This window comes from Acinetobacter sp. CAU_H_56, assembly GCF_058599425.1.
Window position 1 is genome coordinate 2767387 of the sequence record NZ_CM178654.1, and the last position, 115343, is coordinate 2882729.

General features: G+C 43.7%; 106 protein-coding genes and 9 tRNA genes (2 of these 115 only partly in view). 43 read left to right on the forward strand and 72 right to left on the reverse strand.

Annotated elements, in window-relative coordinates:
* Positions 1-602, reverse strand: the beginning of a protein-coding gene (locus tag AC4MCC_RS13060) for an exodeoxyribonuclease V subunit gamma (protein ID WP_491885418.1). It extends 3109 nt beyond the left edge of the window; only the first 602 of its 3711 coding nucleotides appear in the window; it begins with the start codon at positions 600-602; the stop codon falls past the left edge of the window.
* A 178-nt stretch (positions 603-780) separates the two neighbouring features.
* Between AC4MCC_RS13060 and AC4MCC_RS13065 the strand changes: the two genes are divergently transcribed.
* On the forward strand, positions 781-1284 hold the full coding sequence (locus tag AC4MCC_RS13065) for a hypothetical protein (RefSeq protein ID WP_004781723.1): 504 nt from the start codon (positions 781-783) through the stop codon (positions 1282-1284).
* A 48-nt stretch (positions 1285-1332) separates the two neighbouring features.
* Here the strand turns inward: AC4MCC_RS13065 and pap are convergent, their stop codons facing one another.
* Complete coding sequence (gene pap, locus AC4MCC_RS13070; RefSeq protein ID WP_491885419.1) at positions 1333-2754, reverse strand: polyphosphate:AMP phosphotransferase; 1422 nt, start codon at positions 2752-2754, stop codon at positions 1333-1335.
* Positions 2755-2960: 206 nt separating this feature from the next.
* On the opposite strand from pap, the gene AC4MCC_RS13075 reads away from it, so the two are divergent.
* The 8 genes from AC4MCC_RS13075 (at position 2961) to AC4MCC_RS13110 (ending at position 10191) form a co-directional block, all read left to right on the forward strand.
* Positions 2961-3665, forward strand: a complete 705-nt coding sequence (locus AC4MCC_RS13075) for a DUF8198 family protein (protein WP_419363833.1) — start codon at positions 2961-2963, stop codon at positions 3663-3665.
* 259 nt (positions 3666-3924) lie between these two features.
* Complete coding sequence (ubiE, locus tag AC4MCC_RS13080; protein WP_005232491.1) at positions 3925-4869, forward strand: bifunctional demethylmenaquinone methyltransferase/2-methoxy-6-polyprenyl-1,4-benzoquinol methylase UbiE; 945 nt, start codon at positions 3925-3927, stop codon at positions 4867-4869.
* 14 nt (positions 4870-4883) lie between these two features.
* Complete coding sequence (locus AC4MCC_RS13085; RefSeq protein ID WP_491885420.1) at positions 4884-5597, forward strand: ubiquinone biosynthesis accessory factor UbiJ; 714 nt, start codon at positions 4884-4886, stop codon at positions 5595-5597.
* Between the two features lie 12 nt (positions 5598-5609).
* Positions 5610-7229 (forward strand): ABC1 kinase family protein, encoded by a 1620-nt coding sequence (locus AC4MCC_RS13090; protein WP_491885421.1) that lies wholly within the window; start codon positions 5610-5612, stop codon positions 7227-7229.
* 117 nt (positions 7230-7346) lie between these two features.
* Entirely contained in the window at positions 7347-7757 is a 411-nt protein-coding gene (locus AC4MCC_RS13095; protein WP_171065633.1) for a transposase family protein, read from the forward strand.
* The gene (locus AC4MCC_RS13100; protein WP_005252359.1) at positions 7705-8175 is read left to right on the forward strand and encodes an IS5/IS1182 family transposase; all 471 of its coding nucleotides are present in this window, start codon (positions 7705-7707) and stop codon (positions 8173-8175) included. Before AC4MCC_RS13095 ends, AC4MCC_RS13100 begins: the two co-directional genes overlap by 53 nt.
* A 560-nt stretch (positions 8176-8735) precedes the next feature.
* Positions 8736-9812, forward strand: a complete 1077-nt coding sequence (locus AC4MCC_RS13105; RefSeq protein WP_419363838.1) for a patatin-like phospholipase family protein — start codon at positions 8736-8738, stop codon at positions 9810-9812.
* 61 nt (positions 9813-9873) lie between these two features.
* Positions 9874-10191 (forward strand): hypothetical protein, encoded by a 318-nt coding sequence (locus AC4MCC_RS13110; RefSeq protein WP_004781714.1) that lies wholly within the window; start codon positions 9874-9876, stop codon positions 10189-10191.
* Positions 10192-10227: 36 nt separating this feature from the next.
* Here the strand turns inward: AC4MCC_RS13110 and AC4MCC_RS13115 are convergent, their stop codons facing one another.
* Complete coding sequence (locus AC4MCC_RS13115; RefSeq protein WP_491885422.1) at positions 10228-12195, reverse strand: DUF2075 domain-containing protein; 1968 nt, start codon at positions 12193-12195, stop codon at positions 10228-10230.
* Between the two features lie 82 nt (positions 12196-12277).
* A complete protein-coding gene (locus tag AC4MCC_RS13120; RefSeq protein ID WP_312156496.1) occupies positions 12278-14629 on the reverse strand; it encodes a Tex family protein in 2352 nt (783 codons plus the stop codon).
* A gap of 336 nt (positions 14630-14965) precedes the next feature.
* Here AC4MCC_RS13120 and ompR point away from each other — a divergent pair, with 336 nt between their 5' ends.
* From ompR to AC4MCC_RS13140, 4 genes are all read left to right on the forward strand, one after another.
* Entirely contained in the window at positions 14966-15730 is a 765-nt protein-coding gene (gene ompR, locus AC4MCC_RS13125) for an osmolarity response regulator transcription factor OmpR (protein ID WP_004781707.1), read from the forward strand.
* A 325-nt stretch (positions 15731-16055) separates the two neighbouring features.
* Positions 16056-17516 (forward strand): ATP-binding protein, encoded by a 1461-nt coding sequence (locus tag AC4MCC_RS13130; RefSeq protein WP_180013284.1) that lies wholly within the window; start codon positions 16056-16058, stop codon positions 17514-17516.
* Positions 17517-17721: 205 nt separating this feature from the next.
* The gene (scpC, locus tag AC4MCC_RS13135) at positions 17722-19239 is read left to right on the forward strand and encodes a succinyl-CoA:acetate CoA-transferase ScpC (protein ID WP_491885423.1); all 1518 of its coding nucleotides are present in this window, start codon (positions 17722-17724) and stop codon (positions 19237-19239) included.
* 206 nt (positions 19240-19445) lie between these two features.
* Positions 19446-20141, forward strand: coding sequence for a DsbA family oxidoreductase (locus AC4MCC_RS13140; protein ID WP_491885424.1), 696 nt, complete (start codon positions 19446-19448; stop codon positions 20139-20141).
* Between the two features lie 60 nt (positions 20142-20201).
* Here AC4MCC_RS13140 and AC4MCC_RS13145 read toward each other — a convergent pair whose 3' ends face one another.
* The gene (locus AC4MCC_RS13145) at positions 20202-20402 is read right to left on the reverse strand and encodes a dodecin family protein (RefSeq protein ID WP_179991974.1); all 201 of its coding nucleotides are present in this window, start codon (positions 20400-20402) and stop codon (positions 20202-20204) included.
* A gap of 414 nt (positions 20403-20816) precedes the next feature.
* Between AC4MCC_RS13145 and AC4MCC_RS13150 the strand changes: the two genes are divergently transcribed.
* The 4 genes from AC4MCC_RS13150 to AC4MCC_RS13165 all read left to right on the forward strand — a co-directional run bounded on the left by AC4MCC_RS13150 (position 20817) and on the right by AC4MCC_RS13165 (position 24079).
* Positions 20817-20984, forward strand: a complete 168-nt coding sequence (locus tag AC4MCC_RS13150; RefSeq protein WP_004781698.1) for a hypothetical protein — start codon at positions 20817-20819, stop codon at positions 20982-20984.
* A gap of 256 nt (positions 20985-21240) precedes the next feature.
* Positions 21241-21420 carry a hypothetical protein gene (locus tag AC4MCC_RS13155; RefSeq protein ID WP_419363850.1) on the forward strand — a complete coding sequence of 60 codons (180 nt, stop codon included), beginning with the start codon at positions 21241-21243 and terminating at the stop codon, positions 21418-21420.
* A 9-nt stretch (positions 21421-21429) separates the two neighbouring features.
* Positions 21430-22845, forward strand: coding sequence for a hypothetical protein (locus tag AC4MCC_RS13160; protein WP_491885425.1), 1416 nt, complete (start codon positions 21430-21432; stop codon positions 22843-22845).
* Positions 22846-22939: 94 nt separating this feature from the next.
* On the forward strand, positions 22940-24079 hold the full coding sequence (locus AC4MCC_RS13165; protein WP_491885426.1) for a hypothetical protein: 1140 nt from the start codon (positions 22940-22942) through the stop codon (positions 24077-24079).
* Positions 24080-24149: 70 nt separating this feature from the next.
* Here the strand turns inward: AC4MCC_RS13165 and AC4MCC_RS13170 are convergent, their stop codons facing one another.
* From AC4MCC_RS13170 to AC4MCC_RS13195, 6 genes are all read right to left on the reverse strand, one after another.
* Positions 24150-24422 (reverse strand): hypothetical protein, encoded by a 273-nt coding sequence (locus AC4MCC_RS13170; RefSeq protein ID WP_491885427.1) that lies wholly within the window; start codon positions 24420-24422, stop codon positions 24150-24152.
* A 199-nt stretch (positions 24423-24621) separates the two neighbouring features.
* Positions 24622-26541 carry a molecular chaperone HtpG gene (gene htpG / locus AC4MCC_RS13175; protein ID WP_180025230.1) on the reverse strand — a complete coding sequence of 640 codons (1920 nt, stop codon included), beginning with the start codon at positions 26539-26541 and terminating at the stop codon, positions 24622-24624.
* Between the two features lie 154 nt (positions 26542-26695).
* Positions 26696-27040, reverse strand: a complete 345-nt coding sequence (locus AC4MCC_RS13180) for a lysozyme inhibitor LprI family protein (protein ID WP_034170983.1) — start codon at positions 27038-27040, stop codon at positions 26696-26698.
* A gap of 175 nt (positions 27041-27215) precedes the next feature.
* Positions 27216-27815 carry an OmpW/AlkL family protein gene (locus tag AC4MCC_RS13185; protein WP_491885428.1) on the reverse strand — a complete coding sequence of 200 codons (600 nt, stop codon included), beginning with the start codon at positions 27813-27815 and terminating at the stop codon, positions 27216-27218.
* A 332-nt stretch (positions 27816-28147) separates the two neighbouring features.
* Positions 28148-29515, reverse strand: coding sequence for a Na+/H+ antiporter family protein (locus AC4MCC_RS13190; protein WP_180056293.1), 1368 nt, complete (start codon positions 29513-29515; stop codon positions 28148-28150).
* Between the two features lie 98 nt (positions 29516-29613).
* Positions 29614-30495: an alpha/beta fold hydrolase gene (locus AC4MCC_RS13195; protein ID WP_491885429.1), complete on the reverse strand. Its 882-nt coding sequence runs from the start codon at positions 30493-30495 to the stop codon at positions 29614-29616.
* Positions 30496-30612: 117 nt separating this feature from the next.
* On the opposite strand from AC4MCC_RS13195, the gene AC4MCC_RS13200 reads away from it, so the two are divergent.
* Complete coding sequence (locus tag AC4MCC_RS13200; RefSeq protein WP_419375043.1) at positions 30613-31107, forward strand: DUF4442 domain-containing protein; 495 nt, start codon at positions 30613-30615, stop codon at positions 31105-31107.
* 67 nt (positions 31108-31174) lie between these two features.
* On the opposite strand, the gene AC4MCC_RS13205 is transcribed toward AC4MCC_RS13200, so the two are convergent.
* The 3 genes from AC4MCC_RS13205 to rpoB form a co-directional block, all read right to left on the reverse strand.
* Positions 31175-31540 (reverse strand): YMGG-like glycine zipper-containing protein, encoded by a 366-nt coding sequence (locus AC4MCC_RS13205; protein ID WP_034170980.1) that lies wholly within the window; start codon positions 31538-31540, stop codon positions 31175-31177.
* 260 nt (positions 31541-31800) lie between these two features.
* Entirely contained in the window at positions 31801-36000 is a 4200-nt protein-coding gene (rpoC, locus tag AC4MCC_RS13210; protein ID WP_491885430.1) for a DNA-directed RNA polymerase subunit beta', read from the reverse strand.
* 144 nt (positions 36001-36144) lie between these two features.
* Positions 36145-40233: a DNA-directed RNA polymerase subunit beta gene (gene rpoB / locus AC4MCC_RS13215; protein ID WP_004781674.1), complete on the reverse strand. Its 4089-nt coding sequence runs from the start codon at positions 40231-40233 to the stop codon at positions 36145-36147.
* Here rpoB and AC4MCC_RS13220 point away from each other — a divergent pair.
* Positions 40227-40478, forward strand: a complete 252-nt coding sequence (locus AC4MCC_RS13220; protein WP_034170979.1) for a hypothetical protein — start codon at positions 40227-40229, stop codon at positions 40476-40478. The genes rpoB and AC4MCC_RS13220 overlap by 7 nt on opposite strands.
* A 63-nt stretch (positions 40479-40541) precedes the next feature.
* Here AC4MCC_RS13220 and rplL read toward each other — a convergent pair whose 3' ends face one another.
* From rplL to AC4MCC_RS13350, 26 genes are all read right to left on the reverse strand, one after another.
* Positions 40542-40910, reverse strand: coding sequence for a 50S ribosomal protein L7/L12 (rplL, locus tag AC4MCC_RS13225; RefSeq protein ID WP_159123444.1), 369 nt, complete (start codon positions 40908-40910; stop codon positions 40542-40544).
* 48 nt (positions 40911-40958) lie between these two features.
* Positions 40959-41465 carry a 50S ribosomal protein L10 gene (gene rplJ, locus AC4MCC_RS13230; protein ID WP_491885431.1) on the reverse strand — a complete coding sequence of 169 codons (507 nt, stop codon included), beginning with the start codon at positions 41463-41465 and terminating at the stop codon, positions 40959-40961.
* 304 nt (positions 41466-41769) lie between these two features.
* Complete coding sequence (rplA, locus tag AC4MCC_RS13235; RefSeq protein WP_004781669.1) at positions 41770-42465, reverse strand: 50S ribosomal protein L1; 696 nt, start codon at positions 42463-42465, stop codon at positions 41770-41772.
* 3 nt (positions 42466-42468) lie between these two features.
* A complete protein-coding gene (rplK, locus tag AC4MCC_RS13240; protein WP_004781668.1) occupies positions 42469-42897 on the reverse strand; it encodes a 50S ribosomal protein L11 in 429 nt (142 codons plus the stop codon).
* A 117-nt stretch (positions 42898-43014) separates the two neighbouring features.
* Positions 43015-43548 (reverse strand): transcription termination/antitermination protein NusG, encoded by a 534-nt coding sequence (gene nusG / locus AC4MCC_RS13245; protein ID WP_005232530.1) that lies wholly within the window; start codon positions 43546-43548, stop codon positions 43015-43017.
* A 7-nt stretch (positions 43549-43555) separates the two neighbouring features.
* Entirely contained in the window at positions 43556-43996 is a 441-nt protein-coding gene (secE, locus tag AC4MCC_RS13250; RefSeq protein ID WP_491885432.1) for a preprotein translocase subunit SecE, read from the reverse strand.
* A 76-nt stretch (positions 43997-44072) separates the two neighbouring features.
* Positions 44073-44148, reverse strand: a tRNA-Trp gene (locus AC4MCC_RS13255).
* A gap of 46 nt (positions 44149-44194) precedes the next feature.
* Positions 44195-45385 carry an elongation factor Tu gene (gene tuf, locus AC4MCC_RS13260; RefSeq protein WP_491885303.1) on the reverse strand — a complete coding sequence of 397 codons (1191 nt, stop codon included), beginning with the start codon at positions 45383-45385 and terminating at the stop codon, positions 44195-44197.
* Positions 45386-45536: 151 nt separating this feature from the next.
* Positions 45537-45611 (reverse strand) — tRNA-Thr (locus tag AC4MCC_RS13265).
* A 21-nt stretch (positions 45612-45632) separates the two neighbouring features.
* A tRNA-Gly gene (locus AC4MCC_RS13270) sits at positions 45633-45708 on the reverse strand.
* Between the two features lie 36 nt (positions 45709-45744).
* Positions 45745-45828: transfer RNA gene (locus tag AC4MCC_RS13275), tRNA-Tyr, on the reverse strand.
* 55 nt (positions 45829-45883) lie between these two features.
* Positions 45884-45959 (reverse strand) — tRNA-Thr (locus AC4MCC_RS13280).
* Between the two features lie 98 nt (positions 45960-46057).
* The gene (gene trpE / locus AC4MCC_RS13285) at positions 46058-47551 is read right to left on the reverse strand and encodes an anthranilate synthase component I (RefSeq protein ID WP_284880668.1); all 1494 of its coding nucleotides are present in this window, start codon (positions 47549-47551) and stop codon (positions 46058-46060) included.
* Between the two features lie 108 nt (positions 47552-47659).
* On the reverse strand, positions 47660-48328 hold the full coding sequence (gene gph / locus AC4MCC_RS13290) for a phosphoglycolate phosphatase (RefSeq protein WP_491885433.1): 669 nt from the start codon (positions 48326-48328) through the stop codon (positions 47660-47662).
* 78 nt (positions 48329-48406) lie between these two features.
* The gene (locus AC4MCC_RS13295; RefSeq protein WP_419365821.1) at positions 48407-49066 is read right to left on the reverse strand and encodes an FHA domain-containing protein; all 660 of its coding nucleotides are present in this window, start codon (positions 49064-49066) and stop codon (positions 48407-48409) included.
* A gap of 62 nt (positions 49067-49128) precedes the next feature.
* Positions 49129-51381: a type II secretion system secretin GspD gene (gspD, locus tag AC4MCC_RS13300; RefSeq protein ID WP_491885434.1), complete on the reverse strand. Its 2253-nt coding sequence runs from the start codon at positions 51379-51381 to the stop codon at positions 49129-49131.
* A gap of 38 nt (positions 51382-51419) precedes the next feature.
* Positions 51420-52277 (reverse strand): type II secretion system protein N, encoded by an 858-nt coding sequence (locus AC4MCC_RS13305; RefSeq protein ID WP_491876266.1) that lies wholly within the window; start codon positions 52275-52277, stop codon positions 51420-51422.
* The gene (gene gspN, locus AC4MCC_RS13310; protein WP_004781653.1) at positions 52277-53020 is read right to left on the reverse strand and encodes a type II secretion system protein N; all 744 of its coding nucleotides are present in this window, start codon (positions 53018-53020) and stop codon (positions 52277-52279) included. Before gspN ends, AC4MCC_RS13305 begins: the two co-directional genes overlap by 1 nt.
* A 187-nt stretch (positions 53021-53207) precedes the next feature.
* Complete coding sequence (locus AC4MCC_RS13315; protein ID WP_079281036.1) at positions 53208-53534, reverse strand: H-NS histone family protein; 327 nt, start codon at positions 53532-53534, stop codon at positions 53208-53210.
* A gap of 152 nt (positions 53535-53686) precedes the next feature.
* A complete protein-coding gene (locus AC4MCC_RS13320; protein ID WP_004781650.1) occupies positions 53687-54112 on the reverse strand; it encodes an acyl-CoA thioesterase in 426 nt (141 codons plus the stop codon).
* A 7-nt stretch (positions 54113-54119) separates the two neighbouring features.
* Positions 54120-55313 (reverse strand): heme biosynthesis protein HemY, encoded by a 1194-nt coding sequence (locus tag AC4MCC_RS13325; protein WP_491885435.1) that lies wholly within the window; start codon positions 55311-55313, stop codon positions 54120-54122.
* A 6-nt stretch (positions 55314-55319) separates the two neighbouring features.
* Positions 55320-56159, reverse strand: a complete 840-nt coding sequence (locus AC4MCC_RS13330) for a hypothetical protein (protein WP_491885436.1) — start codon at positions 56157-56159, stop codon at positions 55320-55322.
* A gap of 7 nt (positions 56160-56166) precedes the next feature.
* Complete coding sequence (locus AC4MCC_RS13335) at positions 56167-56934, reverse strand: uroporphyrinogen-III synthase (RefSeq protein WP_491885437.1); 768 nt, start codon at positions 56932-56934, stop codon at positions 56167-56169.
* Positions 56934-57857 (reverse strand): hydroxymethylbilane synthase, encoded by a 924-nt coding sequence (hemC, locus tag AC4MCC_RS13340; RefSeq protein ID WP_419365815.1) that lies wholly within the window; start codon positions 57855-57857, stop codon positions 56934-56936. Before hemC ends, AC4MCC_RS13335 begins: the two co-directional genes overlap by 1 nt.
* A 114-nt stretch (positions 57858-57971) precedes the next feature.
* Positions 57972-58712 (reverse strand): LytR/AlgR family response regulator transcription factor, encoded by a 741-nt coding sequence (locus AC4MCC_RS13345; protein ID WP_005232557.1) that lies wholly within the window; start codon positions 58710-58712, stop codon positions 57972-57974.
* Between the two features lie 69 nt (positions 58713-58781).
* Entirely contained in the window at positions 58782-59936 is a 1155-nt protein-coding gene (locus tag AC4MCC_RS13350) for a sensor histidine kinase (RefSeq protein WP_491885438.1), read from the reverse strand.
* Here AC4MCC_RS13350 and argH point away from each other — a divergent pair.
* Together argH and AC4MCC_RS13360 are read left to right on the forward strand one after the other, a co-directional pair.
* Complete coding sequence (gene argH, locus AC4MCC_RS13355; protein ID WP_491880506.1) at positions 59927-61357, forward strand: argininosuccinate lyase; 1431 nt, start codon at positions 59927-59929, stop codon at positions 61355-61357. The genes AC4MCC_RS13350 and argH overlap by 10 nt on opposite strands.
* A 29-nt stretch (positions 61358-61386) precedes the next feature.
* Positions 61387-61656 (forward strand): oxidative damage protection protein, encoded by a 270-nt coding sequence (locus AC4MCC_RS13360; RefSeq protein WP_005232563.1) that lies wholly within the window; start codon positions 61387-61389, stop codon positions 61654-61656.
* A gap of 922 nt (positions 61657-62578) precedes the next feature.
* Here the strand turns inward: AC4MCC_RS13360 and pgsA are convergent.
* From pgsA to uvrC, 3 genes are all read right to left on the reverse strand, one after another.
* On the reverse strand, positions 62579-63166 hold the full coding sequence (gene pgsA, locus AC4MCC_RS13365; protein ID WP_004781631.1) for a CDP-diacylglycerol--glycerol-3-phosphate 3-phosphatidyltransferase: 588 nt from the start codon (positions 63164-63166) through the stop codon (positions 62579-62581).
* Between the two features lie 107 nt (positions 63167-63273).
* Positions 63274-64068: a thioesterase family protein gene (locus tag AC4MCC_RS13370; RefSeq protein ID WP_419365812.1), complete on the reverse strand. Its 795-nt coding sequence runs from the start codon at positions 64066-64068 to the stop codon at positions 63274-63276.
* Between the two features lie 118 nt (positions 64069-64186).
* Entirely contained in the window at positions 64187-65986 is a 1800-nt protein-coding gene (uvrC, locus tag AC4MCC_RS13375) for an excinuclease ABC subunit UvrC (RefSeq protein ID WP_491885439.1), read from the reverse strand.
* Positions 65987-66210: 224 nt separating this feature from the next.
* On the opposite strand from uvrC, the gene AC4MCC_RS13380 reads away from it, so the two are divergent.
* Positions 66211-67275, forward strand: coding sequence for an AAA family ATPase (locus AC4MCC_RS13380; protein WP_419375174.1), 1065 nt, complete (start codon positions 66211-66213; stop codon positions 67273-67275).
* Here the strand turns inward: AC4MCC_RS13380 and AC4MCC_RS13385 are convergent.
* A complete protein-coding gene (locus AC4MCC_RS13385) occupies positions 67272-67688 on the reverse strand; it encodes a PH domain-containing protein (protein ID WP_419375173.1) in 417 nt (138 codons plus the stop codon). The genes AC4MCC_RS13380 and AC4MCC_RS13385 overlap by 4 nt on opposite strands.
* A 108-nt stretch (positions 67689-67796) precedes the next feature.
* Positions 67797-68714, reverse strand: a complete 918-nt coding sequence (gene lpxO / locus AC4MCC_RS13390) for a lipid A hydroxylase LpxO (protein ID WP_034589795.1) — start codon at positions 68712-68714, stop codon at positions 67797-67799.
* Positions 68715-69203: 489 nt separating this feature from the next.
* On the opposite strand from lpxO, the gene fadB reads away from it, so the two are divergent.
* The 5 genes from fadB (at position 69204) to AC4MCC_RS13415 (ending at position 75010) form a co-directional block, all read left to right on the forward strand.
* Positions 69204-71354 carry a fatty acid oxidation complex subunit alpha FadB gene (gene fadB, locus AC4MCC_RS13395; protein WP_491885440.1) on the forward strand — a complete coding sequence of 717 codons (2151 nt, stop codon included), beginning with the start codon at positions 69204-69206 and terminating at the stop codon, positions 71352-71354.
* 12 nt (positions 71355-71366) lie between these two features.
* The gene (fadA, locus tag AC4MCC_RS13400) at positions 71367-72539 is read left to right on the forward strand and encodes an acetyl-CoA C-acyltransferase FadA (RefSeq protein ID WP_491885441.1); all 1173 of its coding nucleotides are present in this window, start codon (positions 71367-71369) and stop codon (positions 72537-72539) included.
* Positions 72540-72676: 137 nt separating this feature from the next.
* The gene (locus AC4MCC_RS13405) at positions 72677-73501 is read left to right on the forward strand and encodes a hypothetical protein (RefSeq protein ID WP_419365806.1); all 825 of its coding nucleotides are present in this window, start codon (positions 72677-72679) and stop codon (positions 73499-73501) included.
* Between the two features lie 48 nt (positions 73502-73549).
* The gene (locus AC4MCC_RS13410) at positions 73550-74341 is read left to right on the forward strand and encodes a hypothetical protein (RefSeq protein WP_419365805.1); all 792 of its coding nucleotides are present in this window, start codon (positions 73550-73552) and stop codon (positions 74339-74341) included.
* Between the two features lie 129 nt (positions 74342-74470).
* Positions 74471-75010, forward strand: coding sequence for a hypothetical protein (locus AC4MCC_RS13415; protein WP_491885442.1), 540 nt, complete (start codon positions 74471-74473; stop codon positions 75008-75010).
* A gap of 102 nt (positions 75011-75112) precedes the next feature.
* Here AC4MCC_RS13415 and tehB read toward each other — a convergent pair whose 3' ends face one another.
* The 7 genes from tehB to AC4MCC_RS13450 form a co-directional block, all read right to left on the reverse strand.
* Positions 75113-75979, reverse strand: coding sequence for an SAM-dependent methyltransferase TehB (gene tehB, locus AC4MCC_RS13420; protein ID WP_491880501.1), 867 nt, complete (start codon positions 75977-75979; stop codon positions 75113-75115).
* 190 nt (positions 75980-76169) lie between these two features.
* Positions 76170-76919, reverse strand: coding sequence for a hypothetical protein (locus AC4MCC_RS13425; RefSeq protein ID WP_180002508.1), 750 nt, complete (start codon positions 76917-76919; stop codon positions 76170-76172).
* 241 nt (positions 76920-77160) lie between these two features.
* Positions 77161-77661, reverse strand: coding sequence for a hypothetical protein (locus AC4MCC_RS13430; protein WP_491876273.1), 501 nt, complete (start codon positions 77659-77661; stop codon positions 77161-77163).
* Between the two features lie 231 nt (positions 77662-77892).
* A complete protein-coding gene (locus AC4MCC_RS13435) occupies positions 77893-78414 on the reverse strand; it encodes a hypothetical protein (protein WP_491876274.1) in 522 nt (173 codons plus the stop codon).
* A 208-nt stretch (positions 78415-78622) separates the two neighbouring features.
* A tRNA-Phe gene (locus AC4MCC_RS13440) sits at positions 78623-78698 on the reverse strand.
* Positions 78699-78834: 136 nt separating this feature from the next.
* A tRNA-Phe gene (locus AC4MCC_RS13445) sits at positions 78835-78910 on the reverse strand.
* A gap of 203 nt (positions 78911-79113) precedes the next feature.
* Positions 79114-79491, reverse strand: coding sequence for a GNAT family N-acetyltransferase (locus tag AC4MCC_RS13450; RefSeq protein WP_004781604.1), 378 nt, complete (start codon positions 79489-79491; stop codon positions 79114-79116).
* 96 nt (positions 79492-79587) lie between these two features.
* Here AC4MCC_RS13450 and hisB point away from each other — a divergent pair, with 96 nt between their 5' ends.
* The 5 genes from hisB to AC4MCC_RS13475 all read left to right on the forward strand — a co-directional run bounded on the left by hisB (position 79588) and on the right by AC4MCC_RS13475 (position 83568).
* Positions 79588-80181, forward strand: coding sequence for an imidazoleglycerol-phosphate dehydratase HisB (gene hisB, locus AC4MCC_RS13455; RefSeq protein ID WP_491876275.1), 594 nt, complete (start codon positions 79588-79590; stop codon positions 80179-80181).
* The gene (gene hisH, locus AC4MCC_RS13460) at positions 80181-80798 is read left to right on the forward strand and encodes an imidazole glycerol phosphate synthase subunit HisH (protein WP_180104676.1); all 618 of its coding nucleotides are present in this window, start codon (positions 80181-80183) and stop codon (positions 80796-80798) included. The genes hisB and hisH overlap by 1 nt, the downstream gene beginning before the upstream one ends.
* 152 nt (positions 80799-80950) lie before the next feature.
* Positions 80951-81613, forward strand: a complete 663-nt coding sequence (locus AC4MCC_RS13465; protein WP_419375164.1) for a 3'-5' exonuclease — start codon at positions 80951-80953, stop codon at positions 81611-81613.
* A gap of 222 nt (positions 81614-81835) precedes the next feature.
* Positions 81836-82570, forward strand: a complete 735-nt coding sequence (gene hisA, locus AC4MCC_RS13470; protein ID WP_005232592.1) for a 1-(5-phosphoribosyl)-5-[(5-phosphoribosylamino)methylideneamino]imidazole-4-carboxamide isomerase — start codon at positions 81836-81838, stop codon at positions 82568-82570.
* Positions 82571-82638: 68 nt separating this feature from the next.
* Complete coding sequence (locus tag AC4MCC_RS13475) at positions 82639-83568, forward strand: DMT family transporter (protein WP_419365800.1); 930 nt, start codon at positions 82639-82641, stop codon at positions 83566-83568.
* Positions 83569-83629: 61 nt separating this feature from the next.
* On the opposite strand, the gene AC4MCC_RS13480 is transcribed toward AC4MCC_RS13475, so the two are convergent.
* From AC4MCC_RS13480 to AC4MCC_RS13490, 3 genes are read right to left on the reverse strand one after another with little or no spacing between them, the layout of a single operon-like run.
* Positions 83630-84025 carry a DUF4870 family protein gene (locus AC4MCC_RS13480; RefSeq protein ID WP_004781593.1) on the reverse strand — a complete coding sequence of 132 codons (396 nt, stop codon included), beginning with the start codon at positions 84023-84025 and terminating at the stop codon, positions 83630-83632.
* A 20-nt stretch (positions 84026-84045) separates the two neighbouring features.
* Positions 84046-84672 (reverse strand): DUF1294 domain-containing protein, encoded by a 627-nt coding sequence (locus AC4MCC_RS13485; protein WP_419375163.1) that lies wholly within the window; start codon positions 84670-84672, stop codon positions 84046-84048.
* 26 nt (positions 84673-84698) lie between these two features.
* Positions 84699-85646, reverse strand: coding sequence for a homoserine kinase (locus AC4MCC_RS13490; protein ID WP_419375162.1), 948 nt, complete (start codon positions 85644-85646; stop codon positions 84699-84701).
* A gap of 113 nt (positions 85647-85759) precedes the next feature.
* Between AC4MCC_RS13490 and hisF the strand changes: the two genes are divergently transcribed.
* Complete coding sequence (hisF, locus tag AC4MCC_RS13495; protein WP_004781588.1) at positions 85760-86518, forward strand: imidazole glycerol phosphate synthase subunit HisF; 759 nt, start codon at positions 85760-85762, stop codon at positions 86516-86518.
* 338 nt (positions 86519-86856) lie between these two features.
* On the opposite strand, the gene AC4MCC_RS13500 is transcribed toward hisF, so the two are convergent.
* Entirely contained in the window at positions 86857-87450 is a 594-nt protein-coding gene (locus tag AC4MCC_RS13500; protein ID WP_005232599.1) for a hypothetical protein, read from the reverse strand.
* Between the two features lie 110 nt (positions 87451-87560).
* Between AC4MCC_RS13500 and AC4MCC_RS13505 the strand changes: the two genes are divergently transcribed.
* Positions 87561-88631 carry an AraC family transcriptional regulator gene (locus tag AC4MCC_RS13505; RefSeq protein ID WP_419375161.1) on the forward strand — a complete coding sequence of 357 codons (1071 nt, stop codon included), beginning with the start codon at positions 87561-87563 and terminating at the stop codon, positions 88629-88631.
* A gap of 74 nt (positions 88632-88705) precedes the next feature.
* Here the strand turns inward: AC4MCC_RS13505 and AC4MCC_RS13510 are convergent, their stop codons facing one another.
* Together AC4MCC_RS13510 and AC4MCC_RS13515 are read right to left on the reverse strand one after the other, a co-directional pair.
* Positions 88706-88951, reverse strand: coding sequence for a hypothetical protein (locus AC4MCC_RS13510; protein ID WP_004781584.1), 246 nt, complete (start codon positions 88949-88951; stop codon positions 88706-88708).
* 85 nt (positions 88952-89036) lie between these two features.
* Positions 89037-90134, reverse strand: a complete 1098-nt coding sequence (locus AC4MCC_RS13515; RefSeq protein WP_419365794.1) for a DNA/RNA non-specific endonuclease — start codon at positions 90132-90134, stop codon at positions 89037-89039.
* Positions 90135-90400: 266 nt separating this feature from the next.
* On the opposite strand from AC4MCC_RS13515, the gene AC4MCC_RS13520 reads away from it, so the two are divergent.
* Positions 90401-90958: a hypothetical protein gene (locus AC4MCC_RS13520; RefSeq protein ID WP_419375160.1), complete on the forward strand. Its 558-nt coding sequence runs from the start codon at positions 90401-90403 to the stop codon at positions 90956-90958.
* A gap of 67 nt (positions 90959-91025) precedes the next feature.
* Here AC4MCC_RS13520 and AC4MCC_RS13525 read toward each other — a convergent pair whose 3' ends face one another.
* Positions 91026-92906 carry a potassium transporter Kup gene (locus AC4MCC_RS13525; RefSeq protein ID WP_005232606.1) on the reverse strand — a complete coding sequence of 627 codons (1881 nt, stop codon included), beginning with the start codon at positions 92904-92906 and terminating at the stop codon, positions 91026-91028.
* Between the two features lie 121 nt (positions 92907-93027).
* On the opposite strand from AC4MCC_RS13525, the gene AC4MCC_RS13530 reads away from it, so the two are divergent.
* The 4 genes from AC4MCC_RS13530 to AC4MCC_RS13545 all read left to right on the forward strand — a co-directional run bounded on the left by AC4MCC_RS13530 (position 93028) and on the right by AC4MCC_RS13545 (position 94471).
* A tRNA-Ser gene (locus AC4MCC_RS13530) sits at positions 93028-93118 on the forward strand.
* Positions 93119-93323: 205 nt separating this feature from the next.
* Positions 93324-93524: a hypothetical protein gene (locus AC4MCC_RS13535; RefSeq protein WP_004781578.1), complete on the forward strand. Its 201-nt coding sequence runs from the start codon at positions 93324-93326 to the stop codon at positions 93522-93524.
* Positions 93525-93962: 438 nt separating this feature from the next.
* Positions 93963-94190 (forward strand): hypothetical protein, encoded by a 228-nt coding sequence (locus AC4MCC_RS13540; RefSeq protein ID WP_004781576.1) that lies wholly within the window; start codon positions 93963-93965, stop codon positions 94188-94190.
* 205 nt (positions 94191-94395) lie between these two features.
* Positions 94396-94471 (forward strand) — tRNA-Thr (locus AC4MCC_RS13545).
* A gap of 82 nt (positions 94472-94553) precedes the next feature.
* Here AC4MCC_RS13545 and AC4MCC_RS13550 read toward each other — a convergent pair.
* The 5 genes from AC4MCC_RS13550 to AC4MCC_RS13570 form a co-directional block, all read right to left on the reverse strand.
* Positions 94554-95393 carry an SAM-dependent methyltransferase gene (locus AC4MCC_RS13550; RefSeq protein WP_419375159.1) on the reverse strand — a complete coding sequence of 280 codons (840 nt, stop codon included), beginning with the start codon at positions 95391-95393 and terminating at the stop codon, positions 94554-94556.
* A gap of 3 nt (positions 95394-95396) precedes the next feature.
* Positions 95397-96704: an FAD-dependent oxidoreductase gene (locus tag AC4MCC_RS13555; RefSeq protein WP_419365791.1), complete on the reverse strand. Its 1308-nt coding sequence runs from the start codon at positions 96702-96704 to the stop codon at positions 95397-95399.
* 414 nt (positions 96705-97118) lie between these two features.
* Complete coding sequence (locus tag AC4MCC_RS13560) at positions 97119-97997, reverse strand: pirin family protein (protein ID WP_419375158.1); 879 nt, start codon at positions 97995-97997, stop codon at positions 97119-97121.
* A gap of 246 nt (positions 97998-98243) precedes the next feature.
* Positions 98244-98807, reverse strand: coding sequence for an alkyl hydroperoxide reductase subunit C (gene ahpC, locus AC4MCC_RS13565; RefSeq protein ID WP_005232609.1), 564 nt, complete (start codon positions 98805-98807; stop codon positions 98244-98246).
* 151 nt (positions 98808-98958) lie between these two features.
* Positions 98959-99603: a TetR/AcrR family transcriptional regulator gene (locus AC4MCC_RS13570; RefSeq protein ID WP_419375157.1), complete on the reverse strand. Its 645-nt coding sequence runs from the start codon at positions 99601-99603 to the stop codon at positions 98959-98961.
* A gap of 138 nt (positions 99604-99741) precedes the next feature.
* Between AC4MCC_RS13570 and AC4MCC_RS13575 the strand changes: the two genes are divergently transcribed.
* Complete coding sequence (locus tag AC4MCC_RS13575) at positions 99742-100206, forward strand: hotdog fold domain-containing protein (protein ID WP_419375156.1); 465 nt, start codon at positions 99742-99744, stop codon at positions 100204-100206.
* 69 nt (positions 100207-100275) lie between these two features.
* On the opposite strand, the gene ssb is transcribed toward AC4MCC_RS13575, so the two are convergent.
* The 4 genes from ssb to AC4MCC_RS13595 all read right to left on the reverse strand — a co-directional run bounded on the left by ssb (position 100276) and on the right by AC4MCC_RS13595 (position 104733).
* Entirely contained in the window at positions 100276-100860 is a 585-nt protein-coding gene (gene ssb / locus AC4MCC_RS13580; protein WP_034170220.1) for a single-stranded DNA-binding protein, read from the reverse strand.
* A gap of 51 nt (positions 100861-100911) precedes the next feature.
* A complete protein-coding gene (locus AC4MCC_RS13585) occupies positions 100912-102276 on the reverse strand; it encodes an MFS transporter (RefSeq protein WP_034170221.1) in 1365 nt (454 codons plus the stop codon).
* 124 nt (positions 102277-102400) lie between these two features.
* Positions 102401-103459 (reverse strand): RNA-guided endonuclease InsQ/TnpB family protein, encoded by a 1059-nt coding sequence (locus AC4MCC_RS13590; protein ID WP_004781556.1) that lies wholly within the window; start codon positions 103457-103459, stop codon positions 102401-102403.
* A gap of 182 nt (positions 103460-103641) precedes the next feature.
* Entirely contained in the window at positions 103642-104733 is a 1092-nt protein-coding gene (locus tag AC4MCC_RS13595) for a DUF475 domain-containing protein (RefSeq protein WP_004781554.1), read from the reverse strand.
* 222 nt (positions 104734-104955) lie between these two features.
* Between AC4MCC_RS13595 and tenA the strand changes: the two genes are divergently transcribed.
* Together tenA and uvrA are read left to right on the forward strand one after the other, a co-directional pair.
* Positions 104956-105627: a thiaminase II gene (tenA, locus tag AC4MCC_RS13600; RefSeq protein ID WP_419365786.1), complete on the forward strand. Its 672-nt coding sequence runs from the start codon at positions 104956-104958 to the stop codon at positions 105625-105627.
* Positions 105628-105920: 293 nt separating this feature from the next.
* Positions 105921-108752 carry an excinuclease ABC subunit UvrA gene (uvrA, locus tag AC4MCC_RS13605; protein ID WP_419365785.1) on the forward strand — a complete coding sequence of 944 codons (2832 nt, stop codon included), beginning with the start codon at positions 105921-105923 and terminating at the stop codon, positions 108750-108752.
* 61 nt (positions 108753-108813) lie between these two features.
* Here the strand turns inward: uvrA and AC4MCC_RS13610 are convergent, their stop codons facing one another.
* The 3 genes from AC4MCC_RS13610 to AC4MCC_RS13620 all read right to left on the reverse strand — a co-directional run bounded on the left by AC4MCC_RS13610 (position 108814) and on the right by AC4MCC_RS13620 (position 112408).
* Entirely contained in the window at positions 108814-109965 is a 1152-nt protein-coding gene (locus AC4MCC_RS13610; protein ID WP_194088144.1) for an IS4-like element ISAbe18 family transposase, read from the reverse strand.
* A 139-nt stretch (positions 109966-110104) separates the two neighbouring features.
* Positions 110105-110572, reverse strand: a complete 468-nt coding sequence (locus AC4MCC_RS13615) for an HIT family protein (RefSeq protein WP_419374858.1) — start codon at positions 110570-110572, stop codon at positions 110105-110107.
* Positions 110573-110698: 126 nt separating this feature from the next.
* Complete coding sequence (locus AC4MCC_RS13620) at positions 110699-112408, reverse strand: GGDEF domain-containing protein (RefSeq protein ID WP_419374859.1); 1710 nt, start codon at positions 112406-112408, stop codon at positions 110699-110701.
* 1126 nt (positions 112409-113534) lie between these two features.
* On the opposite strand from AC4MCC_RS13620, the gene omp33-36 reads away from it, so the two are divergent.
* Positions 113535-114431 carry a porin Omp33-36 gene (omp33-36, locus tag AC4MCC_RS13625; RefSeq protein WP_005232638.1) on the forward strand — a complete coding sequence of 299 codons (897 nt, stop codon included), beginning with the start codon at positions 113535-113537 and terminating at the stop codon, positions 114429-114431.
* Positions 114432-114495: 64 nt separating this feature from the next.
* Here the strand turns inward: omp33-36 and AC4MCC_RS13630 are convergent, their stop codons facing one another.
* Positions 114496-115343, reverse strand: the final stretch of a protein-coding gene (locus AC4MCC_RS13630; RefSeq protein ID WP_491885443.1) for a glycine betaine transporter. The gene runs 1117 nt beyond the window's last position; 848 of the gene's 1965 nt are visible here — the last part of the coding sequence; the start codon falls outside the window, past its right edge; it ends in the stop codon at positions 114496-114498.

Sequence of the window (115343 nt, forward strand, 5' to 3'; positions counted from 1 at the left end):
AGATCGAGCGCAATATCCTGCCCCCAGGACGCCAGCCAGTTGGTCGGACAACGGCATTCCTGTGGCGGACAATTCAGCGAGCAATAACCACGATAATCCATATAGTGGCTAAACAGGCGCGAGACCTGTTCAGATACCCAGTACAGCATGCTTTGTTTTTTCAGCTGCTTCTCTGTGCCCTGTTCCAGACGATCTGCGCTGTCATAAATCCGTTTGATAATCGAATACAGCGGATGATCGACCTCTAATGGAATCTGCTCAGGCAAAATACATTTACGTAATGCCTGAAATACCCGCCATTTAATAATAATTCGGGGAATATTGGCTTCACGGATCTGTTCAACTTCTTTGGGGTTATTCAGCACCCACTGATAGGAAGTCCACTGAAAGGCACGGATCCGGTGATGAAACTGGGTATTGGCACTGATGCCCTTTTTCTCGGCAATTTTTTGGGTCAGCCAGGCCTCGACTGCAGGAGACGGTACAATAAAATGCCGCGGCTGTAACACGGCCAAGGGATTTTTTGCGCTCTGGTTGACGATACGCAGCATACTATCCAAAAGCACATCAATGCGTTGACTCTGAATAACATGAATTGCCATCGTTTCCCCTGAAAAATGAGATGGAGCAGTACTACAAAATGATAAAGATTATTTACTATACTTACCGAACTGTCTATGTCACTTTAAAACTCATACTTCAGTCAAAAAAGTTCTTTGAAAAAAGCATCTTATTGATGTTTGAACAGAAAAAAACAACATCTAGCTTTAGGTAATGCCCATGAAATTAGACAAAATTCCAGATCGTATCGATCCAAGTTTAGATTTAGACAGAATTCGCAACGAGTGCTTAGAGCTAACCAAAAAACGTGCCTATTATTCTGCCGGAGCAGCTGTGATTCCGGTGCCATTTCTGGACGTGGTCATTGATGTCGGCATTCTGTCGCAACTGATTCCGGAGATCAATGCCCGCTTTGGTCTGGCCCCTGAACAGATCAGTGTGTTTGATCCTGCAACCAAACAGGTGCACTGGAATGAACTGCGTAAACGCGGAATCGAGTTTTCCGGTCTGGTGGTGGCACGTACAGCAGTCAAAAAATCTTTGAACAATGTTGCAGCGAAAGTGATCACAAAGCAAGTCACAAAATTCATTCCACTCGGTGGTCAACTGGTAGCTGCGAGCCTCGGTTATTTTGTCATGAAAAAAATTGCTGAAGCACATGTTGAAGATTGCTATCGTACTGCAAAAAATATTCAGCAAAAACAGATTGCTCAAAGCAAATAAATTTCCCGCCCCATTTTTTATCCCCAAACTTTTCAAAACTCAGGCAGATTAATCTGCCTGAAGCTGCTTTAAAATTGTTTTTAAAATTTCGATCCGAGCGGTGTTTTTATCATCAGTGGCGATAATGTGCCATGGTGCCTGTTCTGTCGACGTACGCTCAAACATGTCGGCTGCTGCTTCTAAATAATCATCCCAACGTTCCCGGTTACGCCAGTCTTCATCGGTGATTTTAAAGCGCTTATGCGGAGTATCTTCACGCGCCTTGAAACGAGCGGCCTGTTCTTCCTGGGAAATCGCCAGCCAGAATTTAATAATCACGGTTTGATGGTTAATCAAGCTCTGTTCAAATCGGTTAATTTCATCATAGGCCCGCTGCCATTCTGCCGGGCTGGCAAAACCCTCTACCCGTTCTACCAGCACCCGGCCATACCAGGAGCGGTCAAAGATACAGATATCATCATCGGTTTGCAGCTTGTTCCAGAAACGCCATAAATAAGGACGATTCAGTTCATATTTTTCCGGTGCCCCGATGGTCTGAATTTCATATTCACGGGGATCCAGCTTTTTCACAATCCGCTTGATCGCTCCACCCTTGCCCGCTGCATCCATCCCTTCAAACAGCAAAATCACATTGCGTGGGTCTGAGCGCAGCGCCTTGGCCACCTGAGGAGACAGTTTTTTCAGTTCCACCTTATAGTCCTCTGTCTTGGCAAGCTCTTGCGAAGGATGCTGCAATAATTCTGGAATTTTGGCCTGTTTCCATCGTCCCTTGGCCCGGACCGGATGATTCGGACAATGTTTTAAAGCTTGCAAAATATGCTGTGCAAACTGCTGGTCACGCTGTTTTTCATCTTCCCCATCAATGATCAGCCAGTCTTCGTCTTTAGTAAACCGCTCTCGCAAACGCTGCACGGTGTCGTACTTTTTTTTGTCGCGCCAGTCCAGGCCATGCAGTTTGTGCCATTGCATTTCACTCGGATCAATCTGATCCAGGCGTTTTTGTAGCACTTTCCAGGACAAGTCGAACCAGACCTTGACCACATCAACATAGTTATTTTTTAGATCCTGCTCAAAGACACGCATATCTTCCAGATAGGCATCAAACTGGGCATCATCAATGGCACCAGTCTGTATGGTGGTTCTGAGCAGATCGCTGTACCAGTTGCCAAATAGAACCATGATTTGGCCTTGGGCCGGAATAAACCGTGTATAGGGTTGCCAGAAGGTCTGTTTCTCTCCTAATACTTGCGGCTGATCGGCCTTCACCTGCAAATAACGGGGATCTACCCACTCACGTAACTGTTTGACTGCTTCGCCCTTACCCGCCAGCTCAATTCCATTGACCAGAACAATCAGGCTTTTGCCATTTTTCTGACCTTGGGTTTTCCTTAGATCATACTGGGCATTGATCAGCGCAAGGGATAGCTTGTCTTCATCCATTAACTGGAAACTTTGTTCTTCTGTACGCATGGAGATCCCTCATCTTTTATTCTTGTGGGCAGTATAGCGAGGAGTTTGAAGGCAAAAATAGCGTTAGCAACGTTTTTCACACGATTAGATTGTCTGTTTAAACAGCAAATTGACATTCAAATAAGGAATCATTGATCAATTTGTCATAGCGAGATTGCGCCACACCCTCTAAGATTCTGAGATCGAAAAATCATATTTGAAAATACATGTCCAAACTTGCCCGATTAGATGAACTCTTAGAACAGTATTATCAGCTGAAGTATCACACTCAGCCTGAAATTTTAAGCCGTTTACAGGATGTGCAGGCATGGCAAAAGGCACGGATGCAGCGCAGCCATCATCAGCATTTTTCTGAAAAAAATAACCAGCTGATGGCCGAATATTTCCTGAATCGGCTCTATGGCGGCCCAGACTTTGACGCACTGGCCGAACAGATTGCCCGACTGATGAAATATGCGCACAAGGCAGAAAAAATGATTCCGGAAAATGCCCTGAAAACCGGAACCTCAGGCGTAGAACTGGCGATCTTGGCCGTGCAACTGGATGAACAGGTCGCAATCCAGCTTTTAGAGGATTATCCTGCCAACACACCACTGACCGATGAAATGATGCGCGTGACCTATCTGAAACTGGATCAGGGGGAAGCACGCTTGAAACAGCTGGCATTGCTGGATCAGCTAGGTGTTAGCCTGGATAAATATATGCGTTCCTTTGTGGTTTATACCGCTTTCAAGATGTGTAAAGGTGCAGCCAATAAATATCATTTTCAGGTGATGTATGAGTTTATGCAGGACGGTTTCCAGGCCATGAAACCGTTAAAATCGGCAGAAAAATTCGTGCATGACTTTACTGCGATTGAACGTGGCATTATTGATAAGGTGCATTCAGGCGATCCTGCACCATTCCAATAATAGATTCCTTTCCCATCCATGATGAGGAAGGCTTGCGGTCCTGCCTGATCCTGATATTTTCAGGTTTTTAGGCAGGCCATCGCCAGTGATAAATCATATGAATTATTCGATCACTGGCAGTGAAGATTTCCGCCCATATTCCTATTTTTCTGTATATTATTCATAACAATTGCATCATGATTGCTGAATAACATCCAAGAATCTGTCATTATGCAGGCAATGCAAGATTAACCCGATTGATATGTTAGGAGTGACTCCAATGTCGAATGAAAATCAAACGCCTACCCCTACACCCGAGTCGGCACAACAGACAGACAAAGTGAGCCCATTCTTAACCACTCCGCTTCCGCAAGGCGCTCCACAAGGTCAGCAACAATCTCTAGAACAACGCCTGACCGATACGCCTGTGACTGGAACTGTCCCTAAATATAACCTGCCACGCGGTGCCAATACCGGTAACGTCGGTCCAACCACGCACTTCGGCTACAAGACTGTGAGCAGTGACGAAAAAGCCCAAAAAGTGGCTGAAGTATTCCATTCGGTAGCCAGCAAATACGACATCATGAATGACCTGATGTCATTCGGCATTCACCGTCTATGGAAACGTTTTGCGATTAATATGTCAGGCGTACGCCGTGGCCAGCATGTGCTGGATATTGCAGGCGGCACAGGTGACTTGGCCAAAGTATTTAGCCGTGAAGTGGGCCCTACCGGTCATGTAGTACTGTCTGATATTAACGAATCCATGCTGAATGTTGGCCGTGACCGTCTGATTGATGCCGGCTGTACCAATGTTGATTTCGTTCTGGCGAATGCAGAAACTCTAGAGCCATTTGCCGACAACAGCTTTGACTTGGTAACGATTTCTTTTGGTCTGCGTAACGTGACTGATAAAGATGCAGCATTGGCTGCGATGTATCGCGTGCTTAAGCCAGGCGGTCGTTTACTGATTCTGGAATTCTCTAAACCAGTCTTTGAGCCATTCTCAAAACTGTATGACCTGTATTCATTCACCGCTTTACCAATCATGGGTAAAATCGTGGCGAATGATTCAGAAAGTTATAAATACCTGGCTGAATCAATCCGTATGCATCCAGACCAGCGTACTTTAAAAGGCATGATGGAAAATGCTGGCTTCCAGAACTGTGATTACCACAATCTGACCGGCGGTATCGTTGCCGTTCACCGTGGCTTCAAGCTTTAAGGGTCGTACCCGATATGTGGTCACTTCTCGCCCTCGGTGCTGTTGAACGCCTGATTCATCATATGATTGATCTGGATGCGATTACCCGCATTCAGCTCAATGCTTTGGCCGGCAAAATGCTGCGGGTGGTCATTGCCTCACCGCAGCTGTCCATCGATGTCTTCTTTGATGAGGGCAAGGTTCGTCTGGAACCAACGCCAACCGGCCATACTGAAGACTCTTCGATTTTTGAACAGCGCCCTTATGAAGCCAATAATGCTCAAACGCCTGAAGCAACGGCGACGCTACAGGTGCACAATGTCGTAGAGCTGCTCAAGCTGCTGCTTGCTGATGAAGTCGGTAATATTCCGCTGCAAGGCGACTACAAACTTCTGCAAGAAATCCAGCGCATCATGCAGCAGGCTGAATTTGATCTGGCGGCGCATTTAAGTCCCTGGATTGGCCCTGCTCTGGCACATGAAATTGGCAAGTTGCAGCTGGCTCCAAAGCATTTAAAACGCACTTTACAAAGTCAATTATTTTTCGCTGAAGATGCCCTGAAAGAAGATAGTGGCTTGTTTGCCCCGCGCTGGCAAATGGATGACCTGAATCAGGATACCCGTATCCTGAACCAGAATTTAGATCGCGTCGAAGCCAAAATCCGTCAGCTTCAGGCACAGATTGAATCTGACGATTCTACTGATCAGCCATTTACTCCTGCTACACCTCATATTCCTTCTCAATACTAGGTACACCGCTTTATGATTCCGCATGTTTCACGTTTACTCGAACTTTGGCGCATCGCCGCGCACTATAGACTCGACACGTTGTTTCCTGCGGAAGAACTCCCTGAAAAAGCCCGACATATTTTATCTTTGATCCGTATGCATCCGGCAGCCTGGTCCAGCCGTGAGCGTAAAAACCCGCTCAAGCTGAAACTGGCACTGGAAGAAATGGGACCGCTGGCAATCAAGCTGGGTCAGTTGCTTTCGACCCGTCGTGACCTGATTCCGCCTGAAGTGCTGCAACAACTGGTCCTGTTACAGGATCAGGTCAAGCCCTTTGATAATGATGTCGCCAAGATGCGTATTCAGGAGTCCTTAAAAGCGGATGTAAATACCCTGTTCGCCCGATTTGATACTCAGCCACTAGCAGCCGCCTCGATTGCACAGGTGCATACTGCAGCCCTGCATGATGGGCGTGAAGTGGTGGTCAAAGTGACCCGCCCGAATATTCGCCAGCAGATCTTGCAGGATTTTGAAATTCTAAGCTGGCTGGGTGATTTTCTGGAAAAGCGTCTGGAAGCAGCGCGTGCCCTACACTTGTCTGAAATTATTCAGGACTATCGCCAGATCATTCTGAATGAGCTGGACCTGATGCTGGAAGCGGACAATACCCGCCGTATGCGTCATTACTTCACTGGCTCCAGCATGATGTATGTGCCTGAAGTCTATATGGACAGTAAGGACGTGCTGGTAGCAGAACGGATTACCGGTGTTCCGATTTCGGATATTGCCACCTTTGATGAACTGGGTATGGACCGTGCTGATCTGGCACGTAAAGGTTTAACTATCTTTTTTACTCAGGTCTTCCGCGACAACTTCTTCCATGCGGACATGCATCCAGGTAATGTCTTTGTCGAAACTATCAATCCTGCCAATCCGCGCTTTATTGCGCTGGACTGCGCGATTATGGGAGAGCTGTCCAAGCATGACCAGATGACCGTGGCACGTATGCTGTTGGCGGTCATGAACAGTGACTTCATGCAGCTGATTCAGATTGTGCATCAGGCGGGCTGGATTCCACCAGGTACCGATCAGGACGCGCTAGCACGCGAAATGCGTCGCACTGTAGGTCCAATGGTCTCCAAACCGATGCATGAGCTGGATTTTGCCGGCATTCTGATTCAGGTTATGGACATCGCCCGTCGTTTCCATCTGGAGATCCCGCCACAACTGATGTTGTTACTGAAAACATTGGTACATGTGGAAGGTCTGGGAACAGACTTGTATCCTGAGCTGGATATCTGGAGCCTGGCTAAACCAATCCTCACCGATTGGGTCAAAGCCCAGATGAATCCGCAAAAGAATATTAAAGAACTGGGACAAAAAATCCCGGATCTGCTTTTGGGTGCGCAGGATTTACCGACCCTGATGATCGACAGCCTGAATGGTCTGAAAAACCAGTCCGCCTGGCATGCCAAACAGCTCAATGAATTACAAAGCATGCGCCTGCAAATGGAACATCAGCAAAAACGTAGCTGGATTTTTGGCAGCATCATGGCCATTCTGCTTTCGATTGCGATTATTTCACCATGGTTTGTGTCAGTGATTCTGATTGTGCTGGCAAGCATACTTGCTGTCTGGCGGATTGCGAAATAATTTTTAAAGAGCCTGATTCGTCAGGCTTTTTTATGCTTAAATTATTAGATATCTTTCATAAATCAAAAAACGATCTTCTTTTTGGTTAATATTTGCACTCCGGATTTCTTAGCATTCGTGCATAATCTGCGGATGAAATACATCGATTCAAACAAGCTTTCTGATCCTCAGTTCAAGCGATACACAGGCATCTCATGGTCAACTTTCTATTTGATGGTTGAGCAATTGCAGAAGCATGTCTCTGCCAAAGGCAGACCGCCCAAGTTAAGCCTGGAGGATCAGGTTCTGCTCTGTCTGAGCTATTGGCGGGAATACCGAACCTTATTTCACGTTGCGACGAGTTACGGGGTTTCAGAGCCCACAGCCTCAAGAATTGTCCGTCATGTTGAAGACTGCCTGATTCGGTCCAATCTGTTTAATTTACCCAAAGATTTACCCGAGGGCGAAGGCATCGACTGGCATGTTGTGATCGTGGATGCCACGGAAATTCCAATCCAAAGGCCTAAAAAAACAGAAGAAAAGCTATAGCGGCAAGAAAAAGACCCATACCTTTAAAGTACAGGCCATGATTCACTACAAAACTCAGAAAATTCTGAGTTTATGTACCAGTCGCGGTGCAGTGCATGATTTCGAGTTGTTCAAACGCAATTTAAACCAGATTCCTTTTGGGGCTTTTATTCTTGCAGATAAAGGCTATCAGGGGATTTATGTGTTGTATCCGAATAGCCTGTTGCCATTAAAAGCCAAAAGACACTGTAAATTGGATCCTGAATTGAAAATCTATAATCAAGAAATCAATAAAAGAAGAATCGGAATTGAGCATGTATTTGGCAGCCTGAAAACCTTCAAAATCCTTGCTGAGCGTTATCGAAATAGAGGTAAAAGGCTTGGTTTGAGATTCAATTTAATCGCTGGAATCTACAACTTGGAACTGAGCAAAAAATGATTTATGAAAGAGGTCTATTGAAAAAATAAAACAAGAATATCCAAATGAAATATAGCTTTTTATGGGCTATTTATCGCGAAAAATCTTTGTCGGCCTTTTTGTATAGTTTGCTTTATAGTTTCTTACCCCTCTTAGACTTGATAACTTATCTCAACTATAGATTTCGATGGCTAACTGAGATACCCACTACCGACTCAATATCATTCCGCATGATCAATAGCCCATCCTTTTGGCTGATGACGCTATTCAATTTCATGCCCCTCTTCTGCTTATTTCTCATAAAGCAGCAAAAACTCATAGTAGTTTTGGCAGTATGGATTTTTTGTGGGTTTAGTTTTTATTTGATCAATAACTATACTGTTGCAAATTACCCGATGTCGACCTTAATTCTTGTGAGCTCAAGTCTTGCTCTAATACGCTCACGTAATAAAAAACTTATGCTGACTTATATTAACCCGATGCCATGACTCTTAAGTCACCTTAGGGTACATCTTGCCATTGGGCTCTGTGACCAAATGCTTAAAATATGTCCTCATTGGCCAAATATGGGTTGAACCTTTATGCAGATTTTACAAAAACATGCGCCTGCTCTGAAAATCCGCGCTGGGCATCAGGCTCGTGAGCTGATTTTGAAAGAAGGTTTGCAACCCGAACAGATTGATATCGTGCCAGGTGCCGCAGGTGGACCCAAAGGTATTGGTATTCAGGGACTGGATCAGGCTATTTTTGGCGAGTTTTTCCCACGTGCTCCTCAGCGTAGAACCTTAGTCGGTTCATCCATTGGTAGCTGGCGTTTTGCCAGTGTCGCGGCGTGGGGAGCCAAAGCAGGCACTGAACGTCTTGCCGACTTGTATACCCATCTGTACTTTCACAAGAAAATGACCCGTAAGGAGGTCAGTGACGTTTGTCGTGGCATGCTGCTGGATCTGGTACAAGGCAAAGAAACCGATCTGGTGAATCATCCAGATTATCATCTGACAGTATTATCGATTAAAGCCCAGCACATTTTCCAGAGTGACAAGGCACTCCCCCTACTCGCCTCTGTAGCCGGCATCGTTGGAACTACCGCTGTGGCGCGTAAACATAGCCGCCATTTTATGCAACGTGTGATCAGCCAGCCGAATACAGGTGAACAGTTTAAAATTGCCGATGATGGATTTACCACACATTATCATGCCTTGACTGAGCAAAGTGTTTTGTCCTGGCTGATGGCCTCTGCTTCTATTCCAGGCGTGATGGCAGCGGTCAATAATATTCCAGATGCACCACAAGGTTATTATCGTGATGGTGGCTTGATTGACTATCATATTGACCTGCCGTTTCAGAGCAAAGGCATCGTGCTGTATCCGCATTTTACTGACAGCATTACTCCCGGCTGGTTCGATAAACTGTTTAAACGCACGGCAAGCCCGGAAAATCAGGCACGAACTTTGCTAATTTCACCCTCTCAGGAATATCTGCAAAGTTTGCCTTTGGGTCGTTTACCAGATCGTAAGGACTTCACTTTGAAAGGTTTGGATCAAGCTCAGCGGATTCAGCTCTGGAAGCAATGCATTGCTGAAAGTCAGCGCCTGGGAGATGAATTTCTGGAACTGGTCGAGAAGCAGAATTTTGCTGATGTGATGCAAAGCCTGTAATGGGCGCGGTCTGCCCGAATTTTTTGTATAATTACCTTAATTTTTTGAACTGTTGAGATTTATGCAGAAATTTTTAGTGATCCTGCAATATGCATGTATAGCCTTTGGACTTTATCTGATTTATAGCGTTAGCATGTCGCTGTATACCCAGCAATTTGAGCTGATGGAACTGGTGGCAGATATTGGCACCATTCTGATCTGTCTGGATTTGGGTGTGTTCTTATATACCAGTAAAGGCAAACAAGGCATCACCATGGAAGAGTATGCTAAACAGCTAGAACAACCACCGTCTAAACTGGTTTATGTGACACGTAAACTGGGACATCTGGGTATTTTATTGATTATTACCAGCTGGATTGTTCCGATTATTAATAGCTAATCCAAAATAAAAAACCTCCCGATTGGGAGGCTTTTTTTAAATTTCTTTGAGATGACAGGCTTTTAAAAATTGATATGTTGAATCATACAATTCACTCGGTCTGGTCCAATCATTATCATCTACATTCGGTAGGTAAATCACCATTCCTTGACGCGCACGAGTCAACAAAACACGATAAGTATTCAGTAGATATTTTTGCTTTTCCATCTGATTGATGTTCTGCCATTTTGTTCCTTTAAATGCTTGATAACACCAACCATCCTTAAAGTAAAAATTAATATCCCACGCAACACAGCAGTAATCTAATTCTAATCCTTGAACATCAAATTCTGTGGCGACATCTTCTAAGTAATATGAAGAACGTACATCAATTGTAGAATTCAAAAACCAATCAGATGGTGTGATTTTATTTTTAACATCAATCCCCTCTGCTTTGAGTCTTCTTGCGCCTGAGCTCGCAACCATGCCGTAACGCTCTGTCCCTTTAGCTTGTTGTTTTAGCCACGACTTCGCTCTTTCCAAGTTCCTTGTTAAAACAATTGGATAGGATTCTATAACTTGGCTATAAATATGTTGTGCTTTCGTCGCATCCCCATCTAAAATTGCTTGGACAAGTTCAGCAACTCTTTCACTTCTAAACGACCTTACTGATACCGCCAAATGTAAATCAGGTTCTTTATTACCATGCTGAATTAAATGATGCTTTCGGCTTTGATCTTGTATATAGACACGATCCTCTAAAATTTTCTCAGAATAATAAATCTGCCATTCAGGATAATGCTGTTGTAAAGCATCTAACCATTCGATAACCCCTGCTTCTCCAGTGTTAATCTCTTGACCGCCACCGATCAAACAAATAATCACACACCAATCCGTGTGCCGATCCATTACCTCAATCAAAAATTGTGGTTCAGATTTATCAAAGTTCTGAATTCCCTTTTTTTGCTTCATAAAGTTAGAAACTTGTTCTTTGCGCCAAGCTCTTTGTGCCTCATCAAATACCACCACCTTTTCAATAGGAGCTTCTAATGACCTTAAGTACTCATCTCGAAAGTGATGGATATTTTGAATAAAAGCTTTTGCTTTTCTTTCAGCACTTGATCTGGTTTCAAGTTGACCTTCAGTTTTTGCTGTTTCAACTGTTTGTCGAATCAGTGCTTCCTTTAGCACATCAACAAGTGGGCCATTGCCCGAGAGAAAAACTGAATGTTCTGATTCGTCTTTTTTTAGTCGCTGGTTAGCAATATTCAGCCCTGCTAATGTTTTTCCAGCACCCGGTACTCCTGTAAGAAAACAAATTGCCTTATGTCGTTTTTCTTTTGTTGTTTCAATAATATGTTCAATACGTGCTGAAGTTATTTTTAAATTAATCGCCCCTGCATCACTTCTGGAAATATCTTCAACTTGATGTCCTTGATAAAGTGCTTTCGCTGCTTCAATGATTGTGGGTGTCGGTCTATAGCTGGCTTGATTCCACTCTTGGACATTAATCTCCGCATCCTCATTATAATGCGCAAGAACCTGTAGAATCATTTGGTTTAAATTGTACTGATGACAACAAATGGGCGCTCCAAGATCATCTACATCCTCCCAGATGATCTCTTCTGTATCCGCTTCAGTAGCTATAAGAATTGGAATAATTTTTTTATCATGACTTTGTGAATGAAAATTCTTTAAATCCAAGCAATAATCAATCACCTGATTTTTTGCAGTTGCAGAATAAAAACTTTCCCCAACCTTAAATTCAATAACAAAAATTAAATCACGAATAATCAGAATATTATCAGCACGCTTCCCCATGCGAGGAATGCTGTACTCAAAGTAAAGACGACCCTTTGCTATACCAACTAAATTTGCTTTTAAAATATCTATTTGTGCTAACCAAGCATTTTTCTGTAAATCTTCAAGTGCAAATTCATGATGCTGTGCCAAATTACCTAAGATTAAGTCATTTGAGCTAGATAAAAAATCTTGGATGGAACTTTGATAATAACTTCTTAGCATTTTTAGATTCTTTGAGATTTTTTAAATGTTTTTAATAAGAAAAACCTCCCAAAAGGGAGGTTTTTCGTTTAGAGCCTAAAGATTATTTCGAACCTTTAATTCCGGCTTGAAGTAATAGTGCTCCTAAACCACCAATTTTATTTTCTTGTGGTTTAGCCGCTTGAGGTTTCTTGCCATGCGGGCGGTCACCTTGTGGACGTGCATGCTGTGGACGTTTGCCTTGTGGCTTGCGCTCACCGCGTTGCTCATTGTCACGACGTGGTTGACGTGGTGCTTTCGCTGGCGCTTCCGAACCTTCAGGACGCATCGACAGATTGACACGGTTACGTTCCACATCAACGTTCAGTACACGAACTTGTACGATTTGACCTGGTTTTACCACTTTATGCGGATCAGCCACAAATTCATTGGCTAATTCAGAAATATGTACCAAACCATCCTGATGTACACCAACATCCACGAAAGCACCGAAGTTAGTCACATTGGTGACTACGCCTTCCAGCTGCATGCCTTCAGTCAATTGAGCCACTTCAGTAATATCATCACGGAATTTTGCGGTACGGAATTCTGGACGCGGGTCACGGCCAGGTTTTTCCAGTTCAGCTAAAACATCCTGAACGGTTGGCAGACCGAATTTATCATCCACAAACTCTTCAGCATTGACCTGACGAATGATTTCAGTATTACCAATGATGTCTTTAACAGTCGTTGCTTTTGCTTCAACAATTTTAGATACCAGTGGATAAGACTCAGGGTGAACTGCAGAAGCATCTAATGGTTCTGAACCTTGCTGGATACGCAAGAAACCCGCTGCCTGTTCAAAAGTACGCTCGCCTAGACGTGGCACTTTTTTCAGGTCCTGACGGTTGTCAAAACGGCCATTTTCCTTACGGAAGTCCACGATTTGCTGTGCAATTGATTTGTTCAGACCTGCGATATAACCCAGGATTGCAGCAGATGCAGTATTTACATCCACACCGACCGAGTTCACACAGTCTTCAACCACTGCTTCAAGAGTTTTTGCCAGACCGGTCTGGTTTACATCATGCTGGTACTGACCTACACCGATTGATTTAGGATCAATTTTCACCAGTTCAGCCAATGGATCTTGCAGACGGCGTGCAATTGATACTGCACCACGGATCGATACATCCAGTTCAGGCAATTCCTGAGAAGCCAGTTCAGATGCTGAGTAAACAGAAGCACCCGCTTCTGAAACAGAAACACGAGTCAATTTCAGGTCGCTATTTGCAGCCATCATTTCGGCAATTAACGCTTCAGTTTCACGGCTTGCTGTACCATTACCGATTGCAATCAGGTCAACATTGAATTCGCGGCAAAGACGTGCCAATTCAGTCAGTGAACCTTCTTTATCATCTTTCGGTGCAAATGGGTAAATGGTGCTATGTGCTAATACATCACCTGATTCATTCACCACTGCCAGTTTAACGCCAGTACGGATGCCAGGGTCTACACCCAGAGTTGTACGGGCACCTGCAGGCGCAGAAAGCAGTAAATGACGCAGGTTTTCAGCAAAGACCTGCATTGCTTCAGCTTCAGCAGCCAGACGTTTTTCAGTCAATAATGAATGTTCGATCGTTGGACGAACTTTACCAAGCCAGAACAGTTTCGCAGTTTGCTTTAAGAAATCCCGACGAGATTGCGGCTGAATGGTATCCAGGTTGTATTCAGTTTCAATACGTGCCAATGGTGCATCATCTTCACCATCTACTTTAAGGCCCAGTACATTTTCCTGACGGCCACGTAGCATTGCCAATAAGCGGTGTGAAGGTACCTTGTTCAGATTTTCAGAGAAATCGAAGTAATCACGGAATTTTTTACCAACTTCTTTTTTCTCTTCACTAGCGACCAGACTTTTCAACACAGCCGTTTTAGCAAACATTGCTTTAAGCTCAGTGGTCAACGCAATATTCTGTGCCCAGTCATCAATCAGGATGTGCTGGATTGCATCAAGCTGGCTTTCCTGATCTGGATAATCTTCATGGCTAAAGCCCGCTAAAGCTTCTGCTGGATCCACGGCTTCAGTAAAGATTTTCTCTGCAATCGGACCTAAACCGGCTTCTTTGGCTTTAAACGATTTGCTGGTACGTTTTGGACGGTATGGTGCGTAAATTTCTTCTAGGGCATTTTTAGTTTCTGCCGCATTCACCCGTGCCAATAAATCATCAGATAATTTATTTTGTTCTTTTAGTGATTCGATCACCTTTTCACGGCGTTCATACAAATCACGCAAATACGATAAACGTGTATCGAGCTGGCGTAGTTGCGTATCGTCTAAGCCCTGCGTTACTTCTTTACGGTAACGTGCAATGAAAGGAACGCTGGCACCCTCATCAATCAGTTTGATGGCAGCTTCTACTTGATTTGGACGTACGGCAAGTTCTTTTGCCAACTGCTGAACTAAGTCAGTCATCGTGTTTGATCCCACAAGGATAAGTACTAAATGGCATGATTATAAAGACCAGGTCTATAAAATCCACCATTGTTTTTATTAATTTATATAAGCTTCAGATAACCGTATACGATCGTTTTCCAGTTTTTCCACTAAAGTTTGCATGAACTTTGCATTTTATTCTTGTTCCGAGACGATTTTTTTCGCATATAGATGTATATATTTGGTATCTATGTCTTGATTTTAACTGCAATATTTGATGCTTTAGAGCATAGTCAATTAATAGTAATGAATCGTATACTCAAAGCATATTTCATTTTTTGTTTATGACGACAATAAAGAATAAAGGAGCACCTCATGAGTTTAGTGGTACCTGCTGAAAAACCCGATGCTGTACATACCGAAACCGACCGGGTCGAGCGCATCCTGGTTGTCGATGATGATGTGCGTCTGCGTACCCTGTTACAACGTTTCCTTGAAGATAAAGGCTTCGTCGTTAAAACTGCGCATGATGCTACCCAGATGGATCGACTATTACAGCGGGAACTGTTTTCTCTGATTGTGCTCGATTTTATGCTGCCTGTAGAAGACGGCCTCAGCATCTGTCGTCGCCTACGCCAGTCGAATATTGATATTCCAATTATTATGCTCACTGCACGTGGTAGCGATTCGGATCGTATTGCGGGTCTGGAAGCCGGTGCCGATGATTACCTGCCTAAGCCATTTAATCCAAATGAATTGCTGGCACGTATCCGTGCAGTTTTGCGTCGTCAAGTTCGTGAAGTGCCAGGCGCTCCTAGCCAGCAAATGGAAGTGGTGTCGTTCGGCCCATGGTCACTGGATCTGTCCACTCGTACTCTGACTCGTGAGGGCCAGGTAGTGACCCTGACCACTGGTGAATTTGCGGTATTGAAAGCGCTGGTTCAGCATCCACGTGAACCTTTAACGCGTGACAAACTGATGAATCTGGCACGTGGCCGTGAATGGGGTGCGATGGAACGTTCAATTGACGTTCAGGTATCACGCTTACGTCGACTGATTGAAGAAAACCCTGCCCGTGCGCGTTATATTCAAACCGTTTGGGGTGTCGGTTATGTGTTTGTTCCAGATGGTGCTGAATAATTTTCTTATTAGAAGAAAGTAAAATAGTCGTCCATCTATAAATCTAGTTTTGAATTATGTGACAAATTCATTCGCAACTGTTTGAGGCAGGAGGTATTCATCTCTAATGTTTCTGCGATAAATTGATTACTTGCCCCAATTTGACGAGTTTTGCGATGAGGAGCACTGCTCTGCAAGATGGTTTTGCCTACTTTTGCCGAAACAAAAGTAGGTCAAACCGAAGGTTTTAACCTATATCTAAATTACAGATGGTTTGACTCCGGTATGATAAGGCCTTTTAATCAACTCATAATAATTTGCTGAAGTCATAGCACAGGATTGCTCAGTGAAACTCGACCCCATCGACCCACAAAAATTTACCGATTTTGTCAGCTATTCAGAAAAAAAACGCACCCCTTGGGAACGCTTTCTGGACAAAATCAAACCGCGCTCTGCAGCAATGCGAACCACTGTACTGGTGGTCTTTGTGGTCTGTTTCAGCCTGTTCATGTCAATCTGGTTTTTCTGGCGTACGCTTTATTTACCTGAAATTCAGCAACACGCGCGTTATCTGGCCATGGAGCTGGAGATTCTCAACAATCCGGACCTGCGTCTTTATCACAAGGAACAGGAAGTCGATATTGATACCTGGCTCAAAAACCGGATCGGAATCGAATATGTCACCAATCCGGCTGAATATCCAAATGTAAAAGATAAGGTCATTGCCGAATTCTTTACCAACCAGATTGAGACCAAACTGGCCAAAGAATTAAGAATCGAACAGGCAACCGTTTATTTCCAGTTCAAGCCAAGTCCACGTATCTGGATTCAAACTCCAGAAATGAATGGAAACTGGGTACGTGAACCTCTTAAAACCTATGCCAACTATAGTCCTGAACTGATTCTAGGCTGGCTGCTGGGTACGCCACTCATTGCCGGTATTATTATTCTGACCCTGGTGCGTCAGCTGAACCGTCCTTTACGCCGCTTGCAGAATGCAGCAAACAGCTATAGTAAAAATGGCTCTGCTCCTTATCTGGATACCAATCATGGTCCGCTGGAAATCCGTCAGGTGAATCATGCCTTTAACCAGATGATTTATACCTTGGATCAAACCGAGCGTGATCGTCGAATCATGCTCGCGGGGATTTCACATGACCTGCGTACCCCGTTGACCCGTATCCGTCTTAGCGCAGAAATGATGCCGGATGAAGACTTTCTCAAGGAAGGTCTGATTTATGACGTGGAGGATATGGATGCCATTCTGAACCAGTTCATTTCCTATATGCGGGATGGCTCCGATGAAGAGCTGCAAGAAACCAATGTCAATGTGCTGTTGCAGGAACTGGTCAAGCAGTTTAAGCCACTTGATATCCGCTTTACACCTCAAGAGATACCACTGGTTGAGGTACGCAGCATGTCGCTGAAACGCCTGATTGGCAACCTGATCAATAACTCGAAACGTTATGGTGCTGAACCGATCGAGCTTGCTGCCTATGTACAAGATCATAAACTGATGATCAGTGTATCCGATCATGGTGAAGGGATTCCAGAAGATCAGATTGAAGCGCTGATGCAACCCTTTGTTCGTGGAAATTCCGCACGTACCGTACAAGGCAGTGGTCTGGGTCTGGCCATTGTCAAACGTATTGTTGATATTCACTCAGGTGAGCTGCATATCCAGAATCGGCCTGAAGGCGGTCTGGAAGCCATTATCGCCTTACCCCTGAAAACAGCAGATTCAGAGGCACCTGCTACCCCAACCACCTTGGATAAAATTCGTCAAACGCTCACTGATCACTTCTAGTAAGTGATCATAAAAGCAACAAACGACTTTTTAGTATTTCTATATAATTCATTTTAATTTTCAATAATTCAATCATTTAAAAAACATCATTTTTCATTATACCTACATTTAGCTAAAAAATTAGACCTTAGCCTAACACCTATGCAAAATACATTTTTTGATCGGTACAATCCGTATCATTATTTAAGAATTTATGAGAGTTGAAATGTCTTTAGATCGTATCCGTTTAGCCTCCCTACACAACAAAGTCATCAGCCCTGAACAAGCTGCTGAATTCATCGAAGATGGTATGACTGTGGGTATGAGTGGCTTTACTCGCGCTGGTGAAGCGAAGGCGGTTCCTTTAGCTTTGGTACAACGCGCAAAAGCAAATCCGCTGAAAATCACGTTGATCACAGGTGCATCACTCGGTAACGATTTGGACAAGCAACTCACTGAAGCAGGCGTATTGGCACGTCGTTTACCATTCCAGGTAGATAGCACTTTACGTAAAGCGATCAACAAAGGCGAAGTGATGTTCATCGATCAGCATTTGTCTGAAACAGTTGAACAGATGCGTAACCAGCAGTTGAAAAAACCTGATGTAGCGGTAATTGAAGCAGTTGCGATCACTGAAGATGGCGGCATCATTCCAACAACTTCTGTAGGTAACTCAGCAAGCTTTGCAATTTTTGCTGAAAAAGTAATTGTTGAAATCAACACGAATTTAAGTCCTGCATTTGAAGGCTTGCACGACATCTACATCCCGACTTACCGTCCAACACGTCAAGCAATTCCATTGACTCAAGTGGATGAGCGTATCGGTACACATGCAATCAATATCGATCCTTCAAAAATCGTAGGTATCGTATTCAATAATGAATTGCATGACTCTCCATCAACTGTAACCGCACCAGATGATGAGACTCAATCAATTGCCAACCACTTGATCGCTTTCTTTGAAAAAGAAGTGGCTGAAGAGCGTTTACCGAAAAACCTCGGTCCTCTTCAAGCAGGGATCGGTTCAATTGCAAACGCAGTATTGACTGGTCTGAAAGAATCTAACTTCGAAGACCTGATCATGTACTCAGAAGTACTGCAAGACTGTACTTTTGAATTGATCGATGCAGGCAAAATGAAATTTGCCTCAGGTTCTTCAATTACACTTTCTGCAAAATACGGCGAGAAAGTATTTAACAACCTTGAGCACTACAAAGACAAACTTGTATTACGTCCACAAGAAATCTCTAATCACCCTGAACTGGTACGTCGTTTAGGTATTATCGGTATCAACACTGCGCTTGAATTCGATATTTACGGTAACGTGAACTCAACTCACGTTTGTGGTACCAAAATGATGAACGGTATCGGTGGTTCAGGTGACTTCGCTCGTAATGCACACCTGGCAATCTTCGTGACCAAATCAATCGCGAAAGGTGGCGACATCTCTTCAGTGGTTCCATTCGCGTCTCACGTAGACCATGCTGAACACGATGTTGACATCCTGGTAACAGAACAAGGTCTGGCAGATCTTCGTGGTCTGGCTCCGCGTGAGCGTGCACGTGCAGTAATTGATAACTGTGCGCACCCAATGTACCGCGATGCGTTGAATGATTACTTTGACCGTGCATGTGCAAAAGGCGGCCATACCCCTCATCTTCTTCGTGAAGCACTTTCTTGGCACTCAAACTTCGAAGAAAATGGTCATATGCTTGCTGTTGAAGCTGCGGTAAAAACTGCATAATTACCTGCATTCAAAAAACGCCCTACGGGGCGTTTTTTTATGAGAAAAATAATAAATAAACAAAGACAGATCCATCTATAAAAATCTGATCAGCTTAACTTCTTAAATATTTTGAATGATTAAACTGCGCTTAGTCTGAACGCAGGGCTTTAAATTCCGATTCTTCACCCTCATACTTGCAACAAGACTAAGATTAGAGACATAACATGCGCGTAGATATTTGGTCAGATGTGGTCTGCCCCTTCTGCTATATTGGTAAAAAACGTCTGGAAGCCGCTGCACAAGAAGCAGGGATTGAGCTTGAAGTACATTGGCATAGCTTTCAGTTAGATCCTGAAGCACCAGTCCGTCAGGAAATTTCCAATTCTGAGCGCTTGGCACAAAAATACGGCCGTTCAGTCGCAGAAGTTGAAGACATGCAGCGCAATATTGCTGAAATGGCCAAAGCTGAAGGGATTGAATTTAACTGGGAAGGTGCCAACTCAGGTAACACCTTGAATGCGCACCGCATCATCCACCTCGCGCAAAGCAAAGGCTTGGGCAACGAAGCACAGGAAGCTTTTTTCTATAGCTACATGACCCAAGGTCTGGCGATTGGCGAACGTGAAACGCTGGAAGATGTCGCGGCCCGTATCGGCCTGAATCCGGTGGAAGTGGATGATGTACTGGACTCAGAAGAATTTGCCGACTTTGTTAAATTTGACCAGGAAGTAGCACGTGACCAGCTCAAAGTTACCGGTGTTCCGTTCTTTGTATTTGATCAACGCATTGCTTTGGCAGGTGCTCAGCCGAAGGAAGTTTTCTTGCAAGTCCTTGAAAAAGCATTAGAGGAGCCACAGGAACAGCCAGCAGCTGATCAGTGTTCTACAGATGCTTGTGATGTTCCGGCAAAGCCTGAGTAAAAACTAAATCAAATTAAAAATCCCCATTCAAGATGGGGATTTTTTTATGGATGATATGAATTATTCAACCAGAAAACTGATCTTTAGATTGACACGATATTCGGTAATTTTATTGTCATTAATGACGACTTTCTGTTCATTGATCCAGGCACCTTGAACGTTTTTAATCGTTTCTGTGACTTTCGCGATGCCACTTTGAATTGCATCCTCAAAGCTTTTACTACTGCTTGAATTGACTTCTACCACTTTTGCAATTGCCATGATTCAACACTCACTCTGTGAAGATAGAAGCATTTATCTTAGTTGATTTAAATTTCTCTACAGCTCGTAGTAAACAAGCAATAGCAAAAACTTACAGGGAATGAACAAATACTAATCTGCCCTTACTGCTTTAAAAAATTTAAATCGAGACCTTTAGCTTTAAATAATCGCAAAAGAAATATTCACCCAGAATCTTCTAAAGCATCTAAAAAATGTATAAAAAACAATCCAAAACCATCTAGAGCAAATATTCTAATATATTGTTTTATAGAGTATTTTATCTAGAATTAGTTGCTTTTCTTGCCGATTTGATCATTTTTTATTAATTGCCATTTGATATTATTTTCACGTGATTTAGGACTAACTTTTTTCTTGTTCAAGCTCTTGAACACCCAGATATCAAAAGGTCATGTTATGAAAACTGTTAAATTTTTATGCGCAGCAACTGTGATGGCTTTTTCTCTACAAGCTTCAGCACAAATGGCTCAAGTGGTTTATCTTCCAGATTTCCCTGTGAGCAAAGCACCAGTTGAAACTGTAGCAACAGATACTGCGACTGCAGAAACTGAAAAAGCGGCTTAAGTCTTTAAGCGAAATCTCCCAGCAGGCTGAATTATTCAGCCTGTTTTTATTTCCGGATTTTAAAAATCTAACTTGCTCTTCTGTTTAGCGAGCATTAAAAACCTCATTATTTTTTATTTTATTTTGATTTCGTTCACTTTTTATTCAAAAACAACTACCAAATTCGCTTAAAAAATACTCAAAATAATCAAGTATTTTGTCAATCAGATGCTTATAATCAGAACCTGATCTTTTATGGATTTCAGACTTTCTTGTTATGAACCAGCTTCAAGCATTAATACAGGGAAAAATTTCTCCGCAGGCGGTTTCTGTGGATTTTTTGATTGAAATGGCTGAGCGTTATCCAGATCCCAACTCTACCGAATACAAACTGGTAGAACTTGCGGTCAATATGATCATGGCCAAAACACTGGATAAAGCACTCAAATATATCTAGAGAGCTAAAATGAATGCTTTAGAAAAAGCAAAATTAATTAAAGAATTAAACGAATTGGGGCAGCAATTAGAACATAAATCCCTCAGTTTATATGAAGCCGCCCGAACCAAAAAACGACTCCAGGATATTTTTCATCTCTGTGATGAACCTGTTTTTAAAAATCAGATTTTAAGTTTTAAATCCCGTGTTCAGCCTGAGCTGACAGCACATCAGTTTGCAGCAAGCACTCAGTTTCATCATTGTTATCGCGGTTATTTTAAGGATCCTGTCCAGCTGCAACAGGCACTGATTGCACATAGAGAAACAGGCTGGGCCTTTTTGCATCAGCCACAACAAGGCTGGCAAATCTGGCTGGGTCCTGTAGAGCAATCTGATTTTTTACATGGTGAATGGGATGAATTAGCAAATTGCCATCACTGGCTTTTGCAGCAACAGCAACAAGGCGCATATTTTCCTCTCGATCCTCAACTGAGTATTCCGGCTTTATCTGTTCAGGACGCCGAATTCGATACACTTACCCTGGAAATTGCGCGTTATCATCAGGGTAGTTTGCAGATTCAAACCAAGATCACTGCACCTCAACTGTCTAAAACAATCGAACCTGATTTAGACAGAGCAACTAGCGAAATAGAAGTTAAAACAGCTGAACTGTCTATAGAAATAAACAATACGGATAATTCATCCTCTAGTCCGGTGCTAGATGAACACATTACTTTCCCTGAATCTATACAGCTAGGTGAATTCTCTGCCCTGCTGCACCCCTTAGAACATACTGGAGCGACTATACGGTGTCTCTGCGCCCTGGAATTACAACCGGCTGCTTCCCAACCGGCTGATCTGGAAATAGCACTATATTATGCTGAGGAAGACCACTGGCAGGCCCGTCCTGTTTATCTTGTCATGCAGACCGATCAGCAAGGGCAAGGTCTGAAATACCTGATGCTCTTGGGCGCACCGAGTCTCTTGCAGGCCAATTCCTGTATCCAGTACTGGGGCACGCAGCGTGGACGGTGTTGTATAGAGATAAAATCCATATCATGGGCAGCTTTAGGTGCCTGTCTTGATCAGATAGATCTTTTCAGTGAAATATATCTGCAACAAGCCGAAACGGTCTGGATGCCTGAGGAAAGCTATGCCTATATTCCGGCTCGGTGTATTCATCAAAAGAAATTTATCAATTTTGAGGAAGCGCCCGCTGATTTTTCTACTCCAATTTTATTGCTACAGGAACATCAGAAAATTCGGGTGATTCATGGAGAACGTCGCCTGGCATTGTCCAATCAGGAAATCGCTTATCCTTATTTAATGCTCAAACGTGATAAGGATTTGAATTGGCAAAAAATTCATCAAATTGTTTTAGGATTGTCACAGCCGGTACGGGTTTTAGATCTTTATATGGCAATTCAGGCACAAATCATTAAATAATTGATGTAGTTATGTAGTTTATCCTTGCTTTTTTTCCTTATTTTTTAGAAAACTAGCGCAGTAAATAAAATACGATAAGAGCAAGAATCAACTCATGCGAATAAACCAAATTACTCGAATCTTATTGCTATCACTTGGCGTGGGATTAAGTAGTAGCCCAGTTTGGGCAGAAGCATCTCCTACAGAACCTACAAAAACAGAACAACCTACAGGTACAGGTACAGGTACAGGTACAGGTACAGGTACAGGTACAGGTATTTTAGATCAGATTCCACGCTTGATCGATGCCACGCCCACGATTTTACCTGAACAGTCAGACGAAGCGATGGTGCCCACCACTGAGGAAACAGAAGATAAATCTTGGGCTGACAAAAAGCAGAAAAGAATCCGTGAATGGGCAGACCGCACCGCACATAAGATTGATAACTGGTTTGGCCAGACCAACCCGGATGAGCCAGCAACTGCGACTTTGCGAATCATCCTGGATAATAGCTGGGACAAATATGAAAACTATGAAATCAAGCCGAGGATTCGAGGAAAAATCAAGCTTCCAACCTTGGAACAAAGGTTAAGTCTGGTCTTTGGTGATGACAGTCTGGATAACGAACTGGACACCAATGTCGCGATTACCAATGAAAATCCTGGCAATGCCCGGGATAAAAATCTGGATATTCGCCGTACCCGCGAAAACAACAGCTCGTTTGCACTACGCTGGTCAGAATTTTCGAACGGCCTACCTTTCGATAGCGATCTGGATCTGGGGGTACGTTCTGGGGATGATATCTATATACGGGCCAAAATCAGTAAAGACTGGGCGATGCAGAATGACTTCTCTTTTCATGCCGAACAGATTTATCGTTATGGATTGCAGAGTGAAAACTATTTGCGAACCAACCTGGAACTGATTCATGCCCGTCCCAATGAGGCCTTTTTTTCCAATCAGTTAAGTCTGACCTATGCAGATGAGCAGGAAGACGATCTGACTTGGGATAACTATACTTTCAGGCAGCATCAATTTTTCCAAGGCAACCGCTTTAACTATGGTATTTATACGGGCGGCTATCTGGATGATAAAGACTTACGCTTAAATCGCTGGGGACCTTATGTGTCCTGGAGGCAACCTTTTTTACGTGAATGGTTCTTTGTCCAGGGCGACCTGAACTACCTGAATGATGACCGACTGGACCGCAGCCATTATCTGGGTGCGATGGTACGTCTTGAGGCTATTTTCTAAATTTGAATAAATCCGAAACTATAAAAGCCCATAAAATATGGGCTTTTTAATGTCTGAATCCAATGAGTTTTTATTGGCGGTGCTCAACCGTCGTAAAGGTAATTCGATCACTACGAATCACACGTTTTTGCTGCAAAGAAGGCCGTTCCATCTGTGGCATATTCCATACTGCGCGGTCTGTACGCTGCATTCGTTTTACCTTTGGCGCTTCTTTTTTCATGGGTGCCTGAAAACTAATATGATCACTACGAGTCACTTTTTTGGACTCAGTATCGGCCATTGTGGCTGCGCTCATTGATACCAGAATGATTGTACTCAGACTCATCATCAGTGATTTTTTCATGGGAGAATTCTCTTAACTTAATAATCGTTATTATAAATTAATATTTTAATTATTATCTATTTTTTAGATTCAAAACCTAAAGGTATTTTTTTATTCTGGCTATCGCTTTTTTAAATCATTAAAGGGGGAATTCAAGTTTTAAACGCTAAATTCAGAACATAAAAAATCCCTCCGTAGAGGGATTTTTGAAATATAAAAATTAACCCAATAATAGACTGTTAATACGTTTTACATACTCAGCCGGATTTTCTGGTAGTCCACCTTCTGCAATCATTGCCTGATCAAAGATCACATTGGCCAGATCATCAAACTGGGCAGAACCTTCCAGTTTTTTCACCAGTGGATGTTCCGGGTTAATCTCCAGAATCGGCTTCACATCCGGTACAGGCTGACCTGCATCTTTCAGCATACGAATCAGTTGTGGAGAAAGCTCCCCTTCTCCTGTAACCAGACAGGCTGGAGAGTCGACTAGACGAGTTGTTACACGTACTTCTTTGGTTTTGTCTTTCAAAGAATCTGTTAGCTTTTCAACCACAGGTTTAAACTGTTCAGCAGCCGCTTCAAGTGCTTTTTTCTCTTCCGCATCTTGCAGATCACCTAGATCCACTGCACCCTTAGAGACATTTTGCAATGGTGTACCATCGAACTCATGCACAAAGTTCATTGCCCATTCATCGACACGCTCTGACATCAGCAATACTTCAATGCCTTTTTTCTTGAACACTTCCAGTTGCGGTGAGTTTTTCGCAGCATTCAGGCTTTCAGCGGTAATGTAGTAAATCGCTTTCTGGCCTTCTTTCATGCGTGCTTTATAGTCCGCCAATGAAGTGCTTACTTCATCATTGGTTGAAGTCGCATAGCGCAGCAGTTTCAAGATGCGTTCGCGGTTACCGAAATCTTCACCTAAACCTTCTTTCAGCACCGCACCAAATTCGCGGTAGAAAGTTTTGAAGTTTTCCTGATCTTTTTCATCTTCAGATTTTGCCAGATTATCCAAAGTGGTCAGAATACGGCGGGTATTGCCTTCACGGATGGTTTTCACATCACGGCTTTCCTGCAGCAATTCACGGCTCACGTTCAATGGTAGATCGGCACTGTCTACCACGCCCTGTACAAAGCGCAGATAGTTTGGAATCAGGTTATCCGCATCATCCATAATGAACACACGTTTCACATACAGCTTGATGCCGGCCTTCGCTTCACGGGTGAAAATATCCTGTGGTGCCTTGCTTGGGATATAAAGCAGTTGGGTATATTCAGTACTACCTTCAACACGGTTATGCGCCCAAGCCAATGGGGCAGCAAAATCATGAGTCAGGTTTTTATAGAATTCGGTATATTGCTCTTCAGTAATCTCAGATTTATTCCGAGTCCACAATGCGCTGGCCGAGTTAATCGCTTCCCACTCATCGGTCTTCACATATTGACCGCCTTTTGGTGTTTCCCCTTCAGCAGCTTCTTCTTCCTGCCAGACTTCTTTTTGCATCTGGATTGGCAAGCTGATGTGATCTGAGTATTTATTGATGATCTGTTTGACTTTATAGCTTTGCAGATAATCCAGCGCATCTTCACGCAGATGCAGAATAATATCGGTACCACGACCTTCTTTGGTGATCTGTTCAACTTCGAATTCACCGGTACCGCCACTGATCCAGCGTACCCCTTCTGAGGCATCTGTACCGGCACGGCGTGATTCTACGGTAATCTTGTCAGCCACAATAAAGCCTGAGTAGAAACCGACACCAAACTGGCCAATCAGCTGCGCATCAGCTTTCTGATCCCCCGTCAGTTTTGACATAAAGTCTTTGGTCCCTGATTTGGCAATTGTCCCCAGATTTTCAATGGCTTCTTGCTGGCTTAAACCGATCCCGTTATCTGAAATGGTAATAGTTTTATTTTCTGGATCGAGGCTGACACGAACGCGGAGATCAGGATCATTTTCATAATATTCAGGATGGTTGATCCCTTCAAAACGTAATTTGTCACATGCATCTGAAGCATTAGAAATCAATTCACGCAGGAAAATTTCAGGATTTGAATAAAGCGAATGGGTCACGAGGTGCAGTAACTGCGCTACCTCAGCCTGGAAACTGTGTTTTTGTACGCTTAAATCGCTCATGAATCACTCCTATTATTTTAGATACAGATGTTAACTGTTGCCTATATGAATGGAGTGAGTTCAATAATTTTCAATAGCCTCAAAATAATTTTTTCGCAAAAAATATTTTTATGGCTTTCATTTTTATCAGTTTAATTGATGGGATGGACAAGACTTAATAAGGCCCCATTTTATAGATACGATCAAAATGCAGATCAAGCTGCTGCTGACGCATGTTATAAACCTGGCTCAAGCAGGATACGGATTCCTGGCAGCGGTCACGGAACTGCAGCCATTTCACCTGATCACGTTGAATCACCGAACGTGTTCCCATCGGCACCATACGGCGCAAGATGTTATAGCTGGTACTCATTTTGACATCCGCATCATTCAGCAAACGATGTTCACAAATTGTTTTCTCAGTCGCGGTTGTCGCTTTCTGACAATTAAAACTGGCAGCATAACTCTGTGAAATAAACAGCGTGCTGAAGATCAAAAGGCTCTTCGACAAAAAACTCATGCTTTGATCTTCCTTATTATTAAGTCGTATTCAATTAATATTTACTTTATTCGTTTTAATATATTTGAGTATTGCCAATCTGCTCAATTTCAATACGTTATAAATCGTTGTTATTTTGAAAAAAAGCCCCATTCTTGATGAGGCTTTTGGAAAAAGTGAACCAAAAAATTGGAACTTAGAATTTGTAGCTATAACCCAAAGTGTAAATCACTGGATCAATATCAAGATCAAATTTTTCAACTCCTAATTCTGCAGCGGTATCAGCATTTAGAGTTACCTCTGGGCTTAACTGAGCATAACGAGCATCAAAGAATATACCCCAATTTTTTGCATCTGCTGGCTGGTAGTTGAAGCCTACTTGACCTGCAAAACCAAAGTCTTCTTTCACATCTTTAGCAATACCTGACTCATCCCAAGCAATAAATGCTGTGCCACCTACACCAATATATGGCGTAAAGCGAGTTGAGTTTTTAAAGTGATATTTAGCAGTCAATGTTGGTGGCAAGTGTTTAATACTTACAGCTTCTCCACCATTCACAAGTACATCATGTTTGATTGGAGCAGCAAGAAGTAATTCGGTAGAAATATTGTCATTAAAGAAATATTCAACAGATGGTGTAAATGCTAATTCATTATCAGCTTCAACTTTTAAATCACCTAATGAAACTGATTCAGTCGGAGCTAATGCTGATGCACCAACTTTAACTTGCCACTCACCTGCCATTGCAGATGCTGAAAGACCCATTAATGCAATTAGAGCAACTTGCTTTAACATTTTGAATACCCCATGGGAAGAATAATTATCAAGAAAAATAAACCTTAATTAATAATAAACATGGCTTAAATTAATATGCAATAGAGGTTTTAAAACTAATTTTTATTTATTATTTAAGTATATGTAATTATTATATATTTATTTTAAATCGACCATATTGGTTGGTTTTAAATACCCAGTAAATTAATCAGATTAAAATAATAATATTCAGAGTAAAATAATCAGGTTTATATTAATTTTTTATTTAAACATATATTTTAAATACATCTTATAATTTATTTTAAATCTAGGCAAATCTGCTCCGATTTATATCAGAGCAGATTAAAAAGAACTTACAGAACCATGGCTGCAATCCAGCCAAAAATGATAAGCGGAATATTAAAATGAATGAAGGTTGGAACCACACTATCCTTCATATGGTCATGCTGACCATCCATATTCAGACCGGATGTTGGACCTAGAGTTGAATCTGATGCTGGAGAGCCGGCATCACCCAAAGCAGCCGCAGTCCCGATGATCGCAATAGTTGCTGCAGGACTAAAACCAAATTGAATGCAGAGCGGTACATAAATAATCGCCAGAATCGGAATGGTAGAGAAGGATGAACCGATACCCAGAGTAATCAGCAGACCAATCAACAACATTAAAAAGGCTGCAAGTGCCTGGCTATTACCAATCCAGTCAACCGACGCTTCAACCAGCGCAGGAACCTGTCCTGTTGCCTCAATCACGGCAGCAAAACCTTGCGCGGCAATCATGATAAAGCCAACCAGAGCCATCATACGCATACCGGTGATGATCACATCATCTGCTTCTTTCCATTTAAAGATTCCGGCACAACTCAAGATTGCGACACCGACCAGACCGGCAAGAATCATCGAATCTGAATAGAGCTGTACCACAAGAGTTGCAATCACCGCGATCGCTGCCATCCAGATGGTCAGTTTGGCAATTTGTGGTTTCGCTGATTTTTGTTCTACACCCAGTTCAGCAGAGATACTTTGCTGCTGTTCCACATGGATATCTTTATAAAGACGTGGCTTACGGTAGCTGATAAACATGGCTACCAGCAAACCCACGAACATACCTGAGACCGGAATTGCCATCGCAGCGGGAATCTGGTCATAAGTAATCTCAAAGCCATAAGGTTTACCAAAGGTATTGATGTTATGGCCCAGAATATCATTCAGGAAGATGGCACCAAAACCGACTGGAACCAGCATATATGTTCCCACCAGACCAAAGGTCAGCAGACAGGCCACCAAACGGCGATCCAGCTTCAGATGGTTAAATACCAGCAATAACGGTGGAATCAGAACCGGAATAAAGGCGATGTGCACTGGAATCACGTTTTGCGAGAAAACGGCAGCCAATGCGACTGTACAGAAGATCAGATATTTAACCTTGCTCTGTGCCTTTTCTGATGCCTCACCTTTTAAGGTAGTGATCATTTTATAGGCCAGCAAGTCAGGCAAACCGGAACGTGCCAAGGCCAAAGCAAAGGCACCCAAGATGCCATAAGCCAAGGCAATTTTAGCGCCACCGCCCAGACCATTGTTAAATGCGTCTAAAGTTCCCTGGAGGCCAAGACCTGCCAGCAAACCACCCGTAACAGCACCAATGACCAGGGCAAAAACCACAGGTACACGTGCCAATGAGAGTCCAAACATGACTCCAATAGCAGCAAGAATTGCGAACATAATGAATTGGGAATGAGAGAAAACGGCTATTTTATCAGAAAATCCGGATAAAAATTCTTCCACTTATCCCTTGCCGAGTCACGTTCCCAATCTCCGTATCAGATGGTCGCTGTTAATTTCTGCTGAATAAAATTATGGATTAGATGAGCCACCTGTTCCGGCTGGCTCAAAATCGCCCAGTGATTGGCATTTAATTCTACCCGGGAAAAATCTTTTACCCATTTTGGCATTTCATCAATCAGATCTGGGCCAACAAACTGGTCCTTCTTGAGCACAATTGCCTGTACCGGACAGACTGCAAAACGCTGTCTAGGTCGAGATAAACGCGGTAAAAAGTTCGCCCGATACAGATTAACGCCATATTTTCCGTCTTTGACAATATTCTGGTTTAGCGGCAGATTTTCCTGCTGTTCCAGCTGACTGATCATTTTGCCCCAACGTTCTGCATTAAAGAAATTCCATGCGGTAGGCGCTATAAAAGGCAACTGGAATACCGCGATATACCAGGACCTGGTCATCTGTTTAAAGAACTTGGGCTTATGCTGTTTAAACTGTTCACGCATCCAGAAAGCAGCATGATCCAGACATGGACCTGACATGGTGCTAAAAGACAAAATCCGGCCTTTAAATTTAGGTTCGGTGACCACTTCCCAAGCCTGGATTGAACCCCAGTCATGAGCCGCAAGGTGGAAAGCTCGTCCCGGCAAGACCTGATCGATCACTTGCTCTAAATCTGCACACAGGCGTTCCAGACGATAATGCCGAATTTTCTTGGGAACGCTGGAGCCTCCTGCTCCGCGCACATCATAGGTCACCACAAAATAATCCTGAACGAGGTGAGAAATCACCGCTTCCCAAACATCCTGATGGTCAGGATAACCATGAACCAGCACCAAAGCCGGTCGCTCAGGCTCGCCCCAGGCTTTCACATAGAGACGTTGATGATCGCGGGTATCTACCCACTGGCTATGTCTTTGCATAGATGTATCCTTATTCGCTGATTGACTCTTTTATTGTTGAAATAGGCACGATTTATCAATGCCAGCTTATTTTTGTTGTTCTAGTATGCATACAAGACCAGAAAAAAGAATATCCGCATGAGCCTATTACGAAAAATTCAGCAACTGCCCTTGTTATCCAAATTTATCCTGAATCGCTATGCCCCTTATCGTGGAGCAGGCATTGTCATTGATGAAATGGATTTTGCCAATTATCACGTTCGCGTGAAAATGCCACTGACTCGCAAAAATCAGAATATTGTCGGAGTACATTTTGGTGGCAGCCTGTATTCCATGGTCGATCCTTTTTATATGTTATTGCTGATGCACCATCTGGGTCCGAAATACATTGTCTGGGATAAAAGCTCTACCATTCAGTTTCTAGCGCCAGGACGTGGAACGGTCTATGCGGACATCCGGATTTCCAGGCAGGAAGTACAAACAGTAAAAGAACTGGCAGCTGACCATAGTCCGGTTTATCGCCAGTATCAGCTCAATATTTATGATGATTCCGGTGTGCGTATCGCTGAGGTACAAAAGACCGTTTATATCCGCCTTAAACAGAGCAAAGGCAAGCTTCGAGAAGCTAAATAACGAAATTGAATAAACTAAAAGCGCCATGGAGGCGCTTTTAAATCTATCTGGAGGATAGTTCTGTCGATTAACGACGACGGTTATTCTGTTCGATCGCTGCACCAGCACCACCACCGATGGCACCACCAATTGCAGCCCCACCTGTACCGCCAAAGATGCTTTTACCCACTGCAGAACCTACAGCACCACCGACACCACTATAGGTCGCATTACGGTTTGAACCACCTTGAGCTTTACTACCGACTGCTGCACCGGCACCACCGCCAACTGCTGCACCAACACCACCACCTACTCTGTTACCTACACCACCACCCACTGCACCACCGAGCGCAGCTGCGCCAATACGCTGATCTTTAGCAGACATATTTTCACAGCCTGCCAACATAAAAGTGGAGATAGTTGCAACAGCCATTACGCTCATTAACTTTTTCATGATCTTGGCCTTCCTTCGTGCTTTGACTTAAGATTAACCTGATTTTAAGGAGCGATTCATAACAAGATGTTAAATCTTGAAACCTTCATGATTTATTTTGTAAAGAGCGCATGAAAGATCATGTTTTATTGATGATTTCTCCATATTTAGGACAAGTAACTACCAGATAATCTGATCTTTTCTAGCAATATAAATATATATAATTTGAGAAATAAAAAAGCCACCCGAAGGTGGCTTTTTTAAAATGATTTAGCGGCTAATTACAGACCGTTAAATTCATCGCTGAATGCTTGGCTCAACGCTTGGTCTACATCAGAGAAGTCATTGTGCAGTTCAAATTCTGCAGCTTCTGCTTCTTGACGACGACGCTCTAAGTGGTAAGCCAGACCTGTACCCGCTGGGATCAGACGACCTACAACTACGTTTTCTTTCAGACCGCGTAGATCATCTTCTTTACCTGTTACAGCCGCTTCAGTTAACACACGAGTGGTTTCCTGGAACGATGCAGCAGAGATGAACGAGTCAGTAGAAAGCGACGCTTTGGTAATACCCATCAATTGACGTTCAAATTTCGCAGGGAACTTGTTTTGCGCAAGAACAGCTTGGTTCTCTTGCATCACACGGATGTAATCCACTTGTTCGCCTTTGATGAAGCTTGTATCGCCACCGTCAGTGATGTCCACTTTACGCAGCATTTGACGTACGATCACTTCGATGTGTTTATCGTTGATTTTTACACCTTGCAGACGGTAAACGTCCTGAACTTCGTTCACGATGTAGTTGGTCAACGCCACTTCACCTTTCAGACGTAAGATGTCATGCGGGTTCTGTGGACCATCAGAAATGGTTTCACCACGGTTCACATGTTCGCCTTCGAACACGTTAATGGTACGCCATTTCGGAATCAGCTCTTCGTAGATCTCAGAACCATCATCCGGAGTAATCACCAGACGGTTTTTACCTTTGGTCTCTTTACCGAAGCTTACAACACCTGACACTTCTGCAAGGATCGCGTGTTCTTTCGGCTTACGTGCTTCGAACAAGTCAGCAACACGTGGCAGACCACCGGTAATATCACGAGTACGTGAAGATTCTTGTGGTACACGACCGATAACGTCACCCACACCAATTGTTTCGCCATCACGGACAGAAAGAATAGTGTTTTGTGGCAGGAAGTAGAACTGTTCGCCGCCATCTACGGTATCAAGCACAACTGCTGGACGTAAATCTTTACCAGACGCTGGACGCGAAGTTACAGGCAAGATTTCAACAGTCGTCATACCTGTTGCATCATCAGTTTTCGATGTTGCAGTTACACCATCAGCGATCTGGCTGAAGCGAACTTTACCGGCAACTTCTGTAACCAGTGGATGTGTATGCGGATCCCAAGTCGCTACGATACCGCCTGCTTCTACGCCTTCACCATCCTTGATCAGGATAGATGCACCGTATGGCAGTTTGTAACGTTCACGCTCACGACCGATCTCATCTGCAATACCGATTTCACCTGAACGTGAAGTTGATACCAAGTGACCTTTCGCATGCTGTACAGTTTTCACATTGTGGAAACGTACAGTACCTTTGTTACGAACTTGTACGCTGTTTGCAGCAGAAGTTCGGCTCGCAGCACCACCTACGTGGAATGTACGCATGGTTAACTGTGTACCCGGCTCACCAATCGACTGAGCAGCCATAACACCCACAGATTCACCTGGGTTTACCAAGTGACCGCGTGCAAGGTCACGACCGTAACATTTCGCACAAACACCGAAAGTAGATTCACAAGATACGACTGAACGTACTTTAACTTCATCGACACCTTGCTCTTCCAGGTAGTTTGCAAGTTTTTCGTCGATCAATGTGTTACGCGGCAGAATAACTTCTTCAGTACCTGCACGTTTCACATCTTCAGCAACTACACGACCCAGTACTCGAGTACCCAGGTTCTCGATCACGTCACCGCCTTGAATGAACGGAGTCATAACAAGACCAGACAACGTACCACAATCCGGCTCAGTGATGACTAAGTCTTGCGCAACGTCTACCAGACGACGAGTCAGGTAACCTGAGTTCGCTGTTTTCAGTGCTGTATCGGCCAAACCTTTACGTGCACCGTGTGTTGAAATGAAGTACTGAAGTACTGTCAAACCTTCACGGAAGTTCGCTTTAATAGGCGTTTCAATGATCGAACCATCTGGTTTCGCCATCAGACCACGCATACCAGCCAACTGACGAATCTGAGCTGCGGAACCACGGGCACCAGAGTCAGACATCATGTAGATGCTGTTGAATGATTTCTGTTTCTCATCCTCACCCTGTTTGTTCTTAACAGTCGTGAATGACAAGTTGTCCATCATCGCTTTCGCTACCTGGTCGTTTGTACGCGCCCAGATATCGACCACTTTGTTATAACGTTCGCCGGCAGTTACGAAACCTTGTTCGAACTGTTGTTCGATTTCACGAACTTCAGCTTCGGCTTTCCCGATAATCGCTTGTTTTTGTGGTGGAATGACCATGTCTTCCATACCAACAGAAACACCAGAATGAGTCGCTTGACGGAAACCAAGGTACATCAATTGGTCAGCGAAGATAACAGTGTCTTTCAGACCCAGTTTACGGTAGCAAGAGTTGATTAACTTAGAGATGTTCTTTTTGGTCATCTCAACGTTAATTTGCTGGAAGTCCATACCTTCAGGCACAACTTCCCAAAGCAGACAGCGACCAGGAGTCGTATCTACGATAATCGTTTGCTGTTCACGTTCACCGTTTTCGTTGATCACGGTTTGGTGTACACGTGCTTTCACGCGAGCGTGCATATCCACCTGACCAGTCGCAAGCGCACGGTTTACTTCGTCAGTGTCCGCGAACACCATGCCTTCACCTTTGGCATTTACCGCATCACGAGTGATGTAGTAAAGACCCAAGACAACGTCCTGAGACGGTACGATGATTGGCTCACCGTTCGCTGGAGACAGAATGTTGTTGGTCGACATCATTAACGCACGAGCTTCTAACTGAGCTTCAAGTGTTAATGGTACGTGTACCGCCATTTGGTCACCGTCGAAGTCGGCGTTGAACGCAGCACATACGAGTGGGTGAAGACGGATCGCTTTACCTTCAATCAGAATAGGTTCAAACGCTTGAAGACCTAGACGGTGAAGTGTCGGCGCACGGTTCAACATCACTGGATGCTGACGGATGACTGATGCAAGTACGTCCCAAACTTCTGGAGTTTCGCGTTCAACCATTTTCTTCGCAGCTTTAATGGTTGTTGCTTGACCAGATGCTTGCAGTTTCGCAAAGATGAATGGCTTGAACAGTTCAAGCGCCATTTTCTTAGGAAGACCGCATTGGTGTAAACGAAGGCTTGGACCTACGGTAATTACCGAACGACCAGAGTAATCGACACGTTTACCCAACAAGTTCTGACGGAAACGACCTTGTTTACCTTTGATCATATCTGCCAAAGATTTAAGAGGACGTTTGTTAGAACCAGTAATCGCACGACCACGACGACCGTTATCCAGCAATGCATCTACAGATTCTTGCAACATACGTTTTTCGTTACGTACGATGATGTCTGGAGCTGCAAGGTCAAGAAGACGTTTTAAACGGTTGTTACGGTTGATCACACGACGGTAAAGGTCGTTCAAATCAGAAGTCGCGAAACGACCACCTTCAAGTGGTACAAGCGGACGAAGATCTGGTGGAAGTACAGGAAGTACGTTCATCACCATCCATTCTGGCTTGTTGTTCGAATCGTTGAATGCTTCCATCAATTTCAGACGCTTAGAGGCTTTTTTAAGCTTAGTTTCTGAAGTTGTATTTGGAATTTCTTCACGAAGACGCGCAATTTCAGCTTCAAGATCGATATCTTTAAGCAAGTCTTGAACCGCTTCTGCACCCATTTTCGCAGTGAATTCATCACCGTGTTCTTCTAACGCATTGAAGTATTCTTCATCGTTAAGAAGTTGGTATTTCTCAAATGGAGTCATACCTGGGTCAGTGACAACATAAGATTCGAAATACAATACGCGTTCGATATCACGTAGCGTCATGTCTAATAAAAGACCGATACGGCTAGGAAGTGATTTCAAGAACCAGATGTGTGCAACTGGAGAAGCCAATTCGATGTGACCCATACGCTCACGACGAACTTTCGCAGTTGTTACTTCAACGCCACATTTTTCACAAATGACGCCTTTGTATTTCATGCGCTTGTATTTACCACACAAGCATTCGTAATCTTTTACTGGACCAAAGATTTTGGCACAGAATAAACCGTCACGTTCTGGTTTGAACGTACGGTAGTTAATGGTTTCTGGCTTTTTAACTTCACCATGAGACCACGACTTAATCATTTCTGGTGACGCAAGACCAATACGGATGCGATCAAACTCTACTGGAGCATGACCGTCGGAATCCGTCTTTTTGCGCATGATATCGAGCAAGTCTTTCAATTTTTTTCTCCGTGTGTCGAGGAGATTTTCACTTCCCGACTGGGTCACAAATATTGTTTTTTAACTGAAATTTGGAATCTCCCCTAACCCCTCTTTACTAAAGAGGGGAACTCCCCCTTTGAAAAAGGGGGCCAGGGGGATTAATTAGTCACCATTTTTCAGTTCAATGTTGATACCTAAAGAACGGATCTCTTTGGTCAATACGTTGAACGATTCAGGCATACCTGGGTCCATATAATGGTTACCATCTACAATGTTCTTATAGATACGGGTACGGCCTTCAACGTCATCCGACTTCACAGTAAGCATTTCTTGAAGCGTATATGCTGCACCGTATGCTTCTAGTGCCCAGACTTCCATCTCACCGAAACGCTGACCACCGAATTGTGCTTTACCACCAAGCGGCTGTTGCGTTACTAGAGAGTAAGAACCAGTAGAACGCGCATGCATCTTGTCGTCAACCAAGTGGTTCAGTTTCAGCATGTACATGTAACCTACAGTTACAGGACGGTCGAAACGTTCACCAGTACGGCCATCGTACAATACAGTTTGACCCGTACGTGACAAGCCAGCAAGCTCAAGTAATTCTTTGATCTGACCTTCTTCAGCACCATCAAATACTGGAGTTGCCAGAGGAACACCTTTACGCAGGTTACCAGACAGTTTCAAGATTTCTTCATCAGTCAGGCTGTCAAGATCTTCTTGCTGACCGCCAACCTTATTATAAATCTTGTCTAGGAAATCACGCAGTTCAAGAACTGTACGCTGTTCTTTCAGCATCTTGTCGATTTGATCGCCAAGACCTTTAGCAGCCATACCCAAGTGAGTTTCCAGAATCTGACCCACGTTCATACGTGATGGTACACCGAGCGGGTTCAGTACGATATCTACTGGTACACCATTGGCATCGTGCGGCATGTCTTCAACAGGCAGGATGTTAGAAACTACACCCTTGTTACCGTGACGACCTGCCATCTTATCACCAGGCTGGATACGACGTTTAACGGCCAGGTAAACCTTAACAACTTTCAATACGCCAGTTGTCAGTTCGTCACCTGTAGAAAGTTTGCGTTTTTTCTCAGCAAATTTCTCATCAATTTCAAGGCTCTTCTCTTTCAGGAACACTTGAATTTGAGTTAAACGTTCAGCAATTGCTTCATCACTTGGTTGGATATCAAGCAGATCAACCAGCTCTAAACCAGATAACAATTCTTCAGACAGTTTGTCACCGCGTTTAGTAGTACCGCCACCGTTAGATTCCTGACCTTTCAACAGACGTACAATACGTTCACGTGCTGCTTCTTCGAAGATTTTGTATTCTTCTTTCAAGTCTTTACGGTAAGCATCCAGCTGAGCTTTTTCAATTGCCTGAGCACGTTCGTCTTTCTCAAGACCGTCACGTGTAAACACTTGAACGTCGATCACAGTACCTTTAGTACCCGATGGAACACGTAAAGAAGAATCTTTTACATCAGCCGCTTTTTCACCGAAGATTGCACGAAGCAGTTTTTCTTCAGGAGTTAACTGAGTTTCACCTTTAGGCGTTACTTTACCTACCAGGATGTCACCCGCAGTCACTTCAGCACCGATGTAAACGATACCTGACTCGTCCAGTTTAGAAAGCGCTGCTTCACCCACGTTCGGAATATCGGCAGTAATTTCTTCAGCACCCAATTTGGTATCACGTGCAACACATGAAAGTTCTTGGATGTGAATAGACGTTAAACGGTCTTCTTGAAGAACACGCTCAGATAACAAGATCGAGTCTTCGTAGTTGTAACCATTCCAGGTCATGAACGCTACACGCATGTTTTGACCAAGCGCAAGCTCACCGCCATCAGTTGATGGACCGTCAGCCAGAACGTCACCACGACCTACTTTATCGCCCAGGTTCACAAGAACTTTCTGGTTGATACAAGTGTTTTGGTTAGAACGTGTGTATTTGATCAGGTTATAGATATCTACACCTGCTTCGCCTGCAACCATTTCGTCTTCGTTGACACGAATCACGACACGCGAAGCGTCAACAAATTCAATACGACCACCACGTTTCGCGATTACACATACACCAGAGTCATGTGCTACGTTCGCTTCCATACCGGTACCAACCAGTGGTTTATCAGCAATTAACGTAGGAACAGCCTGACGTTGCATGTTCGAACCCATCAATGCACGGTTGGCGTCATCGTGCTCAAGGAACGGAATCAGTGATGCTGCTACAGATACAACCTGCTGAGCAGATACGTCCATATGCGTCACTTTTTCAGGAGGCATACGTACGAATTCACCTTGGTGACGTACAGAAACGAATTCTTCAGACAGGTTGCCATCTTTATCTACTGCAGAGTCGGCCTGTGCAATCACAGTACCTACTTCTTCAATCGCAGATAGGTATTCAACGTCATCAGTTACGCGACCATCAACCACTTTACGGTATGGAGTTTCCAGGAAACCGAAGTTGTTACATTTTGCGTAAACAGATAGCGAGTTGATCAAACCAATGTTTGGACCCTCAGGAGTCTCAATTGGACATACACGACCATAGTGAGTTTGATGTACGTCACGTACTTCGAAGCCCGCACGTTCACGAGTCAAACCACCAGGCCCAAGTGCTGATACACGACGTTTGTGTGTAATTTCAGACAACGGGTTGTTTTGGTCCATGAACTGAGACAACTGACTTGAACCAAAGAATTCTTTGATTGCAGCAGCCACTGGCTTCGCATTGATCAGGTCTTGCGGAGACAGATTATCAGTTTCAGCTTGAGACAGACGTTCTTTAACAGCACGCTCTACACGAACCAGACCTACACGGAATTGGTTCTCGGTCATTTCACCCACAGAACGAACACGACGGTTACCCAAGTGATCGATATCGTCGACTTCACCTTTACCGTTACGGATTTCTACTAATGTTTTTAATACATCAGTGATATCTTCATTCGAGAGAATGCCTTCAACTTCACGTGACTTCTGATCAGTACCCACTTCGTAAGGACGACCCAAACGACGGTTGAACTTCATACGACCCACTGGAGACAGATCATAACGCTCAGAAGAGAAGAACAGGTTATTGAACAGGTTCTCAGCAGCTTCTTTTGTTGGTGGCTCACCTGGACGCATGACTTTGTAGATTTCTACAAGCGCTTCATCACGGCTTACTGTGGTATCAGCACGTAATGTATCCGCAATGAATGGACCACGGTCGATATCGTTAGTGAACAGGATGTTGAACTGTTTCACGCCACCTTCTGCAATTTTCACCATGATTTCATGGCTTAGAACAGTATTGGCTGCAATCACATCACCATCTTTCAGTGGGATGTCTTCAGCAGTGATACGTTCGTACAGGTACTCATCAGGAACAGAAAGCTTCTCAAGACCAGATGCTTCCATTTGACGTACATGACGTGCGTTAATACGTTTACCTTGTTCAACAATGACTTTGCCGTCTTTGTCAGCAATGTCGAACTGTGCCATTTCGCCGCGCAGGCGCTCTGGAACAAGGTCAATTTGGTAGCTACCCATGTCCAGATACACAGGTACTTTCTCGTAGAACATGTCGAGAATTTGTTCGTTGGCATAACCCAGCGCACGAAGAACCACAGTCGCAAGCAATTTACGACGACGGTCAATACGTACGTAGACCAGGTCTTTGGCATCGAATTCAAAGTCTAACCATGAACCACGGTAAGGAATGATACGTGCTGAATAAAGGACTTTACCGCTTGAGTGAGTCTTGCCTTTATCGTGGTCAAAGAATACGCCCGGTGAACGGTGCAATTGCGATACGATTACACGCTCGGTACCGTTAATTACGAAAGTACCGTTGTCTGTCATAAGCGGCATTTCGCCCATGTAGACTTCTTGTTCACGTACGTCTTTGATTGATTTAGTTTCGCGATCTTTCAGGATCAAACGAATTTTTACGCGCATTGGTGCTGCATAAGTTGAGCCACGAAGGATACATTCGCGTACATCAAACTCAGGCTTACCAAGACTATACTCAACGAATTCTAAAGCAGCATTGCCAGAATAACTTTCAATAGGAAAAACTGAACGAAATGCGGCTTGGAGACCGATATCTTCGCGGTTTTTTGGTGATTTGCCATCTTGTAAGAATGTTCTGTACGAGTCGACTTGAATCGCGAGCAGGTACGGAGCATCCATGACGCTAGGCAATTTACCAAAATTCTTACGGATCCGTTTCTTTTCGGTATATGAGTATGCCATCTGGAGTCCTCGGAAAGTGTAAACCAAGCCCGCCTGCAGAACGGGCTCAGAAGGAATTACGCTGGCCGATATGGCCACCACTCTTTACAAATGCTGCAATTTTTAGTGGTATTAAAACGCTTAACAATATTTTTTTAATGAAAAATATTGGTAAGCGTTTGTTCATTATGTTTATTTTTAATTTGTATGAATTTTATATCATGCAAACAAAAATCGAGCCGATTATTGTAACGCAAAAAGGCTGATGACCCAAGAGCCATCAGCCAATTTTTGGAGCCGATTATAAAAAAACCGGCTCCTTTAAGAAATTACTTAAGAGTAACTGTAGCACCAGCTTCTTCAAGTTTTTTCTTAAGCTCTTCGCCTTCTTCTTTAGAAACGCCTTCTTTAAGAACTGTAGGTGCGCCTTCAACCATGTCTTTAGCTTCTTTCAAGCCAAGACCAGTAGCTTCACGAACTGCTTTAATTACAGCAACTTTGTTACCACCGAAAGAAGTCAACTCAACGTTGAATTCTGATTGTTCTTCAGCAGCAGCAGCAGCGCCAGGAGCAGCCGCAACAGCTACAGCAGCAGCAGATACGTTGAATTTCTCTTCGAAAGCAGAGATTAGTTCAACAAGTTCAAGAACAGTTTTTTCTGCAACTGCGTTTAGGATTTCTTCGTTAGTTAAAGCCATGAGAATAACTCCAAATGGAAATTGAATGGTGTGGAAATATGTTTTTGCTTAAGCAGCTTCTGACTCGTTTTTCTCTTTGAGCGCAGTAATAAGGCGACCCAGTTTCGAAATAGGAGCTTGAAGAACGTTTGCAAGCATAGTAAGCGCTTTTTCTTGGTTCGGAAGGTTTGCGATCACGCTAACTTCAGCACCTTTGTAAAGCTTGCCATCAAATGCAGCAGCTTTAAGCTCAAATGCTTTGTTAGATTTTGCAAATTCTTCGAACAAACGAGCAGCAGCACCCATGTCGTCTTCAGAAGTTGAGAAAGCTAAGATTGTTGGGCCAACAAGGTCATCGTTCAAGATATTGAATTGAGTATCTTGAAGAGCGCGTTTAGCCAGAGTATTACGTACAACACGTGTAGCAACACCCAGTTTACGAGCTTCAACACGTAGAGCAGTTAATTGCTCAACGGTTAAACCTTGGTAGTCAGCAACAACAGCAGCAAATGCAGTAGAAGCAATTTCACTTACTTCCGCTACGATCTGTTTTTTGCCTTCGATAAGAAGAGCCATTGTAAAACCTCCTAACGGTGATTTATGCATTCAAGGAATGCACTCCCAATTCGTAAATTCATCACTGAATTTACACGCGGAGGAGGAAGTAAATCACACCACCGCGTCTACGCAGGCTGGAGTATTAAGAGGAAAGCATAAAACTCCCCTCGCCTGAGGTCTTTGACGCTGATAAATTCTCATTTACCAATTCAAAGTTTGCCTAAGTTCGCAAGTAGTCCGAAACCGGTTTCTTCTTGCGTAAGTTTTAAAGCAGTGCTTTAAAACTTACTCAGGGCTTTAAAATTCTGTATAAGTTTAAAACTTATTTAGAAACGTTTGCTACATCAACGATCAGACCAGGACCCATAGTAGAGCTTAGAGTGATCTTTTGGATGTAAACACCTTTAGAAGTAGCAGGTTTTGCTTTCTTAAGGTCAGCTACAAGAGCTTCAACGTTTTGACGAACAGCTTCAGCAGAGAAACCTACTTGACCGATCGCAGCGTGGATAATACCTGCTTTGTCTACACGGTAACGCGCTTGACCAGCTTTTGCATTTTTAACTGCAGTCGCAACGTCAGGAGTTACAGTACCCACTTTAGGGTTTGGCATTAAGCCACGTGGACCAAGAATCGTACCCAGTTTACCAACAACGCGCATTGCATCAGGAGCAGCAATCACTACGTCGAAGTCAAGGTTTCCGCCTTGGATACTTTCAGCAAGATCGTCGAAACCAACAACGTCTGCACCAGCTTCTTTCGCAGCTTCGGCAGCAGCGCCTTGAGCAAATACAGCTACGCGTACAGTTTTACCAGTACCTGCAGGAAGAGTAGTCGCGCCACGAACAACCTGATCAGATTTACGAGGGTCAACACCTAGGTTTACAGCGATGTCCAAAGATTCTTTGAATTTCGCAGCTGGAAGGCTAGTAAGAACTTCTACAGCTTCTTCTAAAGTGTAAACTTTTTGTGCTTCTACAGCAGCAGCGATGGCTTTTTGACGTTTAGTTAACTTTGCCATGTCTTATAGCTCCACTTCCAAGCCCATAGAACGTGCAGAACCAGCGATGGTACGTACACGCGCGTCTAAATCAGCACCAGTTAAGTCTGGTTCTTTAGTAGTCGCGATTTCTTCCAATTGAGCACGAGTCAACTTACCAACTTTAGTTTTGTTAGGTACAGAAGAACCCTTTTGGATACCAGCAGCTTTCTTAAGAAGAACAGCAGCAGGTGGAGTTTTCATGATGAATGTGAACGACTTGTCGTTGTACACAGTGATCACGACTGGAATTGGCAGACCAGCTTCAACTTTTTGTGTAGCAGCATTGAATTCTTTACAGAATGCCATGATGTTAACACCACGTTGACCTAGTGCAGGACCAATCGGTGGAGATGGATTCGCTTTACCAGCTGGAACTTGCAGCTTGATATAGCCGTCAATCTTCTTAGCCATTTCAAATTACCTCTGGGTGCAAACGCCGCTAGGCTCCCCAATGATTTCAAGTAACGATACCGTTACAACAACAATGCCTGATTTGCACGCAAATCAGGCGTTTTCAACCCGAACAAATTAAACTGTTTTTTCGACTTGACGAAATTCCAGTTCAACCTGAGTTGGTCGGTTAAATACGTTAATGGTCAGCGTTAAGCGTGACTTGTCGTAAAGTACTTCTTCCACCACACCTTTAAAGTCAGTGAATGGACCGTCAATTACGAGTAATTCTTCGCCTGGTTCAAACATGGTCTTAGGACGCGGTGCTTCACCAGTATTGCGTACACGTGCAAGGATTGCATCAGCTTCTTTTTGCGTAATTGGAGCCGGTTTTTCAGCCGTACCACCAATAAAACCAAGCACTTTTGGACACTCTTTCACGATGTGCCAAGTGTCATCGTTCATTTCCATTTCGACTAATACATAGCCAGGAAAGAACTTACGCTCTGATTTACGCTTCTTGCCATCCTTCATTTCTACCACTTCTTCGGTAGGAACAAGGACTTCACCAAAGCTATCGGCAACAGCGCTACGCTGGATTCGATCATTAAGCGAACGCATCACTTGTTTTTCATAACCTGAATAGGCATGAATAATGTACCAACGTTTCATAGCTCTCTTACCCGATAATAAACTTCATTAACCAGCCTAAAACATAGTCAAAGCACCATAGAACAATGGCTGCAATTACTACAACAGCAAGGACTTGCCAAGATGTGGTCACAGTCTCTTGTTTGGTAGGCCAGGTCACTCGACGTAACTCGATTCGTGCATCTTTAAGAAGACGAACAAAGCCTTTGCCTTGATGGGTGGCGTATAATAAACCGAATGCCACAACGATACAAGCCAAAATTACCCCAATGCGCACCCAAATATCATTCGCAGGCGCCCAGTATGCAGGTAAATATTGGTTTACCATCATAGCACCGACCAATAAAATCAAGGCGATAACCCATAGAACAATGTCTAATGGAGAACCAGAACTTACATCTACAGCAGGATTATTTCTTTGAGGAATTGCCGCTTCGCTTAATGCGTCGCGTGATTTATCATTCGACATTTTTGTACTCGTCGTAGGTTTCGCGACTTATTATATGACCAGTTTTGCCGACATCAAGCGTCTTTTGAAAAAAACTTGGCAGGCCAGGAGGGACTCGAACCCCCAACATTCGGTTTTGGAGACCGACGCTCTACCAATTGAACTACTGGCCTGTAGATAAACTGGAGCCGAAACTCCAGCTTATTTTCTATTCTATGATTATGCAGTTACTTTAGCAACTACACCAGCACCAACTGTACGACCACCTTCACGGATCGCAAAACGTAGACCTGGGTCCATTGCGATTGGGTGGATTAGTTCTACTGACATTTCTACGTTGTCACCAGGCATAACCATTTCAACGCCTTCTTTCAAAGAAATCGCGCCAGTTACGTCAGTTGTACGGAAGTAGAACTGTGGACGGTAACCGTTAAGGAATGGAGTGTGACGACCACCTTCGTCTTTAGAAAGTACGTATACTTCTGCATCGAATTTAGTGTGCGGTTTGATAGAACCTGGTTTAGCAAGTACTTGACCACGTTGTACGTCTTCACGTTTAGTACCACGAAGCAAGATACCACAGTTCTCACCAGCACGGCCTTCGTCAAGAAGTTTACGGAACATTTCAACGCCAGTTACAGTAGTCTTAACTGTGTCTTTGATACCCACGATTTCAACTTCTTCACCAACTTTGATGATACCAGTTTCAACACGGCCAGTTACAACTGTACCACGACCAGAAATTGAGAATACGTCTTCGATTGGCATCAAGAATGCTTGGTCGATTGCACGTTCTGGTTCTGGGATGTAAGAGTCAAGCGCTTCAACAAGTGCTACTACAGCTGGTTCGCCGTATTGACCAGCTTCACCGTTAAGTGCAGCAAGTGCTGAACCACGGATTACAGGAGTGTCATCACCTGGGAAGTCGTAAGTAGAAAGAAGTTCACGAACTTCCATTTCAACCAGTTCAAGAAGCTCTTCGTCGTCTACAAGGTCGCATTTGTTCAAGAATACAACGATGTAAGGTACACCTACCTGACGAGAAAGCAGGATGTGTTCACGAGTTTGTGGCATTGGACCGTCAGTCGCAGCACATACAAGGATCGCGCCGTCCATCTGAGCAGCACCAGTAATCATGTTTTTAACATAATCGGCGTGGCCCGGGCAGTCTACGTGAGCGTAGTGACGAGTTGGAGAATCGTATTCTACGTGTGAAGTATTAATTGTAATACCACGTGCTTTTTCTTCTGGTGCAGAGTCGATTGCAGCGTAGTCTTTCGCTTCACCACCGAATGTTTTAGCACATACAGTTGCAATCGCAGCTGTTAAAGTTGTTTTACCATGGTCAACGTGACCGATTGTGCCCACGTTAACGTGTGGCTTATTACGTTCAAACTTAGCCTTAGCCATGTTAATCTTCCTCGTTTACGTCGAACACAATTCTGAGTAAAACCCAGCTCCGACATATCGTTTAAAAAAAACCAAACACCAAATACTTGAAAAGCAGACTAAATAGCCTGCTTTTGAAATATTTTTGCAACCACGTTGCCAAACTGTAATCTGGAGCTCTTATCGAGATTTGAACTCGAGACCTCTCCCTTACCAAGGGAGTGCTCTACCACTGAGCTATAAGAGCAAATATTAGCACTTCAAACAATGGAGCGGGAGACGAGGATCGAACTCGCGACATGCAGCTTGGAAGGCTGCCGCTCTACCAACTGAGCTACTCCCGCACGATGTTGGTACTTACCACTTTGAAGTCTTAAAATTGGTGGTGAGGGAAGGATTCGAACCTTCGAAACTTTCGTAGCGGAGTTACAGTCCGCCCCCTTTGACCGCTCGGGAACCTCACCATTTTTACACTTACATCAGTGTCGTTCTTTACTTCGCACTCCAAACTCTCTAAGATGGTGCCGGCACACGGATTCGAACTGTGGACCTACTGATTACAAGTCAGTTGCTCTACCAACTGAGCTATGCCGGCGTTTCTTAGTGTTTCGTACGTTTCGTATCGGAACGGTGTGCAGTTTAGCAAAACTCAGAATCCATGCAAGTGTTTTTTTCAAAAAAAACGCCAAAAACTCACAAAATCAATCCGTTTGATGATAATTCAACCGCTTTGATCACTGCGCGAGCTTTTATTTGGGTTTCATTCCATTCTGACTCAGGATTTGAGTCCGCAACCAGCCCTGCTCCCGCCTGAACATAGACCTTATTTTCACGAATCACGCAGGTACGAATGGCAATCGACATGTCCATTTCACCATGCCAGCCTAAATAACCAACAGCGCCGCCAAAAATTCCGCGTTTTACTGGCTCAACTTCGTCAATAATTTCCATGGCACGAATTTTTGGCGCACCAGAAAGTGTTCCCGCAGGGAAAGTTGCCTTAAAAACATCCAGTGCATCGACATCATCACGTACTTCACCTTGTACATTCGACACAATGTGCATCACATGCGAGTAACGTTCGATCACCATTTGATCAGTGACTTGTACTTTACCGATTTTGGATACACGACCGACATCATTTCGGCCCAGGTCAATCAGCATTAAGTGCTCGGCAATTTCTTTTTCATCAGACAGCAAATCTTTTTCCAGCGCCAGATCTTCTTCTTTGGTCTTGCCACGTGGACGCGTACCCGCCAGTGGACGAACAGTCGCAATGCCATTTTCCAGACGTGACAGAATTTCAGGCGAAGAACCCACAATATGGAACGGCGTATTGTTTTCTAGGGTTTGCCCTTGTACCAGGAACAAATAAGGCGATGGATTAAGGTGACGTAATGCGCGATAGACCTGTAAAGGCTCACCATCGAAATCAGAAACCATACGATGGCCTGGCACCACCTGCATCACATCTCCGGCACGGATGTACTCTTTTACCTTTTCAATAGAGGCAATAAAGTTGTCATGTCCAGTTAAAGACTCAAAATGCGGTGCTGTATGTTTTTCTGCTTTCAGGCTTACCGGTGTCGCCAGAATATTTTCCAGCTCATCCAGCTGCTGCTGCGCTTTCTCATAAGCTGCCGGATCAGCTGCATCGGCATGTACAATCAGGAACAGGGTATCTTTCAGGTTATCGAATACGATGACGGTTTTGGACAGCATCATCCAGATATCTGGCAAGCCTACCGGATCAGCTTCAGGCACATTTTTTAGCTTAGGTTCGATATAACGTACTGAGTCATAACCAAAGTAACCGACAAGACCACCGGTAAAGCTTGGTAAGGCTGGAAGTTCTGCCTGAGTCGGTACTTTAAACTGTGCCTGAAAGTCTCGGATATACTGGAATGGATCGGCACAGTGCTGTTTTTCAATAGAGCCATCTGGATGCTGAACAGTCAGTTCACCCGCATTACAGGAGAATACAGTCGATTCACCTAGACCGATAATTGAATAGCGCGCCCAGTTCTCTCCCCCTTCGACAGATTCGAACAGATAAGCCTGTTGATGTTGTTTCAGACGGGCAAAGATAGATAAAGGAGTATCTGTATCGGCCAGACGCTGGCGGTATACAGGAATCAGGTTGTAGCCTTGAGATGCAAGTTGCTGGAATTGAGCTGAAGTTGTCATTCGGTTTTTCTCTTTAAATTGGGGTTACTCAGTATGAAAATGGAATTGAACTGAGCGACGCCATCGAAAAACCTTATAACTATTCATCTTATTTCCTTCGTACCCTATTTAAGCAAGCAATTCACGTAGATCATCGACAATTTCTTGAGGATCACAGTCTGCTATATTTTCACCATGATTATAGCCATAGCTGACTACAATACAATCTATACCCGCACGGCGCGCAGCTTCGATGTCATTGACCGAATCACCAATCATCAGTACCTGCTCTTTGGTCACGCCATAATACTCCACACAATGCAACAACTGACGCGGATCTGGCTTACGCTCGGCAAAGCGATCACCACCAATGGTGTCATCAAAGTATTTCGCCATTTCCAGAATATCTAGGATACTGCGTGCCGGTTCTTCTGGTTTATTGGTCACACAGATCAGTTTTTTGTCGTTAGCCTTACCCCATTCCAGAAACTCGATAATTCCGTCAAATGGCTTGGTATCCACACAAGGATCGGCATTATAAATTTCCAGAAATGTCGTAAGTAATTCCTGATGTTGGGCAGGTAATACCTCACCCACCAGATGCTGGAGTACGCTTTCACAGAACTTGGACGTTCCTTTACCAATCCAGACCCGTACCTGCTCCTCAGTGACCAGGGGTAGCTGCAAGACATTCAGGCTCATATTCATGGCCCGATACAAATCATGGGCTGAATCCACCAAGGTGCCATCCAGATCGAATAAAATCAGCTTACGTTGTTCCAGTTGTGCAATTGACATCCTGACCCTCATTTTCTTTATTTGCAGCCATAAAAAAGGCATGCGTAATGCATGCCTCGATTGTAACCAATCATGGGCTTATTTAAACAACACCCAAGCGATAATCGCCAAAATAATCAGAACAATTAATGAAATCAGTCCAATAGATGCATTTTTCTGTGCTTCTTTTTCCTGCTCTACACGAGAAACAGGCTGTTCCACCGGAATTGGTGCAGGTTCTGGCTTAACCGAGCTCAGGTCTACACCCTCAGCAATAGGCGCAGGTTTTGGGATACCGACATTGGTCGGCATACCATCACGGGTCAAGTTGACTGAAGCATCACGCTCTCTCAATTCTGGAATACCCTGATCATTCATTTGCTGTGCAGGTGTAGGCTCAGCTACTTCAACCTGTTCCACGACTTTTTCTGCCGTTGCTTCAATTTCTGCTGGAACCTCGACTGCACCCACAGGCGCCAGTACTGAAAATTTCAAGCTGGCAAACTGAACAATGTCATCCTGCTTTAATAAGGTTTCCTGCGCAATCTGCACATCATTGACGAAAGTGCCATTCGATGAACCCAAATCCTGTACCCAGAGCGCATCATCCTTCAGTAAAAATGTCGCATGTTTACGGGAAATTTCCGCAGCCTGCAACACGATATCCGCAGCCTGATGACGCCCCACCAGCATGTCACGGTCAATGCTAATTTCCTGTCCTGTTAAGTCGCCTGTAATCGCGTGTATTTTCCAAGTCATGAAAGTTACTTCTCTGTTCTCTTTGACATTATCATAACATGCTGTCTGCAAATGCGAATGACCTAGCTTTTGGGTCTAAGTGTGGTTGTTGTAACGGTATTTTTACTTTTTTCTACCTGCTGGACGGGTTCTACCATTTGTCGCTGAATCACCGGCTCTATTGCTACTGGCGTGACGACTACATTGGCTGGTTGCGCCTGAACCGGTGCGGTCGGCACAGTTTGATAAGTCGAGTTTTGCAATGGCGTTCTGGATACCGGAATTCGCTGTTGATATACATCTTCAACACTTTCTGGCAATTTGGCAAAGTTCCCGTCTGAATCGAGTGCGAGTTGCAGACTATATAACTGACTATAACGTTGCTGGGTCAGTTTATGCACTGCATTTTTATCCCCCACAATGGTTGGATGGATAAAGATCAATAAGTTACGTTTTTGATTGGACTTACCTTCTGAACGGAATAAACGTCCCAAGCCTGGAATTGCACCCAGCCCCGGCACCGCTTGGCGTCCATAACTGGTATTATCCGAAATCAGACCGCCAAGGACAATGGTTTGTCCATGTTCGGCCAGAATTGAGGTTTTGATCGCTCGCTTGCTGGTGACCAGATCCTGCGCCTGCCCTTTACTGGCTTTGACATCAGAAACTTCCTGTTCCACTTCCAGGCGTACCGTACCATCTTCGCCAATATGGGGAACCACCTTTAAAGTGACCCCGACATCCTTACGTTCAATGGTGGTATAAGGATTGGCCACTCCTGCCGCACCCGTAGATACCGAACCAGTAACAAAGGGTACGTTTTCACCGACAACGATATAGGCTTCCTCATTATCCATGGTCACAATCGACGGTGTAGACAACAGGTTGGATTTGGTGGTTTCTTTGAGTGCCTGAATCATCGCGCCATACAGACGACGGGAACCATCACTGCCTTCACGATAATCACCGATTACCAATGAACTGCCTGCACCGACAGTACTCGCCGCACCTGCACCACCGCCAGTCAGATAACCCGCTGCAATATTTTTCAGGCTGGTGCCAAAATTATCAAAATTGATCAGACCAATTCCGCTGCTGATATCACCCAAAGCCCATTGCACACCTAACTGGTCCGCATCTGTCCCTTCTACTTCAATAATTGCAGCTTCAATCAGAACCTGTTGACGTCGTACATCTAACTGACCAATGGCAGATTCGATTTCACGCATCAGTTGCGGGTCTGCTTTAACCACCAAAGAATTCTGCGTGGCATCCGCAATAATACTGACGCCATTGGCATTAAAGCTGCTAATTCCGCCCTGCTCGGTTTTCATGCCGGTATTTAACTGAATGTTGGATGCGGTTGAGCTGTTTGAGTTAGTAGTACTGTTGTTATTCAGGTTATTAGTCGAATTATATGAAGACGTGCTGGAAGAAGAATTATCCAAACCAGTATTGACTGCCTGCCCTGTCACTAGTCCCTGCAAAATTTCCGAAAGATTCTTGGCACTGGCATATTTCAAACGGAAGACTTTTAAGCCCCCCAGACGGTCTGCTGCAGGTACATCCAGTGTTTCAATAATCTGACGAATGCGCTTGCGTGTTGCCGGATCACCCTTAATCAGAATCCGGTTGGTACGCACATCTGCTATGACCCGCACCCGTGAACCACGCAAATCTTTAGCCGCACCCGTTGCTGCCATTGAGTCAATCAGCTCGATCATTTCTTCGGCCTGACTGGATTGCAGGCTAATGGCTTCAATATCATTCTGGCCCGTGCCATCCAGATTACGGATGATGGTTTCCAGCTGATAGATATTGGTCGCCCGGTCCGACACAATCAGTGCATTAGTGCCCGGAACGGCAGCCAAATGGGCAAACTGTGGCATCAACGGACGCAGGGCTGGAATCAGGTCATTCGGATTGGTATTTTCCAGCCAGATCACGCGAGTGACAATCTGGTCACCGGTCGCACGATGACGTGCATCATAGGGAATCCCGGAGCTTTTGACATTGCTGTCTGGAACCAGCTTGATGGTATTTCCTGAAGGAATGGCCACCACACCATTGACATTCAAGACCCCTAAAAACAGGTCATAGACTTCATTTTTATTCAGTGGCTTGTTGGAAATGACCGTGACATTGCCTCGAACCCGGGGATCTACCGCAAAATTTTTACCGGTAATATCCGCCACTTCATTAATGAATGCGGTTAAGTCTGCATCCCGGAGATTGATTTTCCAGGTTTGCGCATAACTTGCCGTACTGACCATAGCAACCAATGGTGCGGCCACACAGAATGCCCATGCTGATCGATTATTATTAAATAAAGCCATAAACTTTTGTGTTTCCTAACCCTATGCGTGATGACACATCACTTCAAATCCTGTTGTATGGTCATCACCTGATCACCACGTTTTATTTCGAGTTTGACCTGACCTTCACGTCGAGCCTGTTCCAGTAACTGTGCTTCGGTTTGTCCCTGCGACAGGGTCTGACCATTCAAAGACAAAATCCGGTCTCCCGGTCTTAATCCCAAGCGATTACGCAGTGCAGCCGGTGTTCGTGAAGTGACTTCATAACCACCATCTGCTGCACTTACCCCCATATTCTGTAAGTACTGGTCCTTATTTTCCTGCATCTGCTGGATGGCCCGATTGATTTCACTCTGTGGTGAAGGTTGTTCAGGCATACCACTTTCCGTATGCAGCGGAGGCATTGAATTTGAAGATGCTGCTGAGATATCCGGCACAATCGGCTGGTTTAAACCATTTTCCAGCCCTTTAAACAGGATTTCTTGGGTAGCACCGCTTGATTTACGCAAAATCACCCGGTCCCAATACACTTCAGCCAGCGTAAAACCGCTATTCCCCAATACCTCTCCGACCCGATAACGGTCAGACTGGTCATTAATTTTCAAGACTGCTGAAGAGTTATAGCTTGGGCTCGCCACCACAACCCCCTGCAAGACAATATTGGCAGTTTCAGCAGTGTTCGCTGCGTAAGTATTTTCCTGAAATAGTGAAAAGGCACTTATATTTGGCACTTGAGCCTGTTGTGACCCCAGTTCTACCTGATCAATCTGCATCGCTTGTGGCGGAGCCACCAGAAGCCAGAATAAGGCGGCCAATTTCCAACATAAATACAGAATCAGCAGGAACAATAAAATCGGAGCAACACGCTCTGTCTGTTTCAGATCAATATTTTTAAAATAATCGAGTGGGCTTGCCATCAGTTGAAGCCCCCCATTAAAGGCTGACGGGTACTAATCACATAAGTATCCAGCCCAGCTTTACCGGTATAAGAAGGGGCATTAAGTAAAAAGCGCTGTGTCAGCTGAATATCCAGCATCAAGCTTGGATCCAGTTTAATATTCAACATACGTTGATCGCGATTGTCACGTACATCCAGCAGCAGCTGTCCATTCTCATCGGATAACTGACCACTCAGAACCGGTACATTCATACGCTCCTGACGCTGGGCAAACGTGTAAATCAGCTCACCACCGCTCCACTGCATCTGGCCATCTACATGGCTAAAGCCTTGCTCTTTTTTATATTTAAAATCGAGTTCTTTAAACTGAATCGGGTTGGTAGGCCATTGCCAGTCAGCAATCTTCTTTAAAGTTTCAGGTGCAAGCTGTCCCTCAAGGTTTTTGACGGTTAAAGTTTTATTCAGACCATAGCCCATTACACCCGAAAACTGGGTATTACCGCTATGCAGATCAATATTTGCCCCTAATCTCAGCAACAACAGGTCCAAAGGACGAACCTGCCAGTTCAGACTTCCCCGAAGATTACCTTTTTTCCAGTCCGCACTTCCCTGCCAGATATTCCCGCTTACATTATGCAAGACCTGATTATTTTTATAAAATTTTGAAATTAACCAAGCTGCAGGAACTTGCAGAATTACAAAGACAAAAAAGGCTAGAATTGCAAATATCAACCATTTTAATGTTTTCGGCTTATTGCTCATCCCGCCACGACCAACCTATCCAATCGAAACCCCTAAATTTATAGTTTTGTCATTTTATAATCACATTATGCACACTTTTTCTCTGACGCCAATTCATAGGCATAAAAAAACCAAGCAGGATGTGCTTGGCTGATCAATCACAGGCCGTATGCATAACAGCCTGATGATGAATAATGCGGCAGAAGGATTAGATCACGAAATCTTCCAGTTTTGCGCCTTTCTCTAATTCAGCAACTAACCAGCGTGGCTGTTTACCACGACCAGTCCATGTGTCTTCCGGATTGCTTTTACTGCGATAACGTGGCTCTACAGACTTACGTGCAGTTTTTTTACGTTTAGAAGCACCAAATTCAAGTAGCTGTTCAATCGTTAAGCCTACTTTGTCGGCAATATCCAATACCTGATGATAAGCATCTTCAATTTCCTGATCTTTTTTCAAAGCAATTAAAGACTCAGCTTCTGCTTGTAAACGTTTTAACTCTTCAACTGATAAATTTGTAATGTCTGGCATCATGTTCTCCAATAAATAGCATTATTTCTTTTAATAAATAACGAACCCATCATATTTATATTAAGTGTAATATTCAATATAAAATTTTAAATGTACAACAATAAACTTAAGGGCCATTACAAAATTAATCATTAAATTAGAGATGAAACTCAATATTAAATTTCATGTTGTACAGTTAATTCCAGCGATTTTATTTTTTCTCGAATATGTTCAGGTATTTCAGTTTTCTGCATATTTTTATTTAAACATACAATTACTGCTTCTGAAGTGGCTACGATACTTTGCTGCTGTTCACTCCATAATAAATAATGCATTCTGACTGCACTATTCCGAATTTCATCAATTCGTGCCGCCACTTTTAATTGATCTGGATAAACCACAGGTTTTAAATAACGGCATTGATTTGAAGCCACCACTGTTAAAATATCTTCATCAAAAATATTTAATTTACCCAAATAAGCCAAACGGGCACTTTCTATATAACGGTAATACATCGCATTATTAACATGCCCAAACGCATCCATGTCTCCCCATGCAACAGTTTGCGAATAAATCACCGGATATTGTTGTAATTCTGACATTATTTCCTCAAATTCTGATTTCGATAAAATTAACATTCGATTCAAATACGGCATTTAACTGCTGTATTAAATCATCTCTTCCCTGCAATACAGATTTAATTCTCAAATAGCTCATGCGGATGTCATCTGGATAGAGATCCAGCAATTGCTGAGCTTCTTCTACCCGGCCAGTTGCCTGCAGAATATGCCATTTGGCAAAACTTAATATTGGCAGTGCAGTATATTTTGCATCCCAAACTGAGATCTGCTGCTCAATATCTGCATAATCTGGAAACTGCTTTAATAACTGCTGCTGGAACCATAAATAAAATACATCCTGATTAAATTGGAGTTCCAGTAAATGTTTAGCAAGTCTTTCATGCTCAACACTCATTTCCGGCATTCTAAATAACAGTTTCAACCATAATAGCTTGACTTCATAGTCACGGTTAAATATGTCCTGTTTTAAATCCAGATAACGTTGTTTTAAATATTCCAAATCGTCTTCAGTAGCCTGGTCATAAGCTATTAATAATTGCTGCAGCCATATTTTTTTTACTTCTTGGTCTAAATGTCCATATTTGGTTGAACGTAAATATAACCAGGGAAACTGTAAGGCGAATTGCCCCCATAAAGCATTTAAACGCTGCTCATAAGCGGTTTTGACCCGTCTTAACCAAGGAGATAACTCATGCTGATTTAAAAATTCTAAATGCGTTAATGCCTGCTGACCATCCTGCTGCGATAAATAGATTTCAATCCGCTGTAATTCTGCCAGTTCAAATGCCATGGGATTGGACTGATTTAAACTACTTAATGCTTCGCTATATTGTTGCTGTCCCCAGGATAATCGGGCATCAATAATATACTTGAGCAATCCCGACTGATTAAAAGACTGCTGGATAAAATCCCGTTGATCTTGTGCAGCATTTAATAACCAAACTACGGCTAACTGCTCATAAGGATGCAAGCGGGCAAAGCTGAATACCGTTTCATGTTTACGCTGTTTAAAGCTGAGATAACGCTTGGTCGCATACCACAGCATATGCATCAGGAAGCTAATCGTGATGAGTAAGCCTACCAGAAACCAGAAAGTGGTCTGGATTTGTAGTCCGCGCCAATACAGATAGACATAGCCCGCACCATAACCATAGCTCAGTACGCTCAAGATCGCCAAGCCCAGCAAACCAACCAGTAAATAAGCAAGTAAAATCTGTTTCATAAGCAATTAACCGATCAGGGTACGCGTATTGAGCTGAGGAGTAGGCATCTGAGGTGCTATCTTAATTTGCTCCAGTCGCTGAATCCATTGTTTGCTTTGCGCATCCGGAAGTTGAGCCAATACCTCGATCACACTTTTCAGGGCTTGCTGGAAAGCTACCTGCTGTCCTTGTTGCACACTATTTTCTGCAATCAGTAAGCGCAGCTGAGCTTCTTTTAAGACCAGATTACGCTGCATTAAGACTGCACTCGGCTTCTCGACTGATTCAATCTGAATCCAGCGCTGCCAAAATGAGCTTTGGGTTATAGCACGGTGCTGATGCTGCACCTGGATTTCCTTTTCCATCTCAACATCAATCTGTTGCAGCAGCTCTTTTAATTTATTCTGTTGTACCAAACGATTGTTGATGAACTGCTTAAGGACTTCCCGATCTTTGTCAATCGCCTGATTCAGGCTACCCAGAAGAGCAGGTGCCAGTTCTAGATGTTCAAGCTGATTGGATAATTGGTTTAACTTTTCCATAGCCATTGCATATTGTTGCTGCTGCAAGGCAAACTCAACCAGATCCAGATATTGCTCGACTAAAGGCAGATCATCCTGCAAAGCAGCTGTAGGAGCATCCTGAACAGCCCCTTTGTTCGATGTTTCAGAGCTTGCTGCTTGGCCAGTGGCAACCTGACGTTTTAAGGCCACCAGCTGATCATTCAGATTGGCATTCTGCTGTTGTAACTGCTTCAAATTCTGGGTCAATTCAGTCTGTGCTGAATTTAAACCAAACAGGTCATAGCTCAGCTTGGCAATCCACGCCAAGCTCAAGATGAAAAAAACAATGAATAATTTTTTCATGCGTTTCCTAGTACATCAGTAGCTGCTGCAAAATCGTCGATCCGCTTAAGTCATCTAACTGAGCGAATTGAAAACCAGCCTGATGTTGCTGTTGATATTCCCCAAGCATGGCAGCCAAACGTGGCCCCAAAACCAAATACAATGCCCGATTAATGAGATGCGGATACGGCTGCATCAAGGCTAGCCAGTTAAGCCAGCTCGCTTCACTGCTGACCAAGACTGCATAACGGGGATTAGCTTCAAGGCTCGTCAAATGTTTAGCTAATATCTCGGAAGTCACTGGCGGACACTGACGATCATATAAAATGAAATTCAATATATGAATTTGCTGATCCTTTAAATGCTGCATCATAAATTGACGCCCACCTTCACCTCGCCAAAAGGCGACAGTTGATCCGGTAGCTAACTGCTGTAGCACAGGCAATTGCAGCATCCCTTCCGAAGTCTCCACATCAGGCACATAACTCTGGATACCGTAGCTTGCTAAAGCCTGCTCGGTAGCTTTACCTACAGCGACCCACTGGATACTTCCAAGATCATTCAATGATAGACCTGCCTGCTGCAAATATTGCATGCCCATCTGGGCAGCGGTCGGACTCACTACGACAATCAGTTTTGCTTGGGGTAGCTGCCTAAATAAACTGGCCAGCTCATCCGTATAAGGCTGCTGTACCAGTTCTAGCAAGGGCAACTCTATCACCGGAATCTGCGCTGTCTGTAGGGCTTGCGTTAAATTTGCAGCACGATCACTCGGACGGGTATTAATGAACAACATTATTTTGAATAAAGGGCTTTCAATAACTCGCCTGCGCCCTGATCTAGCAAATCTTTGGCCAGTTGAACACCCAATTGTTCTGCATCTGCCATGGTTCCACTTTGCTGTGCGCGTAGCAAAGTTGCGCCATCTATACTACCGACCCGGCCTTCAATCGAAATGACACCTTCATTTAAAGTAGCATAGCCTGCGATTGGCACCTGACAGCCACCTTCCAGATAGGCATTAAAGGCACGTTCGGCACGGACACACGCATCAGTTTCTACATGTAATAGAGGCTGGATTAAATCTAATACCGCTTGATCTCCACTCCGGCATTCCAGGCCCAATGCACCCTGTCCTACTGCGGGTAAACTTACTTCAGGCACAATACTATGACGAATACGATCTGCAAGGCCCAAGCGTTTTAAACCGGCACTGGCCAGGATGATTGCATCATACTGACCTGCATCCAGTTTGGATAAGCGTGTACCCACATTGCCCCGTAAATCGATAATCTCAAGGTCCGGACGCTGTTTTAAAATCTGGGTTTTACGGCGCAAGCTGGAAGTTCCGACTTTGGCACCTTGAGGCAATTCGTCAAAACTGGCATAAGTATTTGAGACGAAAGCATCCAGTGGATCTTCACGTTCACAGATGACTGCCAAAGATAAGCCTTCAGGCAAGGCCATCGGTACATCTTTCATTGAATGAACTGCCAGATCGGCACGACCATCTAGTAAGGCTGCTTCTAATTCTTTTACGAATAAGCCCTTACCACCAATTTTTGCCAATGGCGTATCAAGAATTTTATCGCCCTGTGTAACAAAAGTGACTAACTCGACCTGAAGTCCAGCATGCAGGTCCTGTAAGCGTGCACGGATATGTTCAGCCTGCCAGAGCGCAAGCGGACTTTGTCGAGTAGCAATTTTTAGGGTCTTCATAAATTTCAATAAACAGTCAATGAGAACAATAGTCTAAACTTAACCTGCTCACTTGAAAATGCAAGCGAATTTATGCAAGTTTCAATACTGGTCCAGACGAACTCATTGATCCGTTTAGAGTTTCTGAATCCGTTCCCGCAAGAATGGCAAATGACGCCGACTGACCGCCAGACGCTCTTCCAGTTCACGACAACGCACCTGATACTGGCCGGAACTCACCACTTCCAACCCCTCTAGATAATGAACCGAAACCAGTGCATTACGGTGAATCCTGATGAACTGATGTCCAAACTCCTGTTCCAACTCCTTCAGGGTTTCATCAATCAGGACACTGCCGTTTTTATGGCGTACGGTCACATATTTTTGATCCGCCAGAAAATAATAGATATTTTCAACTGGCACCAATTCGACCCCGCGATAGGTCTTTGCCGCAATTTGATGGCGGCTGATATTGATTTCTTCCATATTTTCTTTTTGTTTTAGTTGGCTCATTTGAGCTTGGGTAAGTTTAATTAAATGCTCTAAAACCTGTGCCAATTCCTGTTGCATCACCGGTTTAAGCAGGTAGCCGTCTGCATTAGACTTGAATGCATCCAGCGCGTGTTGGTCATAGGCCGTACAAAAGACAATAGCCGGCATCGGGTCGAGCTGACGCAAATGCTGCGCACAGGTCAAACCATCCATTTCAGGCATTTGAATATCTAATAAGATGACATCAGGTTCATGCTGGTGAGCCAGATCAATTGCTTGACGACCATGCGTAGCTGTTGCAACCACATCATGCCCCAGTTGAGAGACTAAACGTGATAGTCGCTCGACAGCCAAAGGCTCATCGTCACAAATCAGGACGTCCATTTCTCCTCCTTAATCCAGTCAACATTATTCATTTGATTATAAGTTAACTGTGATTTCCTTGATTTCTTTTTATTTATAGCGATATTGCACAACCGTGGTAAACACCCCTCCACCGGCGAAAGTCTGAAACGTCATCGTAGGTCCGTAATAGGCTTCCAGACGCTGTCTGACATTTTCAATTGCAATACCATGTCCCTTTTTTAATGTTTTATTATCCTGCGTATAGGGGTTTGTTATGATGATATTAATTTGATTTTGCAAGATTTCAATCAATATGCTTATGGTACTCTTTGTCAAAATTTTTTCAACTCCATGGAAAATACTATTTTCCACTAGGGGTTGTAAAGTCAATAATGGAATTTGGACTTGTGAGTATAAGTCTTTGTTTTCTAATTTCCATTCGACCTGCAAACGCCCTCCTAGGCGAATCTGTTCAATCTCCAGATAGCGCTGGCACAGTTCAATTTCTTCCTGCAACTTGACCAGCTTCAATTCCTGAAAACTGGCCCGAAATAAACGGGACAAATTCAGCAACATTTGTTCGGCTTTGTCCGGGTCAATACTGATCAGGCTGATTACGCTATTGAGACTATTAAACAGAAAATGCGGATGAATCCTGGCTTGCATGGCCTGAATCCGTGCATTTAATTCACTGTGCTGCTGCTGCGCCCATTGTTCACGCAAATACAGATAGCGAAAACAGAACATGCCTAATAGGATACCAAAACTCAGATGTAGGCCGACCTGTTCCAGTGCGATTGCCAGACTCAGTCCCTGAAAATTCAAATTACTGCCAAAATAGGTCAGCACATTCAGACTGGTCGTAGTCACCAAAACAATCGCCTGTAATAGCAAAAATCCGCAGATTAATGCCAGCTTAATCCCCATGCGCTGAAAATGCTGATGAAAAAGCTCGACCAGCGCTGCAAAACATAACAGTATCCAGTTGATATACAGCATATATTGAAGCAGATCTTCCAGATTGAGCACCTGCCAGGACTGTGCTTTTGCCAAGGCTAAGACCATGGCCAGCACATTGCCGCCAATAAACATTTCCAGCAAATAGTGCAGCTTGCCGATCTGGCTAAAAAAATAGGAGCTTTGCACTGATCCGGTCGGAGATGTAAAAGATTGATCGACTTGGACTTCGGCAACGGGCTTTGAATTTGTTATACTCTTTTTCGTTCTACTGCTTTTAATCTGATTGAGCCGACATGACCACATCTTCTAATTCCTCAAATCCATCACAAGCCCAGACTTCGGGTATGTGGGGCGGTCGTTTCTCTGAAGCGACTGATGCTTTTGTTGCTGAATTTACAGCATCTGTTCAATTTGACCAACGTTTTTATAAACAAGACATTGCAGGCTCGATTGCACATGCAACCATGCTGGCAAAAGTTGGCGTACTGACCGAACAGGAACGTGATGACATTATCGAAGGTCTGACTGCGATTAAAGCAGATATTGAAGCAGGTAACTTCGAATGGCGCATTGACCTTGAAGATGTGCATATGAACATTGAGTCGCGCCTGACTCAGCGTATCGGCATCACCGGTAAAAAACTACATACGGGCCGTAGCCGTAATGACCAGGTGGCAACCGATATCCGTCTGTATGTACGTGATGAAATCGATGCCATCCTGGAATTACTGGAAAAATTACAAAAAGGCATCCTGGGTCTGGCAGCTAAAAATACCAATACCATCATGCCAGGTTTTACCCATCTGCAAACTGCACAGCCAGTGACTTTTGGTCATCACTTAATGGCTTGGTTTGAAATGCTGGTCCGTGACTCTGAGCGTCTGATTGATTGCCGTAAACGTGTTAACCGTATGCCACTCGGTTCTGCTGCTCTGGCAGGTACGACGTACCCGATTGACCGGGCTTATACTGCTGAGCTTCTAGGTTTTGAAGCTGTTGCTGAAAACTCTTTAGATGCTGTTTCTGACCGTGACTTTGGTATCGAATTCAATGCTGCGGCATCTTTAATTATGATGCATCTGTCACGTATGTCTGAGGAAATGATCCTGTGGACATCTGCTCAGTTCAAGTTCGTAAACATTCCAGACCGTTTCTGTACTGGTTCTTCGATCATGCCACAGAAGAAAAACCCAGATGTGCCTGAACTGATCCGTGGTAAAACCGGCCGTGTATATGGTGATCTGATGAGCCTGTTGACCCTAATGAAAGGTCAACCGCTTGCTTACAACAAAGATAACCAGGAAGACAAAGAACCATTATTTGATGCGATCGATACCGTTCGTGGTTCATTAATGGCATTTGCTGACATGATTCCTGCTCTAGTACCAAATATTGAAATCATGCGTGAAGCAGCGCTTCGTGGCTTCTCAACGGCCACTGACCTGGCAGATTATCTGGTAAAAAATGGCGTGGCTTTCCGTGATGCTCATGAAATTGTGGGTAAAGCGGTAGCTTTAGGCGTGCAGGAAGGTAAAGACTTATCTGAATTAACACTTGAGCAACTGCAACAGTTCTCTGATCTGATTCAGGCAGATGTATTTGAAAAAGCCCTGACTTTAGAAGCATCTGTGAATGCACGTAATCACATCGGTGGTACTGCACCTGCACAGGTTGAAGCTGCGATCGAACGTGCGCATGCTCGCCTAGAGAAACTTTACGCTTAATTGCTTTCGCTTTAAATTGGAGTATTGATATGTCTCGACAAGTTTTTTGCCGTAAGTATCAACAAGAAATGGAAGGTTTAGACTTTGCACCATTCCCGGGTGCAAAGGGTCAGGAACTGTTTGATACGATATCTAAACAGGCTTGGCAAGAATGGCTGAAACACCAGACCACGCTGATCAATGAAAAGCGTTTAAACGTGTTTGAACCGGATGCGAAAAAGTTCCTTGAAGAACAACGCGAGAAGTTCTTTAACAATGATGAATCATTGGAAAAAGCTGAAGGTCTAAAGCCTGAGTAAAAAAGAAAGCACTGCTTTTCTTTTTTACGCAAGACAAGGACGAAGTCCGCGTAGGCAAGCATTTAAAAAGAGTCTCTTTTGAGGCTCTTTTTATTGGAAAGAGTACTGCTCTGCCCTTGCGCAAGACGAGAAGCTATGCTTCAAGTGAAAAAACTAAGACACTGCCTTATTTTTCTGCAAGGCAAGCGAAGCGCGTAGTTTTACTTGTCAAAAAGGAAATCCATGAAAGATTCCCTTTTTAATTTAAAGCCCTGCTTTTTTTGTTTTTTACACAAGACAAGCAGCTATGTGCTCATAGAATAAAAAAACTCCTTATATGGAAATTTTTTATCTAAGCTCAAGCTTTTCTCTTACGTAAATTAAGCGAAACATATAACTTCGAATGCTATAAAAAATAATCCATAAAAAGAATTCTCTTTTTAATTTGAAAAGTATTTCTTCATCAGATCATGAGTTAAATACCCGGCAAGAGACTCCTCGAATATTCTTTTTCTATAGATATTCTATTTTTCTTAAAAGCACTCCAAAAACTATTTTAATTTTCATGAGATCGAAAATTATTGACCTAAAAAACAGGCTCAAAACCTGTCATTTTCTTACCGTGTTTTTTAAATTTAAGCAGCCATTATCGTACTGAAAAGCAATCAGATTTGTATCAAAATAATCAATTGTAAATTCTGTATACATTGCTCTCACAAAACACAACATTCAGCTACAAGAAACCACATGATTTTGTGGAAGGTGCTCCCTATAATGACCAACAAGAAGATGAGATATCTTTGAATAACTATAATAATAACTGAGAAATACCCCCGATTTCATCCCAGTTCTTCCCCCAAAGGCTGGGTATTTTTTTGCCTGCTATTTTTATATTTTCTATTTTTAGCTATAAAAAAAAGCTCCTTTAAGGAGCTTTTATTGATTAAGGCTGTTTCAGATATGGCCAGGCTGCTTTTAGGTAAATAAACATTGACCATAAGGTCAGCACCACGGCTGTATATAGCAATGCATAAGCCAGCATTTCTAGCGGTGGCCAGTTCAGCAGGAAAACCGTAATTGCGATCATCTGAAATGCAGTTTTATATTTACCCACTGTAGACACCGCCACACTGGTACGCGCACCGAGTTCAGCCATCCATTCACGTAAAGCTGAAACTGTAATTTCTCGTGAAATAATCACAATCGCTGCAAAAGCCATCGAGATCGAAGGTTGCCATTGCACTAAGACAATAAGCGCAGCAGCGACCATCAGCTTGTCTGCAACCGGATCTAAAAAACGACCAAAAGCAGAGGTCTGATTCAGAGTACGCGCTAAGTAACCATCAAACCAGTCAGTGACTGCAGCCACTACAAAAATTGTCGTTAAGATAATATGCCGCGTCACATCAGGACTGGTTTCATTAAATCCCATTGCCGGTGGCCAATATGCGACCAATAAAAAAACCGGAATCAGGATAATACGAGCCAAGGTCAAGATATTTGGAATATTCAGGATACGACCTGTAGTCATAGACACCGCCAATTGTTCCCCTCATGTACGATGAAAATGCACACTTTTTTCGAGGTTTAATCCATCATTAATACGCTTCACTTTATACGAATTGACTTGAAGTGTCACTAGGCAAACACCGTCACTGTCTGTCTGGCCATCGCAATCAGCCGATTTTCTGCATCCCACAGATAGGCATGTTCTGTTGAATAACCGTCAGCCGCATGGTCAGTAATCACTTTATATTTAAACCAATCATGTAGCTGATGCTGCACCGGATGCACGTAGGTTACAGTCCAGGTCAGGCTGCTCGCTGGAGCCAGTGTCTGAAACATCGGCAACACCCCCGGTGGCCAGATATCAAAAATGGCCATCAGGTCAGCTAACTGAAATTCACGGTCAGAATGTTGATCTGGATGGAAGCGGCACCAGCCTTCAAAATCAGGACGTACACTTGAACTGCACGGCAGATTCAAATCCGCCCATCTGAGTTCAAAATGATCAAAACACTTTGGAAGCTTGAACTGTGCAGGAATCTGGAACAGGGTTTCAGGAGGAGTATAATCCGGAGCCTGGATTTCCTGATGTACCTGAATGCTAGAATCGCGCGCTACGCCGAAACTGGCAATCAGAATGCTCTGAACAGCCTCATCCTGCCATAGACGCACTTCGATGGTAGTGACCGATTTGCCTTCACGCAGAATTTCCGCAGACAGGCGTGCTTTGCCTTCCTGTACCGGGCCAACAAAAGTCACACTGGTACTCAGCAGACGTTTAGCAGGATCATTGATCGTCACCACGGCTTTTTGCATCATGACTGCAGCCGCAAGTCCACCGTAGATGGTTCTCCCTTGCCCCCAGCCTGTCGGCATTTCAATCCATTCTTGCTGCGCAATTTGTGCGTACAGTGCTTGCAACGACATATCGATCCTTCAACTTTGTCTGATGAACCGATATATTGCTGGAAAAATCTATGAATAGAAATGACCTTTGACTCGAAGGTCAATGTGCATTTTTGCACTTGTAATTGATATAAAACAATTACTCATGCAGAACTTTATAAATCATCCGGGCCATCACAGAACCCAGACCTGGCACCAGTTGCAGGTCTTTTTCTGAAGCTTTAAGCACACCCTGAATCCCACCAAAATGGGTCAATAAATCACGACGGCGCTTCGGCCCCAGTCCCGGAATTACCTCCAGTACCGATGAACCCCGTTTTTTATCGCGTTTGGCCCGATGTCGGGTAATGGCAAAACGGTGGGCTTCGTCACGTACCTGCTGGATCAGATGCAGGGCCTTATGATCTTCTGGAAGCTGGATCTTACCGCCATCGGTAAAATGCAGGGTTTCCAGACCCGGCTTACGTCCTTCGCCTTTAGACACACCGACCATAAAGGCATCCAGTCCAAGTTCCTGCATGACTTCCATCGCCATATGCAATTGCCCTTTACCACCGTCAATCAGCAGCAGATCTGGCAGCATGGCTTTTTTATAACGACGGGTTAAGGCCTGACGCATCGCGGCATAGTCATCACCCGCCTGAATATCATTGATAGAAAACTGGCGATAATCACGTTTACGCGCACCTCCACTATCAAAGACTACGCAAGAAGCAACCGTATCTTCACCCATGGTATGTGAGATATCGAAACACTCAATCCGATCTACCGGCCGTCCCACGACTTCTTCTAACTGATGGAAACGTTCATTCAATTCAAAGTGATTAGCCAGCTTGCCCTGAATAGCATGTTGTACATTCATCTGTGCCAGTTCCAGCCATTCGGCACGGGTTTCCCGAACTTTGGACTTGATCTGAATCTTCTTGCCAAAATGTTGAGAAAGTGCGGCTTCCAGCTCCTTCCGGTCTGGCATTTCAATATTCACGATCAGCTCAGAGGGAATTTCATCGGCAACCTGGAAATAGAAATTGGCAATAAAATCTGAGAGCATTTGCCCCAGATCATCACTTAGCATATCCGGGAAATAGCCTTTACCGCCCAGCATCTTGCCATTACGCACATGCATGATCTGCACACAAGTCACCCCTGCCTGATAGGCAATCGCCAGAATATCTGCCTCACCTTTAACTTTATAAATCGCCTGCTGCGCCTGTACATCACGCAGTAACGCCATCCGGTCACGATAAAATACCGCCTTTTCAAATTCCAGATTTTCTGCAGCTGCTTCCATCTTGGCAATCAGTTCCTGATTCAGCTCTTTGGTATCGCCTTGCAGGAAACGGATCGAATTATTGACATCTTCCTGATAATCCTCAGGCGAAATCAGGCCGACACAAGGGCCGGAACAACGCTTGATCTGATATTGCAAACAAGGTCGAGTACGATTGGCAAAGAAACCATTCTCACAGGAACGTACATTGAACAGTTTTTGCAGAATAACCAAAGTATCGCGGGCATTATAGGCACTCGGATAAGGTCCAAAAAACTTGCCGACCTGATGCTTGCCCTTGCCACGACCGCTGGCAATTCGCGGATAAGGTTTGTCTGCAGAAACAAAAATATAGACATAGGATTTGTCATCACGCAGCATGATGTTATACGGCGGACGATGCAGCTTGATCAGGTTTTGCTCTAGTAATAAAGCTTCAGTTTCTGAACGCACCACCAAGGTTTGAATGTCATAAATCCGTGCCACCAAAGCTTGAGTCTTGGGATGATCAAGGGTTTTGACAAAATAACTGGACACCCGATTTTTCAGGTTTTTGGCTTTTCCCACATATAAGAGTTCGCCATCTTTGCCATACATCCGGTAGACCCCGGGTAAGGTGGTCATATTGGCCAAGATTTTTTCAATATGAGGGCGTGCGTTCTCGTTCACCTAAAACCTATTTTTCACCTGCAATATGCAGATATATGTGATGTTTAATGTGTCATTTTCAAGCGATGACACAAAATTCATCCGAACTGTCATCCAAAGTGAAACAGGTTATGCCCAGACTGCCGTATTTATAGGCAACCCAATATGGTCTGATTGCTAAAAGCTATAAGTCGCCTGAACTAACTTTGCTATGCTCGACAGGTTCAATCTCGAGATGATCCAAGATGACAAGTTCCCAATCCGGTATTCATGTTGTGCAACCTGCCACCTCTAGCCATAGTCAGTCTGAGCGTGACCGTTTGATTGGGAAACCGCGTTTTCATTTTGAACCTCAGGCTGTAATGCAGTTGCTACGGGAACGGATCATCGGTCAGGATACCGCCTTAAATGAAATTGAAAAAATGCTGCATGTGGTCAAGGCTGACTTTTCCAGTCCAGAACGTCCGCTTTCGGTTACCTTAATGCTTGGCCCGACCGGTGTCGGCAAGACTGAGACTGTACGTCTGATTGCCGAAGCAATTTATGGTCGCCCTGATGCTTTCTGCCGGATTGATATGAATACTTTAGCGCAGGAACATTATGCAGCTGCCCTGACTGGCGCCCCTCCGGGTTATGTGGGCTCTAAAGAAGGCCATAGCCTGTTTGATGAAACCGCTATTGCCGGAAGCCATACCCGTCCCGGCATCATGCTGTTTGATGAACTGGAAAAAGCCAGTACTGAAGTGATTCGTGGCCTGATGAATGTACTGGATACCGGCCGACTGACGTTGACTGCTGGTACCAAAACTATTGATTTTCGTAACTGCATGATTTTTATGACCAGTAATGTCGGTGCACAAGCCGCACAGCAATATCTGGAAAAACTCAGCTATCTACCACAAAAAGTGCAGCAACTATGTCTGAAAAAAGTACCGACCCAGCAGATCATTGAAAAAGTCATGCGGCGCAAGTTCGATCCTGAATTTTTAAACCGGATTGACCGTACATTGCACTATCAGGCTGTCCAAAATGATGCCCTGCCACGACTGGTTGAGATTGAGCTGGATAAATTAAATCAACGTCTGCAACACCAGAAACGACAGATTCACCTCACTGATGCAGCCAAGGCCCATTTTTATCAGGGTCATGACATCCGTTATGGCGCCCGTCATTTGGGTCGAAAAATACGGACCGAACTGGAACCAATTTTAGCGATTTATTTCCTGAATCACCCAGAACAGCTACAACTCCATCTGGACTGCATTAATGGACAATTGCTAGTTCAGCCTCAAGCATCCGATTCCAATTAAACTGTTTGATGCGCTTGAATCGCCTGAATCAATGCATTCGGGTCTTTAGGTGAAATCAGGACATATTTTTGTTGATCTGCCAGCATATAGCTGACTTTTAAACGCTTGAAAGACAAAGCAGGTGCAATTTCTGAGTGGTCTGTAGGTTGGATGTTCTGAATTGAACTGAGTGGAATTTGCCAGGTCAGCCATAGGCTTTTAATGGTCAATTGTCCATCCTGCACGATATAACGGGTACTCCAGACCGGCCACCAGACCAAGAGGATTGTGAGTATATAGACTGCGGTATGCACCGGATATTGAGCCATCGTCCCTTTGGCCTGCATGGTCAGTAATAATTGCAATAACAAACCGCTCATACAGATCAAAAATGCCAACAGCCACCAGTCTTTTTTGGAACGAAATACACGCATCATCTTCCCCTTAGTTTATTTTATCTTACACAAAATCAGGATGATGTGGTGAATCTCTGCAAGTAATAAAAAACGCCCCTCAGGGCGTTTTATTTTTTATGTTGTAGCTTAGGCAAACAGATAAGGACGAACAAAGATCAGGAAGAAAATGCCTAGCATCAGGAACCATTTCAGGAAATAGTACAGCTGGCGGTTCTGTGCTTTTAAAGCCTTAGCCTTGACCCGGAGTTGATAAACATAACCAAAGACCTTGTTTAAGCCACCGGTCTGATCTCCAACTTCATTCGGTGAACTGGCTGCTGTCATTACTTTTTTGCCAAACCAGTGATTGAAGCGTTCCATCCAGCGGGTTTTTAAAGGTCGCTCGACATCAGCAAAGAAAATGATCCGGTTCTGGTCAGTCTTGTTTTCGGCATAATGAATATAGGTTTCATCAAACACTACGCTCTCGCCGTCACGCCAGGAATAACGCTGGCCATCGACATCGATAAAGCAGCGGTCATCATTCGGGGTCATTAAGCCCAAGTGATAACGCAATGAACCGGCATACGGGTCACGATGGCGGACCAAACGACTATCCGGTGCCAGCTCGGTAAACATAGCCGCCTTAATGGTTGGCAAGGTTTTGAGCAAAGCCGTAGTTTTTGGGCAGAGTTCTGCTGCAGAGGGATGCGCCGAGTCATACCATTTTAAATAGAAGCGTTTCCAGCCGGTTTTGAAAAATGAGTTAAACCCCAAGTCATCATATTTGCTCGATGCCTTGATGCCACCTTTCTGATAGAGCGCCTGTGCTTCGTCACGAATCATTTCCCAGTTTTCATCCAGCACTTTTAGGTCTTTAAAATGCTGCGTATCGATATAAGGCTGATTCGGGACGCGTGAAAAGGCGTACATCAGAAAATTGATCGGTGCAAACAGGGTCGAATGGTCAAAAAACTGGCGATAAAAAGAATGCCGAACTGTGCCACGTCGCTGAATATATAACGCTGAAATGACAAAGATGGCCAAAATAATCCACTTAAGCATATCAATACCCAAAAAATCCTAGCCCCAAAAAAGAACGGGGAAAAATAAAAAAGTCACATCTGGGCCGCATTATAACAAAGCTGCTTTTGCTCTCCCTACCCGCTTGTAGAACACAGCGTTGCATACATTTTCTTACATCCGTATCGAATGATTTGAATCTCAATTGACTATTTTGACCAAAACACCACACAGCAAACATTCCCTATCTGGTCAATTTACGTTATAAAAACAGCGCGACAGCAATAAAAAAGTGAAATTGAAACAATAACTTCATTACACTGCGATAACGGTTCACTGTATTCCGGACATGACAACACCTTGATTGAGCGATGAAAATTGATGACCCTTGCGTCACGGCTTGATACAACTTGTGTTGTTCTTTTTGGATATAGTTATCGTAAGATTAGCGAAGTAAAAAAGTGCGCGGGAAATGCGCGCTTGCTTCACAACATCAACTTAGAAGTCCTCCAAAATAAAGGAGATCAGGGCATGATCCACGCTGGCAATGCCATTACCGTCCAAATGCTTGAGGACGGAATTGCAGAATTCCGCTTTGACTTACAAGGTGAGTCGGTTAACAAATTCAACCGTGCAACGATTGAAGATTTCAAGGCTGCGATTGACGCAGTTTCCGCTGCTGAAATTCAGGGTTTAATCGTAACTTCAGGCAAGTCTACATTTATTGTAGGTGCTGACATTACTGAATTCGGCGATAACTTTGCTCAAGGCGAACAGGCAATTGTTGACTGGGCACTACCAGTTCATGAAATTTTTAACAGCTTCGAAGACCTGGACATTCCTAAAGTTGCCGCGATTAACGGTATGGCACTGGGTGGTGGTTTCGAGATGTGCTTAGTCTGTGACTACCGTGTGATGTCAGAACAGGCGCAAGTCGGCCTGCCTGAAATCAAACTTGGTATCTTCCCTGGTTTCGGTGGTACGGTTCGTTTAAGCCGTGTGATCGGTATCGACAATGCAGTTGAATGGATGGCCATGGCTACTCCGAAAAAACCGGCTGCTGCACTGAAAGATGGTGCGGTTGATGCGGTTGTGGCTGCAGACAAACTGAAAGATGCTGCAATTGACCTGGTGAAACAGGCAATTCACGGTCGTTTAGACTGGCAAACAAAACGCCAGGAAAAACTGGATCCAATCAAGCTGAACATGCTTGAGCAAATGATGGCGTTCAATACGGCGAAAGGTGCGGTTCTTGCAAAAGCAAACCCTGCTCAATACCCAGCGCCTAAACTATTGCTTGATTCTCTTCAGGCAGGTGCAAGCTTACACCGTGATGAAGCGTTAAAAGTTGAAGCTCAAGGCTTTGCGAAAGCTGCAGTGACTCCACAAGCGGGTGCGTTAATCGGTCTGTTCCTGAACGACCAGGTGGTGAAGAAAACTTCTAAGAAATATGAACAAGGTGCACATCCAGTGAACCAGGCTGCCGTTCTAGGTGCGGGTATCATGGGTGGTGGTATTGCTTACCAGGCGGCAAGCAAAGGCACTCCAATCATCATGAAAGACATCGGTAACCAGCAACTTGCACTGGGTATGTCTGAAGCGAACAAACTGCTGACCAAGCAAGTTGAACGCAAGAAGATGAAACCAGCGCAAATGGGTGAAACCCTTGCTCGCATCCGTCCTACTTTAAGCTATGACGAGTTTAAAGAAGTCGACATCGTGATCGAAGCGGTAACCGAAAACCCGAAAGTGAAGGGTATCGTACTGAAAGAAACTGAATCTAAAGTACGTGAAAACACGATCATTGCGTCAAACACCTCTACGATTTCAATCACGCGTCTGGCTGAAAATCTGGAACGTCCAGAGAACTTCGTGGGTATGCACTTCTTTAACCCGGTACACATGATGCCATTGGTGGAAGTGATTCGTGGTGAGAAGACTTCTGCTGAAGCGATTGCAACGACTGTTGTTCTTGCTCAGAAAATGGGTAAAACACCAATCGTAGTGAATGACTGCCCGGGCTTCCTGGTAAACCGCGTACTGTTCCCTTACTTCGGTGCATTTGACCTGTTACTGAAAGATGGTGCTGACTTCCAGCAAATCGACAAAGTGATGGAAAAATTCGGCTGGCCTATGGGCCCTGCTTACCTGATGGACGTGGTCGGTATCGATACTGGCGTTCACGGTGCAGAAGTCATGGCTGAAGGCTTCCCGGATCGTATGAAACCTGATTTCAAAGGTTCAATCCAAGTGATGTACGAAAACAACCGTCTGGGTCAAAAGAATGATGTTGGTTTCTACAAATACGAACTTGACCGTAAAGGCAAAAAAGCCAAAGTGGTTGATCCAACTGCATACGAGCTTGTGGCATCTGTTGCAACTGCTGAAAAACGTGAATTTGATCCTCAAGAGATCATTGACCGTATGATGCTGGCTTTCTGTAACGAAACTGTTCGTTGCCTGGAAGACAACATTGTTGCAACTCCGGCTGAAGCAGATATGGCGATGATCATGGGTGTAGGCTTCCCTCCATTCCGTGGCGGTCCATGCCGTTATATCGACCAGACTGGTGTAGCTGAGTATGTTGCGCTTTGCGACAAATACGCACACTTAGGTAAGGCTTATGAAGCGCCACAAATGTTGCGTGACATGGCTGCTAACAACAAAAAATTCTACGGTTAAGGAGCAACGTGAATGGCTACTTTAAATCCACGTGACGTTGTCATCGTTGATGGCGTACGTTCAGCAATGGGTAAAACCAAAAATGGTATGTTCCGCAATGTACGTGCTGACAGCCTTTCTGCTGAACTTGTACGTGCACTTATTGCTCGTAACCAGTTTGATGTCAACGAAGTTGAAGATGTGATCTGGGGCTGTGTCAACCAAACCCTAGAACAAGGCATGAACATCGGTCGTAACATCGCGTTATTGGCTGATCTTCCTAAGACTGTTGCAGGTCAAACCGTAAACCGTCTGTGTGGTTCTTCGATGCAAGCAATCCACACTGCTGCTGCACAAATCATGACAGGTCAAGGCGACGTGTTCATTATTGGTGGTGTTGAGCATATGGGTCACGTTGGTATGATGCACGGCATCGACTTGAACCCTGAAGCATCTAAGCACTATGCAAAAGCGTCTAACATGATGGGCTTAACGGCTGAAATGTTGGGCCGTATGAACGGCATTACCCGTGAAGAACAAGATGCGTTTGGTGTTGAATCTCACCGCCGTGCTTGGGCTGCAACACAGGAAGGTCGTTTCAAAAACGAAATCATCGGTATTGAAGGTCATGATGCCAACGGCTTTAAACAGCTTTGCGACATCGACGAAGTGATCCGTCCTGATGCAAACCTTGAAGCGTTCAAAGCGTTACGTCCAGTGTTCGATCCAAAAGGCGGTTCTGTAACTGCTGCAACTTCATCAGCATTGTCTGATGGTGCGTCTGCAATGTTATTGATGTCTGCTGAACGTGCGCAATCTCTTGGTCTTAAGCCACGTGCTGTAATCCGCTCTATGGCGGTTGCAGGCTGTGATGCTGCGATCATGGGCTTTGGTCCTGTTCCTGCAACGCAAAAAGCATTGAAACGTGCTGGTCTTAAAATTGAAGACATGCAAACCATCGAGTTGAACGAAGCATTTGCTGCACAAGGCTTGTCAGTTCTTAAAGGTTTAGGTCTTTATGAAAAACAAGACATCGTAAACTTGAACGGTGGTGCGATTGCACTTGGTCACCCATTGGGTTGTTCTGGTGCGCGTATCACGACTACGCTTCTCAACGTCATGGAGCAACAAGATACGCAAATCGGTCTTGCAACGATGTGTATTGGTCTTGGTCAAGGGATCGCGACAATCATCGAACGTGTTTAATTCTTAAATACGTCGATCAAAAAATCCTCGCTTTATGCGGGGATTTTTTATGTCTATTTTTTCTTATAAAACTTTGTAAAATTAAAATTTCTTATTTATGATAAAGCTGTATATAAACTATAAACTTAAAAATAACCATGAAAAAATATTTAATATTAACAACGCTCAGTCTGAGCCTCGTGGGATGTGCGAGTACACCTAAAGCACCTCAATCTGATTATTTTTCCCAAGTGCAAAAAGAATTTCGTACTACACCTGTTGCCCTGACTACAGATGCCTGCTTATTGCGTAAAGAAGTCGGCAATAGTCATATTTTACTCGAACCATCCAATCGAACTGCCGCAGCGATTAGCCAAGAACTCATACAGCAGCTCAACCGTAATGAAGTCAAAGTCACACAAAACTTGCAACAACTGCACTGCGGTTTCTTTGAAAAGAAAGTTATTCAAACCTATAAAAAACGCCAAAACCTAGATGCTAAACCTGAAGATTTAGCGGTTTATCCTGTGCTAGCAGCCAATCAACCTAAACTGACCGATGAGCAAGGCTATAGCTTGCAATTGCTGCATCAAAAAACCTTTAAAGTCGGTGTGGGTCGTTATAATTTCAGCAATAACTATCAGCCTGTTGATATTGAGATCACAGAGCGTCAACTTGCAGAACTAAAACCGCTACTTGGCACATCCAAAGTACTTGTATTACAAGTTTTAGGACAACAGCCATCGGTTGGTAACCGCATTGGCAATATTGCCGGCAGTCTCGCGCTTGCAGCAGTCACCATGGGTGCTGTCACCACAGGTGATCCAATCCCGCAAGAAGGACAATATTACTTGTTGTCTTATGTCGATTTAGACAAGAAACAGGTGCTTTGGTCAAAACAGCAGAAATTTGATGGCAAACTTTATCAAAATGGCGCTGTCAGCCTGCAAGTTCCCTATATGCTCAAGCCTTTAGCACTGTAATTGCACTAAGAGACGTCATTCAATCAATTGGTGACGTCTCACACTCTCATGAAACCGCACAATAAAATCTTGCTTCAGCCGCCTAAAAAATCTATTCCGCTTTGGGTGAAATGGAGTCTAGCGATTGCATGTACCCTATTTGGATTATGGTGGCTGTATTATTTTATGGACCAAAATGATTTGGTCTATCAACCCTATTTCCCCTCGACCTTGAGTATGTATGTGCATCACGGCATCGCGTGGCTCAGTGCGATTAGCGTATTCATGGTCTTTATCGTGATTTTTTTATCGGCAAGCTATGAATGGCTACTGCATTATCGCCGGCAAAAGATCATTCAATTCAGCTTAGGCAGTTTTTTAGTGGTGTCAGGGTTTGGTCTTGCCTTGTTTTTTGCGAGTATCACCAAAACTATGGTGTATAGCGCATGCCATGCGATGGCGAGTCAATGGGCACTCTATGTGGGTACACCAATAACGAAACAATCCATGCTACATGCTCGCCAAACAGTCAATTCAAGCTATCAACAGCATATTCAGCTCAAACGTGGCAAGGTCATGGTATGGATCATTGATCCGGTCAGCTACACACTTAACCTACAACTCCACTTTGACCAAAAAACATATCAGCTCGATCCCTTTTGTTATAGCGGTAGCAAAGGTGCTCCACGCTTACATACGTCTCAGTTTAAAATGAGCGGAATTGAATCCTTCCTCGGTTTTCGCTGCACCTCCGGCTGTGAACTGTATTCATATTTCACCACCTCAGATTTAACCGCGCTTGTTGCATCAAACTTCAACACTTGCCGAAAAATTTATTCGCAGCAACCTTCCCTGAAATAGCACAATAAATGTTATCCCTTTGTAAATTTAGTTGAATATTCAACCAATAAAAACTTATCCCTCAGCCACTTATATTTGGCAGGCGTATCATAGCCCCACATTTCTCTCCTTTATTTTATGGGGTTACGCATGAAAATGCTTAAAACACTTCTAGCAACTGCAATCGTTGCAACTTCAGCTTCTGCTATGGCTTCTGCAACAGTTTCTCCTGTTGCTGCAATGAAAGAACAAGCAAAAACGGTTGCCGCTCAAACTGCTCAACAAGCAACCGCGCCTGCACAAGCAAAAGTAGCGACTGCGACTGTTAAAGCACAAGACTCTGCTGCCAAAGCTACTGCTGAGAAACAAGCGGCTGTCGCTAAAGTAGAAGCAACTCAACAACAAGCTGCTCAAACTAAAGAAGCAGCAAAAATTGAAGCGGCTCAAAAAGTAGAAGCTGCAAAAGCTGCACCTGCAGATATGAAAAAAGTAGCGGATTCTAAAGTAGAAGCCGTGAAAACTGATGCAGCTGTAAAAACTGCTGAAGTAAAAGAAGCCACTGTAGCCAAAGCTGAAGAAGTAAAAGCTGCAGCAGCTCAACCAGCAGAAGCAGTAAAAGCAGCACCTGCCGAAGCAGCTGTAAAAGCCGAGAAAAAAGGGTGGTTCTCTTGGTTTAAAAAATCTGCTTAAGATATTTTAAATCCATCAAAAAAAAGATGTCCGAGTGACATCTTTTTTTATTTTTAGCGCTCTCTGATTTAAAGCCAAAAATCTAAAAACTGTATAAATCTCTTATTCGACTTTTTGGGCTAGCATGGTCGCAAAATGCTGCTTGATCCGGTTGCCCTGTTCATCTACACGGTGTAATTCACCTACATTTTCATTATATTTCACCAGATTCCAACCTTCATAATAGGTACTGAGCTGCCCCGGCTTAAAACTAAACGGAAAGTCTGACTGTACCGGAATATCATCGGTATCCATCGCACAGACAATCAGGTTATAACCGCCCGGCACTGTCGCCTGCTGCATCTGTGCAATAAGAGGTGGAATGGTATCGGCCTGTAGGAACATCATCACTACCGTACAGCAGATAAAGTCATATTGGCCCTGAATACTGGGGTCAAGATTTAAATCCCGTTGCTGAACCTGAATATTCTCGATTTTTTCGGCCTGAATGATCTGTCTCAAGGTTTGCAGACTATTTTCATTCACATCCCAGGCACCAACTTCAAAACCGTTCTGACTCAAATACAGCGAATTGCGGCCTGAACCACAACCGACATCCAGCGCACGACCACCCTTTAAATACGGCATAGCTGCCAAAATTTCTGAATGGGTCGGGCTTAGCTGATATTTCTTAGTGAAGTAATCCTCAGGTTTGCAGTAAAAACGTAGCTGACATTCTGCATCTTCATTGGCAGAAATAATCTTATGCCATACCTGTGGCTCAATGAACGGTGGTTGCTGCTCTGGCGTAAATACATGTTCAGACTGTATATGACCTGACTGATCCAGCATGGCAAAATGCAGCTCACCTTTAAGAACGGTCAGCTTTGCCCAAGTGCCTGCTTTGGTATTGTGTGGCTGCTTGAACCCTTGTGGGATAGCTTGCTGCGTCCAGACCGGAAATTCTTTATAACATTTCAATTGTTGCATAAAAGATTGTGCTCCCTCTTCTCGCTTTCCGTCTGCAAGCATGCTTCTGGATATTCATTTTTCTCAAGCATAGCTGGTTCTATTACAGATGAGAACTGGTACATCTTTGATGTAAGCAATGCAGTAAGACTGATTCTGACAGGAAAACATCATACAATTTAGGGCATAAGAAGCCATAAGATCTTTATGCTTAGAGTTTGTTCTCTGCTTCTTTAAGTGCCTGCTGATCGACTTGAGTCATTTGCTGGTTGAGCTGCACTATTTCCTGATATAGCTTATTGAATTGCTTTAAGGGTGCATCTTCATAGAACATAAAGGTCTGATTTTTCTTTTCCCATTTATTGTTTTTCAGCACCAGAAATAACTGGTCTGCTTTGGCCAGACTCTGTTTTTCAATTTCAAAAATTGCATGGGCATTATCCTGCTGCTGATTGGCTTTCAGATTATCTGCCAGCTGCTGACGATAGCGATTTTTAATATCCAGCTGTTTCACCTGCTCTAACTGCTGGGTTGCCCGCTGCTGAATTGTCTGTTCATAGCTATCGACAATTTCATGCACGCGCTTCAGCATGGCTTCAGTTTCTTTATAGTCTTGAGCCTGATCTTTGGCTAAGCGGTCAATGTCCAGAAAACGATCCCAGTTCGCTGCTTTGAGGTCACGTAAATACTGATTACGAGCCTCGGCACGATCACGCATCTGACCCAGAATAAACTGGGCCATTACGGCATAATCCCCGTCCAGACGATCATCTTCCAGATCAATCTGAATCGGTTTAGACCAATCCTGTGCCTGTTGCAAAATAGATCCAGTTTTTTCTTCCAGTACCGTTTCATATTCCTGCAAATCGGCCTGCTGTTTCTGCTCTACAGAATTTTGATAAAATAACCAGATCAAAATTGCCAGTACCACTCCAGCGATAATCATAAAAACACGGGGCATCTACACGCTCCAGGTCTGTCATCCAGATCTTGTTGATTTTTTACACTATGCTTATTTTTCCAGCATAATTCAAGACATAGAGCTTTTCACATTTGTGAACGTGCTTCCTCAATACTGAAAAAATGAATCCAGTAAAAAGCCTGAAGAAAGGAAATAAGTTTTCAGACTTCCTTTCTTCATGACGTGATCTGGCTATACCGAAACTGACTGACCTGATCAGCCTGACCCATCGGATTGTGTGCTAGCGCGAACCAAAAGGCAGACTAAGCTCAAGTCGATTTGGATCAAACTGTTCCAGGACGATCTGTACATTGGTGGCATTCCGGTCAATACCGAAAGGTTGCAGAATTACATAGATTCCATTTCTTGGATCTGAGGACTGCAAGCCTTGTGCTACTGCCAGTACATATTCCCGGAATACAGTAGGCAGACTGTCCAGATCTGGATTAGGCGCTGCCGCTCCCATGTCAATATTTGTAACGACATCACCATCGACACTATAAGCCTGGATATCGCGTTCAATTTTCATCAGGCGCATCTGCAAAGCCTTACGCTGGCTGGCACCTTCCTGATAAGGCGTAATTTCCGTTACAGCACGCATTTCAGGCTCTGCCATGACAGTTAAGGTGGGAAGTATGGTTGCTTCAGAATGAGCAGGAGCTGCATGACTCAATACAGGGAGAGTAAAAGCAGTACAGGTCAGCATCAGGCCCAAGCTTTGAATGGATTTTAGGAGATTCATCTTATTACCCCTCGGTTGGAAAAGGGAAAGCGTCAGATTAAATCTTACAAGTAATACAGCTTCTTATTGTTAAGTTTGATAAACGGTCAATCGAATCCATTACACCCTCATAAAGCCAACCAGCAAATCAGAAACAAAGCTCCTAAAAAATATAAATGAATCAGAAGTTAAATTTAAAAAAGCAAAAATCCCCGATTTGCGGGGATTGATTTGTATTACTGACTCGTCCTTTTAAGGAGATCTTGGAAATTGCGCTACAGGAGATGGATTATTGTAGTTTTCTAATAAGCCCAGATTTACCTTGTCTAGATTGATCTGTAATTGAAGGCCACGCCCTGGCTGCATGCTGCTGCTACGATCGATCCCGACATTCTCCAGCAGTGTATACAGTCCCTGGGTTGGATCACTGGATTGTAAGCCTTGGGCAATGGTCATCACATACTGTTGCAGTGCAGGTGACAGTAAACTCAAATCTGGAGCTTGGGTCGGCTTGATATCGAGGTTTGCCAGCACATTTGGATTGACCATGAAATTTTCTGCATCTTTGGTTCCCCGGATTACCTGATGCTGCAAGGCAAGACGATTGGCTTCATTCTCAATAAATGGGACATAGCCAGTCTCATTACTCATTTCAGGTTCAGCCATAATGGTCATCGTCGGCAAGGTAAGCACCGGTTTCTGTTCTTCCGCATGCACTGCTATGCTCAATGTACCTAACAGAATCCCAAATAAAGATGTTTTTAGACTATTCATGGGCTTTCCCCTACTTCAAATTTCACAACCTGAATGCCTTCACCGGTTGCTAAAGTCTGTATTTAATTTAATTATCTATTAGATTACCTTGATTATTTAGAGAACTCATTCTTGCTCAGATGAATGGCAAAATAAGTTAATTCTTAGGCTGAATCAAAAATCACAGGCGAAAAAAAACCTCAAACAATGTTTGAGGTTTTTTCGAATATGGTGGCGAGACCCAGGATCGAACTGGGGACACACGGATTTTCAATCCGTTGCTCTACCAACTGAGCTATCACGCCGATGCGGTGTATTAAGCCGTATCTAGACACATTAGTCAATCGAAATTATGAAAAAAAAGATTGAGTGTCTGAATTTTGGCCTAAAAAAAATCCCTGATGGGATCAGGGATTGAAAACTTTAAAATCGTTTTGAATATGGTGGCGAGACCCAGGATCGAACTGGGGACACACGGATTTTCAATCCGTTGCTCTACCAACTGAGCTATCACGCCGATGTCGCGTATTAAACAGTTTCAGCTCTTAATCGTCAAGTACATAACGTATAAAAATCATCAAATGTTTACTTTTCCATCGATTTGCATGTTTATACAGCAATATTTTTCAATATTCTCAGCAAATACCTGACTAATAAAACAAATTGAATCCGGTATTTACAAAAAAAGCAGCCCGAAGGCTGCTTGAAATTTATCTGTATTTAAATTTTTTCAAGATTTGCCAGACAGCGGTGAATGGCTCCACATCCCGGTACGAATGCTTTTACTCCTTTTTCCTCTTCCATGCGGCATGCCTCACTCACCAGCCTTTCTGCAACCCCGCGTCCACGGTTGGCCGGATGCACCACAATATTTTCCAGGGTTCGGCTTTCGCCTTGTCCCGTGCACCAGATGGCACCGATGATTTTGGTGTTAAATTCTGCGGTATAAAGTAAGGTATACTGTGCAAGGTTTTGCTCTAGATGTTCAATGGCATCTGCCCCATCACTAAATTCAGGGCTAGTGTCATACAGTCGCTCAAGCTGGCTGCGCACTTCGTCGTTTTCTAGAGAAGTATAAGCATGTACGGTAATAGGCATTGATAAACCCTCCTGAGCAATCTAATATGCGGTGACGTCGTCACGGCGAAAATATTTTCTACATCAATCATTTTGACGTATTTGAGGAACGTGTCTATGACAGATCGTATCAGTGAAGTGGTAAGAAATACCAACGAAACCAAAATTCGAGTTCGTTTGAACCTCGATGGTACTGGTCAAGGCACTTTAAACACTGGTATTCCATTTTTAGATCATATGATTGATCAAATCAAGCGACATGGTCTGTTCGATATTGATATTCATTGTGATGGAGATCTGGAAATTGATGACCATCATACCGTAGAAGACTGTGGTATTACCTTAGGTCAAGCGTTCGCTCAGGCTTTGGGTGATAAAAAGGGCCTACGTCGTTATGGACACTTCTATGCGCCGCTTGATGAATCTTTAAGCCGTGTGGTGGTGGATCTGTCTGGCCGTCCAGGTCTGTTCATGGACATTCCATTTACCCGCGCCATGATTGGCCGTTTTGATGTAGACCTGTTCTCTGAGTTTTTCCAGGGCTTTGTCAACCACTCACTGATAACTGTGCACATTGATAACCTGAAAGGTAAAAACAGTCACCACCAGATCGAAAGTGTATTTAAGGCGTTTGCCCGTGCACTGCGTATGGCATGTGAAGTTGATCCACGTGCTGCGAATACTGTTGCTTCAACCAAAGGTACCTTGTAATGACCCGTATTGCCCTTCTTGACTATGGCATGGGAAACCTACACTCAGCAGCCAAAGCACTTGAACACGTCGGTGCAACGGTAGATGTAACCAATGATCCAAAACTGATCGCCCAAGCCGATAAAATCGTTTTTCCGGGTGTGGGTGCAATGCGTGACTGTATGCAAGGCATGCATGAAGCCGGAATTGATGAAGTCGTGCGTAATGCCGTGTTCAACAAACCGGTATTGGCGATCTGTGTCGGTATGCAGGCCTTGATGCAACGCTCTGAAGAAAATGGCGGTGCTGATGCACTGGGTATTTTTGCAGGTGAAGTCAAACACTTCCCGGAAATGGCGGGTTTAAAAGTGCCGCATATGGGCTGGAACCAGGTACATCAGGCCGATCCAAGCCATCCGATGTGGAAAGACATTGCTCAGGATGCCCGTTTCTATTTCGTGCACAGTTACTATGTGGAACCCCAAGATCCAAGCATCGTGGCAGCAACCTGTAACTATGGTATTGATTTCTGTACTGCCCTGCATCAAGACAACCTGTTTGCGACCCAGTTCCATCCGGAAAAGAGCCATACTGCAGGCCTTCAATTGCTAAAAAACTTTGTGGATTGGAATATCTAATCCAATACATTCAAAAAGCTCGCATCATGCGGGCTTTTTTTATCGGCTACAGCTTAAAATTTTATTTTTGAAAAATAATTCACATCCAAACTTCCTTCTCTAAGGTATGCTCTATTCAACCTGAATATTCATCAATGGAAGATGCTTTAATCATGGATACCCAACTTAATGATATTCTGCCGAGTAAAGAGGCAATAGCGACTTTTCCACCTTTTCAAAATATCGCGCCTGAAAATATTGTGGTGATTAACAGTATTCAGCAATGTGAAGCTCTACGCGAAGAACTTGAGCAGATCGCGGTCTTTGGTCTGGACACTGAGTCCAAACCGACCTTCAAGGTCGGTGAAGTGTCCACTGGTCCGCATCTGATTCAGCTGTCCACTCTGGAAAAGGCCTACCTGTTTCAAATGAATACTGCCATTTGGGATTTTCTGAAACCGATTTTTGCCAATCGTGACCAGATTAAAGTTGGTTTTGGCCTGAAAAATGATGCGCATCTCTTCCGTAAAAGAGGCATTGAGCTGAACAGTGTGATTGAACTGTCAAAGTGCTTTGGTGCATTCGGCATTAAAAATCCTCTTGGACTAAAAAATGCGATGGCTTTGCTATTTCAGGTGAATTTTCCTAAATCGAAACGGGTTACGACATCGAACTGGGCGAAAAAACATCTCAGTCAGGCACAGATTGAATATGCGGCTGCAGATGCCTATGCACCTTTACTGGTCTTTGAAGAATTGCTGCACCGTGGCTTGGGTCCCAAGGAAGTTCCCAATACTTCACTAAAATTGAAAATTCGCCCGCATTCAAAAATTTGAACGAACAAAAGATAAGTTTTCTAGCGAAATATCATTTTGATATCAGACTCCCTCAGGAGTATTGGAATAAATAAAAAAATTGAAGAATAAAATCCTGTCATTCCAGCATATCTTCAGACAGGTTTTCTTTTTTCATACCGTTTAAGAGTTAGAAATTTCGACTTTATTTGCTAAGATGAACTCACTGTAATTCATTCTAAAGATTGAGCAAGGAGCGAAAGCATGCTGATCATCCCTGCAATTGACCTGAAAGATGGCAAATGTGTCCGTTTAAAACAAGGTCGTATGGAAGACGATACCGTATTTTCTGACGATCCGGTGGCAACAGCACAGCATTGGGTAAATGAAGGCGCTCGCCGCTTGCATTTAGTAGATTTAAATGGTGCTTTCGCAGGTACACCTATTCATAAGCCAGTGGTAGAAGCCATTGCCAAATCACAGCCAGAATTGCCTATCCAGATTGGTGGCGGGATCCGCTCACTGGAAACTATCGAGCATTATCTGGAAGCAGGTGTATCTTTTGTGATTATTGGTACAAAAGCAGTGCAAAATCCTGAATTTGTAGAAGAAGCATGCAAAAAATTTGCAGGCCATATTATTGTGGGTATCGATGCCATGAACGGCATGGTGGCAACGGATGGCTGGGCGAATGTGACTGATGTAAAAGCGACTGATCTGGCAAAACGTTTTGCGGATGCAGGCGTGTCTAGTATTGTTTATACCGATATTGCTCGTGATGGCATGATGCAGGGTGTCAACATCGAACAAACCGTACATCTGGCACAATATTCAGGTCTGCCTGTGATTGCTTCAGGTGGCGTAACCAATATGGATGATGTACGTAACCTGAAAGATCAGCCTGGCATTTTAGGTGCGATTACCGGTCGTGCGATCTATGAAGGCACTTTAAATCTGCGTGAAGCACAATTATTGCTGGATGAACAAGAAGCGCTATAATAGCATCTGCTGAAAAAGAGGTCTGTGGACCTCTTTTTTTATTGTTCAATTTTTTGATCCTCTCTCCCATGTCGACATCTGTTTCCCAAACACCCTCTACCTGGAGGACGAAAGTTCCTCAACTTGCTCTGATCCTGATTACCATCATCTGGGGTGGCAGTTTTATTACCGTACAATATGGCCTGAATTTCAGTAGTCCGGTGATCTTTGTCGGGTTACGCTTTGCAGCGGCGGCAATTGCCGTAACTGTGCTGTCCCTGAAGCACTTGAAAGGCATGACACTTAAAGAAGTGGCAGCGGGCGCCATCATTGGGGCTGTGATTGCGATCGGTTATGGAACACAAACGGTGGGTCTGCAAACGATTAGTAGCAGTGAATCGGCCTTTCTGACTGCGCTGTATGTTCCCTTAGTGCCTCTACTGCTGTGGCTGCTATTTCGTAAGAAACCGCATTTCATGACCTGGGTCGGTGCCCTGTTTGCCTTTCTCGGTCTGATCTTTTTAACCGGTAATGGCTTTGGTGCCATCCAGCTGAATTTTGGTCAGGCGCTGACTTTACTTGGTTCAATTGCCATTGCGCTTGAGATTATTTTTATCAGTCATTTTGCTCCGAAGGTGAATACCCGGCGTGTCACCGTGCTACAACTCATTTTTGCCTCGCTATTTTGTTTTCTGATAGCACCGATACTGGGTGAATCTCAGCTACCTGACTTTCACTGGCATCTGGCAGGTATTTTGGTCGGTCTCGGTATTGCCAGTGCCTGTATTCAGTTGGTAATGAACTGGGCACAGGAAATGGTAGATCCTTCTCAAGCTGCGATCATTTATGCGGGTGAACCGATCTGGGCAAGTTTATTTGGACGTATGGCGGGAGAACGTTTGCCTGCGCTGGCACTTCTAGGCGGATTGATGGTGGTACTTGGGGTGATTGCCAGTGAGTGGAAACCAAAGTTTTTCAGAAAAGAAAAAATAGAAGAGTTGAAGGAAGATCTTTCCTAAGCTTATGAACTCCCCCTCTTAGAAAAGGGGGAGTTTTTTATCTAGAGAAATATAGCTAATCTTATTTGGTATACATCGGTCGATTGTCATTCAGACGCATAATGCCGCGAATCGCGCGATAGACAATCCAGATCCAGGAAACAAAAACCACAACCAGACAGAAAGTGGATGCGCCAAAAGCGACGCCCGCAAACAGGTCCGGATCTTCATGGGTAAAGAACAGGAATAGGAATGGCACAAAGGCTACAATATTCCAGAACAGATACCACCAGAAACTGCGGATTTGCCAGGTAAAGTGGCTTTCAAAAATCGAACCTCGTACATCCGAGCGCTTCACATAGTTAATAATCAGTGCAATCACTGCCAGCAAGCCACCACTAAAAATGGCCACGATATATAAGATATAAAGAATCAGGGTTAGCGTGCGATTTGAGTCTTTATCAATTGAATAGTTCATCTACGCTCCTGTGGTTATTTCTAGATATTCAGGCTGTTGAAGGGAGAAATCAGCCATATAATCAAAATGATGTTAAAAGCTATAGTACAAAAATAAATTTGCCGGAAGGGTTGTTTTTGTGTTTTATGCCGTAATTTTTGCTGTGCCAGCCAGGCTGCCGGCCATCCTCCCAGAAAAGCCACCAGATGCAGGGTGTTTTCCGGAATACGGCGATTGCCCAGTTGTGCCGCTTCCTTATCCTGGGCATACAGCCAGTAACTAAGGACATTCATCAGGCTCACCAGCAACAGGATCATTCCACTCAACAAGCCGGCTAAACTTAGTCCCGCTAATACCAGAATATAGGCCACAGAAGCAACCTGCATCGGCTGTAGTCTTTCTGGCTGACTTCGGCCTGATGTTTTAGTTTTTGTTTTTGCAGTTTTGGTTTGCGATGCTTTCAGGTACATAACCTGCTGGGCACGATAGCGTCCCTGCTCATCCAGAATCACCAGATAATCCAGCGCACAACCAACAATTGGCCGTGGACCGGGACGGGCAAAATCCTTGATATGCAAAAACACGCGATCTTTGGCCGGATCATTAGGCTGAATAAAGCCATAGCCTTTGTCATCAAACCATTCCACTAAACGTCCCTGATCGCGCATTTTGCCTGTTCCTGTTTATTCTAAATTTAAGCTGTCACGAATTTTAAACGTTCAATCAGCATGTTACGCATCTCTTCCGGATTTTTTTGCAGAATATCTTCACCGGTGCGGCCTTCAGCAGCATTTTTCTGTGCCACCTGTAAACGCATCATCCAGAAACGGCCCGCAGCCATCGCCAGGTAAAGCTCCAGACATGATTTTTCATCTGCAGTTAAAGGACGAACAGTTTCATAGGCTTTTAAAAAGGCATTGGCCTTTTCTTCATTTAAGGTGACTTCCGGATAATTGGTACAGAAGTCATTTAAAGTAATCGCAATATCAAACAGGAATTCATCTTTATTCAGCTCATAAAAGTCCAGAATTCCTTTCAGCTGATCACCCTCAAACAGGGTATTGTCACGAAACAGATCCGAATGGATAAAGCCACGTGGACGATCCGGATATACTGCGGTTAAAGCTTCATACAAGCCCAGAAGTTTACCCAGTAAGACTTTATCTGCTGCGTTCAGACTCGGTTTAATTTCCTGTGCTACGTTATACCAGTAGGCATGGTCACGGACAAAGGCACGCTCAAGTTTAAAATCTTTCAGTGCGACATGCATTTTGGCCTGAGCAATGGCAATCGCTTCCGCCTGCGCAACGGTAGATGGCATCGGATGCTCGCCCATCATGCGTGGTGCAATTTGTGCCGGCTTATTTTTTAGCGTATGAATGGCTTTGCCTGAGTGGGATAAAGGCACCGGTACGGCCAGACCTGCCTGACCCAGATGCTGCAAGACCGGCACCAGTTCTCCAGCGGCCTGTTCATCCATATCTTCAAAAACAGTCAGCACATATTGCTGGTTTTCGCAGACCAGAAAATAGTTCGTATTCTGGATACCTCCTTGAATGGGAATCAGATCAATCACCTCAAGTCCATAAGGTGCTGCAAAATCCTGAACTTCCTTTAAAGTCAAAGTGGTATAAACCGACATAGAAAACCTGCGAAAAAACTTACATATTTTTGCTAGAATACCGTTTCCATCTACCAAGGTGTAGCGCTTGCGTGGGTGAGTTTCATAATCGGCTGTAATAATTGGAAAAATTTATGCTAGCTAAACGTATTATTCCTTGTCTGGACGTCGACAACGGTCGCGTAGTCAAGGGTGTTCAGTTCCTTGATATTCGTGATGCGGGTGACCCGGTAGAAGTGGCACGCCGTTATAATGAACAAGGTGCCGATGAAATTACTTTCCTTGATATTACCGCTACACATCATGGACGCGACACCACTTACCGTACCGTTGAGCGTATGGCTGAATCTGTATTCGTACCGCTTACTGTAGGCGGTGGCGTGCGTAAAGTGGAAGATATTCGTCTACTGTTAAATGCAGGTGCAGATAAAGTCAGTATTAACTCGGCAGCAGTCTTCAATCCTGAGTTTGTACAGGAAGCCTCACAGCGTTTTGGCGCGCAATGTATCGTGGTAGCGATTGATGCCAAAAAAACTGGCGAGAATAAATGGGAAATCTTTACCCACGGCGGACGCAAACCGACCGGCATTGATGCCCTGGAATGGGCAGAGAAAATGGCCAGCTATGGCGCAGGCGAACTGTTAATTACCTCTATGGATGCCGATGGCACCAAAGCAGGTTATGACATTCCACTCATGCGTGCCATTAATGACCGTGTGACTGTACCGACGATTGCTTCAGGTGGCGTAGGCAACTTGCAGCATCTGGCTGACGGGATTATCCATGGTGGTGCCGATGCAGTACTTGCCGCCTCTATTTTCCACTTTGGCCAACATACCATTCCTGAAGCCAAGGCTTATCTAGCTGCTCAAGGCATTGAAATGCGTCTTTAAACGACAGCCTTCAAATGAAAAAGAGCGTGAATATCACGCTCTTTTTTTATGCATTATTCTTAGAAATCATTTAAATTCTGGACAAAAAAAAGGAGTCTTGCGACTCCCTATAAAAACCAAGAAGAACTACAGCACTTGGTATCTTTGACATTTACAATATAACTCAATCTGTATGCAGGTTGATAAGACTTTCAATCATCAACAGACGCAAATATAGGTGAAATCCTGAGCACAATATTGACAATATATGCAGAATTTATTGACAAATCACGACAGGGCTAACCAAAGTGAGAAATAGTTAACATTTTATGTGGCAGATTACTCGAAATTTAAGTTATTTAATCACGATCTTTAGCCCATTTAGCCGGGAAATAACGCTGGGTTAAGTGGGTTAAGCGCGTAGAGATCTGTTCCGGCAACGCAATACCAAGAGGATTTTTTTCCTGTAAATCTGCTGAAGAAATCACCCGAGTTCCCATCAAATAATCAAACCAGGGCTTGGTCACGCACCAGTTGGCATCCTGGTTACTGTTCATATGGTGATCATAATGCCAGGGAATTTTTTTTCTGGCCCATTCTGGTTGCAGATGTGCCCGCCGATGCATATAAAAATAATTGCCTGCACTATATAGCGTGGCCAGAAACATGCCCTTGGACAAGGGATAAAAAGCCAGCCCGAATACGCTTGCTGCGACGGCCAGTGAACCGATTTCATTGCGGATTCGCCAGTTTTTCAAACCTTCCACATAGGCATAATCAGAAAATCTGGTCTTGCGAACTTCACGATGATGTTCCCAATGTGAACGCATGCTGTCCGGCACTGGGCTATAACGTGTCTGCCCTGCCCGATGCGTACCATGCAGTACATATTTATGCGCAAACCATTCAAAGCCATTGGCTACGACGAGTCCTGCCAGAAAACCTTTCCACATGATCTTTTACCTCTTGGTCTATTTTTCAATATAGGCTAAGTAAAAGACTAGATATTGACCAAAATATTCAATATGATTGACAAAATACGACAAAATAAAAGAATTAAAAAATGCTGGTTCTAAAAAACTACGTAGGCTCGATATACGGTGGTTTAGGACATTTACTTTTGGACTATTATCAGCTGAAACAGCTCGAAGTCCCTGAGAAATTATTGGCCATTCAAAATCTGGAACGCTTTGATTTTACTCTGTGGCGTGATCTGCTGACGACACTTGATCAACAGCTGCAGCGCCCGGCTTTGGGCCTGGAAATTGCGCAACTGGTCGAGACTAAACATCTCGGGATTATCGGTTATCTGGCACTTTCCAGTGACACGCTGGGTGAAGCCTTCATGCGCTATCATGACTACCATCGCCTGATCTATGATGGTAGCCCGCTACAAATCCAGGGGCAAGGAGATCATCTTTCGATTGCCTGGGGTGAGGTTCCTTTTAAGATGAGTACGCAACTGACCGATGAAATCGCGATTGCACTCATGATCGAATTTATTAAATCGAATATTCTGGATAATAATCATCTGCATCTGCATGAAGTGCATTTTCAGCATCCAACACCCAAAAATATAGCATTGTATGAACAGTATTTCCGCTGCAAGGTTCGTTTCGGTCAAGCCAAGACTCAAGTCCTGATGCCGGTCAGCGAGCTGTCTACGCCTTTAAAACAGGGTGATCAGACCCTACAAAAGCTTCTGAAACAACAAGCTGAAGCTTTACTGGAAAAATTCCCCAATTCCACCCAGGTTGACCAGCAGTTACAGCAGGCGATTCTGGTGGGCCTGCAAAAAAACCAGTTCCAGATCGAGCATATAGCCAAACAGATGAATTTTTCCGTGCGTCAGTTACAACGCCATTTGCAGAAACAGGGCAAAACCTATCAGCAACGTATGCAGGAAATCCGCTGCATGATGGCCATGCAATACCTGAAAGATCCTCATCTGAGTCTGCAGGAAATCAGCATGCTGCTTGGCTATTCTGAGCAGAGCGCATTTCAGCGTGCCTTCAAGCAATGGACAGCTCAGACCCCACAACAATGGCGCTCAGAATATCTGGAAACTCAAGTGCAGGAAAAATTTCTGGACTATCCTGCTACCGCAGAGATTAATGTCCCATATCAGATTTAAAAATTTGAATAAAATAAAAAAGCTCCTCATCCAAGGAGCTTTTTTCTAGCCGGAATAGTGTTTTTAAGAAATTTCTATAAAAATGGATTTTCAATTTCATCCGCATCATTGCGTTCAATTTTTTCTGGCAGATCCGGTGTTTCTTCGAGCTGCTGCACAATATCATTTAACAGTGCCTGCAAGACTTTGGCTGCCTTGAGACCAGCCTGGTCTTTGGTAATTTGCAGATTGCCATACAGACTGACACAGTCCAGATCATTCTCAACTGTCAGATCATGAATCGCATGGGATTCGGTTCCATTTTCAAATGCTTTAAACATTAATTCCTACTCTGTTTTATTATTTTTACTCACCTGTCTTCAGCATGCTACCTGAAGCCTGCTTTTTACAGCAAGCTCCTTTTCACTATTTCAGCAGCTGCAGGATGTATTGCAACAAGGCCTCAATCAGCTGTTTAACAATCGTGTCCTGGGTATCATGATCGATCCCGTTCTTATTAACTGATGAGCTGGTATTGCTTGTACTGGCTGAACTTGAGGCTAACGGCTTGAACTCACGCTGCAGTTTTTCCAGATCTTCTTTCGGCACGTCTTCAGCACACTGGCTTTCTGCATCCCAATTCGAATAAGCAATTTTCTGGTTGGCCTTCACAGCATTTGCAGTCAGTGGCAGATGATAGGTATTGCGTTTCTGTTCTTCAGTTAACTGAGGAAACAGGTTAATGCCAAGCTGCTCTTCCAAATAGCAGACACTGACAATGCGAACCTTGAGCGAGTTATCATTAGGAGCATAGTAGGCACCAATGGCACCAGTTTTCGGCATGTAGATCGCTTTATACACGGCAGTTGGTACAATTACACCCTTGCCAATAGTTTTCAGCTTTTTGGCAGCAAAGACTGGCCCGGTCACTACATACACGTCCTGCTTCTGCTTGGTCACAATTGCCCGGGTTGCTTCTTCCAGCTCACGCCAGACCTGCTGATTGTTCTTTGGTGCCTGCGGGACCATATTGGCCAGCGAGAAACTGTCAGACTGTGAAGCTTTATTTGGCATGTCTGCATTTGGCGCCATATGGCCTCGGTCATAGCCTGACCCCCGGTAGTCAGCCAAAGTCGCACGATGAGCTGCATTCAGTCGTGTTTCTTCATGGAAGTTGTCTTCACGTGGAATTTTCTGGCTCAGACGCTTCGGTGTTAATGCCTCCGCCACCCACAGTGGCGTTTTGGATACACCAGAATAACCCACATTAAAGCCATTAAAACACAGTGAATAACTGTCTTTTTTCAGGCTGTCTTTCATCAGGTAAGGCGGGATGTCCCGGTAAAACTGTTCCAGACAGCTCGAATTCGATGTAGAAGGCAGCGAAATCCACTGACTGATTTTTTCCTGGCCAAACGCAATCGCAAAACTCCCGGAAGCGACCATTGCCAGGATCACTTTCACGCTATTTTCATTAAAAAACTGAAAAACTGAATTCTTCGACTTACGCTGCTTCTTTGCCATGCTACACGTGCTTTTAAGATCAAAATCGGGGGTTTTGCGAGCTTAACAAGCCATGTATATGAAGTATATCTTACCCTCTTTATTTGCCTAATAATTACACAATCTACCCCTATATTCTTAAATCTTGTAACAAAGTGTCGTTTTTTTAGTGAGCTTTCAGCGCGGTTTTTTGACCTTTAAGTAGCTTTGATTGTGACCTCGTCTTGAGTGTGCAAAGCTATTTGACTACTCAAATTACGTACAATTATTAGCAATGGAGTTAATTTATGAATTCCAAACTATCTAAGTTATTAGGTCTCGGAATATTTACAAGTGTGATCAGTGCCGGCGCATTCGCTGAGCCTCCTGTACAAGCGGGTGAAACACTTGAAAGCTTGTCTAAAGCTAAAATTAGTACCACTGTAAATGGTCAGCAAGCTTCACTTGAAAGCCTGGTGAACTCTGGACAGATTCGTCTGGTAAACCAGCCAATGTCTGCACCTGCTCAGCCAGGCCAGCAGCCACAACAATCAATGCCAAATCAGCCAATGCCAACACCAGGCATGCCTGATGCACCTGTTGCACAACCCGAAATGCCGGATACCAATCCAGCTCCAGCCAATCTTGAGTCTGAACCAGCAGCCCCTGCTACAGAACAGGAAATGACTATGGGTGAAGCTGTAGAGCAACCTGCTCTTGAAGAACAGCAAGCTGCTGCACCTGAAGCGGCTGCGATGACTGAACAAACTGCAATTGCAGTAGAAGCTGAAGCCGATCCTGCAGTAGATGCACCTTTAAACGCCGCCCCTGAAATGCCGGCTGAGACAGAAGCAACAGAACAATAATTTGTTATAAAGCTTTCTCAATTCTCTCCCCTAAAAAAACCAGAGCCTTGCTCTGGTTTTTTTATTTTTACATCTCGATCTGGCTACCCAGCTCCACTACCCGGTTAGTCGGAATCTGGTAGAAGTCGCTGACTGGACTGGTATTACGCTGCATGGAAACAAACAATTTTTCCCGCCAGGGTGCCATTCCCTCTCCCACCGTATGCATAATCCTTTCCCGGGAGATAAAGAAACTGATCTGCATCAGGTCATATTCAAAACCCCATTCTGCATACGCATGCTGCAATGCTTCCGGGATATTAGGCTGATCCTTAAACCCGTAATACATTGTCACTCGATAAAAATGCTCACTGAGTTTTTCTAGTTTAATCCGTTCTTCATCACCGACAAAAGGAATATCCCGGGTAATGACTGTTACTAGAATATTGCGCTCATGTAGCACCTTGTTGTGTTTGATATTGTGCAACATCGCATGCGGCACAATGGTCGGAGTTCCGGTCAGGAAAATCGCTTCACCCGGCACAAACTTGGTGCCTCCACCGATTGAAATACTCTTAATAAACAGGTCAATTGGTAGCGCATCTTTTTCCAGACGGTTCAGAACCAGTGCACGACCATCTTTCCAGGTCATCAGAATCGTAAATAATGCCGCCCCGAGCAGAATCGGCACCCAGCCACCTGATGCAATTTTTAAAGACGTTGAGGCTACAAAAACCAGATCCAGCATCAGGAATGGTGTGGCAAATAACACCACTTTCCAGATTGGCCAGCGCCAGAAACCATAAGCCAGAATGCTGATTAAAATGGTTCCACAGAGCATGGTCATGGTGACTGCGACCCCATAAGCACTTGCCAGCCGGGCGCTATTTTCAAAGAGCAAAATCAGAATCACTACGGAAATAAACAGCATCCAGTTAATGAATGGCAGATAGATCTGACCACGTTCTTCGGCTGATGTGTGCTTTACGCTCAGACGCGGTAAATAGCGCAGTTGAATGGCCTGATTCACCATGGAGAACACCCCGGTAATCACCGCCTGTGAGGCGATCACAGCAGCTGCTGTCGCCAGACCAATCATTGGATATAAGCCCCATTCCGGAAGCAGCATATAGAAAGGATTTTCCAGTGCTTCAGGACGGCGCAGCAATAATGCCCCCTGTCCGGCATAATTCAGTAACAAACATGGCAATACGATAATGAACCAGGCTAGACGAATCGGCAGACGACCAAAATGCCCCATATCGGCATAAATGGCTTCACCACCAGTCATGGTCAAAATCACGGCCCCCATGGTTAAAAAGGCCACAAAAGGCTGATCGACCACAAAATGATAGGCCCAGTATGGATTCACCATGGCCAGTACTGTCGGGGTCTGGATGATACTCCACAAACCAAAACCACCAATTGACAGGAACCAGAGTAAAGTCAGTGGACCAAAAAATTTACCCATGGTTCCGGTACCATGACGTTGTACCAGAAAGAGTCCTGCAATAATCCCGATCGATAAAGGTTCTAACCATTGATTAAACACAGGTGTGGCAATACTCAGCCCTTCAATCGCAGATAACACAGAAATTGCCGGGGTAATAATTCCGTCACCAAAAAACAGCGATGCCCCAATAAAGCCAAGCGCAATCAGGTAAATTTTCTTGTCATCAGAAATACGTGTGGTTCGCAAGTTGAGGGCCAGCAAGGACATGATTCCGCCCTCACCGTTGTTATCGGCACGCATGATGATGGTGACGTATTTAAAGCTCACTGTCAGCATGATGCACCAGAAGATCAAGGACAAAATACCTAACACCGAAGCTTCACTAATGGCAAGGTGCGACGTCAGAAAACATTGGCGTAGTGCATACAATGGACTGGTTCCAATATCTCCAAAAACAACCCCAAGCGCAGCCAGCGTAATTACCGGGAGAGCTGCTTTCTGTGCAGTGCTTTGCATATATCGTCTTCGTTTTTAACAAGCATTTTTGCGAATCATAGCACTGCGCTCAAAGTTTTTCCGCAAATCAATTGTTTCAAGCTTGGCAGACTGGCTTTTTTTCTATATCATCCACGGCCATGGTGAGGTGTCCGAGTGGCTGAAGGAGCACGCCTGGAAAGTGTGTATACGTTTATAGCGTATCGAGGGTTCGAATCCCTCTCTCACCGCCAAATTCGACTTTTACGGTAGTTCACCGTAGTGCAAAAGGCTTGATCCTAAAGGGGTTGAGCCTTTTTTGTTGCCTAAATTATGAGGTGATGTATTAAAAATAAAAGAATAACCATACAAGTTACATAAATGATGCCGGATGGCTGTTGAATGACACTGAGGAATATTCGAGCATGATCTTATCTTGGTAAAAAATGATGGATCGCTATGAAAGATGATGAAAAGCCCCTAAATTTTGATGATGATAACGAGCCTCTGGATTTCGAAGATGAAGAGTTCACTGACGATAAAAAAGAGGACGAAATGTACAACCCGATTACTAAGGATGGATCAAGTGTAGATCCTGCAGATGATGGCACACGTCATCTTCGTCCTGAAGATGGTGATCCGCTAGAAGTCGAGCCTTAAGCCCTAGCCCAATTTTATATTGGGCTTTTTTTATAGTCTAAAACCCTAAAAGTGAGCATCTTGGATAGATGAATTGAAAAAGGATAATTCATTTTACTGGTTATTTTTGAGATGAGTATTGCTTGCCTTTTCTTTTGATAGATTTAAAGATGTGAAGATATAGGCTGGGATATATTGAAATAAATTCTCTGGATAAAACCATGATATATCCATTTTTATTACTTTCTTAACTTTATGTTCTTCTTTTAGTTTATTTATATGATGGAGACTAAAACTGGCATAAAAATAGCTTAATTTAATTGTCATCATCGCTATGTTATGGTGGAATCAAAACAGGATAAAAGGAGAATAAAAACCAAAAGATAGAAAACGTTATTGCTTGAGTCTTCCTTATTTGGGTTAGAAAAAAGTGGAAACACTGCTATTCGGAGAGTGGACATGAATAACAGCGCAAACTACATGAAACAGATCAAAAATGCCAAACGCGGCGGTTATACCCCAACCATTGCCAAAGACGTCAACAAACATAAGATTCAAAAAGCCCTAAAACTAATTGAACAGTGGAGAAGTCTCGCTCAAGAACTCAAACCTCAAATGCAGTTTGATATGGCCTTTACTTTAGAGGAATGCGCACAAGACCTGGATCGGATACTCAAAAGCAGATAATTCCCTTTTAACTCACTCATAATAGATTTTAAATATCAACCCCTTATCCTTGCCCATATCACTGATATGGGCAATTTCATGATTTAAATGTAGATGCCTGAGTGAAGATGCTTCAATGATCAGCAATAAAAAATTGGTTATAAGATTGAACGGTTATTTTTTGGCTTGCGCCCTTAAGAAAAATCTGTAAAATGCACTCCACAACGCCGGCATAGCTCAGTTGGTAGAGCAACTGACTTGTAATCAGTAGGTCCACAGTTCGAATCCGTGTGCCGGCACCATTTTCTTAGCCTCGCTTTTTAGTGAGGCTTTGATGTTTCTGGGCTTGGTATTTTTATATAGCTGTGCTTTTGCCTTGAATACTCAGATCGCCTGCGCTGTCACCTGTACATATCGCACGATCCCATCCTGATATAACTTCTGGCAAAGCTTTGCCGTCATCCGGATTTTAAACTGATCCAGTCTTTTGCCTTTTTGTTTCAATTTCTTTGAATTTAAATTCTGATTTACATAATCAGCAAAACCTGAAAATACCGCTTCGGACAGATCTTCAATCTGAATATTCTTAAATTCAAAATTTTCCAGACAATGATAAAGCTCATTTTCCGACATCAGGTTTTTTAAATCGACATCGGCGGATTTCAGCAGAAACTGATATTTACGCTTTTGCAGCGCATTCAAGCTGTCCCATTTTTCCGACAAGATCAGATGATGAAAGCCAATCCGTGCATTGGCGTTCAATACACTGCGTACCTGGTCTAGAAGTTCGGGAACGGCACTATGATAGGCAGCATCCAGACACAGCACCACATCAAAGCGCTGGGAAAAATGCATGTCTTTTAAACGCAGGAAAGAAGCCGGATAGATGGCATTGAGATCAGGTAAATGCTGTTGAATATTCGCCACACAAGCTGGCTGAAGTTCCACACCGGCCAGATATTGCACCTGATAGTATTGCTGCCAGTGCAACAGACTGGCACCTTGGCCACAGCCCAGATCCAGCAATTTATCCTTTGAATTTAAACCGACCGTTTCTGCCAAATGGTCGGCCAAAGTTTGACAGGCAGCTACATAATCCTGCTGCCCTGCCCACCAATAACCCAGATTGCTCCAGGGCAACTGTGACTGATCTCCCAGCAACGATGCATCAATTGCATATTTATGTTGAGGAAGACGCTGACGAAGTGCCTGAAACCATTGCATCAATCAATAACCGAGTTGGGGTGCTACCTCGATCTTAGGTTTAAGTCCTTCAAATGGCAACGGTGCCCCCATAATTGCGGCAATTTTCATAGCAGAAGTCACAGCAGATTCTAGAATTGGCAAACCATCCGATGACCATGAACCGCAATAGAACACTTTACGGTTCATTTCCAGATGGCGATGCTGTAATTCTTTATTGAGAGCGATAGTATTGGCATCCACTACCGCACGGGTCAAGGTCACTGAGGAAATCACTTTTTTCGGATCGATCTCAGTCACAGGACGCCAGGTCTGGAATACCGGTGATTTACCCACCAGACTCGGTTCAACCGCATTCAGCCAAACCGTAAATTGCTGACGGGTAAACTTGCGATCCATCATATAGCTGAGTACAGCCCAGTCCTTACGCTTTGGAGGCATCACGCTGCTATCACGGTGAATGACCAATTCGCCCTGTTCGAATTTGAATTTCTTTAACAGCTCGATATCGCGTCCAAACTGCTCATGATCCAGGAATTCATCAATATGATTGGTTGGTGTCGCCACCACGACGCGATCAAAGGTTTTCGACAGACCAGCTGCATTTTCTACCAGTACTTTGTCGCTCTGCTCTTTTACCGAAACGATCGGCGCACCACTTTCAATGTGAATGCCTTCAATCAGCTTGTCTACCAAAGCCGGAGTACCGCCCTGCATACGTAATAAGGCATCACCATCCGTTAGCTGACGCAGGAAAATCAATAAAGGTTTGGCTGGCCATTCACCAATGGTTTTTGGATTACAGGTACAGATGGTATACAGCACCGGCATCACCGCACCATGCCAGAACACTTCTTCAATCTCATTGCGATTGATAAATTCTGCCAGGCTGATGTCCTGATTTTTGGATTTAAAGAATTTTGCCAAGGCTGTTTTGAGTTGCAGCAAACCTTTAACCAGACGCCAGCCATATTGCTGGATGCCTTTGCGGTTATTGATAATCGGAATATTGCCAATCTTGCTACGTGATGTGGTTAGCCAGGTTTCTACCCGGTCTTCAAACAGCCAGCTACAGGCCATATAAGTACGTACCGGGTAAGTTTTAATGCCCAGATGAGTCGCCAGACTTAAGGTATTTTTCCACAGATAAGGATTCATCACACGTAAAGGTGCGTCAATGAGGCCTCCTTCAAATTCGAGACTATGACTGTCCATGCCGCGACCCTGAAGCGCTTCAAAAATAGTAATGCGATGTCCTGCGTCCTGAAGAATTCTGGCAGTAGCCAGTCCAGCCATGCCACTACCAATTACTGCGATATCCAATCTGATCATCCGTCATTGAAAAACTAAAAGAAATTATGAACCATGCTTTCGGCAAATAGGTTATTAAAATCTTCCAGAATACTTTTTTTTCGTAAGTCTGAGTTAACGTAACTTTACAAATAAATTACATTTTTTGAATAGCAAAAAACGTCTTTATATAGAGCGAATTAAACCGCCATTATATTTAAATATTTAAAAATAAATCTTTAAAAAACAAATGATTTAATTAACCGATTTTTTAATCATCGGTTTACAAAGGCTGCGAAATACCCTATAATATGCAGCACAAGAAAGAGATAAATTCATAGAGATAAACAAAATGAATTTATCCCAGAAACTCGTAAAAACGACAAGAAATTCCAGCGCATTAGAAAAAAAAGCCTCTGCTTGTGCAGAGGCTTCTTTGTTTTAAGACCGATTGTATTATTCGGCCTGTACCGCGATTTCACCAAATTTACCCTGATTAAAATATTGAAATGCCTGAATAATTTCTTCCTTAGTATTCATCACAAATGGGCCATAACCTTGAATCGGTTCATTCAGCGGTTCACCGGTCAAAAGCAGAAATTTAGTATCCTGATCGGCTTGTAGCTGAATTTCAGGATCATCATCACGCGCAAACATGACAATAGAGCTATCCAGTACTTTTTGACTGCCATTTACCACCAGCTCACCCGCCAGTACAACCAGCAAAGCATTATGTCCGAGAGGTACATCTAAGGTTGTTTCATACTCTGTTTTTAGCTCGCCGTCCCAGACATTTACCGGACTAAAGGTATGCGCAGGGCCATAATGACCTCCGAATTCTCCGGCAATCACCCGAATATGTCCTGCACCTTCATCCATTTCAATCCGTGGAATCTCAGCTGCAGTAATGGCCTGATAACGTGGCGCGGTCATTTTGTCTTTGGCTGGCAAGTTGACCCAGAGTTGAACCATTTCAAACAGACCGCCCTTTTGGGCAAAGTCTGGAGAATGAAATTCTTCATGCACCACTCCGGCACCTGCTGTCATCCACTGTACATCACCAGTCTGAATCGTACCGCCACCGCCACTGGAGTCCTGGTGGGTCACTGCCCCCTGATAAGCCAAGGTTACAGTTTCAAAACCACGATGCGGATGTGAACCTACACCATGCTGCTCAGTGGTTGGCGCAAAGTGATACGGCGCTGCATAATCCAGCAATAAAAATGGGCTAATGGCCTGCCCCAAACGGTCATAGGAAAACAGGTTTTTGACCGGGAAGCCATCACCGACCCAATGCATGTTTTGATTATGGTAAACACCAATGACTTTTTTCATCTTTTACTCCTATATGCAATAGGATGAACATGCAGCTATTTTAAGCTTTATCAGCAGTCATCAGTACCGTACTTCTAGAATGCAGTATTTCAAATATAAGACGATTCGACTCTTAGATTTCTGTGTAGCTACTTATAACTTTAGCGTTGCTCATAAGACGTTAATTTAAGTAGTCATGAGCAGTAGACAATAAAAAACCCAGCGCTGAGGGCTGGGTTTTTTTAAACTCGATAAAGTGTTACCGAATTAGATTTTACCGACCAGGTCAATTGAAGGAGCAAGAGTCGCTTCACCTTCTTTCCATTTTGCAGGACATACTTCACCTGGATGAGCATGTACATATTGAGCCGCTTTTACTTTACGAAGCAGTTCTTGCGCGTCACGACCGATACCACCCGCGTTGATTTCAACGATCTGGATTTTACCGTCTGGATCGATCACGAAAGTACCACGATCCGCCAGACCATCAGCTTCAATCAGTACTTCAAAGTTTTTCGCCAAAGTCCAGGTTGGATCGCCAATCATTGGATACTGGATTTTACCAATCACGTCAGACGTGTCATGCCAAGCTTTGTGCGTGAAGTGTGTGTCGGTAGATACTGAGTAGATTTCTACGCCCAGTTTCTGGAATTCAGCATACTGATCAGCAAGATCGCCTAATTCTGTTGGACAAACAAATGTGAAGTCAGCAGGATAGAAGAATACTACAGACCATTTGCCTTTCATGTCCTGCTCAGACACTTCAATAAATTGGCCATTATGGTAAGCAGTTGCGTTGAATGGCTTAACTTCAGTATTGATTAAACTCATAAGTCTATTCCTATCTATTCGTGAAAGTGTGTGTTCATTTGATGTAGTTAAGAATACGCAAAAACTACCAATAGGTAAAACCGTAACTTTTCATAAAAACTATCGGTTTTTTAGATTTATAATTCCTTTTATTTTTATCTTTCTGATTTGTTTAATCGATTTTGGTGGATTCACTTTCTTGAAAATGCTGTATAGATTGCCAAGCCGATTTTGCTAAGGCTGCTGCATAGTGTTTGGGAGAGGCGTGGACTCGACTAGATAACCAGCTCCGGCAATAACTTTCAGTGGGTCCAATAATCAGTGACATCAGCAGTTCCAAGGGAACAGCTTGTAATTGACTGATATCTGCCTGCTGAGCCAGCCATTGCTTTAATTCCTGATTGCGCTGCTGATTCGACTGCTGTAACTCCTTTTTGAAGTCACTGCTTTGAACTGTATGATGCGCAGCATAAAGAAAGCGGGCAAAATCAGGATACGCTACGACCCAATCGATATAACTCTGAATCACCGCCTGTATGCCTTGTTCAATACCCTGAACTTGTGACAAAGCCTGCAAACGCTGCTCCGACTGATCTGTGAGCGCTGCAATATACAGTGCTGCAATGATCCCCTCCTTGTTTTTAAAATGATGGTAGATCGCCCCGATACTGGTATCGGCCTGATCACGGATCATTTCAATCGTAGTCGCAGCAATGCCTGTACGCAGAAACTCTGTCAATGCGCATTCTAGAATCTGACGTTTGAGTAAAGCCCTTCTTCCCTTAAAAATCCTTTCCAGCAATTCTATGTTTTGCATCTTTAATATTTAAATCCTCTCTATTTTTAAAAGCAGGCTGGCAGCCTGATGTCTGGTTTTTGTCAGATGCGCCAATACAGAATAATATTCTGTATGAGAATATTATTCTGATTAAAAATAATATACAGGAAGTTATAGATGAGCCAAGCCCTAAAAATCTGGAACAGCTTAGAAAATAAGCCAGTCGGTAAATATCTTTTTTCTAAATTACTTTGTCTAAAAGCACCTTATTTCGGCAGTATTTCTCCACTGTTTGAAGATTTAAAGCCTGGATATTGCGCAGTGAGCATCAAGAAACATCGTGCCGTGCTGAATCATTTAGGCACTGTACACGCGATTGCCATGTGCAATATGGCTGAACTGGCAGGCGGCACCATGACCGATGCAACCGTTCCAAAGACCCATCGCTGGATTCCCAAGGGTATGCAGGTCGAATATGTCAAAAAAGCCACCACTGACCTAGTTGCAATTGCGACACCTGCTGAGCCTAACTTTATATGGAATGAAGGCAGCGATTATCTGGTCAATGTAGAAATTAAAGATACTACAGAAGAAGTTGTGTTTCGGGCGGTGATCACCATGTGGGTGTCCGTGAAAAAATAGAAGAACCCAGATATGAAAAACCCGCCAAATGGCGGGTTTTGATGATGGTTTACCTTTCTAATGTCGGGATTAAAACGGAAGATCATCATCCAGATCGGCTGCAGGTGCTGCTACTGGAGCAGGTGCAGACTTCGGCGCATAACCACCCTGGTTATTTTGGTTATTGTTGCCATAACCACTGCCCTGATTATTGTTAAAACCGCCTTGCTGAGGCGCTGAGCCATAACCACCTTGAGGATTATTGCCATAACCGCCACCCTGGTTATTGTTATTAAAACGTGGCTGGTTAAAACCATTATCGCCCTGCTCGCCTTGTGGACGACCAGAATCCAGCATTTGCATTTGCTCACCACGGATTTCCGTTGTGTAGCGTTCTTGACCGCTTTGATCTGTCCATTGACGGGTACGTAATGAACCTTCGATATAAACTTTAGAACCTTTGCGCAGATATTGCTGTGCAATTTCACCTAAACGGTTATGCAGCACAATACGATGCCATTCGGTTTGCTCTTTACGTTCGCCCGTATTTTTATCAGTCCATGAATCGCTGGTTGCGATAGAGAATTGAGTGAGAGAACCACCATTTGGGAAAGTTTTGGTCTCAGGATCTCGACCTAAAGTACCAACTAAAATGACCTTATTAACACCACGCATCAGACGTACACTTCCTATTTATTTCTATATTTTACTTTATAAGAGTTATGTTTAAATGGCTACCTCTTTACCTAACAAGTGCGTTAATTGTTGTCGCGAAACATCATCAACCTGCTGTTTATCGACCTTGACAAAGGCGACTTGCTGTTCAGACATGACCACAACCTCTTCAATACCACGAATCGCCAAAAGTTGAGAAGTCCATTCATCTGTTTGTTTACTCTCTGGCAGACGAAGCACGAGCGATGAAAGATAGCGTGGTTGAGCCAACCCAAAACTCATGAGCAGCCAAATTATAGCAATTGCCGATAAAATACTCCAACCGAGCGAAGTGTTGTTGAGTAACAACAATTGTCCACCGATAATCCCGCCAAAAAACGCGCCCAGAAACTGACTACTGGCATTCACGCCCATCGCAGTGGCTTTAGATTGAATCGGGGCTGCTTTGGACAACCATGAGGGCAATAAGGCTTCCATGACGTTAAAGGCAATAAAGAATAAACCTAATCCACCGATCAGCACATATTTGGATTCAAAGCCAAAAATCATGATCAACAGACCCAGAATAATCCCGCCAATCGCTGTCAGGAAAATACTGCGCATCTTGCGATATTTCTCTGCCAGTACAATGCTCGGGAAGGCAAAAAACAGACTGACGACCAGCAGCGGCAGATAGACCCAACCATGGCTCGATAATGGCAGTTCAGCAACTTCAATCAGTTGCGATGGCACATAAATAAACATGGCTGTGAGCAGCAAATGCAGGGTAAATACTGAAATATGCAGACGGTTCAGATCCCCCATTTTCAGGACCTGTTTTAGCTGCTCCAGATAGCCCTGCTGAAAATTTTTATGATGACGGGTAACTTTAGGGACCATCAACAACATCGCAATCGCAGCCAAGCCCATTACGGTGGTCACCCAGAACAGACCGGAAATGCCGACCAGTCCTGTCACCCATGGCCCCATGGTAAAGGCCACCACAAAGGACAGGCCGATACTCATGCCCATCACCGCCATGGCTTTCATGCGGTTTTCTTCGCGGGTCACATCGGCCAGTAAGGCCATTACCACTGCTGAAACTGCTCCACCACCCGCAATCGCACGACCGATGATCACGCCATAAATGGTGTCAGACATTGCAGCAATCGCACCACCTAGAGCGAATAGCAACAAGCCCAAAACCACCAGTGGCTTACGGCTATAGCGGTCTGCAATCAGGCTAAACGGAATCTGTAAAATGGCCTGTGTCAGGCCATAAATACCCACCGCCAGACCAATCAGTGCCGGCGTAGCATATTCATATGACTGCCCTGCTACCGAGAATACAGGGATGATCATAAACAACCCCAGCATGCGCAGTGCGAAAATACTGCTCAGGGCAAAGGTCGAGCGACGTTCTAAGGCATTCATCATAAAGTCTGGCGATCGAGTTAGTTAATCTTGATGCGTAGATTATAGGCCATTCCGCTCAAAGGAATGCATGAATTTTATTTGAAATAAAGATGAGGACTATCTGAAAATTGACATCCTCCCCCAGCTAAAGCAAGGGGATTCCTACTGCTAGACGCTCATGCCCGAGCGCAAGAATATTCAGTGCGGAATTTACATCCCGATCCCATGAGCTACCACACTCACCACACTGCCACTCTCTTATTCCTAAACCTGCTCTACCTTTCGGACTACTGGAGCGTGAGCCACAGCACGAACAAGTTTGGGTGGTATAGGCTTCATTGACTTCTTCATACCATACCCCTGCGTTCTCGCATTTATACTTGAGCATGGTTCTTAGTGTTGTCCAACTGGCATCTAACACAGACTTGGCTAGTTTGGTTTGCGCTAATGCTTTGGCATTCACATTGCCAACGAAGATTGCTGCATGTTCTTTTACTAGTTTATGGCTGAATTGATGCAGCATGTTTTGTCTTACATTTTTAATCTTGGCGTGAATTGCTTTCACTCGTTTTTTATTTTTTGCACGTTGAGCAATACCAAGTTTTTGTTCATATTTCCGATAGATTTGAGGGGCTTTAAGTTTTACACCATCTGAACAAGTGGCTAAATCTTTTAAACCTAAATCTATGCCAATTGAGGTTTTAGCGGTGGTTTTCTCTGTTTTAGCATTGTCAACTACAAGACATACATACCAACGGCCTCGGCTATCTTCAACGAATGAGCCTGTTTTAACCCTGTATTGACTTAAACCGTAACTATCCCATAACTTGAATTGGTGTTTACCATATTGAACACAGCCATCAGCATATTTGATTGCAACCTTTTTAAACGGTATCCAACCTAGTGAACGTCTAGCTGATTTTTTATTACTGACACGCCATTTTAGTTTTGCTTTTTTGAACTGCTTGCGTCTTGTGACCAATTCTTCTGTCACTGCCTGAATAGTTTGACTGTGCAAGTTGCATTCTTTCGATGTGCCTTTCGTGTATTTTGCAATATCGTATGCTGAAAAGAATTGTTGTTTTTTTTGAAGATGTTTAAAACACAAATCATTGACATAATTCCAAACAAAATTTACTTCGGATGCTAACTGATTTAGCACCTTGCAATGTTTGTCTTTTATGCGTAATTTGAGTGTCTTCATCCAATTATTTTAACAGTATTTTTCTTAATAGTGACTATAGTACAAGTATTTAAAACGACATTTCGTGTCGTTCATGTGGTTTACTCCAGTCGCTTATATCCTCGTGCTGAACCACGAGGTTTTACGCTCCAATGGATAAAAAAGCGTAGCCGGAGCTACGCTTCTGTTCAGCGATCACAGGACTATTTGCCTGCTTTTAATAACTGACGCTTGGTATATTGGATTGAAGCAATGACTGCCCAGATAATGAAAGCCACACCGATTAGACCAGTTACCACTTCAGGGATATGTACACCGGTACTGCTTGCCAGCATGATAAATGCCAGAGCACCAATCGCATAGTGTGCGCCATGTTCCAGATAGATATAAGCATCCAGCGTGCCTTTATCGACCAGATAAATGGTCATCGAACGCACAAACATCGCACCGATAGCCAGGCCTAACATGATGATTACCACGTCAGATGTAATCGCAAAGGCCCCAATTACCCCGTCGAAACTGAAAGATGCATCGAGTACTTCTAGGTAAAGGAAACCACCAAAGCCGGCTTTTACCACGCCAGTTGGCACACCTTCAGCATCATGACGAACGGCGTTACCCTCTTCGTCTACTTCCGGTTCCCCGCCCAGCATATGGCTTAGGACCTGTACCCCGATATAAATCACGATCCCCCAGATCCCAGCCAGAATAACATCCAGACGTTTCGCTTCTTCAACCTGGAAATCCATGATTAATAAGGCAATCAGGGTAATAAAGACTGACATCGCCGGAACGTTCGCCAGATGCGCCAGACGGCGTTCCAGCATGCGGAACCAGTGGGTGTCTTTTTCTTCATCCAGGAAGAAGTTTAGGAATACCAGCATCAGGAAGGCACCACCAAAGGCAGAAATTTCGGCATGATGTGCCATCAGTTTGGCCGAATATTCTTTTGGTGCATTTAAGGCGAGCTGCACCACTTCCATAAAGCCCATATCCGCAGTCACGGCCACAATGACCACAGGGAAAATCAGGCGCATCCCGAAAACTGCAACCAGAATCCCGACTGTCAGGAAAATCATTTTCCAGAAATGATCCCAACCGCGCAGGACGGATGCATTGACAACCGCGTTATCAAACGACAACGACACTTCCATAATCGCCAGAATAGCGGTAATGGTCAGTGCTGTGAACATGGTTTGCAGGCCCGCTTCCGGACCATGGGTAAATCCCCAATAAGCAGACAAACCAAGGCACACGATCGAAAATACGATTGAGAAACCAAAATGTTTCAACATATATATCGACCTTAGATAAATTTCATTAAATGCATTTCTTTAAACGTAGAGAAATACTAAGACTAAAAGTTGTCCCAATTATGAAACTTTTGCCGCATAAACCAAAGCACTTCCTGAACCATTTTTAGGTATTTTCTGCTTTTCAGATTTGCTGATCTTTTAAACAGATTCATCTTTGCTATAGTGCTGGATATTTTGACTTCAACTGCTAAGGATTTCAGTATGAGTTTCTCTCAAGACGTATGGCAACGTAATCTCGGACTTTATCAAAAGACACTGGCGTTGCCTTTTAACCAGCAGCTGGCGCAGGGAACATTAAGCCGTGAAGCCTTTAGTCATTATGTGATTCAGGATGCGCATTATCTGCTGGCCTATGGTCGTGCACTGGCAGTCTGTGCAGCCAAAGCTTTTGAAGCAGATGACGTGATCCAGTTTAGTGAAGCCGCTAAAACTGCCATTGTGGTCGAACGTAGTTTGCATGATGGCTTTATGCAGGATTTTGGCATCAGCAAAACCCAATTTGAAAATACACCTTTGACTCTGGCCTGCCATCACTACACCTCTTATTTACAGGCAACGGCCTGGGCAGAAAGTTATCCGGTGGTTCTGGCTGCCCTCTTGCCATGTTTCTGGATCTATGCAGAAGTGGGTAAGGATATCGTCGATAAGGCGGCGCCGAATAATCCATATCAGGCCTGGATTGATACCTATGCCGGGGAAGATTTTCATACAGCGGTACGCAATGTAATTGCTACTGTAGATCGGGTGGCAGCGCGGGTCGATGCCGATACTCTAGAAAAAATGCATCAGGCCTATACCCATGCAGCACGTCTGGAATGGCTGTTCTGGGACAGTGCTTATGAACAACGCCAATGGCCGGGTCTGGATAATTAATTTTAGTTTCTATTGACTGAGTCCTGTTTAATACAGGGCTTTTTTATTTTTAATCCGAACCATAAATGATGGAAAGTGAAGCTAATTTTATTGCAGTTATAAATCATGAAATTTCATCCATTAGATGTTTGGAAAAGAGCAAATCTACTCCACGTTTTCCCCCAGTTGCTTTAGTACTGATCTTTTGACCAATATCCGACACAACTTGACGTTTAAAATACTTTTATTTGCACTTGAACATTTTTCATTCGGTATCATATAAAGGTTTTTGATGAATTTTCTAGGATCATTGCATGAGCCAAAGTCACATCCGTATTCGAGGTGCACGTACCCATAACCTGAAAAATGTGAACCTTGATATTCCACGCGACAAGTTTGTGGTGATTACGGGACTGTCTGGTTCAGGTAAGTCCTCATTGGCATTCGATACGTTATATGCGGAAGGTCAACGCCGTTATGTAGAATCTTTGTCTGCCTATGCGCGTCAATTCCTTTCGCAAATGGAAAAGCCGGAAGTTGATTCGATTGAGGGCTTAAGCCCGGCCATTGCTATCGAACAGAAGTCGACCAGTCATAACCCGCGTTCGACTGTAGGTACCATTACCGAAATCTATGACTATTTACGTCTGCTCTATGCACGTGTAGGCACACCTTACTGTCCGGAACACGATCTGCCTATGGTGGCACAGACCGTAACTGAAATGGTCGATGCGGTTAAAGAACTGGAAGAAGGCACTGCGCTGTTATTGTTAGCGCCTGTCGTGCGTGAACGTAAGGGTGAGTACACAGCGTTATTTGAGCAACTGCAAAGCCAAGGCTTTGTACGTGCGCGTGTTGATGGCGAGATCATGGAAATTGATCCACCACCCGAGCTGGACAAAAAGAAAAAACATACCATTGAAGTGGTAGTTGACCGCTTTAAGGTACGTAATGATCTCGGTAACCGGATTGCAGAAAGTTTTGAGACTGCGCTGCGTCTCGGTGGAGATATTGCGATCCTGTCCTGGATGAAAGGCGAAAATGATGATCGCGTATTTTCTGCCAAACACTCCTGTCCGGAATGTGACCGCGCTGTGGCAGAACTGGAGCCACGCCTGTTTTCATTTAACAATCCCTTTGGCGCCTGCCCGGTCTGTGATGGTTTGGGTACCCGTAGCCATTTCAGTGCGGACAAACTGATTCCCAATCAGGAAGTCAGCATCAGCCAAGGTGCGATTCGTGGCTGGGATCGTCAGCGTCCGTATTATTATGGCATGCTGCAAAAAGTAGCCGAGCATTTTGGTTTTTCTCTAGAAACGCCTTGGAATGAACTGGATGCCAATACCAAGAAGAAATTCCTTTACGGTACCGGCAAAGAAAAAATTGACCTGAGCTATATTGATGAACGTGGTCGCCGTCATAACCGGGTGATGCCATTTGAAGGTATCTTGCCGCATCTGGAACGCCGTTACCGCGAAACCGAAAGTAATTATGTGCGTGATGATCTGGCGCAGTATCTCTCTAATGCTGCCTGTGATGCTTGTGATGGTTCACGTCTGAATGAAATCTCGCGTAATGTGAAAATTCTGGACAAGACCATTGCCGACGTTACCCGCATGTCGATTGGTGATGCCGAGAGCTATTATCAGGGGATTAATCTGGAAGGTGCTCGCGGTGAAATTGCGGACAAGATTTTCAAGGAAATCCGTGAACGTCTGCACTTCCTGGTATCTGTCGGTCTGAACTATTTGAGTCTGTCCCGTTCTGCCGAAACCTTGTCTGGTGGTGAAGCACAGCGTATCCGTCTGGCCTCACAAATTGGTGCTGGCCTCATGGGTGTGATGTATGTGCTGGATGAACCTTCAATTGGTCTGCATCAGCGTGATAATGATCGTCTGTTACAAACCCTGATTCGTCTGCGTGACCTCGGTAATACTGTTTTAGTGGTCGAACATGATGAAGATGCCATTCGTGCAGCAGACCATATTATTGATATTGGTCCGGGTGCCGGTGTGCATGGTGGCCATGTTATTGCAGAAGGAACTTATCAGGAACTCGCTGAAAATAAAGACTCCCTGACCGGTAAATATCTGTCTGGTAAATTGAAAATTGAAGTGCCGAAAAAACGGGTTCAGCCACCGAAACCGGAAGAACAGATCAAATTGATGGGTGCTGCCGGGCATAACCTGAAGAAAGTCGATCTGACCATTCCATTGGGAATCATGACTTGTGTCACCGGTGTTTCAGGTTCTGGTAAATCTACTTTGATTAACCGGACTCTGTTGCCACTGGCAGCGACTCAGCTGAATGGTGCAACCACGCTGACTGCCGAGAAGTTTGATTCGATTGATGGTCTGCAATTTCTGGATAAAGTGGTGGATATTGACCAGAGCCCGATTGGACGTACGCCACGTTCGAACCCAGCGACTTATACCGGTTTGTTTACTCCAATTCGCGAACTGTTTTCACAGACTCAGGAAGCTAAAGCTCGTGGTTATACGGCTGGCCGTTTCTCGTTTAACGTGAAAGGCGGACGTTGTGAAGCCTGTGAAGGTGATGGCATGATCAAGGTGGCAATGCACTTCCTGCCGGATATGTATGTGCCGTGTGATGCCTGTCATGGCAAGCGTTATAATCGTGAAACGCTGGAAGTGAACTATAAAGGTAAGAATATTTCCGATGTATTGCAGATGACCGTTGAAGATGCCATGCATTTCTTTGATGCGATTCCAGTGATTCATCGTCGTCTGGAAACCTTGCATCAGGTCGGTCTGGGTTATATCCGTTTGGGTCAGTCAGCGACGACCCTTTCTGGTGGTGAAGCACAACGGGTAAAACTGGCACGTGAGCTGGCCAAACGGGATACCGGCAAAACCCTGTATGTGCTGGATGAGCCAACCACTGGTCTGCATTTCCATGATATTGCCAAGTTGCTGGACATCCTGCATGAGCTACGCAATAAAGGGAATACCATTGTGGTGATTGAACATAACCTGGATGTGATCAAGACTGCAGACTGGGTAGTAGACCTTGGCCCTGAAGGTGGTGCGGGTGGCGGTATGATTATCGCGGAAGGCACTCCTGAAGATGTCGTAAAGGTCAAAGCTTCACATACAGGGAAATTCTTAAAGCCGTTATTGAAGTAATTTATCCCCCCAACCCTCCTTTGAAAAAGGAGGGAGTGCCCCATTGCTGTCCCACAATTTTTCACAAGAGGAAGCTCAAATGAGCTTCCTCTTGTTTTATGGGTATTTTATCGGGTGAAAATAAAGCTTTTAAAGTTCTTCTTTCAAACAAATTCACTTGAATTATTCTGAGTAAACGTTGAACTGTCCAACCTGTTTTTCCTAAATGTTGAGCGAAACTCACCAATAAATAGGCGATCATCGCAATCCAGATTTGTGTCTGAATTGCGTTCCTGCTGCGGCCTAGAAACGCTTTTAATTTGAGATTCTGCTTAATCGCCTTAAAGAACAGCTCAACTTTCCAACGATCTTTATAAATCGCCGCAATGGTGGAGGCGGCTAAATGAAAGTTATTGCTGAGAAAGCTAAAGTGCTTGCCACTTTGCTGATCTCTATATTCAATTCTTCTTAACACTGGGGCTTTTCTTTTTAGGGCATGTGCGCTATTCAGCTGAATGGTTTCATCTTTTAGAATACCTTTGGATTCAAGCACTGGATGTTGCTGGATCACCTGATACACAGATTTAGGCCTAAAACGTGTGACAAATCCAATGTTTTGAGCAGTCAGATTTGCATACCATTGGTAATCGACATAGCCTTTATCAAAAACTACAATGCTGCCAGCAGGAAACTGGAATTTGCGGCCTTGTACCATGTCATTTTCTTTGCCATTTTCAACTGCAACAAACTCAGGAATATCATTGCTGTGATTCAATCCTATACTGAGTTTCATGCTGGCTTTTGAGTCGTGAACTTTGGCCCATTCACATAAGGAAAGCGACAGGTCAATATGACTGGCATCCAAGGAATACAAGGGATTCTTAAAGCGAAATTTATGAGCGACTTTTGAGTGGTCATAGTATTTAAGCAACTTGTAAAATAGCTGTTGATACAAGGCAGCAGGCTGCTGCTCATTGATTCGTGCCAGCGTGCTTCGGGGAATAGACTTTGCTCCGAGATGACTTAGCTTTTCCTGTTGGCACTCCAAATTGGATTGAATATCTCTCAGACTTTGCCTACAAGAGAATTGAGACATCAATATGGCAATAAACTGATCCCACCGGGAAGCTGCTCTAAATTTCTGTCCAACATGGTGTACTTTAGCAAGTTGTTCAAAATCCTGTCGCACAACAGGTTTAATTAGCTCATGAAATACGGTATTCTGATGTGACAAAACCTGAATCCTGGTCGTTAAAGTGTTTGTTTGCACTCATATTTTAACTGTTAGGACTCAGGTTTTTTTATTTAAAGCAAACTATGGGACAGCAGTGGGGAGTGCCCCTCTTTTAAAAAGAGGGGGCTTTTATTTTTGACTATGCGATTGAGCGAATATTTTCAGCCAATTGTGCCAGCGCTTGATCATCCGCCCTTCGAGCATCATGTGATGAAATATAGCCCTCATAAGCATCAAAATACTTATCGACCGAAGAATTAATTGGTTGCCATTTTTCATGGGTATTTTTAGTCTGATGCATTGGAAATAGCTTGGCATGCACATGATCGACACCAAATCCCTCAAACACCATTCCTGTTCGGCCAACGTCATCAAAATAACGATCCAATTTTAGGGCTACCTGCTTGGTATATAGGATCAGATTTGTCAGCACCTGGTCACTCAGTTCAAAGGCATAGCTGGAATAATGCTGTTTTGGAATCACTACACTCGCGCCCAATGTATTGGGAAATATAGTAAGAAACGCCATAAAATCATCATTTTCATCGATTAAATGACATGGCAATTCCCCTTTTACCATTTGACAGAAAATACAATTTTTACTCATTTTAAGATCCCCTAAATTTTTATATTTTTTAAAAACTTCAATGAAATTTACTTTATTTTTTAACAATATAAATTATAAAATTATGACTCTTCAGACTGTTTAGCTTAAAAAATTCAGTTAAGTGGTTTAAACCTCAGCCACCACATTACGTCCTTTGGCTTTGGCCTTAAATAACGCCTCATCGGCCTGTTCCAGTAACGCAATCCACGACTCTGCGCCAATCGCCACCCCAATACTCACCGATACATGAATATCTTCATCAGCTGAGGTCAGAATAGAATGCTCAGCGACTTCAGTCCGGATTTTATTCGCTAGCATGAAAGCATGCTGCATCTCGATATTTTCAATCAGGACCAGAAATTCGTCTCCGCCATAGCGAACCAGCAGATCCGAAGCACGGACATTGGCTTTTAAGCGTTCTGCAACCAGCTGAATGACCTGATCACCAATAATATGCCCATATTGATCATTGACCTGTTTAAAATGATCAATATCAATAATCATCAGGCAGGTTCGCTTAAACTGGGTCGGATGCGTTTCCATAAAACGGATATATTCATCGAGCGCAAAACGGTTAGCCAGTCCGGTCAGGGAATCGGAATGGGCAATATTTTTCAGTCGAAATTCTAATGCTTCACGCTCTTGCAGCGTATGCTGCAGTTTTTGAATTGCTGTAAATAAGGATTCAGTAGGCCGGTCTGTTTTTAGTTTTGATGGTGCTTGCTTCCGTTCAGACCCAGTGGACAAATCAAATAAAATTTTACGTGCGCGAATTAAAGGAATAAAGATGCGTTTACGCGCAAAAATCATGGTCAAAATTGCCGTAATCAGGGAAATTCCAGATAAGGCCACTGTCCAAATCAAATGATTCAGACTGTGGCGCATTTCCTTAATAGCCACATCTTTGGTGTATTGCAGTAAATAGCTCTGCAAATCAATCACTGTTGTAAATTTATCTACAATGGCTTCAGTCAGCTGGGTTCCAGTTAAATAGTAAGGACGCTGCTGCCGACTATCTTCAATCAGTCGCTCCACAATCGGTAAACCTTGCTGGATAAATTCAGTGCCGACCCGTTGATGTAGACGAATAAATTCATCGGTTTTGTCCTGAACAGGCTGTAGCGTATCAATGATATCCCAGAGATAACGTACCTGATGCTGGACCTGTAAGGAACGGGTAATGTTTTGCTCCGGAATCTGGGTTCCAAATGTCACATGAGCCATAACATTTGATGCTACCCGACCCGATTGATCCCTAAGATCAGATAAAAACAGGATTTCACTCATGTAATTATCCAAACGTGCAGATGGAGTAGCAGAAGCAATCACTACTCCTTTCAGAATTTCACGGCTGCTCTCCCAGGCACTAAACATGGCGAGAATGGCCTGATCCATTTCCTGTGCAGTACGTTCCGGGCGAGGTATTTGAGTATAGAGATCGACCTGCTTACGCCCATATTGCAGACTAGGCTTTAACTCAGATAAAAGTTGCTGGCTTAGGTGATTAAAACCCACCTGATCGAGTGCCTGAGCCGTGATCTGCATCTGTTGATCGACTTCCTGACGGTAATCACTTAACTCCTGCTGATGTTTGGCAAATTCCTCAACCGAGCTGGACATTACTTTGTTGGCGGGTGCCCGTTCCCGGGAGATTTTATTGGCGAGATCGGTGACCTGTTGTAAGGCATCAAGCTGCTGATAGGTTTGTTTTGATTTTAAATAATGTTGACTACTATCAATAATTAAGGGAATACAAATACACAATAAACATAAAATAATGATCGACATCGACCAGTACAGATGTTTGCTGATTTTCTCAGAGCGCAAAGTATTCATCTTGATTTTTAGTCCTTCACATAGATCAAGGACTCCCCATTTAATAGTAGATAGATTATACAAATAAACGTCTGCTCATCATCAATATTTCTTCCCAATTACGTTGATTTTCAGAAGGTTTTTCTTATGTTCTTAAAGGTTTTAGCTCTTTATATTTTCAGGATTTTCTATCTGTTATCACTAAAACATAAATAGGAATGAAAATTTCATAATTTAAAATATAAGAAAATTAAAAAACTCGCTTTCTGAACTATTTACACGTGCAACAATTAGGTGCATAATGCACCGCATTAGGGCGAGTTAAATTATTCCTCAGCAGATTTTTTGATTTACCCGCAAATTTTGGCGAAAAAACCTCAATTCTTTATAGAAATTGAGGTTTTTTTTTGCAATTTTATAGAACAAGGCTATTTTTAAATTGAATTAATGCACCATTAAGGTGCATTAAAGAATCATCTTTGACGGCTTTCTATACTTGTTTTTTCATCTTCTTTTATGAAGTAATCCGTAAACTGAGATTTCCAGAAAATTTAGGTAAAAAAAAGCCCAACCTTGGGGAAAGCTGGGCCGATAAAAACAAAAATATGTGGAGAATCAGGCTAAATCACTATGAAAGTGTGAACTCTAACTTGATTTTCATATTATGTAAAATTCCCCCAAAAATGTAAAGTCGATTGCTTCAGTCAAGATTATAAAACATGCCCATCTAGCTTAAAAAACAGACATTCATTCTGAAGCTCGAGCTGATTATGCTCTAAAATTAAGCAATCCAGTCAAGACATGTTGCGCCAGACATCTTGCACTTCTTGACACATTTATGAATTAGCTCACCGATTATTAATTGTTTTAATAGATTATTAAATTAAAATTGATCGTACTAAGTGATTTAAATAATCACACAATTTCTCCTTAATTTTTAGTCAAAATCTATATTTAAATTCTAGCTTTTTGTTATACAAGAGTTTTTATCTAAAATGGCTTCCGAGCCTGATACTTAAATTTTACACAAAATTAATACAATGATTTAGCTTAAAAAAATAGCGATTTCGAATTGGATTGACTTAATAAATTGTCACAATACAATACGTTCCTGTTGTACATCTTTTGTAACAAAATGGTAAATATCATGAAAAAACTCGGTTTAGCCACTGCCTTATTATTAGCCATGACCGGTGCTCAAGCATATCAATTCGAAGTTCAAGGTCAATCAGAGTTCATCGACAACACTGTAAATGACAAAGATTTCACTGGTGCTGTTCAAGGTACTTACTACTTCAAAGATGTAGACGCTTCTAAAGGCCCTTTAGCTGAAGCTGCTTTCATCAACCAGGCATCTAACGTTTCTGCTGCTTATACATATGGCGAATATGATGTAGATGCTGATGATAGAGACCAGACTTCTCATACTTTCGGTGTGAAAGGTGAAGCTTACATCCCAACTAAAGTTGTTCCTGCTTATGCAAGCGCTTCTTATAGCCATACAATTACTGATGGTAAAGGTGGCCAAAATGATGACAATGGCGACCGTTATGCATTAGAAGTAGGTGTACTCCCTATTCCTAACTTCCTGGTAGCTGTAGGTTACACAAGCGTTGCAGACCAAACTTCTTATGACGCTTTCAATATGTTCAACAACGGCGTTGCTAAAGCTGCTCTTGAGTCTCGCACAATCGATGAAGACCAAGATGCAATCACTGCTCGTACTAAATATGTAGGCGCAATTGACGGCACTAACATGTCACTTGGCTTCGAAAGCGGCTTGGTTTATGGTGAAGATACTGCTTACAACCTAGGTACTACTTTGTACATCAACCCTAAATTAAGCGTTGGTGCATCTTATATGGAATCTAGCTACGCTAACTCTCCAGACAAAGCTTGGGGCGCAAACGTAAACTACTTCATCACTCCAGCAGTTGCTGTAGGTGCTAGTTATGTGAACTCAAACTACGAAGCAAATCTTGCTCAAAATGCTGTAGTTCGTGATACACAAACTGTAGGCTTAAATGCTAAATTCCGTTTCTAATTTCTGAATTAGTGACTGAATAAAAAAAGGACGCATCAGCGTCCTTTTTTATTGGATCAAATATTTATTCTGGAGAACGGACCAAACTTAAAAAATGCAAATGGCGTTCATATTGGTCAATGAGGTCCTGGATCAAATCTTCCTGAGTCCATTCCATCACATCATAGTTTTGTCCTCCTTCCCTTAAAAAGACTTCTGCCTGATAAGACTGCGGAGAATCTGCATCCGGCATAAAGCTCGGTGCTAAAGTTTGGGTAGCAATGACCTGATAAATGAAGTTCATTTCATTCTGATGATCGACACGTAACTCGATCCCATCTTCTAGTTTAAAGATTTTCACCTGGATGTGACGACGTTTCAGTTCAGCCTGAAAACTGTTAAAGGCTTTGCTGACCATCGTATCAATATAATCACGTACTTCATCATGCGTATGCGGATAATGCATAATTAAACCGAGTCGCTGTTGCCAGCTACGCGGGTTCTGAATGGCCCGCGGGGTAATGCGTGCAGCTTGTAGCGCATGCATTTTCGTTACATCCAGATGCAGGGCCTTAATCAGTCCCCAGCAAATCAGCAGCATAATAAATGTAAACGGCAAGGCACTCATAATCGTAGCCGACTGCAGGGCCTCTAGGCCACCCGCCAGTAACAGAATGATGGCCAATAAAGCCATTAACACGGTCCAGAACAGACGCTGCCAGGTCGGTGAATTCTCGGTTTTGGCAGTGAGATAATCCGTGACTAATGATCCAGAATCTGCAGAAGTGACAAAGAACAGGATGACCAATACCGTAGCAATAATACTGGTGACTGAATTAAATGGCAGATTACCTAAAAATTCGAACAGCGCTACAGAAGAATCACGTTGTACTGCCTCAAGCAGGTTGGTATTGGCCTCATGCATGATGCTGA

Excerpts from the sequence above, each read along its gene's own strand:
- AC4MCC_RS13465 (WP_419375164.1), top strand. The coding sequence starts at position 80,951 with ATGGATACCCAACTTAATGATATTCTGCCGAGTAAAGAGGCAATAGCG.
- AC4MCC_RS13065 (WP_004781723.1), top strand. The coding sequence starts at position 781 with ATGAAATTAGACAAAATTCCAGATCGTATCGATCCAAGTTTAGATTTA.
- AC4MCC_RS13535 (WP_004781578.1), top strand. The coding sequence starts at position 93,324 with ATGAAAGATGATGAAAAGCCCCTAAATTTTGATGATGATAACGAGCCT.
- AC4MCC_RS13450 (WP_004781604.1), bottom strand. The coding sequence starts at position 79,491 with ATGCCTATTACCGTACATGCTTATACTTCTCTAGAAAACGACGAAGTG.
- AC4MCC_RS13485 (WP_419375163.1), bottom strand. The coding sequence starts at position 84,672 with ATGCGCGATCAGGGACGTTTAGTGGAATGGTTTGATGACAAAGGCTAT.
- AC4MCC_RS13345 (WP_005232557.1), bottom strand. The coding sequence starts at position 58,712 with ATGGACGTCCTGATTTGTGACGATGAGCCTTTGGCTGTCGAGCGACTA.
- tuf (WP_491885303.1), bottom strand. The coding sequence starts at position 45,385 with ATGGCTAAGGCTAAGTTTGAACGTAATAAGCCACACGTTAACGTGGGC.
- AC4MCC_RS13585 (WP_034170221.1), bottom strand. The coding sequence starts at position 102,276 with ATGATGAATGCCTTAGAACGTCGCTCGACCTTTGCCCTGAGCAGTATT.
- gph (WP_491885433.1), bottom strand. The coding sequence starts at position 48,328 with ATGTCAATTGCACAACTGGAACAACGTAAGCTGATTTTATTCGATCTG.
- AC4MCC_RS13165 (WP_491885426.1), top strand. The coding sequence starts at position 22,940 with ATGCGAATAAACCAAATTACTCGAATCTTATTGCTATCACTTGGCGTG.
- AC4MCC_RS13205 (WP_034170980.1), bottom strand. The coding sequence starts at position 31,540 with ATGAAAAAGTTAATGAGCGTAATGGCTGTTGCAACTATCTCCACTTTT.
- AC4MCC_RS13435 (WP_491876274.1), bottom strand. The coding sequence starts at position 78,414 with ATGAATAGTCTAAAAACATCTTTATTTGGGATTCTGTTAGGTACATTG.
- AC4MCC_RS13515 (WP_419365794.1), bottom strand. The coding sequence starts at position 90,134 with ATGGCAAAGAAGCAGCGTAAGTCGAAGAATTCAGTTTTTCAGTTTTTT.
- AC4MCC_RS13615 (WP_419374858.1), bottom strand. The coding sequence starts at position 110,572 with ATGAGTAAAAATTGTATTTTCTGTCAAATGGTAAAAGGGGAATTGCCA.
- AC4MCC_RS13180 (WP_034170983.1), bottom strand. The coding sequence starts at position 27,040 with ATGAGTTTTTTGTCGAAGAGCCTTTTGATCTTCAGCACGCTGTTTATT.
- secE (WP_491885432.1), bottom strand. The coding sequence starts at position 43,996 with ATGTCGAATGATAAATCACGCGACGCATTAAGCGAAGCGGCAATTCCT.
- gspD (WP_491885434.1), bottom strand. The coding sequence starts at position 51,381 with ATGGCTTTATTTAATAATAATCGATCAGCATGGGCATTCTGTGTGGCC.
- rplJ (WP_491885431.1), bottom strand. The coding sequence starts at position 41,465 with ATGGCTCTTCTTATCGAAGGCAAAAAACAGATCGTAGCGGAAGTAAGT.
- htpG (WP_180025230.1), bottom strand. The coding sequence starts at position 26,541 with ATGAGCGATTTAAGCGTACAAAAACACAGTTTCCAGGCTGAGGTAGCG.
- hemC (WP_419365815.1), bottom strand. The coding sequence starts at position 57,857 with ATGAAGACCCTAAAAATTGCTACTCGACAAAGTCCGCTTGCGCTCTGG.
- rpoB (WP_004781674.1), bottom strand. The coding sequence starts at position 40,233 with ATGGCATACTCATATACCGAAAAGAAACGGATCCGTAAGAATTTTGGT.
- rplL (WP_159123444.1), bottom strand. The coding sequence starts at position 40,910 with ATGGCTTTAACTAACGAAGAAATCCTAAACGCAGTTGCAGAAAAAACT.
- AC4MCC_RS13110 (WP_004781714.1), top strand. The coding sequence starts at position 9,874 with ATGCAGAAATTTTTAGTGATCCTGCAATATGCATGTATAGCCTTTGGA.
- AC4MCC_RS13295 (WP_419365821.1), bottom strand. The coding sequence starts at position 49,066 with ATGACTTGGAAAATACACGCGATTACAGGCGACTTAACAGGACAGGAA.
- hisF (WP_004781588.1), top strand. The coding sequence starts at position 85,760 with ATGCTAGCTAAACGTATTATTCCTTGTCTGGACGTCGACAACGGTCGC.
- nusG (WP_005232530.1), bottom strand. The coding sequence starts at position 43,548 with ATGAAACGTTGGTACATTATTCATGCCTATTCAGGTTATGAAAAACAA.
- AC4MCC_RS13155 (WP_419363850.1), top strand. The coding sequence starts at position 21,241 with ATGAACCAGCTTCAAGCATTAATACAGGGAAAAATTTCTCCGCAGGCG.
- AC4MCC_RS13520 (WP_419375160.1), top strand. The coding sequence starts at position 90,401 with ATGAATTCCAAACTATCTAAGTTATTAGGTCTCGGAATATTTACAAGT.
- hisA (WP_005232592.1), top strand. The coding sequence starts at position 81,836 with ATGCTGATCATCCCTGCAATTGACCTGAAAGATGGCAAATGTGTCCGT.
- AC4MCC_RS13540 (WP_004781576.1), top strand. The coding sequence starts at position 93,963 with ATGAATAACAGCGCAAACTACATGAAACAGATCAAAAATGCCAAACGC.
- AC4MCC_RS13500 (WP_005232599.1), bottom strand. The coding sequence starts at position 87,450 with ATGTGGAAAGGTTTTCTGGCAGGACTCGTCGTAGCCAATGGCTTTGAA.
- AC4MCC_RS13385 (WP_419375173.1), bottom strand. The coding sequence starts at position 67,688 with ATGCGTGTATTTCGTTCCAAAAAAGACTGGTGGCTGTTGGCATTTTTG.
- fadB (WP_491885440.1), top strand. The coding sequence starts at position 69,204 with ATGATCCACGCTGGCAATGCCATTACCGTCCAAATGCTTGAGGACGGA.
- AC4MCC_RS13490 (WP_419375162.1), bottom strand. The coding sequence starts at position 85,646 with ATGTCGGTTTATACCACTTTGACTTTAAAGGAAGTTCAGGATTTTGCA.
- fadA (WP_491885441.1), top strand. The coding sequence starts at position 71,367 with ATGGCTACTTTAAATCCACGTGACGTTGTCATCGTTGATGGCGTACGT.
- AC4MCC_RS13145 (WP_179991974.1), bottom strand. The coding sequence starts at position 20,402 with ATGGCAATTGCAAAAGTGGTAGAAGTCAATTCAAGCAGTAGTAAAAGC.
- AC4MCC_RS13370 (WP_419365812.1), bottom strand. The coding sequence starts at position 64,068 with ATGTCGTTGCAAGCACTGTACGCACAAATTGCGCAGCAAGAATGGATT.
- AC4MCC_RS13570 (WP_419375157.1), bottom strand. The coding sequence starts at position 99,603 with ATGCAAAACATAGAATTGCTGGAAAGGATTTTTAAGGGAAGAAGGGCT.
- AC4MCC_RS13150 (WP_004781698.1), top strand. The coding sequence starts at position 20,817 with ATGAAAACTGTTAAATTTTTATGCGCAGCAACTGTGATGGCTTTTTCT.
- uvrA (WP_419365785.1), top strand. The coding sequence starts at position 105,921 with ATGAGCCAAAGTCACATCCGTATTCGAGGTGCACGTACCCATAACCTG.
- AC4MCC_RS13410 (WP_419365805.1), top strand. The coding sequence starts at position 73,550 with ATGAAACCGCACAATAAAATCTTGCTTCAGCCGCCTAAAAAATCTATT.
- tehB (WP_491880501.1), bottom strand. The coding sequence starts at position 75,979 with ATGCAACAATTGAAATGTTATAAAGAATTTCCGGTCTGGACGCAGCAA.
- ompR (WP_004781707.1), top strand. The coding sequence starts at position 14,966 with ATGAGTTTAGTGGTACCTGCTGAAAAACCCGATGCTGTACATACCGAA.
- AC4MCC_RS13350 (WP_491885438.1), bottom strand. The coding sequence starts at position 59,936 with ATGTGGTCATGTCGGCTCAATCAGATTAAAAGCAGTAGAACGAAAAAG.
- AC4MCC_RS13330 (WP_491885436.1), bottom strand. The coding sequence starts at position 56,159 with ATGAAAAAATTATTCATTGTTTTTTTCATCTTGAGCTTGGCGTGGATT.
- AC4MCC_RS13555 (WP_419365791.1), bottom strand. The coding sequence starts at position 96,704 with ATGATCAGATTGGATATCGCAGTAATTGGTAGTGGCATGGCTGGACTG.
- AC4MCC_RS13305 (WP_491876266.1), bottom strand. The coding sequence starts at position 52,277 with ATGGCAAGCCCACTCGATTATTTTAAAAATATTGATCTGAAACAGACA.
- AC4MCC_RS13510 (WP_004781584.1), bottom strand. The coding sequence starts at position 88,951 with ATGTTTAAAGCATTTGAAAATGGAACCGAATCCCATGCGATTCATGAT.
- AC4MCC_RS13220 (WP_034170979.1), top strand. The coding sequence starts at position 40,227 with ATGCCATCTGGAGTCCTCGGAAAGTGTAAACCAAGCCCGCCTGCAGAA.
- AC4MCC_RS13170 (WP_491885427.1), bottom strand. The coding sequence starts at position 24,422 with ATGAAAAAATCACTGATGATGAGTCTGAGTACAATCATTCTGGTATCA.
- AC4MCC_RS13105 (WP_419363838.1), top strand. The coding sequence starts at position 8,736 with ATGCAGATTTTACAAAAACATGCGCCTGCTCTGAAAATCCGCGCTGGG.
- AC4MCC_RS13190 (WP_180056293.1), bottom strand. The coding sequence starts at position 29,515 with ATGTTCGCAATTCTTGCTGCTATTGGAGTCATGTTTGGACTCTCATTG.
- AC4MCC_RS13560 (WP_419375158.1), bottom strand. The coding sequence starts at position 97,997 with ATGAAAAAAGTCATTGGTGTTTACCATAATCAAAACATGCATTGGGTC.
- AC4MCC_RS13380 (WP_419375174.1), top strand. The coding sequence starts at position 66,211 with ATGACAAGTTCCCAATCCGGTATTCATGTTGTGCAACCTGCCACCTCT.
- hisH (WP_180104676.1), top strand. The coding sequence starts at position 80,181 with ATGACCCGTATTGCCCTTCTTGACTATGGCATGGGAAACCTACACTCA.
- AC4MCC_RS13405 (WP_419365806.1), top strand. The coding sequence starts at position 72,677 with ATGAAAAAATATTTAATATTAACAACGCTCAGTCTGAGCCTCGTGGGA.
- lpxO (WP_034589795.1), bottom strand. The coding sequence starts at position 68,714 with ATGCTTAAGTGGATTATTTTGGCCATCTTTGTCATTTCAGCGTTATAT.
- rplK (WP_004781668.1), bottom strand. The coding sequence starts at position 42,897 with ATGGCTAAGAAGATTGACGGCTATATCAAGCTGCAAGTTCCAGCTGGT.
- AC4MCC_RS13475 (WP_419365800.1), top strand. The coding sequence starts at position 82,639 with ATGTCGACATCTGTTTCCCAAACACCCTCTACCTGGAGGACGAAAGTT.
- AC4MCC_RS13575 (WP_419375156.1), top strand. The coding sequence starts at position 99,742 with ATGAGCCAAGCCCTAAAAATCTGGAACAGCTTAGAAAATAAGCCAGTC.
- AC4MCC_RS13315 (WP_079281036.1), bottom strand. The coding sequence starts at position 53,534 with ATGATGCCAGACATTACAAATTTATCAGTTGAAGAGTTAAAACGTTTA.
- ssb (WP_034170220.1), bottom strand. The coding sequence starts at position 100,860 with ATGCGTGGTGTTAATAAGGTCATTTTAGTTGGTACTTTAGGTCGAGAT.
- AC4MCC_RS13430 (WP_491876273.1), bottom strand. The coding sequence starts at position 77,661 with ATGAATCTCCTAAAATCCATTCAAAGCTTGGGCCTGATGCTGACCTGT.
- AC4MCC_RS13320 (WP_004781650.1), bottom strand. The coding sequence starts at position 54,112 with ATGTCAGAATTACAACAATATCCGGTGATTTATTCGCAAACTGTTGCA.
- AC4MCC_RS13085 (WP_491885420.1), top strand. The coding sequence starts at position 4,884 with ATGTGGTCACTTCTCGCCCTCGGTGCTGTTGAACGCCTGATTCATCAT.
- AC4MCC_RS13100 (WP_005252359.1), top strand. The coding sequence starts at position 7,705 with ATGCCACGGAAATTCCAATCCAAAGGCCTAAAAAAACAGAAGAAAAGC.
- trpE (WP_284880668.1), bottom strand. The coding sequence starts at position 47,551 with ATGACAACTTCAGCTCAATTCCAGCAACTTGCATCTCAAGGCTACAAC.
- AC4MCC_RS13325 (WP_491885435.1), bottom strand. The coding sequence starts at position 55,313 with ATGAAACAGATTTTACTTGCTTATTTACTGGTTGGTTTGCTGGGCTTG.
- AC4MCC_RS13160 (WP_491885425.1), top strand. The coding sequence starts at position 21,430 with ATGAATGCTTTAGAAAAAGCAAAATTAATTAAAGAATTAAACGAATTG.
- AC4MCC_RS13595 (WP_004781554.1), bottom strand. The coding sequence starts at position 104,733 with ATGTTGAAACATTTTGGTTTCTCAATCGTATTTTCGATCGTGTGCCTT.
- argH (WP_491880506.1), top strand. The coding sequence starts at position 59,927 with ATGACCACATCTTCTAATTCCTCAAATCCATCACAAGCCCAGACTTCG.
- AC4MCC_RS13480 (WP_004781593.1), bottom strand. The coding sequence starts at position 84,025 with ATGAACTATTCAATTGATAAAGACTCAAATCGCACGCTAACCCTGATT.
- AC4MCC_RS13425 (WP_180002508.1), bottom strand. The coding sequence starts at position 76,919 with ATGCCCCGTGTTTTTATGATTATCGCTGGAGTGGTACTGGCAATTTTG.
- tenA (WP_419365786.1), top strand. The coding sequence starts at position 104,956 with ATGAGTTTCTCTCAAGACGTATGGCAACGTAATCTCGGACTTTATCAA.
- AC4MCC_RS13415 (WP_491885442.1), top strand. The coding sequence starts at position 74,471 with ATGAAAATGCTTAAAACACTTCTAGCAACTGCAATCGTTGCAACTTCA.
- AC4MCC_RS13335 (WP_491885437.1), bottom strand. The coding sequence starts at position 56,934 with ATGTTGTTCATTAATACCCGTCCGAGTGATCGTGCTGCAAATTTAACG.
- AC4MCC_RS13360 (WP_005232563.1), top strand. The coding sequence starts at position 61,387 with ATGTCTCGACAAGTTTTTTGCCGTAAGTATCAACAAGAAATGGAAGGT.
- AC4MCC_RS13185 (WP_491885428.1), bottom strand. The coding sequence starts at position 27,815 with ATGTTAAAGCAAGTTGCTCTAATTGCATTAATGGGTCTTTCAGCATCT.
- AC4MCC_RS13090 (WP_491885421.1), top strand. The coding sequence starts at position 5,610 with ATGATTCCGCATGTTTCACGTTTACTCGAACTTTGGCGCATCGCCGCG.
- rplA (WP_004781669.1), bottom strand. The coding sequence starts at position 42,465 with ATGGCAAAGTTAACTAAACGTCAAAAAGCCATCGCTGCTGCTGTAGAA.
- ahpC (WP_005232609.1), bottom strand. The coding sequence starts at position 98,807 with ATGAGTTTAATCAATACTGAAGTTAAGCCATTCAACGCAACTGCTTAC.
- AC4MCC_RS13075 (WP_419363833.1), top strand. The coding sequence starts at position 2,961 with ATGTCCAAACTTGCCCGATTAGATGAACTCTTAGAACAGTATTATCAG.
- ubiE (WP_005232491.1), top strand. The coding sequence starts at position 3,925 with ATGTCGAATGAAAATCAAACGCCTACCCCTACACCCGAGTCGGCACAA.
- scpC (WP_491885423.1), top strand. The coding sequence starts at position 17,722 with ATGTCTTTAGATCGTATCCGTTTAGCCTCCCTACACAACAAAGTCATC.
- AC4MCC_RS13195 (WP_491885429.1), bottom strand. The coding sequence starts at position 30,495 with ATGCAAAGACATAGCCAGTGGGTAGATACCCGCGATCATCAACGTCTC.
- AC4MCC_RS13140 (WP_491885424.1), top strand. The coding sequence starts at position 19,446 with ATGCGCGTAGATATTTGGTCAGATGTGGTCTGCCCCTTCTGCTATATT.
- pgsA (WP_004781631.1), bottom strand. The coding sequence starts at position 63,166 with ATGACTACAGGTCGTATCCTGAATATTCCAAATATCTTGACCTTGGCT.
- AC4MCC_RS13115 (WP_491885422.1), bottom strand. The coding sequence starts at position 12,195 with ATGCTAAGAAGTTATTATCAAAGTTCCATCCAAGATTTTTTATCTAGC.
- AC4MCC_RS13550 (WP_419375159.1), bottom strand. The coding sequence starts at position 95,393 with ATGCAATGGTTTCAGGCACTTCGTCAGCGTCTTCCTCAACATAAATAT.
- pap (WP_491885419.1), bottom strand. The coding sequence starts at position 2,754 with ATGCGTACAGAAGAACAAAGTTTCCAGTTAATGGATGAAGACAAGCTA.
- hisB (WP_491876275.1), top strand. The coding sequence starts at position 79,588 with ATGACAGATCGTATCAGTGAAGTGGTAAGAAATACCAACGAAACCAAA.
- AC4MCC_RS13620 (WP_419374859.1), bottom strand. The coding sequence starts at position 112,408 with ATGAATACTTTGCGCTCTGAGAAAATCAGCAAACATCTGTACTGGTCG.
- AC4MCC_RS13120 (WP_312156496.1), bottom strand. The coding sequence starts at position 14,629 with ATGACTGACTTAGTTCAGCAGTTGGCAAAAGAACTTGCCGTACGTCCA.
- omp33-36 (WP_005232638.1), top strand. The coding sequence starts at position 113,535 with ATGAAAAAACTCGGTTTAGCCACTGCCTTATTATTAGCCATGACCGGT.
- AC4MCC_RS13200 (WP_419375043.1), top strand. The coding sequence starts at position 30,613 with ATGAGCCTATTACGAAAAATTCAGCAACTGCCCTTGTTATCCAAATTT.
- AC4MCC_RS13505 (WP_419375161.1), top strand. The coding sequence starts at position 87,561 with ATGCTGGTTCTAAAAAACTACGTAGGCTCGATATACGGTGGTTTAGGA.
- AC4MCC_RS13525 (WP_005232606.1), bottom strand. The coding sequence starts at position 92,906 with ATGCAAAGCACTGCACAGAAAGCAGCTCTCCCGGTAATTACGCTGGCT.
- AC4MCC_RS13590 (WP_004781556.1), bottom strand. The coding sequence starts at position 103,459 with ATGAAGACACTCAAATTACGCATAAAAGACAAACATTGCAAGGTGCTA.
- gspN (WP_004781653.1), bottom strand. The coding sequence starts at position 53,020 with ATGAGCAATAAGCCGAAAACATTAAAATGGTTGATATTTGCAATTCTA.